Here is a 108,708-nt window from a genome sequence, read left to right on the forward strand (position 1 = left end):
AGATATTTTATGCCTGTTAAAAGAAATTTTGGAAGTATATGGGGACTGTGATTTGTGGAAATCGGAGCCGAATTATACTATGGAACTACAAGACTTAACCGATCGTAAAATCTAAAATTATTAAAATTTCTTGAGGAGGAGAGAGTGGCGTTTGAAAATGCAATCATTACCAAAGAGGATGATGAGAAGTATGGATTGAGCGGAATTTATTACAAATATAATCCATACTATGAGACTTTTATTAATGAGCTTGATTGGACTATTGATCGAAATGCGGATTGCTGGCTAATGCCAGTATATAGTTTTCCTGATCCAGACTATGATCATGCAAGCCTCGCTAAAGGCATTTGGATTTTATATCATAAAGGTGAAATTATTGAGGTCACATTGGATTATATATTCGATGAAGGTAAAAAGCTTCATAGAATTTGGCAACTTTTGAAACTAAATCCAAAAAGCACAAATGCTCTTTCCGAGAAGGATATAGTAGTTTTACTATTCAAAATTTTGAAAGTTTATGGCTATGCCGGAACATGGCAAAAAGAAAACTACACTATGGAACTACAAGACTTAACCAATCGCAATGCAAAATAGAGCTTTAAATTTAACTTCATTTTAGTCCCGCATAAAATCAAATTTCATAGAATTCTAAAATTTCGCAGAATTTTGAAATTCCAAAATCCTATAATTCCAAAATTTTAAAATTCCCGTTTTAAAATTTCTTGTAAATAAAATTTATCAAAATCATCGACGCGAGCGCCTCCATGAGCGAGGCGATGATCATCGCGAAGTATATCTCTTGCGATATTGCGGCGGTGGAGTAAAAAAGCGTCGCCGTGGCGATGACGAGGGTTAGCGGCATAGATAGCGATAGCGCGAAAAGCACCGCGCCTTTGCGCCCCAGAGTGCTTAAAAACGTAGCGCTCGCAAGCAGCCTTATGCCGAACATCAGCGCCGCTAGGCTCGCGGCAAAGCTCATTACTCCAGGCATAAGGAGCGCTTCTAGCTTGATCACAGCTCCGGTGTGTATGAAAAATATCGGCACCAAAAAGCCAAAGCCGAACGACGATAGCTTCTCGATGAGGTCGTCCTTGTGCGAGAAAAAGGTCGGCAGAAAGGTACCTGCGATGAAGGCGCCGATGACGACCTCAAGCCCCAAAAGCATTACTCCGGCGCAGATGAGGCAAAACAGCGCCATCGCAAAGCGCACGTCCTTTTCGTTTTTGTCGTACTTGGGCATGATGACCGTTTTTAGCGCGGGGAACCACCAAAATAAAATTTCAAGCCCTTTAAAAACCGCTAGAGCTGCCACGGAAAAGCCCAAAAGTGCGCCGATGTGAAGCGCCATCTCCACGCCGAAGCCGTTTTTAAGGTAGATGCCGCCTACTGTGAGGGCGGCGATGCTGATGAGCTCGCCGATTACGCCCGCGGGCATCGCGAGATTGAGCCACGCTTGATCCTTGCCGTATTCCTTATACAGCGCCGAAAGCAGCCCGACGCTCATTAGAGGCGCTGCGATGATAAGCATCTGCGGCAGTTCAAATATCCAAACCGCAAGCGCGCTTAGGATATAAAGCAGCGCCAAAAAGATTAGGATTAGGCGTAGAATTTTGCGTGGCATCGTAAGCAGCGCGCGGAAATCCACCTCGCAGCCCGCCAAAAACATAAGGTAGCAAAAGCCGATCTGCGCGGCTAGATCGAAGGTCGCGCTTGGCGGCAAAAGCCCTAAATTTGCAGCTATGATGCCAAGCATGATCTCCATGGGCGAGAGCGGAATTCTAGCTAAGCTAGCCAAAAAGGGCGAAGCAAAGGTCAAAAACGATAGCGCGATTAGGACGTAAATTTCATTCATAGTTTTATCTCGCGTTCGCGCCATTTTAGAATTTTCTCGGGAGCGGCACAGACGTGAAATACGCGGAATTTCCCGCCCTGCGCCACGATGTAGGCAAACTCGAAAAGCCTCTTTTTGCGTCCGCAAATCTCGCCCGGATTTAGCACGAGCGTGCCGTTTTTATCTACCGCCGCGGCGAAAAAGTGGGTGTGGCCGTAAATTTTGATAGTTGAAATTTTATCCGCGCCGCACCCGCACGGATCCCGATTTTTACTTTCGTCGCTTGTATTAGGGTCCGAACTTGCAGTCAAATTTGAGCCCAAGTTCAGCGCGGCTAAATTTACGCATGAGTTCGGTGTGGATAAATTTGCGCTTAAGCTCGGCGCCGTTAAATTTACTGCGCAATCGGTACTCGAGCTTGCTTTAGATTTCATATCTGGGCTCGTATTATCGGCTAAATTTGCATTTACATTTGAGTTTAAATCTGCGTTCGGGCTTGAAGCGAGGTCTGCGTCCAGACTTAAGTCTAAATTTGCGTTTGAGTTCATATCCGCGCCTGCATTCAAGCCCAAGCTCACATTTAGACTTGCAGATTGCCCGCTTTTAAAATTCGCGCTCGCGCTACGTATGTTTTTAAAATTTTCGTCTGCACGGCACGTGCCATTTAAAATTTCATCATCTGCGCCATTAGAATTTGCGTCTAAATTTGCCGCACGATCCGCCGTTTTAGAATTTGAGATTAAAATTTCTCTGCGATCTGCTCTGCAGTTTGAGCCTGAATTTGTGCCGTAACTTACTTCGTCGTTAAAGCTAGAATTTTTGACTGGGTCTGCACCGAAATCCCTGCGAAAATTTACCGCGCGATCCGCGCCTGCACCTAAATCCGCGTCTAAATTTAATCCGTCTGCTTCATTTTGCGCTGCGGGCTCTTCGTCAAAGAGATAAAACGGATGGTGCATTATTTTTAGTCGCAGCCCGGCAAACTCCGTGCAGAAGGGCTCACTCCGTAGGTTAAACTCATTTTTAAACTCGGTAAGCGCTTCGTCGTTGTTTCCTAAAACCGCGAAGTAGGGCTTGCCGCTTTGCCGCAAAAGCCGCAGCGTCTCGATCGCGACGATGCCCTCTGCATGCACGAGCAGATCCGCTCCGCGCGCGAGCAGCCATTCTATGGCGCTTGCAGCGACCTCCGTTTCAGGGTGGGAGTCCGAGATGACGCCTATTATCAATCGATCTCTTCTTTAAGCTTGCACTGCGGGCACTCGGCGAAGTTGCCTTTTTTCAGCTCTTTGCGGAGCATGTATGAGTTGCCGCACTGCGGGCATGTGCGCGCAATCGGCGCGTAGTTACTCACAAAGCCGCATTTTGGGTAGTTCGTGCAGCCGTAGAATTTGCCGCGTCTGGAGAAGCGCTCGACGATCTCGCCCGTGCCGCAGCTCGGGCACTTAACGCCCGTGGAGAGCAGCGGCTTTTTCTCCTTCGCCGCGCCCTCGATTTTTCGCGAGTACTTGCACTTCGGATAGCCCTCACAAGCGATAAACTCGCCGTATCTGCCCTTACGCTTGATCAGATTTTTACCGCACTGCGGGCATTTCTCATCTAGCACTTCGGGTGCCGCCTTCTCCTCGCTTGCCCCCTCGGCACTGGCGTCCGCGTTGCGGGAGTATTTGCACTTCGGATAGTTCGAGCAAGCGATGAACTCACCGAATCTGCCCTGCCTCTTAAGTAACTCGCCACCGCAGTTCGGGCATGCTTCGCCGATCTTTTCGGCTAGCTTTTGGCTTGCGATCGAGGTTTTGCCTTTGGCGATCTCGTCCATAAAAGGGTAGTAAAAATCCGCCAAAATTTGCTGCCAGTCCGCTTTGTTTTCGGCGATGTCGTCGAGCTTTTCTTCCATTTTGGAGGTAAACTCGCTATCGACGATATTTTTAAAATTTTGCTCCAGCATCTCGGTGATCTTAAAGGCGATCTCGCTCGGCACTAGGTGTTTTTGCTCGATATTTACGTAGTTGCGCGCAGTAAGCAGCGAGATGGTAGGCGCATAGGTCGAGGGCCTGCCGATGCCGAGACTTTCGAGCTTTTTGATGAGGCTTGCTTCCGAATAGCGCGCCGGCGGCTCGGTGAAGTGCTGCTGCGAGCTTAGACTTTGCAGGCTCATCGCGTCGCCCGCGCTAAGGCTCGGTAAAATTTTATCCTTATCCAGATCGCCGTAAGCCTTGTAAAATCCGTCAAATTCCACCTTACGCCCGCTGATCTTAAACGCGCCCTCTTCGCCGCGCACGATGATCGTTTGGATCTGCGAGACACTAGGGCTCATCTGCGAGGCTATGAAGCGGTTGTAGATGAGCGCGTAAAGGCGGTATTCGTCGCGAGGCAGGGTTTTTTGCGCGAGCTCGGGGGTAAGCTTTAGATCGGTGGGTCGTATCGCTTCGTGCGCTTCCTGCGCGCCTTTGCTTTTGGTAGCGTATAAATTCGGGTTTTTGGGCAGATACTTTTCGCCGAAGTGCTGCTCTATGAGCTCGCGAGCCGCCGCGATCGCTTCTTTGGCGATATTTAGCGAGTCGGTTCGCATGTAGGTGATCGCGCCGCCGTTTTTGGTATTAACGCCCTCATAAAGGCTCTGCGCAAGGCTCATCGTCTTGCGCGGATTAAAGCCCAGAGCCGTGCTCGCCGCCTGTTGCAGCGTCGAGGTCATAAACGGCGGGTAGGGATTCGTCTTGCGCGATTTGCTCTCGATACTCTCTACGCTAAATTTGTCTTTTTGCAGCGCCGCGATGATTTCGCTAGCTTGCGCCGCGTTTTTGACCGAGAGCTTTTCCATCTTCTCGCCGCGAAATTCCACAAGCTCGGCTTCCAAGTCCTTTTTAAAAACCGCGTCGATGCTGTGAAATTCTACCGGCTTAAAATTTAAAATTTCGCGCTCGCGATCGACGACGATCTTAAGCGCGGCGCTTTGGACGCGACCTGCGCTTAAGCCGCGCTGGATCTTTAAATTTAAAAGCGGACTTAACTTGTAGCCCACGATGCGATCGAGTAGGCGGCGCGCTTGTTGGGCGTTTACGCTTGCGATATTGAGCTTGCGCGGCGAGCTTAGCGCGTTTGAGATCGCGCTTTTGGTGATCTCGTGAAATACGATGCGCGGCAGCTCCTGCGCCTGCTTGCCGATCGAAGCTGCGATATGATAGGCGATCGCCTCGCCCTCGCGGTCCTCGTCCGTCGCGAGATAAATTTGATCCGCCTTTTTGGCGAGCGTCTTTATCTGTTTTACGATCTGATCGTGATCGGCGCTGATTTCGTATTCGGGCTCGAAGCTTTTATCTTTGATTTTGATGCCGAATTTTTTCTGCGGTAGGTCGCGGATGTGTCCTTTAGACGCGATCACGTCGTAATCGTCGCCTAAGAAATTTTTGATCGTTTTGGCTTTTGCAGGGGATTCTACGATGATTAAATTTTTCATTGTTTAATCCTTTAGAATTCTAGGCAGCGTGATGCCTTTTTGGCTTTGGTATTTGCCCTTTTTATCGCAGTAGCTCACCTCGCACGGCTCATCTCCTTGCAAAAACAAAACCTGCGCGATGCCTTCGTTCGCGTAAATTTTTGCAGGCAGCGGCGTGGTGTTGGAAATTTCAATCGTGATGTGCCCTTCAAAGCCGGGCTCAAAGGGCGTTACGTTTACGATGATGCCGCAGCGCGCGTAGGTGCTTTTACCCAGGCAGATCGCAAGCACGTCGCGCGGCATTTTGAAGTATTCGATGGTGCGCGCTAGAGCGAAGGAATTCGGCGGCACGATGCAGACGTCGCCTTCAAAATCCACGACGTTTTTTGCGTCGAAATTTTTAGGATCGACGACCGTTCCGCCGACGTTTGTAAAAATTTTAAACTCTCTTGCGACCCTGATGTCGTATCCGTAGCTGGAAAGCCCGTAGCTAACGACGCCGCGACCGATATTTTCCTCGCAAAAGGGCGCTATCATATCGTGCTGCTGCGACATCTGCCTGATCCATTTATCGCTTTTCAGTCCCATAAAATTTCCTTAAAATAATCAAAATTTTTCGCGCATTATAGCAGCAAAATAAAATATAATAAAAATTTTATGCTAGAATTTTGCTTAAATTATAAAAATTTTATCACTTTTTAAGGAGCAACTATGGGGCTACTCAAGAAATTTGCGTTTATTACGTTTTTTATCGTGTCATCTTTGGCTGCTGCGAAGCCAAATATTTATATTTTAGCTACCGGCGGCACGATCGCGGGAAGCAGCGCAAGTGCCACGGAGGGCAACTATACCGCAGGCTCTAAGGGCATAGAAGATATCTTATCGGCAGTGCCGCAGCTAGGGGATTTAGCTACGATTAAAAGCGAACAAATTTCAAATATCGGCTCGCAGGAGATGAACGATGAAATTTGGCTCAAGCTTGCAAACCGCGTAAGCGAGCTGCTTACTAAAAACGATGTCGATGGCGTCGTCATCGTGCACGGAACCGATACGATGGAGGAGACGGCGTATTTTTTAAGCTTGGTAGTAAAATCTAAAAAACCGATCGTTTTGGTGGGCGCTATGCGAAATGCCGACTCGATGAGTGCTGATGGACCGCTTAATCTATACAACGCCATTGCCGTCGCGGCAGACAAAAACGCTCGCGAAAAGGGCGCTCTTGTAGTGATGAACGACGAAATCCACGCCGCGCGCGAGGTTACGAAAACAAATACTACTAACGTTGCGGCTTTTGCCTCGCCGAATTCCGGCAAAATCGGCACCGTAAATTATGGCGTCGTAAATTTCTATATGGCGCCGCTTCGCAAACACACCGTCGCAAGCGAATTTAATATCAAGGATCTCAAAGCCTTCCCGCGCGTCGATATCATCTATGGACACGCGCAAGATAACGGCGATTTGGTCGATGCAGCGGTGCAAAAGGGCGCTAAGGGCATCGTAGTCGCCGGTATGGGAAACGGAAATTTATACCCTGACACGGAGGCTGCACTAGCAAAAGCTAGCGAAGCGGGCGTGATCGTCGTGCGCTCAAGCCGCACGGGCAGCGGCTCAACTAGCGTTAGCTCGGAGGTGGACGACGCAAAACTTGGCTTTCTAACCGCAGATAATCTAAATCCGCAAAAGGCGCGCGTACTATTGATGCTGGCTCTTAGCAAAACGAGCGATAAAGCGAAAATTCAGAGCTTTTTTGCGACACATTAACGCAGAAACCCCGCGCGGATAGAATCTCGGCGCGGGGTTATAAAACAAAATTTCAGCGCGAAATTTTAAAGAAAAGCAAGGCGCAGGATTTTGATACGAGCCCAAAAGTGGAATTTTAAAGCAAAGCGCGGAATTTTTGCGCTCGGGGCTTGGGCGTAGAATTTCGGTCGTAAAATTAAGCGTTAAATTTTAAAGGATTTAAAATAATTTTGCATCTTTGCGGCAAAATTCCGTGTCTCGTTTGCGAAGTTCGAGCTTAAAATGAACGAGGCAAATCGCAGCCTATAAATCCTTAAAATCAGTCCGCAAATCCGCCGCAAATTCCGTGCTGCGCCTTTTAAAAGCTCCTGCGAAAATCCGCTTAAAGAAACAATTATAAAAATTTAGCTAGAATTTCGCAAATTTTTTCAGGAGAAATTTATGACAAAAGCAGAAATCAAAGAGTTAATGGATTTTTTCGGCGAAAAGCAGGGCATTAACGAGCTAAAAATTAAAGATAAAGATTTTGAAATCGAGATAAAAAAATATGGTCCATGCGGTGGAAGCACGCCTCAGCTCGCCGTACCGGCACCCGCTCCACAGCTTGCTGCGCCTTCGGTAAACGTGCTCGTGGGCGACAAACCCGCCTCAAAAGGTGCGATGGATACGATCGACAGCCCGATGGTGGGTACTTTTTATAAAGCGCCAAGTCCAGGTGCGGCAGAGTTCGTAAGCGTAGGCCAGGTCGTGCATAAGGGCGATACGATCGGCATAATAGAAGCAATGAAGATTATGAACGAGATCGAGGCGGAATTCGACTGCCGCATCAAAAAAGCCCTCGTCGACGACGGACAGCCCGTCGAATATGCTATGGCGCTGTTTGAGGTCGAGAAGCTATGAAGGAGCTTAAAAAAATTCTAATCGCAAATCGCGGTGAGATAGCGCTTAGAGCGCTTCGCACGATCCAAGAGATGGGTAAGCAAGCCATCGTCGTGCACTCCACCGCTGATCAGGACGCGCTTTACGTCAAATACGCTGACGCGTCGGTCTGTATAGGCGGACCGCGCAGCAGCGATAGTTACCTAAATATCCCCGCGATCATCACAGCCTGCGAGCTAACCGAAGCCGACGCGATATTTCCGGGATATGGCTTTTTGAGCGAAAGTCAAAATTTCGTAGAAATTTGTGCTAAGCACGGCATTAAATTTATCGGCCCGAGCGTCGAGGCGATGACCTTGATGAGCGATAAGAGCAAGGCCAAGCAAGTGATGATGCGCGCGGGCATCCCCGTAGTGCCTGGCAGCGACGGCGCGATCGCAAGTGTCGAAGAGGCGCGCAAACTAGCCGCCGAAATCGGTTATCCCGTCATCATTAAAGCCGCAGCCGGTGGTGGTGGGCGCGGAATGCGCGTGGTCGAGCGCGAAGAGGATATCGAAAAGCTCTTTTGGTCGGCAGAGAGCGAAGCGATGAGTGCATTCGGCGACGGCACGATGTATATGGAAAAATATATCACAAATCCGCGCCACATCGAGGTTCAGGTCTTAGGCGACGAGCACGGACACGTCGTGCATATCGGCGAACGCGACTGCTCGATGCAGCGCCGCCACCAAAAGCTGATCGAAGAAAGCCCGGCCGTGATCTTGGACGAGCCGACGCGAAAAAGCCTGCACGAAACGGCGGTTCGCGCCGCTAAGGCGATCGGATACGCAAGCGCGGGAACGTTTGAGTTTTTATACGACGGTAAGGATAAGAAATTTTATTTCATCGAGATGAATACCCGCCTGCAGGTCGAACACACCGTAAGCGAGATGCGAAGCGGGCTCGATCTGATCGAGTGGATGATCCGCATCGCGCAGGGCGAGAAGCTGCTGCCTCAAAGCGAGATAAAATTTAGCGGGCACGCGCTTGAGTGCCGCATCACCGCCGAGGACTCCAAAAGCTTTATGCCAAACCCGGGCAAAATCACAAAATACGTCGCTCCGGGCGGCAGAAATGTGCGTATGGACAGCCATGTCTATGAGGGCTACTCGGTGCCGCCTTACTACGACAGCATGATCGGCAAGCTCATCGTCTACGACAAGGACCGCACGCGTGCGATCGCAAAGATGAAAGTCGCGCTAGACGAGCTCATCATCGGTGGCATAAAATCGACGCGCGATTTTCACCTGATGATGATGAACAACCCCGATTTCTTGAGTAACAACTACGATACGAACTACCTGGCCAAGCATTAAATTTAAAATTCCAAGGGATGAAATTCTCTTGGAATTTTAAAATTTATTTGAAATTCTAAATTTAAGATTCCGCTTGAAATTTTGCATTTAAAAATCTACTTGAAATTTTGTTTTAAAATTTTATCGCGCCACGCTTTAAATTTTGCTATTAAATTTACCGATAAATCTAAGTGACAATGCTACTAGATACGTCGTCGCGCGTGTTTTACGGCGAGATTGACGGCGGGCTTGGTTTAAATTTTACATTCTGCGGCGATTGAAATTTAGAATATGTATCTTGGCTACCGCAAATACTTGTTTTCGTCTGCACCGATCTAGTTAAAATTTAATGCCAAGCATGCGCTCTATCACCTATTTCGGCGAGCGGCTGCCGACGTGCGCGAGTAAGCGGTATAAAATTTACCGTGCGCGCCGCCAATGTTCGTTCGGCGTAAATTTTATCGCGCTCGCCGCTGCGAGCGCGAAGTAGTATCGAGCCGTAAAATTTAAACTATCTCGCTGTGCGCACCAGAGGCGGTGATTTTCTTTACGAGTAGAGCATTTCAGATTCTCAAATCGTCAAATTTCAAACCCCGAATTCCTCGTAAAATTTATTCAGATAATCGGCGTAGTAGAAGTTTTGATTTCTAGCGTCAAATTTGCCCGTCAGCTCCAAAGCCGTTTTATAGTCGCCCTCATCGCCGAATGCGCTAACAGCGATGAAAAATCGTAGGTCGTTTAGATCATCGTTGCCATCAAGGATCGCCGCGGAGTGTTTGCGAGCTAAGCTTAGCGCCGTCTCGCGCTCATCCAGCCTAACGGCGATCTCGATTAGCGGCGCGATCTGATTTATCACGCGAGGATTTGACTCGATCGTCGCCGCGGCCTTGGGTAGCAGGGCTTTCGCCTCCCAGGTCCTACCTAGTGCTATCATGCTAAAAAGTATCGGCGCGTATGTCGTGTGAGGTACTTCGCCGCAGGTTAGCTCGCCCGAGAGTATCGGCGCGGCAAGCTCAAGCGCCGCTGCGTGCTCGCCTGCAAAATTTAAATACGCGATCTCATCGCTTGCTTCGCACGCCTCGCAGTCACTCATATCGTCTTTGGCTAGCTTTTTCCACAGCTCGTAGTTTGCCTTTGCTCCTCTAGCATCGCCCATGACGATGTTTTGATTCATCAAGGCCTTGTAGTATGAGGCCGGCGAGAGCTCCAAGCGCTCGTAGTAAAACAGCATCGCTTCGTTTGTCTCGTCTATGAGCTCTTTTTCTATCATGGAGCTTTTGGCGACGCCCGAGACGATCCATTTAAATTTCCATAGGCAATCCGTAAAGTCGCCGAAATTCGGATATTCGCTTTCTTTTAAATTTTGCGCGATGTGGTTCGTGAGCCATAAAAGCGCTCTCGTTCTTAAAACCGCGCCGAATTTTTCAAAATCGTCGTTTAGCACAAAGTCGCAAATTTGCGCGGCAAATTCGAAATTTTCCGCTTCTACGGCGTCTCTTATTGCGTCAAACAGACACTCCTCCTTATCTATCACGCTTTTAAGCCCATTTAGCTTTTCATAAAGCCCCTCTAGCGAGCCCTGTTCCATCCTTGCTCCTCGTTAAATTTTGCGGTAATTATATCCGTTTAGTCTGAAGTTAAGCGGGCGCGTCGCGATTTTAAAGCCCAAAAGGCAAAATGAAATTTAAACGCTATTTTTAAAACAGCTTTGCTCGCGTGCCGTTTTAGCGCCCTATTTGCCGCCGCGATAAGTAAATTTCAGCTTTGTTATATAAATTTAATATTAAAATGTCGTATTCATAAATTTTTTAAGAAAAGGGGAATTTATGGAGATAAACACGCAGCGCCTTAAAAGCGAGTTCGAGCAGATAAGCCGCTTTGGGGCTTTGGCGGGCGGTGGGCTCACGCGGCTTGCATTTTCGCGCGAGGACAAAGAGGCGCGCGACTTCCTCATATCGCTACTTCAAAAAGAAAATTTCAAGATCAAAATCGACGATACGGGCAATATTTTCGCTAAATTTAGCGGCGTCAACAATCCCGATCTACCGTCCGTCAGTGCGGGTTCGCATATCGATAGCGTACCGCAGGGCGGCTTTTACGACGGCACGCTAGGCGTCATGGCCGCTTTGGAGGCGATCCGCACAGTGCGAGATAGCGGAGAGAGGCTTGCGCGACCGCTCGAGCTCATCGTATTTGTTTGCGAGGAGTCGAGCCGCTTTAAAATGGCTACCGTAGGCAGCAAGATAATTAGCGGCAAGCTATCGCGGCAGCGGCTGGGCGAGCTAAAGGATAAAGACGGAATTTCGCTGTTTGACGCCATGGGGGATTTCGGGCTAAATCCCGCAAATTTAAAAAACTGCGTCCTGCCCAAATCCAGCTTTCATAGCTATATCGAGCTTCATATCGAGCAGGGGCCGGTATTGCAGCGACGCGGCATCCCCGTAGGCGTCGTCACGGGTATCGCCGCGCCCGTGCGATACGAGCTGCGGATCGAGGGTAGAGCCGATCACAGCGGCGCTACGCCGATGGATATGCGCTGCGACGCCTTAGCTTGCGCTAGCGAGATCGTTTTAAGCGCGGAGAGGATCGCCAAGGAGGGCAAAACCACGGTCGCGACGACGGGCTATGCAAACGCGCTACCCGGCGTGCTAAACGTGATCCCTGGCTCCTGCACGCTAGGTCTTGATATACGCGATATAGACGAGGAAGCGCTTAGGGCGGCGGACTATAAAATTTGCGCCGCGATAGATGAAATTTGCGCTCGCAGAGGGTGCAAATTTGAACTAAAAAATCTCATCAAGGATCGCCCCGTAAAGCTAAGCGAGGAGATGATAGCTCTGCTTGAGAGCTGTGCCGGCGAGCTTAAAATTCCAAGCCTGAGGCTTCCTAGCGGCGCGGGACATGACGCGATGAATATGACGGAGCTTGCGGATCGGGTGGGGATGCTTTTCGTGCCGTGCAAGGACGGCATCAGCCACAACGTAAATGAAAGCATAAACTGGCACGACGCGTTTGCCGCCACGAAGGTTCTAGCCGCGGCGATGTTAAGCTTAGCTAAAAAATAAAGGAGAGAATATGGATGCTATCGCACAAAAAGTAGAGGCGCTAAAAAGCGAGATGATCGGGGATCGCAGGTTTTTTCACTCGCATCCCGAGACGGGCTGGTTTACCTTTTTTACGACCGCGGTTATCGCAGATCGTATGCAGCGCTTGGGCTATGAGATAAAGCTCGGTCGTGAAGTGGTGAAAGCTGAAGCCAGACAGGGCGTAGGCAGCAAGGATGCCTGCGAGAAGGCGAAGCAGCGCGCCGAAAAGCTGCTAAACGCAGATCAGATAAAATTTCTTGATGCGATGGAGGATGGGCTAACGGGTCTCGTGGCGCAGATCGACACAGGGCGCGCGGGCAAGACGGTCGCTTTTAGATTTGACATAGACGGCGTGGACGTGACCGAGAGCACGGACGCGGATCACCGCCCTTTTAAGGAGGGCTTTCGCTCCGACATTAGCGGCATCACGCACGCGTGCGGGCACGATGGGCATATTACTATGGGGCTTGCTCTAGCGAAGCTGATCGCGCAGAACTTAGATGATTTTAGCGGTAAATTTAGATTTATCTTCCAAACCGCCGAGGAGGGCACCAGAGGCGCCGTAGGTATGGAGGCTGCGGGTGTCACCAAGGGCGTGGATTATCTGCTGGGCGGTCATATCGGCTTTCAGGCAAACACTATGAGAGGCATCATCTGCGGCACCAAAAAGCTACTCGCGACTACTAAATTTGACGTAAGCTTAAAAGGCAAGTCCGCTCACGCCGCGGGCGCGCCGCAAAATGGAGCCAATGCCCTGCTCGCCGCAGCCGAGATGGCACTTGATATGCACGGCATCACTAGACACGCAGACGGCGTCACGCGTATTAACGTTGGAGTGCTGCGTGCGGGCGAAGGACGCAACGTCATCGCGCCCAACGGCTATCTCGCGTGCGAGACGCGCGGCGAGAGCACGGAGCTAAATGAGTTTATGAAGTCCAAATGCATGGACATAGTGGAGGGCGTTTCTAAAATTTACGGCGTCAGCTACGACGTGCAGATTACGGGCGGTACCGCAGGCGGCGATAGCGATGAGGCTACCACGCAGCTTTACGAGGATGCGGCGAAGGCATCGCCGTTTATCGACGATGATAAAATCGTAAGGGAGCTAAGCTTCGGCGCATGCGAGGACTTCGCGCATTTTATGCGCTCGGTGCAAGATGCGGGCGGCAAAAGCGGATATCTGATGATCGGCACGACGCTTGCGGCGGGACATCACAACGCTAAATTCGACTTCGACGAGGATTCGCTGCTTGCGGGGGTGGACGTGTATCTGCGCTGTGCGTATAAGCTAAACGGCAAAGCTTAAGGAAGGCGGTATGAAAAGAGCACTACTTCTAAGCGCTTCCAGTTACAAAGACAGCGGCTATCTGAACCACTGCAAGGGGTGGATCAAGGAATTTTTAGGAGATCTTTGGAAGGATGAAATTTTATTCATTCCGTTTGCGGGCGTTAGGCGCACGAACGAACAATATGAGCAGAAGGTCGCGGACTGTTTGGAGAGCAACAATATCAGATCGATCCACCGATTCGTCGATATGAAAGCCGCCGTTAAAAATGCCAAATCGATCTGCATCGGCGGCGGCAATACCTTCGTGCTGCTAAATGAGCTTTATAAATTTGATCTCTTAGGCGCGATCAAAGACGCCGTGGATAGCGGTACGCCGTATTTCGGCTGGTCTGCGGGCGCAAACGTCGCGGGCAAGACGATGATGACTACCAACGACATGCCGATCGTCTTTCCGCCCTCGCCGGTAGCTCTGGGGATCTTTCCGTATCAGATCAATCCGCACTTCATAAGCGGTAAAATTTCAAATCACAACGGCGAGAGTAGGGAGGAGCGGCTGGAGGAATTTTTGATCGTCAATCAAAATGACAGCGTCTATGCTATGCCCGAGGGTAGCGCGTTTTTGATAAACGGAAACGAGTGCGAGGTGATGGGGCATGCGGACGTGCTGAAATTCGAGTATAAAAAAGAGATCTCGCGCATCGCCGTGGGAAGTAAATTTAAAATTTAAAAGGAGTTATCGTGCAGACGTTTAGGCTATTTTTGGCGCTTGCGGGTATCGTCGCAGTCGTCGCTTTACTGATCATGAAAAAGGATACTAAAACCGTGCTTATCGGCGTGGGTTTGGTGCTGTGCGTGCTTTGTCTAAAGCCTCTGGACGGGCTAAATGCCTTTACCTCGTATATGACTAAAGCAGGTCTTATTAAGGCGATATGCGCCAGCATGGGTTTTGCCTTCGTGATGAAATTTACCGAATGCGACCGCGCCCTTGTAAATTTGCTAACCAGACCTCTTGGCAATATCGGATTTTTATTGATCCCTATCGTCGTGGCGCTTACATATTTTATCAATATTGCTATCCCCTCCGCTGCGGGCTGCTCGGCTGCGGTCGGCGCTACGCTGATCCCCGTGATGATGGCTGCAGGCGTTAAGCCGGAAATGGCGGGAGCTGCGGTATTTGCGGGCACTTTCGGCGGCGTTTTAAGCCCGGGCTCGGCGCACAACGTATTCGTAGCCGATATGGTAAAGGCGCACAACCCCTCCTACACGGTTCAAGACGTTATCGGGGTGCAGTTTTCCAGCGCGATTACCGCTTTGATCGTAGTTTTGATCGTAATTAGCATAACGGCGATAGTTTGCAAAGACTACACCAAGGGGGTGAATTATCTAGCTCAAAAGGAGAGCGGCGCAAATTCCGTTGCGTCAAATTCCGCCGACGGTTCAAATTTAGATGCGCAGCCTCAAAAAATAAACGTCTTATACGCGCTTATGCCGCTAGTGCCTTTGGTGATCTTGATCATCGGCGGTACATCTAAGCTCAACACGATCTCCTTTCTTAAATGGACCAAGATGGGCGTTGCGGAGGCGATGCTACTGGGCGCTATCGTCACCATCGTCATTACTATGAGCAATCCTCAAAAGATCACGAAGGAATTTTTCAAGGGCATGGGTAGCGCGTATGCCGAGATCATAGGTATCATCATCGCAGCGGGCGTCTTCGTCGCGGGTCTTAGCGCGTGCGGAGCGATCGATTTCGTAATCGAGTGGCTAAAGGGCGAGCAGGGCTACGTAAAATTCGGCGGAACCTTCGTGCCGTTTTTTATGGGCGTCGTGACAGGCTCGGGAGATGCGGCGTCGATGGCGTTCAACACCGCCGTGACCGTGCATGCGGACGCGCTGGGCTTTGAACAAGATAAGCTCGGTATGGCGGTTGCGATAAGCGGCGCGCTAGGCAGGAGCGCATCGCCGATTGCAGGCGCTTGCATCGTTTGCGCGGGACTTGCGATGGTAAGCCCTATTCAGATAGCTAAAAGAACGGCTCTAGGTATGTTTCTATCCGTCTGCATCATCGCATTTTTCATTTTGTAAAAAGGGTTATTTGTGGATATCGTGCAGAGGTTTTTAAACTACACCAAGATCAACACAACCACGAATAGGACCGCGGGTGCGGCGGGCATAATGCCCTCAAACCCTAAGGAATTCGAGCTCGCAGGCCTCATAAAAGGCGAGCTCGAAGCGCTAGGCATAAAAAATATCAGCCTTAGCGAGAAGTCGATTTTAATCGCTAAAATTCCATCAAATTTAGACGCGCCCGCTCCGAGAGTGGCGTTTTTTGCTCACCTTGATACCAGCGCCGAGCAGACGAATGATACTAAAGCTCAGATCGTAAGATACGAAGGCGGCGATATCTGCCTAAATAAAGAGCTAGAGATCTATCTTAAAGAGAGCGAAAATGAGGAGCTGCAAGATTATAAAGGAGATGAGATCATCGTAACGGACGGCACCAGCTTGCTAGGCGCCGACGATAAGGCGGCGATCGCCGCGATCGTAAATGCGCTGGAATTTTTCGTCCAAAATCCGCAGATAAAGCACGGCGAGATAATCGCTTGCTTCGTGCCGGACGAGGAGCAGGGTTTGCTAGGCGCAAAGGCGCTGGACGTAAGCGAGGTAGGCGCGGATTTTGGCTACTGCCTTGATTGCTGCGGCATCGGCGAGTTTATCTACGAGAACTGGAACGCGGGCGATTGCGTCGTTACCTTCAAAGGCCAGTCCGCTCATCCGATGAACGCCAAGGGCAAGCTCGTAAATTCCTTGCTTTTGGCGCATAAGTTTATCTCGCTGCTGCCCGCGGGCGAGGCGCCCGAATACACAGAGGGCAAGGAGGGCTATTTTTGGGTCAAGGAGCTTAGCGGCAACAGCGCAAAGACCGTCCTAAAGATCGACGTGAGGGAATTTGACGAGAAAAGATACGAGCAGCGCATGGAATTTTTGCAAAAAACTGCGGACGGGCTTCGCGCGATCTGGGGCGATCGGATCGAAATTTCGCTAAACGACCGCTACAAAAACGTCTATAACTTTTTGAAAAACGACGACGCGCCGGCAATTCGGTTTGCGAAGCAGGCCTTTAAAAGCTTAAATATCGAGCCTAAGATCAAGCCTATGCGAGGCGGCTACGACGGCGCCGTTATCTCCGCAAAGGGGCTGCCGTGCCCGAACCTCTTCACCGGCGGGCACAATTTCCACTCGATCTATGAATACCTGCCCGTAGGCTCTTTAAAAGCGGCGAGCGAGGTGGTTAAGCGGATCATAACGTTAGCGACAAAAGAGGCGTGAGCTTAGCTCGGGCGCTTTCTACTCCGCGCGCAGATTTGATTTTAATTTAGCTCGTTCATTCCACCGCGAAATTTTACTTTGCTAGGCGGAATTTTATCTAACAGACGAAATTTTGTTTAGTAAAGCGAAATTTGGCTTTACTAAGCGGAATTTCACGTGGCTATGAAATTTTGCTTTGCTCTGCTGAGCGCATGGTTTGGCGAGCTCAAAAAGGTGCGTTGTAAAATTTTGCCGCGTCCGCTTCGCGGCTCATCCATTATTGCGTCTTTAATGCTCTTTACGTATGGTGCGACCGCACATTTTTGCAGCTTATCGCGCTAGGCCGCGGCAATTTTATATTTCGACGATTTAGATGACTCGCAGATACGTCGTATCGGCCAGCAAAATTTTATCCTCACAGCCGGCAGAGCAGATGTTTTTAACGCAAATAAGATCGGCTTTTCGGAATTAGACGGCGTCGCAAGAGCGCTTAAAACGGTACGGAATTTCTTTAAATTAAAATTTCGCCGTAATGCTCGGCTCGCGCTGAATTATCTATAGCCGCACGGGCTAAATTTAAGCACTCCGTTTAAAATTTCATCGCAATACTTTTTTATTTTGAAGGCTTAATATAAGCCTGAAAGATAGGCTTTAAATTTATAAATTCATATGCTCAAAAAGAATTTTAAATCAAGTAAATTCCATGCAATATTTATAGCATTGAGTATGTTAGATGTAAAATCCTGCGTGGGCAAGGTGATAAATTCTGCCATAAAATTTTATGGCAGAATTATGCGGTCAGGCTCGCAGTGTGTTTAGTCTTAGCTGCGAATAAAGTCATTTAAGCTCTAAAGCTTATGCTACTAGATAAGCTTAATTGGTATTTATAAAAATAACTCACGCCGTAAAATACTTGCGACAATTTCGCGAAATGGCGCTTGTAGGAATTAAATCCTGCGGACGTAAAATTATAAAATTTTAAGAATTTCGAGCTATTCAAGTAGCGAAAACGGTGTCTATTTTTTCGCTTCTTTCGGCGTAATCGGCGGGTCAAGCTGCATGATCTTATCGCCTAGGCGCTGAAAATTTGCAAGGCTTTTTAGGTGGAAATACGCTAGCTCCAGATATCCGCGGCGCGCAAAATCCGCAAGCTTTTTATCACTTAACTTCAAAAGCTTCTCGCGATTTACGACCGAAAAGCCGTTTAGCAGGGACGATTCCTTGCCGCTAGAGTTGATGCCAAGCTCCTTGGCTTCTAAAATTCCCGCCTTTTGAAATTCAGCCGCGGCAACGCGCGTGCGCATATCTAAATCGGCGTAATTTTTCATCACCTCTTTTAAATTTTGTAAAAACGGCGTCGGCTTACCGTCTTTAAAAAGCGCCTCACCGTCGCCTTTGATTTGCTGTGCGTCTTTATCGAAGCAGATCGCCGTCTGCTCGCCGATCTGGGCTAGGAAAAACGGATAATTCTGCACCGAAGAAGGCACCGTTCCTTTATAATCCTTATCAATTAGGACGTTTTTGGTGCGCCCTAGCAGCGCCACCATTTTGGGCTCTTTTTCAATGGTAAATACGATAACGAGGTTGTCCGCGCAAAACGGGATCTCTGGCGCGATCACCGGTACGAAAGGCGCGGTGGGAAATGCGTCTGCGTGATATTTCAAATCCGCGTGTTTAACGCTATCTAATACGACTGGGGTCATGTTGGTCCTTTAAAAAATTTATACAATTATATAAAAAATAATATTAAAATTCTAAAGGATTTTAAAATTTCGCCTGTTTTGTTCGCAAAAATTCAAACCTTTGGAATTTTAAATTTGATAGAATTACCGTTAAATTTAAGGAGCACAGATGGATTTAAACGAGCTTTTAGCGCTCGCGACGGACGCCGCAAAAAAGGCAAATGCCGCGATAATGCAAAACTACGATAAATTTGATATCTTTGTCAAGGCGGACAGATCGCCGCTTACGAATGCCGATCTTGCGGCAAATGATGCGATAATGCGTGCCCTGGAGCCCAGCGGCATCGCGATCTGCTCGGAAGAGCGCGTATTGGATAGCAAACGGCGCATGAGCGAGGAGAGATTTTGGCTGGTAGATCCGCTGGACGGCACGAAGGAGTTCATCGCGCGCAACGGCGAGTTTTGTGTTTGCATCGCGCTGATAGAGCATGGACGCCCGATTTTAGCGGTAATCGGCATCCCTATAAGCGGCGATATATATAGTTCAAACGGCGGCAGAGTTTATAAAAACGGCGCGCTGCTTGCTCGCCCAAATAGCGCGCCGCAAACATTTATGCACGGCCACCACGGCAAATCCGTAAAATACGCGCAATTCGCGCAAAGATTTAAAATGCAGCTCGTACGCAAAGGCTCTGCGATAAAATTTTGCATCTTAGCCGAGGGGGGCGCCAGCGCGTATGCGAGATTTAGCGACTGCTCGCTTTGGGACATCGCCGCTGGGGATTTTTTGCTGCATCAAAACGGCGGAGCGGTGGTAGATCTAAAGACGATGAAGGCGCCTCTTTATAATGGAAAAAGCCTGATAAATAACCATTATTTGGCGGTCGGCGCGAGTGCGATGAAAAATTTATCTGAAATGTTAGAATTCGCAAAGAACTTTTAAGTTAAATTTATAGTAAACACTCTATAATATAAGTCCAAAAATTTTTTATCAAAGGATAAAAACATGAAGGGTTTTACTATGATCGAATTAATTTTCGTGATCGTGATTTTAGGTGTTTTGGCGGCAGTTGCCATTCCAAGACTAATAGCTACTAGAGACGATGCTGAAGTAGTGAGGACGGCGCATAATGTAGCCACATCACTCAACGATCTAGTGGGCTACTATACGGCACAAGGTGAGTATAACCAGGATTTTTCACAGATGATGAATGTGCCAAATCCCATAAGGGTTAAAGGTCATATCTGCGCTACATACACATATGACAACAAGGAGCAAGTGACCTTAACCAAAGGCAGAGATGGCTTATGTGATCGGGTATGGAGTATGCCGGGGCTTAAAAATATAGATAATATCTATAGTTCAAACGCTCTTATTATCGTTAAATAACCTATTTTGCGTGGGGTTTTAAATCCCACGCCTTTTTATTCAAAAATCCAAGCAAAATTCCAATCATCCAAATAATTGCGAAAAATATAAAGATAAAACTCCAAAATTGTGCCAGATCCACGCTTTTACTTGCCGGGAATAGATACCAGCCTCCGCTATAAAGCGCCGTTAGTTTGGCTTGCAGCCCCTCTAGCGTTGTATCGGTCGGCACCGCCGGTACATCAAATGCACAGCTATTAAATGGCTTAAAAATTGGCACTGCGCTTATATCAAAATTTAAAAATCTCACCGCTCCGCCGCAGCCGCTCATCCCGCTCATATCTCCGCTCTCTCGCAGTACCGTGTGAATTTTAGCTAAATTTAGTGACGAGACAAATCCCAGCGCCGCGCCGTAAAACCACACCGCATATCCGCAGATCGCGCCGTAAACATCCTTGCCGCAAACCGCTAAAATCACCGCTCCTAGCGCTATGGCGCAAAGTGCGAATCTTACGTGAATACTAAAGCTTTCCGGATAGATAAAAAGGAATTTTTGCAAGAAAAAATATGAAAACGCTAGCCAAAAAAGCGCCCAAATAGCGCAAAAAGCGAGAAATTTTTTAGAGTATCTGTTTTGAAATTTTAGAATCATAAAAATCCTTTCCGCGCATAATTTTATAATAAATTGCAGATATTTTTGCTAAAATCCCAACTTTTATAGAAAAAATTTCAAGCAAAGGGTAAAATTTTGAAGGGTTTTTTACGCAGATTAGAAAGAGCTTTTGATGCGTTCGCAAATATCTTAGGCGTATTAAGTATCGTATTTTTGGCGCTTTTAGTTATAGTGGTTTTTTACAATGTTGTAGCGCGCTATCTTTTTCCAGCCGCAAATTCCGTCGCTATGCAAGAACTTACGTGGTGGCTATATTCGGCGATGTTTTTATTCGGTGTGACCTACGCACTCAAAGAAAATGCCCACGTTCGCGTGGATATTTTTTACGAAAAATTTAGTCCCACTGCAAAAGCGCTCATAAATATCTTAGGCACAATATTTTTCATTTTGCCTTTCGTGGCGCTCGTGGCATTCTTTTCGATCGATTATGTGAGCGAGGCTTATACGAGCCATGAGGCCAGCGCCAATCCCGGTGGCATGCAGCATCTTTGGATCATCAAGTCCGCAATCACACTTAGCTACGCGTTTTTATTTATCTACGCATTTGGATTTTTGATTAAAAATATTAACGCCCTGCTTGATGTTAGGGAAAACAAAGGCTCGGAATTTCTTAGTGGAAATTCTTCGGGCGCGCAGAGTGTGTGAGGGCAAAATGAGCTTAAATTTAAAATTCTATAAATTTCACACTTTTCGCGCTTGGGCGGAATTTTGCCATGGCAAGATAAACGGCAAGATAAAAGGTGGCGAGCTATGATAGGCATAGTGATGTTTGCGGCAGCGCTTTTTATGCTGCTACTGGGATTTCCCGTTGCGTTTACGTTCGGCGCCGTGGCTGTGATTTTCGGCTTTATCTACGGACTTAGTGAGGCGTGGGATTACGCGCAGGGCTTTGAAATTTTAACCGAAGCTTTCGAGGATATGAGCAGGCAGTTTTTTTCACTGATGCCTAATAGAATTTACTCGATTATGGAAAATCAGCTGCTAATTTCGGTGCCGCTTTTTATTTTGATGGGTATGATTTTGCAAAAGACTCGCCTTGCGGAGCGCTTATTAGAGTCGATGGCATTTTTATTCGGCGGCGTACGAGGCGGCGTGGCGATCAGCACTGTTTTGGTGGGCGCGTTACTTGCGGCTACGACGGGCATCGTGGGCGCGACTGTCATCGCTATGGGCGTCATCAGCCTGCCCGTGATGATGAAATACGGCTACGATAAGCCCCTAGCTACCGGCACCATCGCTGCTGCGGGCACGCTTGGGCAGATTATCCCGCCCTCGATCGTGCTGATTATTTTAGGCGATATACTTTCGGTTTCTGTGGGTGATCTTTTCTCTGCAGCAGTTATTCCGGGGCTCGTGTTAGTGGGTTTTTACGTGATTTATATTGCGATTATTTCATATATTTGTAAAGATTATGCGCCGCCTGTTCCGCCGCTAGAGGGGCTTAGCAAATCAAAGCAAATTTTTATCGCGCTTAAAAACGTCGTGCCGGTGCTCGTGCTGATTTTGCTCGTCTTAGGATCTATTTTTGCGGGCATAGCTACGCCTACGGAGAGCTCGTCGGTAGGCTGTTTGGGTGCGATAGCGCTAGCCGTTTTGTACCGCACGTTTTCGTTTAGGCTGATCTATGACGCGCTAAAAAATACCGCTAAAATTTCGGGCATGGTTTTTATGATTTTGATGGGCGCCACGGCATTTTCGATGATTTTTTCTTACACGGGCGGAGATGAGGTCGTAAAAAATTTTATGGAGAATCTGCCCGGTCAAGCATGGGGATTTATCGCGCTTACGATGGTAGTTATCATAGTGCTTGGATTTTTTCTCGATTATGTCGAAATTTCATATATCATTTTGCCGATACTTTTGCCGATAGTAGAGTCTTTGCATATCAATCCCGTGTGGTTTGCGATCTTAATCGCTGTAAATTTACAAACATCGTTTATGACGCCGCCGTTTGGATTTTCGATATTTTTCTTAAAGGGCGTGACGCCGCCGCAAATCCACACCACGGACATTTACAAGGGCGTACTGCCTTTTATTTTATTGCAAATTCTAGTGCTATTAACGCTCGCAATCTTTCCGGGGGTTTTCGGTTTAAAAGCTTTTTTAGGCTAGAAATATTAAAATTCACGCTAAATTTAACCTAGGAGCTAAAAAATGGCTAAAAAGCTTATCGACGTTATGGATACGACCTTTCGCGACGGATTTCAGTCGGTTTTCGGCGCGCGCGTGGCGATGGAGGACTTCCTGCCTGCCGTTAGCGCGGCCAAGGAGGCGGGCATCACGCACTTTGAGTTCGGCGGCGGCGCGCGGTTTCAGAGCCTGTATTTTTACCTAAACGAAGACGCCTTTGAGATGATGGATAAATTTAGAAGCATCGTGGGGCCTGAGGCGAACCTGCAGACCCTTAGCCGCGGCGTAAATACCGTCACGCTCGATACAGGCAGCCGCGAGATTATCGATCTGCACGCCAAGCTTTTTGCCAAGCACGGCACGACGACGATTCGAAATTTCGACGCGCTAAACGACGTGGAAAATTTAAAATTTAGCGGCGAGTGTATACATCGTCACGGCCTTAAACACGAAGTTGTGATTACGATGATGGATCTGCCGCCGGGATGCAGCGGCGCGCACGATGCGGCGTTTTACGAGAGAATTTTGCGTCAAATTTTAGACGCGCAGATTCCGTTTGACAGTATCTGCTTCAAAGACGCCAGCGGCACCAGCAGTCCGCAGAAGGTCTATGAGACGATCAAGCGCGCGCGTAAAATTTTAGGCGACGGCGTGCATATTCGCCTGCACACGCACGAGACGGCGGGCGTTAGCGTCGCATGCTATCAGGCTGCGCTCGTTGCGGGCGTAGACGGCATCGACCTTGCCGCGCATCCAGTAAGCGGCGGCACTAGCCAGCCGGACATTCTTACGCTGCTGCACGCGACGAAGGGGCAAAATTTCGACCTGGGCCTGGATGCAGAGAAAATTTTAAAATACGAAGAGGTTTTGGGCGAGTGCTTGAAGGATTACTTCATGCCGCCCGAGGCTACGCAGGTAAGCCCGCTAATTCCGTTTAGCCCGATGCCTGGAGGCGCGCTTACCGCAAACACTCAGATGATGCGCGATAATAAAATTTTAGACAAATTTCCGGCCGTCATCAAAGCCATGCGCGAGGTCGTCGAAAAGGGCGGCTTCGGCACGAGCGTGACGCCGGTTAGTCAGTTTTATTTCCAGCAGGCGTTTAACAACGTAATGTTCGGCCCGTGGAAAAAGATCGCCGAGGGCTACGGCAAGATGGTATTAGGCTATTTCGGCAAAACGCCCGTTAAGCCGGATGAAGGCGTGATTAAGCTGGCGGCGGAGCAGCTGGGGCTACAGCCTACGACCAAACACGCCGTAGATATCGCCGATGCCGACGAGAGTAAGAGCGTCGCGTATGCGCAGAAGATTCTACGCGAGCAGGGCATCGAGCCTAGCGAGGAGAACATATTTATCGCGCTTGCGTGCAAAGAAAAGGGCATCGCGTTTTTAAAAGGCGAGGGCAAGGTGATGAGCCGCAAAAAAGAGGACGTAGCACCCGCCGAAAGTCATCAAAGCGGTATTTCTAAAAACGGCAAATTTGACGTTAAGATTAACGGCAAAATTTACAACGTAGAATTTGCCGGACAAAACGTGCTCGTAAATGGCGATCGATACGACGTTAGCTTCGATACCTCAGCGCCCGCAAAGCCGCAACCGCAAGGCTCCGCCGGCGAGCAGCCCGCTGCTGACGCGCGAGGCGGTACGGACGATAACGATATAAAAGCGACGCTTCCTAGTAATGTATTTAAAATTTTAATAAAGGAAGGCGACGCTGTTAAGGCGGGACAGAATGTCATCGTTCTTGAAGCGATGAAGATGGAGATAAATATCGAAAGCCCGCGTGATGGCGTAATCGATAAAATTTTAGTCGCTCAAGGCGATACGGTCGATGCCGATCAGGTGCTCGCGATTTTAAGATAAGCTCTAAAATTTAGGCGGGCGCTTCCGCCTAAATTTCATGGCGATCATCCTCAGCGCTTAAGCGAGCTCACCTAAATTTTAAGCTATAATAGCGCAATCTTTTATCAAAATTTAATTTAAAAAGGACGCAAAATGACAACTCCGAACGATCTGGATAAACTAGGTCTTAAAAATATCAAAAAAATCAACCACAACCTAAGCTACGACGAGCTTTTCGAGCTTGAAAAGGCGATGGGCGAGGGACGCGTATCAAGCAACGGCACCTTTATGGTCGATACAGGCATATTTACGGGTCGTAGCCCAAAGGATAAGTACTTCGTAAAACAAGATCCGAGCCAAAAATACATCGCCTGGGGCAAGGTAAATCAGCCTATCTCAAAAGAGCTTTTCGATAAGCTTTTAGCCAAAGCCAAAGCTCAACTAAGCGGCAAGGAAATCTTTATCCAAGACGCCTATTGCGGCGCCAGTAAATCCAGCCGCAAAAATGTGCGTTTCGTAACCGAAGTCGCGTGGCAGGCGCATTTCGTAAAAAATATGTTCATCCGCCCAAGCGAGAGCGAGCTAGCGGAATTTCATCCAGATTTCGTCGTTTACAACGCGTGCAAATGCAAAAACGAGGACTACGCGAGCGACGGGCTACACTCCGACGTTTTCGTTATTTTTAACGTCGAGGAAAATGTCGCCGTTATCGGCGGCACGTGGTACGGCGGCGAGATGAAAAAGGGAATTTTCTCGATGATGAACTACTGGCTGCCGCTTGAGGGCAAGCTAAGCATGCACTGCTCGGCAAACGTGGGCAAAGAGGGCGACACGGCGCTATTTTTCGGTCTAAGCGGCACGGGCAAAACGACGCTATCGACCGATCCAAACCGCAAGCTAATCGGCGATGACGAGCACGGCTGGGACGATGAGGGGATATTTAACTTTGAGGGCGGCTGCTACGCGAAGTGCATAAATTTAGATCCGAGCAGCGAGCCTGAAATTTACGCCGCAATCAAACGCGACGCGCTACTTGAAAACGTGGTCGCGGATGAGGCGGGCATCGTGGATTATAAAGATGGCAGCAAGACCGAAAATACCCGCGTTAGCTACCCTATCTATCATATCGATAACTACGAGCCAAGCTCCGCGGGCGGCCATCCGAAAAACATAATCTTCCTAACAGCCGACGCATTCGGCGTTTTGCCGCCGGTCGCAAAGCTAACCAAAGAGCAGGCGATGTATTATTTCCTAAGCGGCTACACGGCAAAAGTCGCGGGTACCGAGCGCGGTATCACCGAACCCGTGGCTACCTTTAGCGCGTGCTTCGGCGAGCCGTTTATGCCGCTGCATCCGACCGTTTACGCTAAGCTGCTGGGCGAAAAGATCGACAAACATGGTGTCAGCGTCTATCTGGTAAACACAGGCTGGAGCGGCGGCGCGTACGGCGTGGGCAAGCGAATGAGCATAAAAGCTACGCGCGCGTGCATAAACGCGATCCTTGACGGCAGTATCAAAAAGTGCGAATTTGAAAATTTCGAGAAATTTAACCTCGCGATCCCAAAAGAGCTCGCGGGAGTCGAGACGAAGCTGCTAAATCCGATCAATACCTGGACGCACCCAGCGGAATATAAAATCACGCGCGATAAGCTTGCAAAGATGTTTGAGGCGAATTTTAAACGCTACGAGGACGTAAAAGAGGGGGTCGAGTTTGCTAAAGCGGGCCCTGCGGCTTAGGCTCCTGGGCCTTGGGGCGATCTGCGCGCTTTTTGCCGCATGTGAAAACACCCCTTCAAATTTAAAACAGCCGCTCGTTGCGATGAGCGGCTTTTCCTTTTACGACGATCCGCTAAGCTACATCAACAATGTGCGCGCAAAATCGGGGCTAAACTACTTTGCGCAGAATGAAATTTTAAATATCTCCGCGCTTAATCACGCAAAATATGTCGTCGCAAACGAGGCGATGTCGCACGACGAAACCACGGGCCGAGCGGGCTTTACGGGCGAAGATCCGTCAAAGCGCGCTTTTTATGCAGGCTATAATGCCGTCGTGAGGGAAAATTTATCCTATAATTCAAGCGATCTAAAAAGCGCGATCGACGGGTTACTCAGCGCGATTTACCATAGATTTGCATTTTTGGATTTTGCCTCGGATGAGATCGGCATCGGTTATTTTGAGCATGGCAAAAAAAGCAGCTACGTTTTTGAGATGGGGAATTCGCGCCTCAACGCCTTTTGCTCGCAAAATTTAAACGACGAAGGAAGCGGCAAATTTCTACTTGGGATGTGTAAAAACGAAACGCTACGGATGAGGGAGGATAAGTTCAAAAGCGCCACAGCGCTGAACTCGCGCCCTTACGTCTATTACCCGAACGACGAGCCCGCGCTTGCGTTTTTCAGCAATGAAATTCCAGATCCCATGCCCGAGTGCAAAATCACCGCAAACCCAGTAAGCGTGGAATTTAATGCCGAGGAACCGCCCGTAGCGATGAAAAGTTTTAAAATTTACGAAGGCGGCAGGGAGCTTCAAAACGTTAAAATTTTAGACAAAAACTCCGATCCTAACGCCATTTTAAGCGATAGGCAGTTCGTGCTTTTCAGCAGAGATGTTTTTAAATTCGACGCCAAATACGGCGCGGAGTTTAATTACGAGCAGAGCGGCAAGCAAAAGACGCTACGGTGGGAGTTTATCACGCAAGCGCCTAAATTTAGATACTTCGTCGTGCAAGGCGGAGAAAATCTAAGCGTAAAAAACGGCGCGTTTTATGATATATTCGTAGCCCCCAAAGACTGCAACGATTTGATGAAAAGCTACAAAACCAGCTACTCCTTTATGGATAAGCCCGAAATTTCAAGCCCCGCAGCGAATATGCTGCGCGTAAAACTAAACGGCGCAAAGGGCGCGAAGCTTGAAATTTCAACGGGTAACGGCGCGATAATAAATCTATATTTAAGCGACGACTCCAAAAGCTACGGCGGCATGGGTAAAATTTACGCCGCAATCGCGGTGGTTTTGACGGCGATCATTTTGTTTTATCTTTTGGCAAGGCGCAGAGGGCGATAGGCGAGACCTATTTCGCGACCTCTGTTTTTGCTTGCGCGCACAGGGGCGCATAATGCCTGTCTAGCGTGAAATTTAATGCAGAGCCCTGCTTTTAAATTTCTAAATTTCATCCCCGTTTATCTCATCCGCAAGCTTTAAAATTTCAGCCTGCACGGCACCTGGCGCATAGATATCCATCCACTCTATCCCATTCGAAGCGCTAAAAAGTACGGCGATCTGCCCCTCGCTCATCGCGCGCTTGGCAAGCTTGGTCGCTGCGGGGCTGTTGCCCATATTTGGCGTTTCGTCTATGTTTATCTCGGCACAGCTGCGTAAAATAGGCGCCAAATCAAACTCTCCCTCGAACAAAATAATAACCGAGCCGCGCCTAAAGCTGCAGGCGTTCCAAAAGATCTCGGCGCCGTTTACGCATTCGCGCGAGAGATCAAGGTGAAATTTACCCCGCTCGCGCACGAGAAAACTAAAGTCGCTTAAGTTTAGCGGGTGCTCCACGCTGCCGAAGGCTCCCACTATACTATCTTTGCGGCCGTTATAGACGTAGGCGGCGAGCGCATTTTGCAGTAGCGGCGCGATGATCTGATCATGCGCGCTGTATGGTCGTCCTCTCTGGCGCGGCCTGGGATCTTTACGAAAAACGGTTTGAAATACTCCATAAACGCTCCTTAAATTTGTAAAATTTGCTCGCTTTTGCTTTTAAATTTAGTGCTCGCGGCGTTTAAATTTAGCCTGCCGTCGCCGCATTTTCGGCTCGTTTTTCAGACGTCGCCGTTTAAATTTTAATCTTGTATCTGCTATCGCAGCTCCTTGCGCTTATGTATCGTTTTTACGCCTATCAATACAACCTTAAGGCGGTTTAGATTTTACACAAAATACTTGCGCGCAGCATCCTTACTCTCAAAGGGGCTTACGCTCAGCTCGTTGCCGTCTATGAGCAGGGTGTAGCTGCGCGCGGCGTCCGTTTTGGCGTATGTTAGCGCCAGCCTCGCCGCAAGCTCTCTATCCGCCTCGCTCGCGCCCCTGCTTAGCAGGCTTAGCGCGCCCACGACGTCGTCTTTAAATTTTATCTCGCTAAATTTTGGATTTTGCACTGCGGCAAGCTTTTTGTTGTCGCTCTCATCCCGCCCGATTATTAGCTTGGCGCCCTCAGGCAGGCGCAGATGACGCCCGAATTTTAAAATTTCGGCGTCCGCGGGCGTTTCGATCTTTTCAAATTTTATCGCATCCTTGATCCGCTCGCTGAAGCTCTGCACGGTCAGCAGACAGCCTCCCGCAGGCGTTTCGTAATCCTCAAAGCCAAACTCCGCCGCTAGCTGCATCTGTCTAGCCCGTCCGCGCCCGCTGATGTCAAGCAGCGCGCCCCTATCAACCCAGCTCTTGATCTCGGGCGTCGTGAGCGGCAGCAGCTTCGCGCACAACGGACGCAGGATCAGCCCCTCCTCATCGCCGCTAAGCCCGCCGACCTGAGCTAGAGCCTGCGCGCGCTGGCTCATCGGGCGCTGTCCGAGCACCTCGCCCGTGATGATGAAGCTCGCCCCTTCGCTTTGCAGCATCGCAAGCGCGGTCTTAAACATATATCCGTGGCAGTCGATGCAGGGGTTGAAGTGCTTGCCGTAGCCATATTTGGGACCAAAAAGCACCTGCTGCAGATATTCGCTTCTGATATCGACGCTTTTAAAATTCGCCCCCGCGGCTGCGGCTCTGCGGCGCATGATCTCGCTCTTATCGTCCTTGCCGCCAAATCCGATATCCATATTCAGCGCGAGTACCTCGATGCCTTGCGAGACGATGAGTTTGACCGCGAGCATGGAGTCAAGCCCGCCGCTAAAGAGCGCCAATGCCTTCATTTCGTTCCTTTACTTGAGTTGATTGATCTTTTTTTGATACTCTAAGATCCGCTCGATCTTGTCGGGCGCGTCGGAGTTTTTAAGCTTTTGCATCAGATCTTGCAGGGCGTTGCGGCGTAAAATTTTGCACGCATCGTTAAAAAGCGCCGCGCCGCCGATCGGCAAAATTTCATCATCCAGCGCAAGCGCACGCAGATTTTCGCGGGCTTCGCTTTCGGCGTTTTGAATATTTTGGGCGCTTTGAGCGCTTTGGATATTTTGAGCGGCGGCTTTACTCTCGCCTTGCTTTGCTACGTTATTTACTTTTTGCTTCTCGCCGCCGTTTGCGCCCTGCTGCGCGGAACCTTTTAAATTTACGGTGCCTGCGGAGCCTTGCCTGTTAAAATTTTGCTCGTTAGAATTCTCACTACTTTTTAAATTTACGCTCTCACCCAGGATAATTTCTCCCGCGCCGCCCGCGGTAAAATTTTCGGAAGCGCTATCTACATTGCCGTCCTCGCCCGCGATGAAATTTTTAAAATTCCCGCCGCTACGAGAGAAAGCCAAAAACGCCTCGAAAATATCGCCGTGCATGCGAAAATCGCGCCGCTCCAAGCAACCGAGCCCAAGCTCCGCCATCTCGCCATCGAGCAGCATCGATTTTATGATCTGAAGCTCCGCGATCTCCTTGCGGCGCAGTAGCGTCCGCCCGAGCCTCGCCGAAGCCGCAGGCGGCGCAGAGCTTTCATAGCGCGCCGTGTTTTGCGCGCGATCAAAATTTCCGCCGTTTAAGCTCCCACTCGCACCGTCCCTGCCGTCTGCGTTGTGCCCTCCGTAAGCGCCGAAATCGCGAGAGCCGAAGCTCCCGCTCTCGTTAAAATTTCGCCCCTCAAAGCCCGCGCCGAAATTTTTACCGCCGCTAGAGAGATTGAAAGAGCCGGGCGAGACGTTTAAAATTTGCGCCACTAAGCTCTGATAGGACTCGGCTAGCACGGGGCCGAGCGCCGCGGTAAATTCTTTGATCTCATTTAGCGCCGCTTCTTTTTGCACGGGGCGAGCGAGGTCGTATTTTTTAGCGATTCTTCGGATCAGAAACTCCCCGCTCTCCATGCCACTAGCATAAATTTGCTCTAGCTCGCGCACCTTGCCCGCCGCGATCATATCCGCAGGATCGGCACCGCCGCCGATTATAGCGACGCTTGAGTCGATCTTATTCAGACATAAAAGCCGCGCCGATTTTATCGCCGCATTGATGCCCGCGGCGTCGCCGTCGAAGCTAAGCACGACGTTAAGCTCCGCGCGCTTTATAAGCGGCAGATGAGCAGGCGTCAGCGCCGTGCCGAGTACCGCTACGGCGTTATCGATGCCCGCTTGATGCAGCATGATGACGTCCATGTAGCCCTCGGTGATGATGAGGGTTTTTTTAGCGATCGCGCTTTTTTTCGCAAGATCGAATGCGTAGAAAATTTTAGATTTATCAAACAGCGCGCACTGCGGCGAATTGACGTATTTGGCTGGGTTATCGCTTATCGTGCGACCGCCGAAGCCCACGAGCTTACTCGCGTGGTTGTAGATCGGAAAGGTGATGCGCTCGATGAAGCTTGCATAAAGCCCGCGCTCGTTTTGCTTTACCGCGCCCGCATTTAGCGCATCTTGCGGCGGAATTTCTTCGTTTTGCAAAACCCTGATCGTCTGCGCGCTAGCTCCTGCGTAGCCAAGGCCGAATTTACGAATGCTTTGATCGCTTAGACCGCGATCGTGCAGGTATTTTACGGCGGCGGGATTTTGATAAAGGCAGCTTTGGTAGTAGGCGTTTAAAATCCCGAGCACCTTCTTCTCTTCGCTGCGCTCCTGGACTTTGGCGCCGGTGTATTGCAGCGCGAAATTATACATCCCCGCAAGCTTTTCGACCGCTTCTGGAAAGCTTATCTTTTCGTAATCTTGGATAAATTTAATCGCGTTGCCGCCCGCTTTGCACGAAAAGCAGTGAAAAATTCCAAGCTTGGAGCTCACGCTCATGCTTGGGTGCGAATCGTCGTGGAAGGGGCAGACGCCCACGAAATTTGCGCCGCTGCGCTTAAGCGGGACATATTTTTCTACGACGTCTACGATATCTACGGTAGCCAGCAGATTTTCTATGCTTTCGTTTTTAATCATAAGCGAAATTATACCCGCACTTTGCTATAATTGCCCTTTATTTTTGCGACGAGGTTTGATTTGGATAATTTTTTCTTAGACGATCGCGACCCGATTTTCGGGCTTATCATGCTGATAAGCATAATCTTACTGGTGTCGATTCTAAGCTACATTTGGGGAGTTTTTTCTAAAAAAAACGAGAGGCAGAGCCTAGAGAATTTTATCAAAAAATTTGACACCCTAGACGCGCTTAGCACCGAGCACAGACAGCTTTTGGCAAGCCCGCAGATAGACATCCCGACGCTTGGAATTTTAGCTAGCTCTTTCGTCAAAAGCGGCGACTTCGAGCGCGCGATAGAAATTTATCTAATCGCGCTAAGTAAGGCTAGCGGCGGCGTGCAGAGAGAGTTTATCCTTACTAATCTTGGTATCGTATATTTCAAAGCGGGCTTTTTAGGGCGCGCCGAAGAGGTGTTTTTGCAAGCGCTGAAGCTGCGCCCCAGAAACAAAGAGGCCCTTACGCATCTTACGGTGATTTATGAGCGGCTGAAACGCTTTAATGAGGCGCTTGAGGTGCTTGACGCGCTGCGCGAACAGGACACCGAAGTATATGCTCAAAGCCAGTTCGAGCGCGCTCAGATCATCGCAAACGACGCCAATACGCCGTTTAATAAAAAGATCGCTAAAATTTCAAAGCTAAATTTCAAAGGCGCGGGGCGGTTCTGCATGGAGCTTTTTATCAAAAATAAAGAGCCTATGGATGGCTTTGACCGCTTCCCGCCGATCGAGCAGGCGATCGATCTGATCTATGATTTCGGTGCAGCGGTAAATACGCAGGATGCGGAGTATAACGCCCTTTTTTACGCGCTTGGAAGAAGCGATCAAAAGCCGCGGAGCGCGAGTAAAATTTTTGAGATCAACGCGCTTATGGCCATGAAGGATGCGGGCTTTGAGGACGCCGGGCTTAGCTTTAGCTACACCTGCGCGAAGTGCAAAAGCTCGGTAGGGCTTTTCTCGCACCGCTGCCCGGTCTGCTACGAGCTAGGCAGCATGGAGATCAGAGCGCAAATTTCGGAGAAAACCGGTGAAATCGGTCAAACTTTTTAGCGACGGCAGCTGCCTTGGAAACCCTGGAGCTGGCGGCTGGGCTTACATACTGCAATACGGCGACGCGATAAAAAAGGCAAGCGGCGCAGAAGCGATGACGACCAATAATCAAATGGAGCTAACCGCCGCTATAATGGGGCTTAGCGCGCTTAAGCAGCCCTGCCGCGTCGAGCTTTTTACCGATAGCGAATATGTCGTTAAAGCGATAAGCTCCTGGCTCGCAAAGTGGGTCGCTACCGATTTTAAGGGCAAGAAAAACGCAGATCTGTGGCGCAGATACCTTGCGGCGGCGGCGCCTCACGAGATCAAAGCCTCCTGGGTCAAGGGGCATGCGGGACATCCGCAAAACGAGGAGTGCGATGCTATGGCTCGCGCGGCGGCGGAAGCGATAAAGGGCTAAAATTCTGCGGCGAAGCTTGCGGTTGCGCGGATTAAGCATGGATTTGCCCGCGTTTGCTTTGCACGCAGAGCCGCTTCGGCGTAAATTTTATTGCCCGAAGCCGGTTTTAATGCGTTCGCTCACGCAATCGAGCTCTTGTATTTGAGGGCAGGCGTGTTTTTGGCGAAGATTAAATTTACGGCGAGCGAGCTTTAGCGCGGCTTGCGTTAGAATTAGCGGGCTACGTTTAAATTTTATTCGCCTCAGATCGGCGTCAGTGCGTTTCATTCGCTGCGTTGGTGCAAATTCAGTGCTGGCTGTGCTCGCGTTCGCTTCGCTTGCGCAGGTTTTGTTCGCACCGGATACCGTTTGCGTGCGAGCCGACGCGGATTTCGTAAAATTTTATAATAAAGGGCAAAGATGCAAAATTTAGAAAAACTGCAAGAAAAACTGGGCTATAAATTTAAAAACCAGACCCACCTCAAGATCGCTCTTACGCACAAAAGCGCCAAAAACGGGCACAACAACGAGAGACTGGAATTTTTAGGCGATGCGGTGATGGATCTGATCGTGGGCGAGTATCTTTTCAAAAAATTTAGCAGCGACGAGGGCGATCTGAGCAAGCTGCGCGCCGCACTCGTGAACGAAAGCAGCTTTTCTAAATTTGCAAAATTTTTGGGCATCGGCGAGAACCTGAATATGTCGCTGTCCGAGGAGCGCAACGGCGGGCGCGAGAAGCCATCGCTGCTTTCGGACGCCTTTGAGGCGATAATGGGCGCCGTCTATCTTGAGAGCGGGCTGCAAAACACCGCCCGCATCGCGATTGCAATCTTAGAAATCCTCTATCCGCGCATCAGTTTTAACGAGCTTGTGCGAGACTACAAAACCGCGCTGCAAGAGCTCACACAGGCAAAATTCGGCGTCACGCCCGAATATATCCTTTTAGGCTCGAGCGGCCCCGATCACAAGAAAAGCTTCGAAATGGCGGCGCTTGTTGGCGGCAAGTGGCTCTCATCCGCCGTGGGAGCTAGCAAAAAGGAGGCCGAGCAAAAATGCGCGCAAATCGCGATTGATCTTTTACAAAACAGCGCCTCGCACGGCACTAGCGCGCAAAATAGCGAGCAAACAGCATGCGCCAGTGACGCACAAAGCGGCGCGAACTGCGCACAGGATGGCAAAAAAGGCTTACGAGGCGGTAGCGGACGGGCGCAGGATAGCAAAAAGGGCGAGCATAATAATCGAGGTGGCACGCCGAGCGCTAAAAAAAGCAATGAGCGAAACGGGCGTGATACGGATAGACAAGGCGGCGGCGAACAAGGAGGCGCGCTATGAATACTTTCGGCGAGAGATTGCGCCTTAGCACCTTCGGCGAAAGCCACGGCACGGCGATAGGCGGCGTTTTGGACGGATTGCCGGCTGGTCTGGAGATCGAGATTTCAAATATACAAAGCGAGCTTGATCGCCGCAAACCGGGCGGCAAATACGCTACGCCGCGCAAAGAAGCCGACGAGATCGAAATTTTAAGCGGAATTTTTGACGGTCGCAGCACCGGCGCGCCGATCGGATTTATCATCCGCAACGCAAACCAGCACTCGAAGGATTACGAAAATCTCAAGGATATTTTCCGCCCCGCACACGCCGATTTTTCGTATTTTGCCAAATACGGACTGCGCGATTACCGAGGCGGCGGGCGGGCAAGCGCGCGCGAAACCGCCGTGCGCGTGGCTGCCGGAGCGTTTGCGCAAATCCTGCTAAATCACTTTAAAATTTCCGTAAAAAGCGGAATCTGCGGCGTGGGCGAAATTTACGCGGAAAATTTAGACTTCGACTTTGCGCAAAACAGCGAAATTTTCGCGCTCGATCCCGCTGTGGAGAGCGCGCAAAAGGAGCTAATCCTAAGCGTCAAAAATGCGGGCGATAGTATCGGCGGCTACGTGCTAACGCGCGTCACGGGCGTGCCTGCGGGGCTCGGCGAGCCGCTGTACGGTAAGCTGGATGCGGCGCTTGCGGGCGCGATGATGGGCATAAACGGCGTAAAGGCCGTGCAGATCGGTGCAGGAGTGAAGGCAAGTACGCTAAAAGGCAGCGAAAATAATGACTTTATGTGCGCTAGCAATGATGCGATCCGCACCAACGGCGGCAAGATCGGCGCAAATTTTGCGAGCAACAACGCAGGCGGGATCTTAGGCGGCATAAGTAGCGGCACGCCTATCGAGATAACAACGCATTTTAAGCCCACTCCGAGCATTTTCATGGCGCAGCGCAGCGTGGACGTGCGCGGCACAGACGCGGTCTGCGAGCTGCGCGGACGGCACGATCCGTGTATCGCCGTGCGCGGCAGCGTCGTAGCTACCGCAATGGCGCGGCTGGCGATCGCCGATGCGCTGCTGCTAAACGCGAGCGCGACGCTAGGGAATTTGAAGCGAATTTACGGCGAGGATTAAATTTAAAAGAGTCGCCCTTTAAATTTTGCGAAATTTCATTAAATTTAAGGGCCGAGCGATGAAATCCCCGCGAGCTAGGCGGGCAAATTTTAAATTTACGCGGTAGACCTATCGCGACAAGGAGGGCAAATGAGACTTGAGCGTATCGGCGAGGGCTCGGCACTGATCGCGCGCATAGAGGCGATCAACGTCGCGGCGTTCCCCGAAATCGAGCGTATCAGCATAAAAAATTTCTTAAAAATGTCGCGCAAAGGACAGCTTGAAATCGCGGCGATTTTCGAGGATTTTACTGCCCTGGTCGCTGGCGGCGCGGCTGATAAACATCACGCGGCGGCGGGTAAGAGCTTTGAGGTATCAAATTTAACGAGTAAAAATTTCAAAGTACAGGCGAACGCAAGATCAGAAGCGCTAAATTTGAAGCGAGATCGAGACGGCGGGTGCGACGATGCGGCGCATGAGAATTTTAAGGCGGCGAATTCAAAGAGCGAAAATTTTAAAACGGACGATCTGGCTGGTAAAAGTTGCGGTATGCAGGGCGCAGCGAACGAGAATTTATGCGTGCGCGGGCAAAATTTCGGCGCGACGGATCGAAAATACGGCGCTTTAGACTGGAATTTTGATGCGGCGAATTTGGGCGCTTCGATTCAGGACCTTGAAACGGCGGATCAAAAATTCGGCGCCGCGGAGGCGAGCTCGCAAAATACGGATCAGAGTTGTGGCGCAAGGACCTCCGCTCTTTCGAACGTTATAAATTCTATCCACGATGAAGCGGCGCAGCGAGATTTTTGCGGAACGGCGGGGCAAGACTTCGTAAGCTGCGCGGCGCAAAATTTAAACGGCGAGGAGCTCGTTGGGTTTTGCGTCTATAGGACCGAGCAAACCTACAAGCGCGCGGTTTTGCACCACAAACAGCCGCCGCCTCGATTAAATGCGGATAAAATTTTAAAATCCAAAGCCCATAGCGGCGCGGAATTCGCTTGTAATGCGGGATCTTTCGGCGCTGCGAGTAATGAAATTTCAGATTTAAGTGCTGGCGACGGGACTTTGGGCGCGGGCCAAGGGCTAGCGAGCGATAATATAAAACGTGCGGACGGCGATTTAAAGCAGGCAAGTGCGGAAGAAATTCTATATCGCGGTGCCACGACAGATAAAATTTCAAATGTGAGCGCGCACGGCAAAATTCTACCGAGCGCCACGGAGAGCGAAATTTTATCCGATGCCGCAAGGGGAAAGATTTTGTGCTACGATGAGAGCGAGATTTCGCACCGCGATGAAAGTAAAATTTCGCGTTGCAAAAAAAGCGAATACTCAAGCGGCAAGCAGGGCGAGTTTTTTTATGTAGCGTACCTTGCGATCGATACGAAATTCCGCGGGCTAGGGCTTGGCTCAAAGCTGCTCGCGCTCATCACCGAGCAAAATCCGCGCGCGCAAATCGTCCTTGACGTCGAGCCGCCGCACGAGGATGCGTCCAATCTCGCGCAGCGCCTGCGCCGCATAGAATTCTACGGCAGGCACGGCTTTAGACGCTGTGGCAAGTTTTTCAACTACGCGGGGCTGAGCTTCGAGATCCTTGCTAAGCCGCCGCTAAGCGCGCCGCAGCAGGGGTTTGACGTAGCGAGCTTCGTGAAATTTATCGGCGCGGGCAATAAATTTAGATTTAAAATCACCGACGCGCCGCTATACAAAAACTAATGTAAAAGCCCGAATTCAGCCTCATCTGCGACGATACGTTTTATAGAATTTTCTCCGTAGCGATCCTTGCGTTTTTTTGCATTTTTATCTCTTTGGACATCGGTGGATCGGGGGAGCTGTTTTACACGGACAGTCCGCTACGCTCGCAGCGAGCCAAATCTAGCTTGACGATCGTTTTTGTGTTTTTAGCGTTACTTTATCTGCGAAGCGGTAGCAAAGAGGCGGCACGCGTGGAATTTGACGAGCTTAAAATATCCTTTCGCAGAGGGCTAGACAAATACGATCTTATGCTTGGATGCGTCGATCTGATAGAGCTGTCGCTCGGCTTCGTGCGGACGTTTCGCGTGCCGTTTATAAGCTACGAGCGGTTTTTGAAACTGCAAGAAATTTTAAAATTCTTGCTTCTTTTCGCATACGTCGCGGGCGTGTTTTTGACGATCAAATTCGGCTTTGCCGAGGCTGCGATCTATGCAGCGGCGGGCATTTTTGCGATTTTGATCGCTTCAAAGCTCGTAGTCGCGCGAAGGCTAGACGGACGAGTGGGGCTACGACTGCGCGACTGCCTGCTACTGCGCGGGAGGGACGATACGGGCGCGGTGGTATTTTTTTGCATCCGTCCTAGCCGCGCCGAGCGTGAGGCTTTACGCATATATTTCTTGAAAAATTTCAGCTACGACATTAAGGCGTGAAATTTTTCGGTTTTCAGCGTAAAATTTAGACCCGCGGGGTAGAATTACAAAAATTTTTACACGGAGCAAACAATGAAAAATTTCTTTCTAGCCGCAATAGTTTGCGCGCTTTTTAGCGGTTGCGCATACGAAGCGCAGTTTAATCAAAACGCCGATGTGGCGCCGTTTGATGACACTATAAGCGCGACTAACGCCATGCAAAGCGCGCTCATTTATATCCCTAGCGAGCTAATGGGGACGAAAAGCTACGCCGCAAGCTCGAAGCTAGGCAGAGACGATGAGCTTAAAATCGATGTCGGCGAGTTCGTCGCAGGCGAGGCAAAGCGCTTCTTTGGCACCTACCTAAGGCGCGTGAGCGTCACCGACGACGAAAAAGCGCTGCAAGGCAAAGGGCTCGTCATCGCACCCGAGCTTAGCTCATTCGGCTTTGGCTTTTACAGCTCCGACGGCATCGACGTTTCGGCAAAGCCCTATGTGCGCTACAATCTACGTCTAAAAATGTTTAAAAACGGAAAGCCGATCTACAACCAAAATATAGCCGTAAACGAGCGCAACTTCGGCGAGGAGGAATTCTTCGGCGGCGGTCAGGGCTCATACGCGCAGATCGGCGGGATCTTTCAAAAATCTATGGCGAATGATTACGCCGTACACGCTAGAGAGATTTTGGACGTAATCAACGATAACTAATCGTGCTCGCGCCTTTGTGCGTGGTAAGCGGCATCTGGTCGATTATTTTTGCCCGCCGTCTTGTGGTAGAATTTGTCGCGGCGATCTTACGGCATGCGCTTGCGGATCGTTGCGCATAAGCTCTATCTAGCGATATAATTAACATGGCTTTAAAGCTCCCATAGACGCGTTTTCTTGCGGGATTTACTCATTTGCGGCATTAAATCCTTTTGATGCCGAGTTTGCCGGCGCTCTAGGCATCAAATTTAATCCCGCAAGCTGGGTTAAATTCCGTAAAATCACGTTATGAAATTAACTTGGTAGCCCATATTTAAGTGCAGTAAGCCGATAAATTCCGCACTTTGGCATATCGCCTAATTCCGTTTTTTAGGGCTAAGCTCCGCAAATAAACTTTTCATGTTCGTTGCTGCACTTGTATAAAATTCCATATTCGCGGCACCAAGCTGTGATAATGTTCAGCTCAAAGCGGTCGTGGAAGGTATCAATAAGAGTGCGCCGATGCGAGTCGACGAGATTACCACATTAACGGGTGCTGAGTGCAAGGATGGTAGCTTCATCTATAACTACGAGCTAAATGACGGCATGGGAATGAAATTTGACAGTGTCGGAAATGATCAAAAAACCGTGATACAAAATGTCATAGATAGCCAAAATAAGCAAATTTTTTGCAATCAGATGAAGGTAATGCATCCGCTAATAAACAGCGCGATATGGAGCTATAAGATAAAAAGTGGCGAAGAATTTATAAGGGTAGAATTTAAGCCTAGCGACTGCAAGTAGGGCTTGCGCGAGATTTAAAATTTAGCGCGGCGTGAGCCTTTGCCTGCTCGCCCGCGCCGAATTCGCTTAAAATTTATCCGCTTCGCTTTCGATTTCGCCTGTGCAAAAGTAACATGTTAAAATCTCTGCTTGACTTTTACTGCGCCGCCGCGTATAGCATGGCGCGGATCAGCGTGTATTTCGCCATCACAAAGCGCTAAAACGCGCCAAGTCCTTTTTAAGCCGCGATCTAATGCGTCAGGTTCTGCCAGTGGCGTTTTTCATTAAAATTTGACTATTTCACGCGGAATTATATCTATGTAGCAGCGCAAACACCGCGTAAAGCTTTCGCGCGAAATTCTATAATTTGCGCGGAATTTTATTTGAAACAGCATCATAGATTTTGGGTCAAAATTTTATGATTTATTACGCTGCATTTGCAGCGATAAAATCTTGCTAAATTTTATCCGCGACCTGCTCGCATAAAATTCTGCGTCAAACCATAAGCTTGCTCACAAGCTTGTAGATGTGTCAGCCGCCAATGTGCCGCCACACAAAACGCGACTCATCAAATGCCTCGCTTGGGTTTTAAAATTCACCGTTCGCAGCTATTTTTATCAAGCTTTAGCTGTATCGGCGGCAAGCCCTCTATCTCGTAATTTAACACCATCGTTTTGCCAAGCTCCCGCAGGCGCCGCGAAAAATCCGCGCCGCAAAAGCTGGCCTTCGCCTTGGCAAACAGCATCTCTTTTAAAATTTCCGTATCGCCCGCGTCCAGCGCGCTAAGATCTAAATTTGGCGAGCTATTTAGCGCGTAATCGTATATGAAGCTACCCCCTTCGCATGCGGCGCCTTTTAAAGTCGTAACATCGTCGATCCTGCGCGGCGCGCCCTCGTTTATCCGCACTAGCGCATCTCGCACCTGCTTGCTTTCGCAGAAGTTTCGCTCTAGCTCGCCACGTTTTTTCTCCGCATAAAATTCCATCGCCACATTTGCCAAAATTCCGATTCCAAAAAGCACTAGCAAAATTTTAATCGGCTTATTTAGCCGCGCGCTTAAGCTTTGCGCATCCATCATCGCGCCCTTTCGCAGCACAGCAGCGTGTGTCCGACGCCCAGCCCGTCGTGGATACGAGAAATTTTAAGCCCGGCGCGCTGCGCAAATTTAATCATATCGTCCGAGTGATAAATTTTGCTATTGCCGTTTGCCATCGCAGCGAAATACACGCTGATCTGCGTCATGCTATACGCGGCGGTTTCGTAGCGCTGCCTGTCCCAAAACGGCTCCAAAATATAAAGCCGCGCCTGCTCGCTCATCGACTTCGCCGCGCGCGCGAGGATGCTTACGATCTGCTCCTCTGCAAAGCAGTCCAAAAACTGACTGAGCCAGATCGCGTCAAAGCCGCGCGGAAAGCGCGTAGCTGGATCTAGCAGATCGGCCGCAAGCCCGTCTATGCGCTCTGCACCCTTCGCGCCTGCGACGGCGTCTTTCATCATTGAAATTTGCCCCGCGAGATCCATTATCGTGATGCGCACATTTTCGTCGTAGCCCACGCACCGCTTAGCAAAGCGCCCCGTATTGCCGCCTACGTCCAAAATTTTATCCGTCTTTCGCGAGAAAATGATCTTTAGCGCAGGCTCAAACGCCAAATCCGAATAAAAATGATCAAACGCGAGCCAGCTCTTGCGCACATGCGGCGGCAGATGCGAAAGCGCCTCGTAGATCGTAGCCCACTGCCCAAAAACCTTTAGCCCCTCGGGCTTACCCGATTTTAGCGTCTCTTCGAGCCTAAATAGCCCCTCGTAGCACACGTCGTGGATAAAGTCCATATCCACGCCGACGAGCTCGTCGGTGAGTAGAAAATACCCCGCCTTGCTAAGCCTAAATTTCTCGCCGCACAGCAGCACCGTGCCGATGCTAAGCGAGCTTTCCAAAAGCAGCTTTACGGCGTATTCACTAAGCGAGAGTTTCTGCGCGATCTCACTTATGCTTAGCCCGTCCCGCGCCTCATTAAGCGCGCTTAAAATTCCAAATTTTTTCATCAGTCGCGAGACTTGAAAGACCACCGGCGCAAAGGCGATCTTATTCGCCGTCCGCTGCGCCTCGCCCGCGCTTTGACGCTCGGCGCCGTAGCGGTCTAAAAGCTGTTTGGGAAGTTTCATTTTTGATCCTGCTTATGTAAATTTCGCAAAATTTTAGCAAAAAATTCTAACTTTTCTTGCGCCCGCTAAGAATTTGCGCGTATCTTAGAATTTTGCGATGAAATTTTAAAATTCCGTCTTAAAATTTATGGAATTTTAGTTAAAATCCTTCTATCAAAATTTCGCGTAAAAGCTTTGCGAAAATGTCAAATTTAGGAGAATCCTTGAAGCTTCAAATGTCCTTGATGTCGGTTGCCTGCGTCGTAATCATCCTGGCTGGCCTTAAAGCCGCGCAGGCTATCGTCGTGCCATTTTTGCTAGCTATTTTCATCACGGTGCTCGTATCGCCGCTGGTGCTTTATGTCCAAAAGATCCGCGTCGGGCGTGTTTTTAGCTTCCTCATCATCACTTTCGCTTTCGTGGCGATTATAGTGTTTTTCGGTGCGGTCATCTTTGATGCGATCAAGGAATTTTCAGCGCGCCTGCCCGAGCTTCAAGCAAAATTTGAAGAGGTGCTAGGAGGCGTGAGTGCGAAGCTCTCTCGATTCGGCATAGAGCTTAACGCCGCAAACCTAGGCATCGATCCGAGCGAAGCCGCCGCGCAGCTATCTGCACTACTGCGCAAAACAGGCTCGATAGTCTCGACGGGATTTTTCATTTTTATAATGGTTTCATTTATGGTCTTTGAAAGCTCCGTGATCGACGAAAAAATCCGCTATTTTTCGCAAAGTAGCCGTGCTACGCATACTTTTGTGAAGAAATTTGCCTCCAGCCTCAAAAAATATCTGCTAATCAAAACTATCGCTTCAGCTTGCACCGGCGCGCTGATCGGACTTGGATTATGGGCGCTCGGAGTTCCTTATGCCGCACTGTGGGGGATTTTAGCTTTCGTGCTAAATTTCATCCCCACCATTGGCTCGATCGTAGCGGTCTTTCCGACACTTTTCGTGACATTAGCTACGATGGATATAAGCTCTAGCATCTGGACTATCGCAATCTATTTGGTCGTAAACGTAGCGATCGGAAATATCATCGAGCCGCGATTTTTAGGGCAAGGGCTCGGGCTTTCTACAATCAGCGTGCTTGCGGGGCTGCTGCTGTGGGGCTTTGTGCTTGGTATCGGCGGGCTATTTTTGGCTGTGCCGCTTACGATGAGCTTGCAAATCGCGCTTGCCTCAAACGACAAAACACGCTTCATTGCGACTCTATTAAGCAACAAGGTCGAAAGATAAAGCGAAATTCCGCGGAATTTTAAAATTCTATAAATTTTAGCTTGAGCGTGCTCAAGAGTATTTTTATCTCTTTTAGATAAAATCCGCCCAAAGGATCAAATATGACTAGCGAAAAATTTATTTACGAAGTAAACACGGTGACGAAATTTATCCAAATTTACTGCGATGGCAAGCATGCGGATGCGCCTAAAAGAGATGGTGCCGTGCTTCATGACTACAAAGACGATAGGGGGCTCGTGCAAACGCACTTTCATCTCTGTAGCGACTGCGAGCGGATGCTGTGTTACGCCTACGCGCGACTAGGCGCCTGCCCGCATACCGAAAAGCCGCGCTGTCACCACTGCCCGCATCCGTGCTACGAGCGTGAAATGTGGGTAAATATGGCTAAGATGATGAAATATAGCGGCATGAAGCTTGGGCTTACGAAGATAAAAAAGCTTTTTTCGTTTAAAAAAAGCTAACTTGCGTGGGCAATTTAGCTTGAGTTTGCGGGTAAAATTTATATCTGCAAACCCGCTTCATCTCTACACAAAAAAGTATAAAAAAGCAGCGTGAGAACAAGCGCAAAAAAGATATAAAAATCAATCAAAATACTAAATCTTAGCGCCTAAAATTCTGCCTTGCAAACGCAAATCCTCCGCAATCCTTGATAATAAATAATTAAATTTGAGTTTATAGTTTTAAGTTAGAATTGTGCCCAATCAAAGGAGAAAATATGAAGGTCATTACCATCGCGGTCGTTAACGGCAGGGTCGTAAACGAAAAGGAATTAATCGCGTCTATCGCCGATTATGACGATTTTACCGCGGTTGCCGAACAACTCCGCAAAGGGCTAAAATCGAGGTATTTTACATCTAGAGAGCATGCGAGGATCTACAAAAAAATCAGCGTCGAGACGGGCTTTAGGCGCGTGCGATTCGACTACAAGCCATATAAAGATAAAATTTCAAACCTTATCGCCGAGGGCTACACCGTCAAGGCGATCCTAAAAAAGATCGGCGAGGAGGACGAAGCGTTCAAAAACGCCGTTACTGCGCCCGGGCTTACGCACTTCATCTCCGTTACATTCAAAGATGAAAAAACAAGACTTCGCGCAACCGCAAAAAAAAGCGAAGATTTCTTATACGCATATCGCTTCGAGATCAAGAAAATGCACTTCCAAGGCGTTAGCAATAAAGAAATTTTAAAATATATGAAGGCTCATTACGAAAAAGATTTTGCCAAAGTAAGCGAGCGCGATCTGGCGAATTTTATCGAGGCAAACGCGGTGTTAGATACCGACCGCAAACTCTCGCTGTATAAAAAGCCGAGCCTTTACGATCCGCATTTTAGCGAGATTATGAAGCTTTACGCAAGCGGTATGCGAGTCTATGACATCTGGAAGACGCTTAAAGCCAAATACCCCGAGCTAGCCAAGCTTCAGGCGCCGAGCCTTTATCAGTTCATCGCAAACAACGCCCTTGGCAAAGCTAAATATATGCAAAAAGACTGATATGCCTGCGCTTTTTGTAAATTTTACTTTCAAATTTAAAATTTCGCCGCGATAAAGATCGATGAAAGTCGGTGAAATTTCTATGAAAACCTGCGTCATTCTCTGCGGCGGCAAAAGCTCGCGTTTCGGCAGCGACAAAACGCTGTTTCCATTTCGCGGGCATCCCAGCATGACGCACTTTCTTTTTTCGCGCTTAAGCCGCGAGTTTGAGCGGGTTTTCGCCTGCGCCAAAAGCTCTAAATTTAACCCTCCGCTTCCTATGATCTACGACGAATTTGAGGAATTTTCGCCGATGGGCGCGCTGTATTCGGCGCTAAAGCCATTTAGCGGCGAGCGCATTTTCATCATCCCCGCCGACATGCCCTTTGTAGAAATTTCCACTATTCGCGCTCTTAGCGAGCAAGAGGGGCAAATTTGCGTAGCGGGCGACGAGGCGCACAGACATAGCTTGTGCGGCTTTTTTGACGCAGCTCTCGCGCCGCGCGCGCTTGAGCTCTACCGCACGAAAGAGCATAAGATCGGCGCGCTCATCGATCGCGTAAATTTCAAAGTGCTAAATTTCAAAAATAAAGAGCAGTTTTTAAATATAAATTATCAAAACGATTTAAAGGGCGTAGATGAAATTTAAAGCTTTAACATTCGCGCTTTGCGCCATAAGCCTAGCCGCGCAAGATCTCTCCGAGCTATACGCAAAGGCTAGCGAATACGAGGCCAAGGGCGATTACAAAAACGCGATGATCTATTACAAAAAGATCGCCGCGGCAAGTCTAACGGAAAGCGACGAAAAGTCGCGCCGAAATTCAGCAAAAAATTCTATCGTGTCCGCACAAACTCCCGCTTCACGCGACGATATCGCCATTTTAAACTCCGCTGAGTCGCAAAATTCTTTCGCACAAAATTCCGCCGCGCCGAAACCCACTTCGTCAAATTTCGCAGACGCAAACTCGGCTGCGTCAGACTCCGCGTCAAATTTAGAATCATCAAATTTCGCCTCGCTCTCGCAGAATTCCACTGTGTCAAATTCCGCGCCACAAGGCGAGCAAAATGGTCGAAATTTTGGATTTTTAGGGCTTAAATACTACGAGCCGATCTATATGCTCTTTACCCACGATTTTAGCAAAAAACCCGATCGTAAGGCGGATGAGCTGCATTTTGAGTTTAGCTTCGAGCGCCCGATCACATACGACGCGCTGGGGCTTGGAGAGAAAATTTCATTCGCTTACGCGCAAAATTCCTGGTGGCAGATCACGCAGGATAGCGCCCCCTTTCGCGAAAGCAACTATCGCCCCGAGCTCTACGTTAGCGCTCCGGTGCCGTTTGCGGACGAGCTAAAGATCGGCGCCATGCACGAATCAAACGGCAAGGGCGGCGAGGAATCGCGCTCATGGAATAGGCTCTACGCGCAAAGCACGTGGAGCGCGGGCGGATTTTCTATCACCCCCAGAGTGTGGTATGCGTTTTGGCTGGACCGCACGAACGAGGACATCGCGGATTATATGGGCTACGGCGATCTGCGCGCGTCATACACCTTCGGCAAGCAGCGACTTAGCGCTCTGTGGCGAAACAACCTACATTTTGACGGCAATAACCGCGGTGCGATCGAGCTAAACTACAGCTTTCCGATCTTTAACAGCGGATTTTACGGCTATCTGCGCTACTTTAACGGCTATGGCGAGAGCCTCGCGGACTACAAACGCAGCGTCAATAAGATCGGCATCGGACTTTCTTTCGTAGAATTTTAATGCCATCTGCACCGAGTTGTGAGCTAAATTTGAACTCACGATTCGTTGTGCGTCTTAAAATCGCACCAAATTTCAACCGCTTTTAAATTTCTTAGAAATTAATATTGTTTTAGCTAAAATCGCAGATTAAATTTTAAATAAAAGGATCAAGAAATGGCACAAATTCAAGAGGCCGAACTCATCTGGAAAGACGGCAAACTAATCCCCTGGGCGGAGGCTACTACCCACGTTTTGACGCACTCTTTGCACTACGGAAACGCCGTATTTGAGGGCGTACGCGCCTATAAAACCGACAAAGGCTACGCGATTTTTCGCTTGGACGAGCACACTGCCCGTCTTGAAATTTCGGCAAAGCTCTGTCTAATCAAGCTTCCGTTTAGCTTCGAGCAGCTTCGTCAGGCCCAGATCGACGTCGTCGCGAAAAACCGCTTCGATCAGACCGTCTATATCCGCCCACTAGCATACTTCGGCTACGGCTCGATGGGCGTTTCGTCTAAGGACTGCTCGGTAAACGTCATCGTAGCAGCGTGGCAGTGGGGCGCGTATATGGGCGAAGAGGCGCTACGCAAGGGCATCAAGGCTAAAATTTCATCGTGGATAAAGCCGGCGCAATTTTCGATGATGGCAAAAGCCAAGGCGAGCGCGAATTATTTCAACTCGCAGATGGCAAATTTTGAGGCGGTCGATGCGGGATACGATGAGGCGATACTGCTCGATCCGCAGGGCTTCGTCGCGGAGGGGCCGGGCGAGTGTCTATTCATCGTAAAAGAGGGCGTCATCATCACTCCGCCGAACGACACCAGCCTTGAGAGCATCACTCAAAATTCAGTCATAGAAATCGCTCGCAGCCTAGGCTACGAAGTTCGCAGAGAGCGCATCGCTCGCGATCAGCTCTATGCCGCGAACGAAGCGTTTTTTACCGGCACCGCCGCGGAGGTCACGCCGATTAGTAACATCGACGGCAGGATCATCGGCAAAGGCGAGATGGGCGAGATCACGAGCCGCTTGCAAAAGGCGTATTTCGCCGCCGTCACGGGCAAAGACTCAAAATTTGAGCACTGGCTCACTTACGTTAAATAAGGACGCGCATGCCTGCGGATTTGAATGATTATTTTAATAAGAAAAATAGCGACAAAAAAGGCGGGAATTTAAATTTTAAAATTCCTAATTTCGGAGGAATGGGTAAGTTTAGCGGCGTGATTTACGCGATAATTGCGATAATAGCGCTACTAGTGATCTCAAAACCCTTCGTCACGATCCAATCCGGCGAAGTGGGGATCAAGTCAAATTTAGGCAAATACGATCCGACGCCTCTTGGCGCAGGACTTCACTTTTTCGTGCCGTTCATACAGGACGTATTCGTCGTAGATACTCGCACGCGTATCATAAACTACACCAGTAGCGAAGATATGAGCGCGGGTATCGCTACTAAAAGCGGCACCACGGGCGGTATCATCAGTAAAAACTCGCTTTCGGTGCTAGATTCGCGAAATTTGCCCGTCAGCATCGACATCACCGTGCAATACAGGCTCAATGAAGCCACGGCGCCCAATACGATCGCCGAGTGGGGCTTTTTGTGGGAGGATAAGATCATCGATCCGCGTGTAAAGGACGTCGTGCGCAGCGTCATCGGTAACTATGCCGCCGAGGAGCTGCCTACCAAACGCGACGAGATCGCCAAATCGATCGACGACGGCATCCGCAAGAATATCGAAGCACTGCCGAATTCGCCCGTAGATCTGCTAGCCGTGCAGCTTCGCGAGATCATCCTGCCGGCGAAGGTAAAGGAGCAGATCGAGAGCGTGCAGATCGCCAAACAGGAGGCTGAGCGCACCAAATACGAGGTCGAGCGCGCGAATCAAGAGGCGCTTAAAAAGGCTGCTCTTGCCAAAGGTAACGCAGACGCCGTCAAAATCGAGGCTCAAGGTCGCGCCGATGCCGCTAAGATCGAAGCCGACGCGCAAGCTTACGCCAACAAAGAGGTCGCAAAGAGCTTGGATGCAAATCTTTTAAGCCTCAAGCAGATCGAGACGCAAGCTAAATTTAACGAGGCGTTGCGCGAAAACAGCGACGCAAAAATTTTCCTAACGCCGGGCGGCGCGGTGCCTAATATCTGGGTCGATACGAAAGATAAGGCGAAGCAAAGCGCCATCGAGCGGGAAAATTAAAATTTCAGGCGGCTATGCGCCCCAATTTCGCGAACTAAATTTAGCTGTGAGGCGCGAAAAGCCCATCGTAATTTGTGGCTAAGTTTGACGGCAAATTTGTCCGCGGCATGTAAAATTAACCCGTGATTTTAAGGATGAAATTTAGCAATTAACGCAAATGCTCGTTCGCGATTTTGCGAGTTAAATTTAATGGCAAGTTTGCTGTGGTGCGTAGATCCGCGAGGGATTTTACGGACGAAATTTAGCTGCAAGGCGCGAAAAACTCGCTTGCAATTTATGGCTACGCTTAGCGGCGCGAGCGCAAAAACTAGCGATTGAAACTCGCGGAAGCTGCGTTTAGGCTTAGTGACTAGCGTGCGAAAAGCTTTGTTGGCGGCTTTGCGAGCTGATATGGTTAAATTTCATTGCGAGTTTGCTTCGCACAAAGGCTCGCTATATGCGAACTCGCTCGCCTCGGCTTTGTTTTAGTGAGTGCACGGAGGCTTGCAGCGCATAAATTTTCATGAAAGTGCGCTAAATTTCATCGCTAAGCCGCCGCGTAGAAATTTTAAATTCTTTAAATTTTTGCGAGACCGGTCTTGACGGTTTTTGAAATTTTATAATGCAAATTCCGCGTGCGGCAGTTAAATTTAAGGCGCGCGACTTCGCAAACTAAGGATCAAAGATGAAGGTAGATTGGCAAAAATTAGGCGGGCTGCTCCCCGCGATCGTGCAGGATGCGGGCGACGGCGCGGTTTTGATGCTCGCGTATATGAACGAGGAGGCGCTAAGCCTGACGCTACGTACCGGCTACGCGCACTACTTTTCGCGCAGTAAGGGACGCATCTGGAAAAAGGGGGAGGAGAGCGGGCACGTTCAGCTCGTAAAATCCGCCTTTTTGGACTGCGACAACGACGCGCTGCTGCTTAAGATCGAGCAATGCGGCGGATCCGCCTGCCACACGGGCGCGCGAAGCTGTTTTTTCAAAGAGATTTCACTGCAAAAATGTGGCGAAAATGTGGGGAGCTCGAGCACTTGCGGCGCGATAAATTTTGCAGAGCACGGCTCTACAACCTCTCTCGCGCAGAAAAATTCCGAGAATTCACGCGCAGGGCAAAATTCCGCTTCCTGCGACGGCTTTCAGAATTTAACGCCCGAAAATTCTACTACCTCCTGCAGCAATCAGAGCTCTGTAATGCAAAGCCCCTCTGCGACGAATTCCGCGTTCACAAATTCCGCCGCAGAGCGCAGCGAGCAAAATTTAGACGCCGCCGCGCAAAATTCTACGCTCGAAAACTCCGCAGAAAAAGGCCCGTACAGCGTTTTGGACGAAATTTATCACATCTGCTTGGATCGCAAGCTAAACGGCGAGCCCGCGCTCTCCTACGTCGCCTCGCTCTACGCAAAGGGCGAAAACGCCTATCTCAAAAAGATCGCCGAGGAGGCGTGCGAGTTCGCGCTGGCGTGCAAGGACCTCTCGCGCAGCGAGCTTTACGCAGACGTCGCGCGCGAGGGCTTCGGCGAGCACAGAGCGGGCGAGCCGCGATACGACGTGATTTATGAGGGGGCGGATCTTTTATTTCACCTTCTGCTCGCACTTGCGGCGCACAATATCCACCCGGACGCCCTACTTGACGAGCTAGCGCGCAGGCAAGGACAAAGCGGTATCGAGGAAAAGCGTCGCCGTGGAAAATGATGCGTAAAATTTAATCACAAAAGCACCTTTTCCGTTCGTCAGCTTTGCGCGGCGAGCTCAATTTAAAAAGTGTTGCCGAAATTCTGTGCCGAATTTCAACGACGAAAGTATATTTCAACCTCGCTATTGCCGCAAAATTTAATCGCGCTTGCGCGAGCTAAAATCCGCGCGTAAATTTAAGTGCCTTGCGTAAATCGTAAAATTTCACTAAAATTTTAAAATCAAATTTAAAGGATAGGTGATGAAGCAGATCACGATGCAGGAGGCTTTGGACGCGGTTAGCGAGCGCTACTGCAAAGGGCATCACTACGAAAATGTCGCGCTAAGCGATGAGATGGTGCGCCGCATCTGCGAGGTAAAAAGCCTCGTAAATATGGGCTTTATAGCTACGGCCATCACGGACGCGGCGCTGCAGCATCTAGCCACGCTACCGAAGCTTGCGTATCTTTTTTTGCAAGATAGCGATAAGATAAGCGGCGAGGGCTTTAGATACTTTGCGGAGCACGCCAAGCTCGAGCACATCGGTATCAAAAACGTCAGCATCACGGATGAGGGGCTAAAAGCGATCGTACAAATCCCGAAGCTAAAATCGCTGCGCCTGGTCAATTCACGCGTGAGCTTTGCGGGGCTGCTAGCCGTGGCGGATACCAAAATCCAGTTTTATCTAGACGGCGGGCGCTTCAGTAAGGAGCAAATCGCGGAATTCGAACAGGCACAAAGAGACGCCGTAAAGAGCAAAAAGAAGCTTGATCCAGATGACCTGGCGGCGGCGCGCGATACGCTGCTCGCATTTTTCACAGCGATGAGCGAATGGGAGAAATTTGCCACATCGAGAATTGATGATGCGGACGACGGCGAGGTGCAGCGCAGATGCGACGAGCTCTTTGCGCGCTACTGTACGCCCGTTAGGCGCAGCGGCTTCCGCCCCGAGGGCATTTCGTTTTCGATGGCGGAAGGCGGCACCTACGGCAGGTACGAGCTAACGGACGCCGAATGCGAGAGCAAAAATAAAATTTACATCTACGCCAAGGACGAACACGGCTTTGCGCGCCGCTTCCTGCTCGTGCGCAAGGACGGGCGCTGGCTTGTAGACAGATGCCAAGGCATGGACGGCAAAAACCGCGGGCTGTAAATTTGAGCGCAAAATGGGGTTTAAATTTCATCTGCGACGCGACTGCAGAGATAAAATTTAGCCTGCCGCGGGCACTGTGATAAAATTTCATCGGCGCTGCGAAAACAAATATAAAGAGGGCAAATGAGCGGTAAAATTTCTACGTACGGCGCGCGCGGCGATCAAAGAAAGGTGCGAATGAAAAGACAAATTTTCTCCGAGCTGGGCGGCTTCGTGTTATACGAGCCCGCGCTGCTAGCGCGCTATCTGGATGAGCACGGGCTTGCGAACGGGGACGTTCTTGCCTATTTTACGCAGACCGAGCACGGGGGTGCGGTCACAGAAGAGGGCATTGCGGTGCCGATATTAGGCGTTCGCAGCGATTATTACGATTTTGCGGTTACCGTGGGCGAGGCGGATGAGGAAATTTTTAATCAAAACGAAGCGAAAATCATCTCTCGCGGCTGGATTTTTCACTCATCAGGCACGCTAAAGATCGCAGGCATCGGCTATTTTAAAGATATGAGCCGCATCAGCGAGCAAAACAGCCTGAGCTTTCGCCTAGAGCGCGGTCGGTACCGCTTGGAAATTTTAGGCGGATACCAAAGCGCAAATTTTAGCGGCTCGTCCGCATCCCGCGACGATACGCCTATTTTAAGCGATACGCCAGTTTTTCATCTGCGGCTTACGCCCTCTGCCGAGCCTAAATTTAGCGGCGATTTGGAAACGTCATTTTATTTTTAGCCGATTTTTAAAATTTCACGCAAAATTTCTCTTTTTATGCGCAGCGGGCAGGCAAAATTTTATAAATTTAGCCGCATTTAGTCGCTGCGCCGAGTAAAATGCTATAATCGGCGCCAAATTACGGGAGGCGAGATGATTTTTGACGAACTTATAGACGCACTGGCGCAAAACAGCTGGCAGATACGGCGTAGAGATGAAATTTGCCCGCCGCGAAGCGAATTTTTAGGCGGCAGATTTAAAAATTTAAGCGAAGATTTTTACCGCTTCGTTTGCTCTTTTGAAATTTTGAGCGACGCTGCGGACGCCGTTTGGTTCGTGTCCGCTAGGGATTATGCGTCACCGAGCGCAGACGAGGCGGAATTTTGCTACGAAGATTTTGAAAAAGACAGCCTGGAGTGCGCGGATAACGATGCGCAAAGAGCCGCCGTGAGAGCATTTTGGAGCGAGTGCTTGCCGTTTTTATTTTCGGTCAGAGGCGAACGCTGCTTCGCGGGCATCCTCACGCAGGGCGCGGACGCGGGCAAGATCGTATTCGGCGCAGAACCGATCTATGAGGATGCCCTGGTCATTGCGCAAAACTTCGAGGAATTTATCGCTCTTTTCCTCGCCGCGCTCACGGACAAAAGCGCCGCGAAATATCCGCTTTCTTGCTTTGTGTAGCGGCATGCGATGCGAGCAAAGCGGTACTGCGAGCGCGAATAAAACAGCGCGGCAGGGGTGCGAGTAAATTTAGCCTCGCGCAAAATCCGCGCCGCAGATCATATCGGAGAGTAAAATTTCGCTCGATGTTTAGAGCAAAGCGCAAAAAAACGGTGCCGCAAATTATACGAGCCACAGAAGTCTGCCCGCGCGGTTCTGCCCCCCCCTATCTCCTTGAGCGCTTCAAGAATGTCTTCGCTTTGAAATTTAATGCTTACCGATAGAAACGGGCAGTGCTCTACCCACCCCAAAAGCGGCAGGTCGCTTGCGCAAAGTAGGAATTTTTGCGTGTCGTATCGATACTGCTTGCCGCTAAATTCTACCATTTTGCCGCCGCGCAGGCACAAGCGCGCGCTGGGCCCATAGATCGTCGCGATGAAGTCTGGGGCTTTCTTTGATGGTAAAAGCTGAGCGCCTCTATAGGCGTCTGAACGTGTCCGTAGGTGGGATATAACTCATTTGCGATCTTTGTGGCGTCTTTTAAAATTTTATCTACTTCGTTCATGCTCGCTCCTTTAAATTTATACAGATTACACTTACATTTGCACGATTGGGCAAGGAATTTGGACTATCGTGCTACCGCAAAATTTTAAAAAAGGCTATAATTTAGCCAACTTTATTTAAAGGAGAGAAGATGACAGATTTTAGTTTTTGCAACCCCGTGAGGATAGAATTCGGCAAGGATAAAGAAAAGCATATCGGGCAGTATATGAAGGAAGCGGGCGCGAAAAAAGCTCTCGTACTATACGGCAGCGAACGCGTGCGAAAAAGCGGTCTGATGGACGTTGTGGAGAGTAGCTTAAAGGCAAACAGTATAGAATTTGCGCAGCTTGGTGGCATAAAATCAAATCCCGTACTAAGCAAGGTAAACGAAGCGATCGGGCTCGCCAAAGAATTTGGCGCCGATAGCGTGCTCGCTGTGGGCGGCGGAAGCGTGCTGGACTCCGCAAAAGCCGTAGCCGCAGGCGCCTGCTATGAAGGCGACGTGTGGGATTTTTTCACCGGCAAAAATCCTAGCACCGCGCTTAAGATTTTTGACATAATCACCCTTGCCGCGACGGGCTCGGAGATGAACTGCGGCGGCGTGGTGACCAAGGAGCAGACCAAACAAAAATACGCGATCAGCGCGCCGTGTCTATATCCGAAGGTCTCGGTCATAAATCCGCAGCTGCAAGCAACCGTCAGCCGCGAGTATCTCGTATATAGCGCGAGCGACATCATCGCGCACAGCATCGAGGGGTATTTTACCGCTAGCGTCCATCCAGAGATCGTGCGAGCCTATATCGAAGCTAATATCAAAACCGTCATCCGCACGACTGAAATCCTACTCGCAGATCCGAGCGATTACGACGCGCGCGCCGAGTTTGCGTGGGCCGCGACGATGGCGCTAAACGGGCTAACCTACGTGGGTGTGGGCGGCTTCGGCTATCCAAATCATATGATTGAGCATGCGATGAGCGCGGTCGTGGACTGCGCGCACGGAGCCGGTCTTAGCGTGGTAATGCCTGCGTGGATGAAGTGGTATAAGGATAGAAATTTAAGCGCGTTTGAGCGTTTCGCGCGTGAAATTTTCGGCCTTAAAAGCGCAGATGAAGGCACCCTGGCGCTTAAGGTGTGGTTTGATAAGATCGGCACGCCGACTAGCCTGGCATAGCTAGGCATCGAAGGCAAGGTGCTAGACGAGGTCATAGACGTAGCCGCGACAAACGCCAAAGCATGGAATATGGCGGAGCTCTACAGCCGCGAAAATATCGCTAAAATTTTAGATTTTGCAAAATAAGGCGCGAGCGCATAGATAAAATTTAAACAGAAGGGCGAGCGATCGCCCTTTCCTGAAAAGGCAGGCGGCAGTATGGGCGCGCTAGTGATCGCTCTTCCTAAAAAAACAAGCGCGCAGATAGTGAGATGATCGTCTTGCATCTCTTAAGTCCGCGGGGCTCGCTGTAAGAGGGTAGAGGCGACAAAGCGGCGCGCCTAAATTTAAAGCTCAGACAGCTGCGGATCGAGCGTTAAATTTAGCCGTTTTCGATGCGAGAGATTTTGGCGCATTATAAAATTTAGCGCGGCGCCGTTCAAAGCGTACGTCATCAAAATGTCTAGATAAATTAAAATTAAAGGAGCTAAAATGCAGTATTTAACCTTAAACGACGGCAACAAGATGCCGATTTTAGGATTTGGCGTATTTCAGGTAGATCCGAAAGAGACGCAAAGATGCGTTGAGGATGCGATCAGCGTGGGTTACCGTCTCATCGACACCGCGCAGGCGTATTTTAATGAAGAAAGCGTGGGTGCAGCAATTAAGACGGCTCTTGCAGGCGGGTTAAAGCGCGAGGAGCTGTTTATCACTACTAAGCTTTGGATTAACGACACAGGTGAAGAGCGCGCGCTAAAAGCCTTCGATGCGTCGATGAAAAAGCTAGGGCTTGAGTATCTTGATCTTTATCTCATTCATCAGCCATATGGCGATATTTATGGCTCGTGGCGAGCGATGAAACGTTTGCGCGATGAGGGGCGCATTCGCTCTATCGGCGTTAGCAACTTCTACGCCGATCGGATCGTCGATCTATGCGAAAACAGCGGCGTCATCCCTGCGGTAAATCAGCTTGAGTGCCATCCGTTTTATCAGCGTGAAGCGTTAAAGCGCGTACTTGATGGCTACGGCATAGCATTTGAATCGTGGGCTAGCTTTGCCGAGGGCAAAAACGATATATTTAAAAATGCCGTGCTAAGCGGTATCGGCGAAAAATATGGTAAAAGCTCGGCTCAGGTTATTTTGCGCTGGTTAATTCAGCGCGGCATCATCGTCATTCCAAAAAGCGTTAAAATCGAGAGGATGAAGCAAAATTTCGACATTTTTGATTTTGCGCTTGCGCCTGATGATATGGCTGCCATCGCTGCGCTGGATACAGGCAAGACGCTGTTTTTTGATCACACAGATCCTGAGCGCGTAAAGTGGCTCGTAAACTGGATGAAGGATAATACGCCAAAACAATAAAAACAAGCCCATTTTTCGATCACGGCAATCCGCAATCTGTCAAAAGGCGGCGATTAAAAGGCGAGAATTTATAAAAATGCGATATTAACTGGCGTAAATTTAAACGCGAAAGAAATTTAATAAAGGAGAAAAACATGGAAAATCAGATTTGGCTTATCACGGCCGCTACGGGCGGCTTTGGGGAGAGTTTGGCAAAATATGCTCTAAGTAGAGGCGATAAGGTCGTCGCTACGTCAAGAACGATGAAGAAATTAAATGAGAAATTCGGCGGCGAGAGTGAGAATTTTTTGCCGTTTGAGTTAAAATTCGAAGGCGATCTGCAAGCTAAATTTAAAGCTCTGATAGAGGCGACGCAGAAAAAATTCGGCCGCATCGATAACCTCGTGAATAACGCCGGATACGGGCTTTTAGGCATAGTCGAGGAGACTGGTGAGGCCGATTTAAGGACACAGTTTGAGATAAACGTCTTTGCGCCGTTTTTACTAACACAGGCTGCGCTTAAACTAATGCGTCCGCAAGCGATAAAAGATGGCGGTAGCGAAGAGAAGGTTGTCGCTCGTATCTTTAATCTAAGCTCGATCGGCGGCTTTCGTACGAGCGGGGCTAGTACGCCTTATTGTATGAGTAAATTTGCTGTTTCCGCGCTTAGCGAGGGGCTAAATTTGGAGTTAAATCAGTTCGGTATCCGCGCGATAAATGTCATGCCAACGGGCTTTAGGACAGAATTTTTAGGCGAGAGCCTCAAAACCGGTGCGGGCGCGATCAAGGACTACAATGAGTTTAGAAGCGCTACTATCGAGAAATTTAAGGCTTACAACGGCAAACAGCCGGGCAACCCGGCGACCTTTGGGCCCGTGATGTTTGAGATCTCGCGCCAGACTATGCCTGCACAGTATCTTTTTATGGGCTCAAGCGCCTTTAAAAACGCCGAGCAAAAAATGGCGCTCGTGATGGCGGATATGAAGGACACAAGAAGCATCGCAGGAGAGGCGATGGACTTTAAGGACGCGACGGAGTCGGCGTTTGATAAGAGAAATAAATAGTTTTACGTTTCGTTAAGTGGCCTACTTTACGAGCGGCTTTGAATGACTTTTACTTTTTGGCGCTCGTCCGCAAGTTGCAAGACAAGCCTTACCAAAAAAGGAGCAAAGATGAAGTTTTTGGATTATTTCAGTAGCTCACGCCGCTTTAAATTTAAACACGACAAAGGAGCAAACGATGGTAAATTTTAACGAGCTTCCGCACGCGGCAAAGCTAAACGGGGCGCTTAGCGATAAACAGCTAGCGCTCGTTAGCGTGGCTGCTTATGCGGCGGCGGGCGATGCGGACAAACTAAAAGGCGCGCTGCAAAATGCTCTAAAAGCAGGGCTTAGCGTGAGCCAAATTAGAGAGGCGCTCTCGCATCAAAGCGCTTACATCGGCTTTCCGATGGGTTTAAACGGATTGATAGTTTTTAATAACCTCGTAAAAGAGCGCGAGGCGGCGGGTATTAAAGACGAAGCCGGCAAAGACGCGAGCCCGGTTGCTGCGGACAGCGATTTTTACGCGCTTGGCGAGCAGACGCAAAAATACATCTTTGGGAGCGATTATTCTGGTACGGTACTTTTTGACGCGCCTGCAGCCGATCACGGACTAAAGGCCTATCTTTTCGGCTATCTTTTTAGCAGGGATAATTTAGGCTTTTTAGAGCGCGAGATTATCACCGTCTCGACACTAGCGGCGTTAAATGGCGTCAATATGCAGCTAAAATCGCACCTAATCGGAGCTAGAAATTTAGGCGTAACAGGCGAGCAATTCGAGAGAATTTTTAAAATTTTAGGTGAATGCGTAGGCGAAGCAAAGGCGCAAAACGCAAGAGATGTTCTAAAAAGTCTTTAGCAGTTTACAAAATTTTAAGCAGCGGTATTTGGCGAAGTTTTAAGGTTGTTGCAGCAAATTCTTGCTACATATTATTTTGCAATATTTAGATAAAATTTAAAAGAAATTCAAGGAGAAAAAATGAGTAAAATTTTAGTTGTTTCGGGTCATACTGACCTTAAAAATTCATTTGCTAATAAGATCATCTTGGATGAGCTAAAAAGGCTTTTGCCGGAGGCGAAATTTGACATACTAAGCGAGAGCTTTATGCAGACTACCGTATAGACGTCGCAGCTGAGCAAGAAAAACTAATAAATGCTGACATAGTCGTGTTTCAATTTCCGTTTTTTTGGTATAGCGTGCCGTCTTTAATGCAAAAGTGGCTCGAGGATGTCTTCGTACACGGCTTTTCACACGGGCGAACGGGCGATAAACTAAGAGGCAAAAAGCTCGTCATCTCCTTTACAAGCGGCGCGCCGGAGGAGATGTATCAAAAAGCTGGCTTGCAAAACTACGAAATTGATGAATTTTTACCGCCGCTAAAACAGACTGCAAATATGTGCGGTATGCAGTTTTCGGGAGTCGTGTATAGCGGCGGACTATCGTATCAGAGCCGTCACGACGAAGAAAAGCTCGCCGTAATGCACCAAAAGGCTATTTTGCATGCAAAACGCGTTGCCGAGCTAGTAAAAAATTTGTAGGAGCAATAATGTATCTAATTAATATAACTTTAAATCAAAATTTAGTGCCATCTTAGCGTGCAGATGAGCTTTTTGCTGCGCGCAGAGCATGGTTTGCCAAAAATTTTGAAGCGAGGAATTTCTTACTTCTTGGCCCATGTCAAGACCGTGAACACGCAGGCATCATCATCGCGCAAGTCGCTAACCGTACGGCGCTGGATGAAATTTTAAAAGAGGATGCTTACTATCCATGTTTGGCAGAGTATGAGGTGCGCGAATTTAAAGCAAATTTGATCAGCGAAAAGATAGCGAACTACAAAGGAAAATAGTAAATTTTTTGGTTACTTGTGCGTATTAAATTTAAACATGTAGTAGTGCATTCAAAGGAGAAATCATGCAAAACACTCAAATTTTAGTTAAAAAAGATGAGCTGTCCGTCTATGACGAGGTGAGCGATAAAATTTTTGCAGGCGGTCTGCCTAAGGTCACGCTGCTTTTCGGCGCAACGCCTTATGCAAACGCAGGAGCAGCGCTAGTGCATTTTCCGCGTGGAGTACGTACGGCATGGCACACGCATCCCGCGGGGCAGAATTTAATCGTAACGAAGGGCAAAATTTACACCGGCACGGCGGACGGCATCGTGCAAATCGCTCGTGCTGGCGATGTAGTGCTCTGTCCGCCTGACGTCAAACACTGGCACGGAGCCGGACTGCAAGAAGACGGCGAGCATATCGCAGTGACCTTTGAAAAGGACGGCAAAAACGTAACGTGGCTGGAGCATCTAAGCGAAGATGAGTATAAAAGCCTCATCGAAAAAGCGGACGCAAAGGACGCGGAGTAGTATCCCCGAGTAGATTTTCGGCATGCTTGCTAAATTTCGCGTGCCGCTGGTGCATTTAAATTTATCCCTCGATGCTAAGCAGATCGCCGAAAATTTCTTTACAATACTGAATGAAACGTTTAGGAATTTTAACGCCGTGGATATCCATGTCGATGACGCTGTCTTGGACTTCAAAAACGATAAGCTCGCTAGTGATTTTCACAGCCTTACAGCCGTTATAGCATATATCGCCATTGCACTCTGCGTATAAGCCGTTATGCGGCGCGTCTGCGTCCTCGTACCGCCCGAGCTTGATCGGTCTTTGGAAAAGCAGATAGTTCTTATAGTCGTACTTATCGTCCGCAAGGCCTATCATATAATAATTCTCGGCACTGTTTTTGGAAGTGGTCACGATACCCGTTTTAAAATTTAGCCTAAACATAAACTCTGCCTTGGCAAAAAGCGGCAAATTTTACCGCTTCAAATCTACACGAGCTGCGCGCCCTGCCCCTTTACGACCTCTCCGATAACGTAGCCGTCGGTGTTAGCAAGCACAAAGTCCGCGTTTTGCTTCGGCGCTACGACGATCATGCCTACGCCCATATTGAACGTCCTCATCATTTCGGCCGGCTCCACTTTTTGCGCGATGATTTTAAAGATCTCAGGCGTACGGATCGCGGCATGCTCGATCTTCGCACCCAGCCCCTCAGGGAATACGCGCGGCAGATTTTCCACGATGCCGCCGCCCGTGATGTGCGCGAGCGCGTGGATCTTGTCTTTTAAATTTAAAAAGTCGCCGACGTAAATCCTAGTCGGCTCCAAAAGCACGTCGATGAGCGTGCGATTGCCTACCTTGTCGTCAAATTTTAGTCCCAGCTCGGCGACCACTTTTCGCGCGAGCGAGAAACCATTTGAGTGTAGGCCGCTGCTAGGAAGCGCGATGAGCACGTCGCCCTCACGGACGAATTTTGAGCGGTCGATCTCGTCCTCTTCGGCGATACCCACGGCAAAGCCTGCAAGGTCGAAGTCGCCTTTCTCATACATAGAGGGCATCTCCGCCGTTTCGCCGCCGATCAGCGCGCAGCGGGCGAGTTTGCAGCCCTCGGCGATGCTTTTTACGACCTCTTTGGCGTCACGGGTCTCGAGTTTCGCCGTCGCATAGTAGTCGAGGAAAAATAGCGGCTCAGCAAAGTTGCAGATGAGGTCGTTTACACACATCGCGACGAGATCCTGCCCCACGCCCTCAAATTTGCGCGCGTCGATCGCGAGTCGCAGCTTTGTGCCCACGCCGTCGGTGGCGCCTAGGATCGCGGGCTTTTTGTAGCCTGCGGGCAGTCTCACCGCGCCTGAAAACGAGCCGATACCGCCCAAAACGTGCGGAGTTTGCGTAGCTTTGACGAACGGTTTTATCGCGTTTACGAAGTCATTTCCCGCGTCTATATCGACGCCAGCGTCTTTGTAGCTTATCAAATTTTATCCTCCAAGATGGTATAATTTCGCAGATTTTAGCTAAAATCGAATAAAAACGCTATAAAGGCTCACCTTGAAATTTAAACACGCAGTCGTCATCACGGGCAGCATCGGCAGCGGTAAGAGCGCGGTTTGCGAGCTGCTTGCTGGGCGCGGATTTGAGACCATCGACGCCGATCAAATTTCGCACTGCGTCCTTGATCACTGCACCGCGCAGGTGGCTGAAATTTTCGGCGCGCAATATGTCGTGCAAAAAGACGCGCAGGCTAAAAATTTGAGTTCGCATGCAGAATCCAACGCCAATTCGGTTGAGGAAATTTTATCCGCCTCCCGCGCTTCAGTGGATCGCAAAAAGCTGGGCGAGCTTGTGTTCAAAAACCCTGCGGAGCTTGCGAAGCTCGAAGCGCTACTGCATCCAAAGATAGCGGCTGAAATTTTATCGCAGGCGCAGGCTTTGGAGGCGAAAGAAAAGATTTATTTCGTCGATATTCCGCTGTTTTTTGAGGGCAAGAGGTATGAGTTTTTTGATAAAGTAGCGGTCGTTTATGCGCCTAAAGATACGCTAATTTCGCGCGTGATGAAGCGAAACGGGCTGGATCATGCCGCCGCAAAGCACCGCGTGGAGCTGCAGATGGATATAGAGCAAAAGCGCGCCATGGCGGACTTTGTGATAGATAACGGAGGCGATCTTGCCGCGCTTAAGACCGCAGTGGAGAGATTTTTAAAAGAGCTAAAAGATAAAATTTAGCCCTTTGCGAGAGAACTCGTAAAATTTCTACGCGAATTAAGATGAGATTAAAAATAAAGGAAAAGGCGATGAGGATCGGTAGCCGCGCCCAAAGCGGCGCTAAATTTCAAAAATTTAAAAGCGCACCGCTTAAAGAGCGATTGAAATTTACGGCGCGAGCGGTTCTGCTCTCTGCGCTGTTTGCGACGGGCGCTGCGGCGGAGATCGACGATCTAAGAAAGAGCTGCGCCGCGGGGAGCGAGATAGATTGTAAAAAACTAAGCCGCGTGATAAATGAGCTGCAGCGCAACTGCGACGCAGGCGGCGAGGAAAACGCGCTAGATTGCGCAAATTTGGGCTATGCATACGACTCAAATAGGAGCTTCAGGCAAGCCGCGCGCTATTACGACAGGGCGTGCAAGCTCGGCGAGCAGAAGGGCTGCGTCTATTTGGGACTGCTCTACAACGACGGGCAGGGGGTAACGCAGGATCGCAAGAGGGCGAATGAGCTTTTCGGCGACGCCTGCAAGAAAAACAGCAGCGAGGGGTGCGCGAGCCTCGCATACAACTATAAAAAGGGGCTCGGCGTCTATCCAGACACGAAAAAGGCGATCGAGCTTTTGATCAAGGCTTGCAAAATGGGGCAGGTAGAGGCGTGCCATAACCTAGGGCTTAGCTACGTTCTTGGCGACGGCGTGAAAAAAGACGCGGACAGGGCTAGGACATTTTTTACGAGGGCTTGCGAGCAAGGACACGCGGATTCATGCGTAAATTTAGGCGTTACGTATTTCAAGGGCGACGGCGGGCAAAAGGATCACGCGCTTGCTGCGAAGTATTTTAGCGAGGCGTGCGAGAAAAGCGATGAGCCGCTAGCCTGCTCAAATTTAGCGTATCAATATAAAAAGGGCTGGGGCGTAGCGAAAGATAAAAAGAGGGCACGCGAGCTTTATGAAAAGGCTTGCAAGCTCGGAAGATTTGATGCTTGCGAGCATTTAAAGGCTATGAGGTAGGCTCTAACATCCATTGTGAAAGGCGCGTAACAAAATGGGCTCACGAAAGAAGATACGTTAGTAAATTGAGTCTTAGTAAAGCCTAGGAATAAGCGATACGCTTAAATTTAGATATAAGTAAAATTTTAATAAAGCGTTAGTGAGCGTTAGTAATTTTAAAAATTTGCGAGGTAGATGATGAAAATTTCAAAATATAATGCGAGCGGAAATGATTTTGTAATATTTACGGATTCAGTTAAGGCGGATAGATCCAAGCTAGCGCGCGAACTATGCGATAGGCGCGATGGAGTAGGTGCCGACGGGCTCATCGTCGTGCTGCCGAAATTTAACGGTATCGAGGGGATAAACTTTGAGTGGGAATTTTACAATAGCGACGGCAGCAGCGCCGATATGTGCGGCAACGGCTCGCGAGCGGTATGCATGTATGCGTATGAAAATTTCTTGGCCGCGCAGAGTATGAAATTCCTAAGTGGCGCAGGCGTAATTAGCGGCGAAATTTTCGGTATTTTCGGCGGAAATTTGAGTGAGAGCATGCGCGGCGAGCTACGCAATGTAAGCTTTGGCGAGATTTTCAATCTGCGTCCTAATGCTCACGCGTTAGTAGCTAACGTAGAGGTAATGTTAACTCGTCCTAAACGCCTAGGCGAAAGCTTTGAAGAAGCAGGGCTAACGTGGTATTTTTATAACACAGGAGTGCCGCACTTAGTAACTTTTGTTAGCGATCTAAATGAGTTTGATGCCGTGCTGGCCCGCGATCTGCGCGAAAAGTATAACGCTAACGTTAATTATGCGTTAGTTCAAAGTCGCCTCGCAAGCAAAATTTTAAAAGTGCGTACCTTTGAGCGTGGCGTAGAGGCAGAAACGCTTGCATGCGGTACAGGGATGGCGGCATGCTTCATCGCAGGCGTCGAAAATATGGGGCTAGCTTCCGACATCCGCGTGATACCTGCAAGCGGCGAAACGCTAAATTTGCGCTTAGGAGATGGAGGTAAAATTTACTTTCGCGGCGACGTTAGGCATACTTTCGATGGCGAATTTATCGGATACGTGGAGTAGACAGGGCGAAATTTCGAGCCGGTTTGCGCGATAATTCGTAAAATTTGTGAGTGTGATTTATGCAAGATTTCGCTTTTCGCTACGTTTGATAAAATAATATATTTGCAATACAGCATTGGAATTTTAAAATTTTATGATGATGAAATTTTGAAATTTACAGGGCATGGTTTGCGTGAGAATTTTAATTTTGAGGTAAAATTTGTCGCATCGTCACAGAATCTAATTCCAAATTTCGGAATTTTATGAAATAAAATTTTAAAATTTTGGTGCGCGAAATTTTACTACTAAGTTTGAAATTTTTTGATTGGATTCTGCACTTGTATTGCGCTAATTTAGGCTTCTGTGGAATTTAAGCGTTATAGCGTTATAAAATTTACGCTCTAGCCCGCTCATTCGGTTTATAAATTTTGCTGCCACCGCAAAAAATCCGCCGTGTTCGCACGAGTGAAATTCTGTCGTATTTGCGCGAGTAAAATCCGCCACTAATAGCAAAAAGTGCGACATCAAGCAAATCCTCGCCGCGGGTAAAATCTGTCAGACGATAAAGGCTGGATTTATAGATGCGGCAATTCTTGAAGCGCGGTAGAATTCGCTAACGACGATAAAAGCATAGTGTGGTTACGGCGAAATTTAAATTTGCGCCCGCCGAATTCTGCCGAGCCGTCATTTTGTCGTTTAAATTTTTAAATTCCATCCGCGTCGGTTTCGCTGAAACTAGGCATAAAATCTGATGATTAACTCTCTGGCGAGCGCTAAAATCACGACGAAAATTATAAATTTTAATAAAGATTTTTGTCGCATCGCAACAAGCATAGCGATGCCGAATAAAACGAGCGCAATGTCTAAAAATGTATCTTTCATGAGCTTATATATATTTTATTTTAGCCAAAATGCCAAGTATGACAAGAAGTATTATAAAGCGCAAGATTGAACGCATGGAGGATAGATCGCCAAATTCTTTGTCATATTCCTTTTTTACCTCCCACTCGGCTTTCCATGCGAGCATTTTTACTATAAAATCCAGCATTTTCATCTCCTTTTTTAAGGCGAGTCGCATAAAACGAAATTTTGTCGCTCCACGTGAAATTAAAGAATTCTATCTAATTGGCGCTTAAAATTTTTAATTTTGGGCTATTTGTCGGCGTTTTGGACGAGCGTTTTTTCGTATTTTTCGATAAAGCTTCGCCCTGCCTCGCATAGGCGGTAGATGAAAATCTTCGATGCCTTGCCCGCATCAAGCCCCGTATCCTTAATGCTTTCGCGCTGCAGATAGCCCCAGTTTTTATGAATTATGTCAAGAGTCGATTTGATCGAGGTGTAGTTGCGCCCACTCGCAGTTGCGAATTCGTTCACGGGCCTCATAAACTCTGCATCGCTTTGCTTATTGCGACACAAAAGCCCATCTTCGCCTTGCGATTCGACCAGTTTTAGCGTTTCATAAATGAGTTTATCTTTTAATTTGATCATCGGCTTTCCCTTGCATAATTGATATGGGCTTGTCAAAATTATATCATAAAATTTGTATTTTTATGATATAAAATTTCAAATATCTAAAAGCTGAGTGCGAATTCGTGAAAGGGTATGACGTCACAGCGGATGCCCTCAATCTCGAGCCTACCGGAGTTTGCCATAGACACAACTTTTAAACTTGTGATGCCAAGCTTTTTGAGCACGCTTAAGATTTTGCGGAATTTCAAAAAGATAATGTCCGCGTCGCTGAATGGGATGACGAGAACCCCCATCTTTAGGCCTGGCAGGTAAAAATCCAGCTCTTTTGTGTAAAAAATCGGCGTATTTAGCCCCAAAAGCTCGCAAAAAAGGACGTTGGCAAATTTTTTAGAGAAGTCCTTTTTGCTTGTTAAAATTTCGCGCATGTTAAAATGTGAAAAATATAGTTTTTTTGCGCGCGTAGGCTCGCCAGCTTTGCTTAAAAATCTGATGAAATTTTCCCGCTCAAGCTTGGCGATAGTGCCGTATACCGCGTCTTTTGAGATCTTGATACGCGGCTTTAGCGCGGTGTAAATTTTATTTGCACTAAATGCGGTGTGGACAGAGCTTAGGCACTCTTTGAGGATTAAAATTTCCGTGCGGCTAAAGTTCGCCGCAAGCAGCCTCTGCTCGAATTCTAAAATTTCGGCAGGCGCTATGAAGGGGTTTTTTGCGCCGCCGCCTTGGGCTAAAAATGCCGAAATCATCGAGTTTATCTCGTTGTGGCGCTTGTCAAAGGCGATAAATTCCTCAAACGAAAGCGGCAAAAGCTCAAGCCGCTCAAAGCCTGGCAAAACTAACTCTTTATCGCGAGTAGAAATTATAATGCGCTTTAAATTTAGCCCCCCAGCAAAGCTTTGAAGCGATGAAATTTCAAAATCGGTGCTACTGAAATTATCTAAAAAAAGCGATGAAATTTGCTCGTTGGCGACTAAAAATTCTTTGATCTCGCGGAAGAAATTCTCGCTCCTGTTTTTTGTGCTGTAGAACTCCGCATTTTTTATGTTGTTTGAGCCGCCTGTGCTTGCGTTTTTTGCGTTTTTTGTATCTGTATTTTTTACGGCGGCGCGATAAATTTCATCTACGCTGGGCATATCCGCGTCTAGCGTAGCTTCTCTACTTATTTCATATTCATTTGCTTCGCTAGCCCTTGTATTGTCCGCACTATTTCTAGCCACAAAAATTGCATCATTCGCTACCGCCTCTTCAAGGCGTAGATCGGCTAAATTCAGGTACAAAATTTCATCTTTTTTAAGTTCCGAAATTTCATTTTTCAGCACGGCGCTTTTGCCGGAATTTAGCACTCCGTATATTATAGTTTTGGGCGAGTCTATACCTCTTTTGCGCGGGATAAAGCCTGCAAATTCCGGCGGATTTTCGTAAAAAAATTTTAGATCATTCATGGCGAGTATTTTAAAATTTTCCTTATTAAAAGGAAATAAATCCGAAAAATCCTATGGAATTTTTATATCTGTTTAAATTTATCCAAAATTTTTGTATTGAAATTTTTCGACACTCTAAAAATTTTCGAAATTTTATATATTTTTCCTTATAAAAAGGAAATATTTCCATAAAATTTGGCTATTTTCTTGACAAAAAGGGAGCGCTTTTATATAATGTGCGTCTTTTGTTTGAAACAAAGGGTCGCGCGTTGCGACAAGTTCTTTATTAAGGAAAAGTGATGCAAAAAATTAGGTTAAAACTCAAGGCTTATGACCATCGAGTTTTAGATCGCACAGTTTCGGCTATCGTTGAAGCCGTAAAAAGAACAGGTGCGGACGTCAGAGGTCCCGTGCCGATGCCTACGAAGATTAAACGCTACACCGTTTTAAGATCTCCGCACGTAAATAAAGACTCCAGAGAGCAGTTTGAGATGAAAATTCACGCTCGTATGCTAGACATCGTAGCGGCTACGCCAGATACGGTTGATTCGCTAACTAAGCTTGATTTGGCTCCGGAAGTCAACGTCGAAGTTCATGCGATGGGCAAATAAGGGGTAAAACAATGGAATATATTGTAGAAAAAATAGGTATGAGTAGGACGATCGACACGAGCAGCACGCCCGTGACGCTTTTACGACTTATCAATACCAAAATTTGCGAAGTTTGCGATGAGAAAAAAGCTATCGTAGCCTACGCAGACGGCAAGGCGTATAACAAAGCTATCGCCGGCATTCAAAAGAAATATAGTTTGAGTAAGGAATTTAATAAATTTGCGACGTTAAGCTTAGAAAATGCCGAGCTTGGCGATCAAAATTTAGATGTTTTGAGCGAGGCCAAGATCGTCAAAGTAAGCTTCAGATCAAAAGGCAAAGGCTATCAAGGCGTCATTAAGCGCCATGGCTTTGCAGGCGGCCCTGCAGCGCACGGTAGCCGCTTCCACCGAAGGCCTGGTTCTATTGGCAACTGCGAGTGGCCCGGTCGCGTTCAGCCTGGTATGCGGATGGCGGGACACACTGGAAATGAAACGATCACTGCCAAAAACGAAGTCGTAAGCTTTGATGCCGAGAATAAAATTTTGGTGCTTAAGGGCTCGGTTCCTGGATTTAACGGCGCAATGGGCAGAATAAGGATAGTAAAATGAGTAAAGTAAGCGTGCTTAACGAAAAACTGGAAAAAGCAAGCGAAATTGAAATCCCTGCGAAATTTTCGGAAGTCAATTCGCACAATCTATATTTATACGTCAAATCTTACCTTGCTTCGCTTCGCGCAAATACGGCTAACGCTAAAACTCGCGCCGAGGTTAGCGGCGGCGGTAAAAAACCGTGGCGACAAAAGGGTCGCGGTGGCGCACGTGCGGGCTCAACGAGAACCAATGTCTGGGTAGGCGGCGCGGTCGCATTCGGTCCGACTAACGAGCGAAATTACGAGCAGAAGGTCAATAAAAAGCAAAAACGCCTTGCGCTGGAATTTGCTATCAATGAGAAAGCAAACGAGGGTAAAATTTTTATCTTCGACGATTTGGAGCTAAAAAGCGGTAAAACCAAAGATGCGGCAAATTTTATCAAGAAACTGGGCGTTAGAGATGCGTTGATCGTTAAAAACGAGCTGGACGCACAAACTCTTTTGGCCTATAGAAATCTTAAGAATTGCTATGTCATTGATGCAAGCGAGGTCAATGCTTACCTGATAGCAGTTTACGGCTCAGTCGTATTCGAAAAAGCGGCATTTGAATCAATAGTGAAAGAGGACTAAAATGGCAGATATAACAGATATCAAAACGATCCTTTATACGGAAAAGTCTCTCGGTCTTCAAGAAAACGGCGTGGTCGTTATCCAAACTAGCCCGTCGGTTACGAAAAACGGACTAAAGAGCGTTTTAAAAAACTATTTCGGGATCACTCCGCTAAAGATAAATTCTTTAAGACAGGACGGCAAAGTAAAAAGATTTAGAGGTAAAATGGGCGCTAGAAACGATGTAAAAAAATTCTACGTCAAACTACCTGAGGGCGCAAGCCTAGAAAGCATGGAGGCGTAAAATGGCGATTAAAACTTATAAACCGTATACTCCAAGTAGAAGATTTATGACCGGTCTTAGCAGCGAGGATATCACTGCAAAAGCTAGCGTTAGAGGCTTGCTCGTTAAAATTCCTGCCGCAGCCGGAAGAAACAACAATGGTCGCATTACCAGTCGCCATAAACAAGCCGGAGCAGCTAAACTTTATAGAATTATCGATTTTAAGCGAAATAAATTCGGTGTTCCTGGCAAAGTCGAGGCGATCGAATACGATCCGAATCGCAACTGCCGTATCGCATTGATCTCATACGCAGACGGCGAGAAGCGCTACATCATCAAGCCTAATGATCTTAATGTGGGCGACGTAGTAGCAGCTGCCGAGGGCGGATTAGATATTAAACCCGGCAACGCGATGAAGATGAAAAACATCCCTGTGGGAACTATCCTGCACAATATCGAGTTAAAACCCGGCAAAGGCGCCCAAATGGCACGTAGCGCAGGAAGTTATGCTCAGCTTATGGGTAAAGAGGAAAAATACGTCATTTTGCGTCTGCCTAGCGGCGAGATGAGAAGAGTGCTCGCAGAGTGCATGGCTAGTATCGGCGTAGTAGGTAACGAAGAGTGGGCAAACGTCGTCATCGGCAAAGCCGGACGCAATCGCCACAGAGGTATCCGTCCTCAAACCAGAGGTTCTGCAATGAACCCGGTTGATCACCCACACGGCGGTGGCGAGGGTAAGAAAAACTCCGGCCGCCATCCGGTAACTCCGTGGGGCAAACCGACGAAGGGCTATAAAACTCGCCATAAAAAAGCGAGCGATAAGCTTATAATTTCAAGAAGGAAAGGAAAATAAAAATGGCTAGATCGCTAAAAAAAGGTCCTTTCGTAGATGATCACGTAATGAAAAAAGTCGTTGCGGCGAAGAAAGCCGGCGATAACAAACCGATCAAGACTTGGTCGAGACGAAGCACGATCGTGCCTGAGATGATCGGACTTACGTTTAACGTTCATAACGGAAAGAATTTTATCCCGGTTTACGTTACCGAACATCATATCGGTTATAAATTAGGCGAGTTCGCTCCTACGCGCACTTTCAAGGGCCACAAAGGCTCCGTGCAGAAAAAGATCGGCAAGTAAGGATAGCATATGAGTAAATCAACTATTAAATTTGTTCGCCTTTCGCCGACAAAAGCAAGACTTATCGCAAAGCAAATTCAAGGCATGAATGCGGAATTTGCCCTTGCTACTTTAGAATTTACGCCTAATCGCGGCGCGAAATATATCGCTACGGCGATTTCAAGCGCGGTCGCAAACGGCGGCTTTGAGCCTGAAGAGGTCGTAGTTACCAGCTGCCGAGTGGATGCGGGTCCCGTACTTAAGAGATTTCGTCCGCGCGCCAGAGGTACGGCTAGCCGTATCCGCAAGCCTACTTCGCACATCATCGTCGAAGTAGCAAAACCAAGTAAGAAGGAAGCGTAAATGGGACAGAAAGTAAATCCGATCGGTTTAAGATTAGGAATTAATCGAAATTGGGAGTCTAGATGGTTCCCTTCTAAAGCGACGCTTTCCGAGAGTATCGGCGAGGATTACAAGATTCGCAAATTTTTAAAAGCCAAGCTTTACTATGCGGGAATTAGCCAAATTCTTATCGAAAGAACGGCTAAGAAAATTCGCGTAACGATCGTAGCCGCAAGACCGGGTATTATCATCGGCAAAAAAGGCGGCGAGGTCGAAAATTTAAGAAGCGAAGTCGTTAAGCTAGTCAATAAAGACATAGCCATTAATATCAAAGAGGAGCGCAAAGTAGGCTCGAACGCACTTTTGGCTGCGGAAAACGTAGCTATGCAACTAGAGCGTCGCGTTGCATTCCGCCGCGCTATGAAGAAAGTCATCCAAGGCGCTCAAAAAGCGGGCGCAAAGGGAATTAAAATTTGCGTCGCAGGTCGCTTGGGCGGTGCAGAGATGGCTAGAACCGAATGGTATTTGGAGGGACGCGTTCCGCTTCATACTCTAAGGGCTAGGATCGATTACGGCTTTGCCGAAGCGCATACGACCTACGGCAATATCGGCATTAAGGTTTGGATCTTTAAGGGTGAAATTTTACAAAAAGGCATCCAGGCTGAAAAAACCGACGATGCGCCTAAAAAAACACGCAGACCAAGAAGAGGTAAATAGTTATGTTGATGCCAAAAAGAACAAAATACCGCAAGATGATGAAAGGTCGCAATCGCGGCTATGCGACGAGAGGAAATTCCTTGACGTTCGGCGATTTCGGTATCAAAGCGGTAGAGGCGGGTAGGGTAAATTCTCGCCAGATCGAAGCGGCTCGTGTCGCGATGACGCGCTTCGTGAATCGTCAAGCTAAAATTTGGATTAAGGTATTCCCAGACAAACCGCTTACCAAAAAGCCTCTACAAACTCGTATGGGTAAGGGTAAGAGCGGCGTAGAAGAGTGGGTAATGAATATAAAACCGGGCAGGATCATTTTCGAGATGACCGGCGTTAGCGAAGAGGTTGCTAAAGAGGCGCTTATGCTTTCGATTCATAAACTACCTTTTAAAACGAAAATCGTAAGTAGGGAAAGCGAAAATGAAATATACTGATTTGAAAGATAAAGATTTGGCTGAGCTAAATTCTATGTTGAAACAAAGTAAGTTGCTTTTATTTACGGCTAGACAAAAGCTAAAAACTATGCAGTTAAGCAATCCTAACGAGATTCGCGCTATCAAAAAAGATATCGCTAGAATCAACACCGCTATTAAAGCGAAATAAGGATAGGTTATGGCATTTAAAAGAGAAATTCAAGGCGTAGTTGTAAAGAAGGCGGGCGATAAAACAGCTACCGTTTTGGTAGAAAGAAGGGTTATGCACCCTAGATATAGAAAGATCGTAAAAAGATTTAAAAAATATCTGATCCACGATGAGAACAACGTCGTAAAGATCGGCGATACCATATCTGCGATTGAGTGCAGACCGCTAAGCGCTAGAAAATCGTTTCGCTTAAAAGCGGTTTTGAAAACAGGAGTTGAATAATGATACAGAGTTTTACCAGACTTGCGGTAGCTGATAATAGCGGCGCAAAAGAACTTATGTGTATTAAAGTTTTGGGCGGCAGCAAAAGAAGATACGCTACAATCGGTGATATCATCGTTTGCTCTGTAAAAAAAGCGCTCCCTAACGGCAAGATTAAGCGCGGTCAAGTAGTAAAAGCCGTAGTCGTTCGTACGACTAAAGAGTTGCACAGAGGCAACGGCTCACTAATTAGATTCGATGAGAACGCAGCCGTTATTTTGGATTCAAAAAAAGAGCCGATCGGTACTCGTATTTTCGGTCCTATCGGTAGAGAGGTCAGATACGGCGGTTTTATGAAGATCGTTTCGCTGGCTCCGGAGGTTTTATAATGGCAGTAAAATTTAAGATTAAAAAGGGTGATCAAGTAAAGATCATCGCAGGTGACGATAAGGGCAAAACAGGTACCGTTAAGGCCGTCTTTCCTAAAAAAGCTCAAGTTATCGTCGAGGGTTGTAAAATGGCTAAAAAGGCTATCAAACCAACCGAGCAAAATCCGCAAGGCGGCTTTACAAGCAAAGAGATGCCTATGGATATTTCAAACGTTGCGTTGGTAGAGGGTTGATTATGAGCAGACTAAAAGATAAATACGCTAATTCCATCAGAGCTGCTTTGCAGAAAGAATTTGATATAAAAAATCCTATGCTTATCCCGGCGCTTGAAAAGATCGTTATCAGCGTAGGAACGGGCGAATCGAGCAAAGATCAAAAGGTGCTTCAAAATATGGCCGATACTATCTCACTGATCGCAGGCCAAAAAGCGCTTATCGTCAATGCAAAAAAATCGGTTGCCGGTTTTAAAGTGCGCGAAGGTTTCCCGGTAGGCATAATGGTTACATTACGAAAAGAGCAGATGTTTGCCTTCCTGGACAAACTGATCTCTATCGCGCTTCCTAGAGTTAAGGATTTCCGAGGACTACCTAGAACGGGCTTTGACGGACGCGGCAATTATAACTTCGGCTTGCAAGAGCAGCTGATGTTCCCAGAGGTCGAATACGATCAAATTTTAAAAACTCACGGTATGAATATAACCGTCGTAACGACTACAAATAACGATAAAGAGGCATTTAAATTGCTAGAGTTATTCGGCATGCCTTTTGCAAAAGGAAAATGATATGGCAAAAAAATCAATGGTAGCCAAGGCGAAACGCCCCGCTAAATTTAGCACTCGCGCATATACCAGATGTCAAATTTGCGGTCGTCCGCACTCCGTTTATAAGGATTTTGGAATTTGTCGCGTTTGCCTTCGCAAGATGGCAAATGAGGGCTTGATCCCGGGTCTAAAAAAAGCAAGCTGGTAAGGAGAAGAGATGATTAACGATCTTATTTCAGATGGACTAACTCGCATCAGAAATGCTGCGATGCGAAGGCTAGATACGACTAAGCTTTTTCACTCAAACGTCGTTGAGGCTATGCTTAAAATTTTAGCCGAGAAGGGCTATATCGAGAGCTACAACGTAGTAGAGGAAAACAATAAAAAGATCATCAACGTAGTGCTTAAATACGACGAAAAGGGCAGGAGCGTGATAAACGAAGTTAAAAGAATTTCGACTCCGGGTCGCCGTGTATATCAGGGCAAAGACGAAATCAAGCGCTTCAAAAACGGCTACGGAACCGTCGTCGTTAGCACAAGCAAGGGCGTTATGAGTGGTATTGACGCGCACAAAGCCGGCGTCGGTGGCGAAGTGCTTTGCACGATCTGGTAAGAAGTTTCTACTTTTTATGGCATTGTGGTATCCATTCGTAAAAGTAGACATACCCTAGACAAATAAAAAGGAAAATTATGTCAAGAATTGGTAAAAAACCGATCTCTATTCCAAACGGCTTAGAGGTCAAAATCGACGGCTCGTCGTTAAAATTTAAAAAATCAAATAACGAAAAAGAGCTTGATTTAAAAGGTCATGTCGATGTAAAAATCGAAGACGGAAAGATAGAATTCTCACCTAAGGGCGAAGATAGACAGAGTAGGGCGTATTGGGGAACATACCGCGCTTTGGCCAATAATATCGTCCTTGGTCTTACCGAGGGCTTTTCAAAACAGCTTGAAATCAACGGCGTCGGCTATAGAGCCGCGATGAAGGGCAAGGTACTTGAGCTAAATTTGGGCTTTTCGCATCCGATAAATTTTGAATCTCCAAAGGGAATCGAAATTTTCGTAGATAAAAACGTCGTAACTATCAAAGGCGACGACAAGCAGCAAGTAGGTCAAGTAGCAGCCGAGATTAGAGGATTCAGACCGCCTGAGCCGTATAAGGGCAAAGGCATCAAGTATCTTGAAGAGCATATCATCCGCAAAGCCGGAAAAACAGCTAAGAAATAAGGGTTGAGAAATGACACAGAACGTATTAAAAAGAAAGATCTCTTTACGAATCAAGAGAAAAAGAAGAATTCGCGCTAAAATTTCAGGCGTCGCATCTTGCCCTAGAATTTCTATTTTCAAATCCAATAGGACAGTTTACGCTCAGGCTATCGACGACGCCGCGAGCGCGACTTTGTGCGCCAGCAGCGGTAAGGTTTTAAATTTAAAGGCGAACAAAGAGGGCGCGGCTAGCTTAGCTAAAGATTTAGCTTCCAAGCTAAAGGATAAAGGCATCTCTGAAGCGATTTTCGATCGCAATGGCTATTTGTATCACGGCGTAATCGCAAGTTTTGCCGAGTCGCTACGCCAAAACGGCATCAAACTATAACCCAAAGGAATGATTGTGGAAAAGTATAATAGAGAAGAATTCGAAGAGGTAATCGTCAATATCGGTAGGGTTACGAAGGTCGTTAAAGGTGGTAGAAGGTTTAGGTTTACGGCTCTTATCGTAGTAGGCAATAGAAACGGCTTGGTAGGCTTTGGCTTTGGTAAGTCCAAAGAAGTTCCTGACGCGATTAAAAAGGCGGTAGATGATGCGTTTAAAAATATTATCAAGGTAAATTTAAACGGCTCTACTATCACTCACGATATCGAAGTTAAATACAATGCGAGCAAAATTTTACTTAAGCCGGCGAGCGAGGGTACCGGCGTTATCGCAGGCGGTTCAGTCCGCCCGGTTTTAGAGCTTGCGGGTGTTAAAGATATCCTCACCAAATCGCTAGGTTCGAACAACTCCTCAAATGTCGTAAGAGCTACGATGAAAGCTCTTAGCATGTTAAAACACTAACAAGGATAAAAGATGGGATTAGAAAATCTTAAAAAAGCCCCGGGCTCGACTCACGCTACTAAGCGCTTGGGTCGCGGTCAAGGAAGCGGCTTAGGTAAAACTGCGGGTCGCGGTGGCAAGGGTCAGACCGCACGCACTGGCTCTCACGAAAAAAGAGGCTTCGAGGGCGGTCAGCAGCCGATTCAACGAAGGCTTCCAAAGGTAGGTTTTACTTCTAAATTTGAAAAGCCTTACGTGATTAATGTCGATAAAATCGAAGCTATCAAAGATCTTAGCGAGATTACGATTGAAAGCATCAAATCCGTTCATAAAATTTCGAATTCCGTTAAAAAGATCAAGCTGATCGGCGTAGGCGCAAAAGCGCTTGCTAGCAAGATCAAAGACGAGAACGTAAAGTCTAGCGGACAAAAATAATGAATAAATCGCTACGCAACAAAATTCTCATTACTTTGGGCTTTCTTTTTGCCTATAGGTTGCTAGCTTACGTGCCAGTTCCGGGAGTGGACGTTGAGGTTATAAAGCAATTTTTTCAAAACAATAGCAACAACGCTTTTGGAATGTTTAATATGTTTAGCGGTAACGCGGCGGAGCGATTCAGCGTTATCTCGCTAGGCATCATGCCTTATATTACCGCTTCGATCATTATGGAGCTGCTCGCCGCAACCTTTCCAAATTTAGGCAAACTCAAAAAAGAGCGCGACGGTATGCAGAAATATATGCAGATCATCCGATATGCTACAATCGCAATCGCTATGGTTCAATCCATCGGTGTTAGCATCGGCTTGCAGGGCATCCACGGACAGACCGGAGCGCCTGCGATAATGGCCGAAAATACCAACGAGTTTGTTTTCATCTCGTGCATTTCGATGCTGGCAGGCACCATGCTTTTGATGTGGATCGGCGAGCAGATTACGCAGCGCGGCGTCGGTAACGGCACTAGCCTTATTATCTTTGCAGGTATCGTAAGCGCCATCCCTAGAGCGATCGGAAGTACCGTAAATTTAGTAAATACCGGCGAAATGAACGTTTTAAAGCTAATCGCGATCTTGCTAATTATCCTGGCTACTATCGGAGCAATTTTATATGTGGAGCTAGGCGAACGCAGGATCCCCGTTTCATTTTCGCGCAAGGTATTGATGGCGAATCAAAACAAGCGCATTATGAATTACGTGCCGATCAAGCTAAATTTAAGTGGCGTCATTCCGCCTATTTTTGCAAGCGCGATTTTGATGTTTCCGACTACAATTTTACAGGCAAGCACCAATCCGATCATCCAAAAGATCCACGATTTCCTTAGCCCTAGCAATTACTTCTTTAACTTTTTGACCTTTGTGTTGGTTATATTTTTCGCTTATTTTTATGCGTCAATTGCTTTTAATTCCAAGGACATTAGTGAAAATTTAAAGAAGCAGGGCGGATTTATCCCGGGCATTCGTCCGGGTGAGGGAACGGCGAGCTTTTTAAACGAAGTTGCTAGCCGCCTTACGTTTTGGGGCTCGATCTATCTCGGGCTAGTAACCGTCATCCCGTGGCTGCTCGTTAAATTTATGGGTGTGCCGTTTTATTTCGGCGGCACTAGCGTGCTGATCGTCGTCTCCGTCGCTCTTGATACGATGAGGCGCATCGAAGCGCAGATCTATATGAACAAATATCAGACTCTAAGTGCGGTCGGGTTATAAATGGCGATTTTGCTTAAAACAAAAAAAGATTTAGAGGGGCTTCGTGCAGCGAACAAGATCGTTGCGCAGGCCCTTGATTACGCAGCTTCTTTTATAAAACCTGGTCTTAGCCTGCTCGAAGTCGATAAAAAGATCGACGATTTCATCACCTCTAAGGGTGCGTACCCGGCTTTTAAAGGGCTATACGGCTTTCCAAACGCCGCCTGCCTCTCGTTAAATGAAGTCATCATCCATGGAATCCCAGACGAGACGATCCTGCAAGAGGGCGATATCTTAGGCGTCGATCTGGGCTCGAAGCTAAATGGATATTTCGGCGACAGCGCACGCACCCTGCCCGTCGGTAAAATTTCAAAAGCCGACGAAGATCTCATCGCATGCAGCAAGGATACGCTGGAGTTTGCCATCAAAACGATCAGGGTAGGGATGCACTTCAAAGAGCTAAGCTTCGAGATCGAGAAATTTATCCGTGCGCGCGGCTTCGTGCCGCTATACGGCTTCTGCGGTCACGGCATCGGCAAGCACCCGCACGAAGAGCCTGAGATCCCAAATTATTTGGAGGGCAACAATCCAAAATCAGGCCCCAAAATCAAAAACGGTATGGTCTTTTGCATCGAGCCGATGATCTGCCAAAAGGACGGCACGCCGGTCATCGCCGAGGATAAATGGAGCACGAGAAGCAAGGATGGGCTTCGCACTAGCCATTACGAGCATTGCATGGCGGTTTTCGACGATAAGGTAGAAGTCCTAAGCGTTGCGTAGAATTTCCGCGCAAAAGCTGGCTCAGCCTAGTTAAAATTTTTTCGCTTTGCCGGTGCGAAATTCCGCCCGCGATTAGCTTTCGACAATTTTATATCGCTCGTGCCATAGAATTTTACCTCAGCCGCTTCGTGTATAAATTTTATCCAAAGGAAACCTATCGCACTAGAAATTTTAAAATCTATTGCGACGGTTTGCAGTCTAGCCGTAAAATTTTAAGGGTTAGGTTTTAGTTCGTGCTTTCTGTTTTTAAAGCCTCGTCTTGTAGTTTCGCTCATAGATTCGCTTTCAATTAAAATTTAGCCTTAAAATTCCGTCGCCCAATTCTACTACCCCCCGCCCGTATCTTTAAAATTTAGCTGTAAAATTTGAAACGTAAAAGCGCGCAAGTAAGCGAGCTCAAAGCTTTAAGCGGCTAAGATTGCGCCTTGATTTTAAAGCGAAAACATGTCGCGCTACGCAGAGTGCGCGTCGTCGCGTCTCTTCGTACAAGGCAGGAAATATAAAATGAGAGAAAAATTTTATGTAGCGCTAGCAAATATAGGCGGGCTTATGGCGCGGACGAAAGTGGGCGAGCTCGTGGCGCGCTTGCTTATGAAAATCGACCGCGGCTTTTTTACCGCACTGCGCGAACGTCCCATATGGAGAGTGTTTTGGCTTAGCACGGCGCTATGCTTGCTCGCGTGCTGGGCTAAGATACATTATCAGATTAACGGACCCATCTTTGCCTACATCGCCGAGAGTTTTCCGGTAGTATTTATCGTAAATTTGCTCATCTTTCACCTCTGCTACTTGCTTAGCGGGCGATTTTTTAAGCTCGTTTCGGTTGTGCTACTGGTACTAATTACGCTGATTGCGAGCGTGGCTTTATTTTTGATCGTAAATTTCGACTCAAGCTTCAACGTCGTGGCGATTGACGCGCTTGTGCATACCGACGCGGCCGAGACGAGCGAGTTTATTTCGCAGTTTCTTAACTTTGCAACGATTTTATACCTAGCGGTGCTACTTGGCTGCATCTTTGCGGCGCTAAGAGCAGGGCGGAGAAAGGAGGAGCAAACGCATAGCGGTCTAAGATTGCTGTTAGCGGCGATTTATCTCATTTACGGAACGATCTTTTGCGCGGATATTGCTGTCAAAGCTTCCCAGGGCAAGCAGGGCTATATAACCAAGCTATCGCAATACGTCCCGCTGGAGTTTGCCTTTACGATAAAAGATTATCTGAGCGATAAGAATTTCATTACCGATATGCGCGAAGTGCAGCTCGGATATGAAGAGGCCAAGCGCGCGAACGAAAGCGTTTTAAAAGGCGGCGCAAATTCAGATCCGCAAGGCGCCGCCTTGGATTCTGCGTCTGAAAATTCCGCTCCCGCATCAAGCGCTCAGGCGCAAAACTACGGCGCAAATTTTAATTCTACGTTCGCTTCAGGCACTGAGCCGCAAAGCTCGAGCGAGACTTTAAATTCTACGCCGCAAAGCCCCAGCGCGATCTTAAATTCCAAAAATCCTGAGGCCGCTACAAACCCCGCCTTGCAAAAGTCTCGCGTCAAAAATATCATTCTAATAATAGGCGAGAGCTTGCAGCGCGGGCATATGTCGCTCTATGGCTACGACGTTAAAAATACGCCGCTTTTAGAGAAGCTCGAAGCAAGCGGCAATCTGATAAAATTTAGCGATACAATCTCGCCTTACGGCACGACTAATCAGGTGCTGATGCGGCTTTTAAATTTCAGCGATTACGAAAGCGAGCGCAAAAGGGCTTGGTTTCGCAACCTTAGCATCATTGATATGTTTAAGCTAAGTGGCTACCGCACCTTTTGGATCAGCAATCAAGAGGCTTTCGGCGCACATGCGCTAAGCGCTAAAAGTGCCGCCGATCGCGCGGACGCGGAATCCTTCCTCTCAAAGAGCAATCTTTATGAAACCGTCCGCATCAAGCCCGACGGAGTACTGCTTCCGCTCATAAACCGGGCGAAAGCGGGGCAGAGCGAGCGAAACTTCTACGTGATCCATCTTATCGGTAGCCACATGGATTACAGCCTGCGATATCCCGAGGGATTTGGTAAGTTTAGCGCGGCGGACGTAAAGGCAAAACTTACTGCCAAGCAGAAAGATGTCGTCGCATATTACGACAACAGCGTGCTTTACAACGATTTTGTCATAAATGAAATTTTTAAAATTTTTTCGGGTGATGACAGCCTCATCGTCTATCTTAGCGATCACGGCGAAAATTTATACGAAAACGGGCGCCTTGGGCACGGCATGGAGAGCCGCTTTACTTACGAAATCCCGCTGCTTTTCATAGCCTCGCGCGAGTTTTTGAGCGATCATGCTACGCTATGGCAGAGGCTGGCTGCGGCGAAAGATAAGCCTTTTATGAGCGATGATTTAGCGCATCTGCTAGCAGATATCATCGGTGTCGCGCCGCTTGAGTTTGACGAGCACAAAAGCCCGATACGAGCGGATTTTAATGCTTCACGCAAGCGAATTGCTAACGGAGCCGATTATGACGAGAAATTAAAGAATACAAAGGGTTACGAGTTCGAGTAATAGATGAGTTTTGCTTTTGTCCCCGTTACATGCTGCATAAAATAGGAATTAGTATGTTCTGCTTTTAGATCGGTTCATCAATTCAGATTAAAATTTGCGCCACTCCAATGGCTACGCTAATAAAAAGGCGCGCAACGCTTATTAAATTTTAGATCAAATTTATGTACCGCGGTTAGCCCTCCTTTTTTACCTCATCCATATACGAGTAAATCGTGACTTTCTGCGTCTTGAGAGCCTTTGCGACGAGCTCCACTGCGCCCTTTACCTCAAAAATCCCTTTTTGCACGAGAAATTTTACGATGCGCTTTCGATCCTCTTTCTTCATCCCCTCCACATCCAGATCGTGCGTAGCCGATGCGATCAGATCTTGGACGATGTCAAGGATATTTTGCTGCGAATCGTTAGAGCTTTGCGTTTCTAAATTTATGCCGTCCTTTAAGCTCGCTCCATCTAATGCCGCGCTATTGCAGCTTCCGTCGGTAAAATTTGCGCCCTGCAGCTCCTTGCTATCGAGCTTTGCGTTTGGCAGTAGATCTTTTATTGCTTTGTATGCGGCCATGGCGCTTGAGGTATCGATATTTACGCATAGCGCGCCTACTACTTTGCCGTCTGCGCCGCGGATCAGCGAAGTCGAGGAGCGTATGAGCTTGCCGTTTTGCGCGGTGAAGTAGTAGTTTGCGGTGCAGTCGTTTTCAAAATTTTTGCTTAACAACACGTCCTTTACCAGATGATCGAAGCTTTGACCGATCCTCCTGCCCGTTACGTCGCCGAGGACGAAAACGACGGAGCTTTGCGGCGTGCTCATATCGTGGATGACCACCTCGCAATCGCCGATCGTATTTTTAATAAGGTGCGCGGTCGGTATAAAGGTCTGCAAAAGTTGGTTCAGTTCGGGCTCCTGAAATTTCATATAAAAAAATCTATAAATTTAGATTAAATTTTAAAATTTTTGCAAATTTATAGAAATACTTATATATTTTTAATAAATTTAGAATAAAATTATATAAAATTTTATATGCAAAGGAGCTTAAATGAAAGAAATTTACCCAAGCGATTTCGCGCCGAAAAAGGCGCATTATGCGCCGGGCATCCTAGATGACGACGGTACGCTCTACGTCTCGGGGCAGCTAAGCGTGGATCCGCGCACGGGAGCCGCTCCAGAGGGTCTTGCTGCGCAGACAGCGCAGGCTTTAGGCAACGTCGCGGCAGTGCTCGCCGCCGCGGGCGCGGATAAAAGCGACGTGCGGATGTGCCGCGTCTATACGCCTGACGTCGCGAACTGGGACGTGATCGACGAGCAGTATGCGCTGTTTTTCGGCGCGCACAAGCCCGCCCGCGTCGTGGTACCGACCACGGCTCTACACTTCGGCTGTCTCGTAGAGATCGAGGCCGTCGCAAAAATCAAAGAGAAAAAATAGGAGCGAAAATGAGCGATTTCATCTGCACTGGTTGCGGCAAGCACGCGCCCATCGATACTTTGAGCTATAAATGCGACTGCGGCGGGCTGTATAAGCTAAACTCCGACGCGCCTAAATTTAACCCCGCGCTCGTAGATCAAAGCGAGTTTAGCATCTTTAGATACCGAAGATTTATGGGCATCGACACGGCTAAATTTAGAGAAATTTCGATGGGCGAGGGGCTTACGACGAGCGTGAAATTTGGCGAAAATCTCTATCTTAAGCTCGATTACGCGATGCCTACGCTTTCATTCAAAGATCGTGGCGCGGCGGTTTTGGTGCTGCATGCCAAAAATATCGGCGTAAAAAAGGTGCTGCAAGACTCCAGCGGCAACGCGGGCAATGCCGTGGCGGCGTACTGCGCTCGCGCGGGCATCGAGTGTGAAATTTACGTCCCGAAGGGTACGTCGCCTAAAAAGATCGATATGATCAAAAGCCACGGCGCGCATGTCACGGTGTTTGACGGCAGCCGCGATGAAACGGCGGATGCGTGCCGCAAAAAGGCTGCGCAGGAGCAGATATATTACGCCAACCATGTTTATAATCCGATCTTTTACGAGGGCACGAAGAGCTACATTTATGAGATCTACGAGCAGCTGGGTAGGGTGCCGCGCAATATCTTCATCCCCGTGGGCAACGGCACGCTGCTGCTGGGCGCTCAAGCGGCGCTAGGCGAGCTATATGAGGGCGGTCTTATCGAGGCGCTACCGAAAATTTTCATCGTTCAGGGCGAGCGTTGCGCTCCGCTTTTTGACGCCAAAGGTGCGGCGCGCGAGATAGAGCCGCAGCCGACGCTAGCGGAGGGCATCGCGATTGCAAGACCGATGCGCGCGCGTGAAATTCTCGGCTCTAGCTACGCGGGCGAGCGCGAGGTGATCTTGGCGAGCGAGGGCGATATACTGCCTGCCAGAGCGGCGCTTGCGCGCGGCGGATTTTACGTCGAGCACACGACCGCGGCTACCTACGCGGCGTATCTGCGCTACAAAGAAAGCCATGATCTGCAAGGAGATAGCATCATCCCGCTTTGCGGCGCGGGGCTGAAGAGCGATCATTAAATTCAAGCGCTCGGCGTGGAATTCGCTTGGCTAGCTAGCGGCGAGGAATTTAAAATTTTCGCCGCTTTAAATTTAGCGAGTTTGTGAGTTTGTTTTTGGTGAAATTCTAAAAATTTAACGACGCGTAGGCTTTTAAATTTAAACTTGTACCGAGGTGCAGGAACGCCTTTTGTTTGCGGTGTGATACGGCGATAGGTGATACGGCGCGTTTTGTGGACGACTTTGCCGTTAGCCGGATTTGTAAAATTTATCTACGATAATTGGGCGGTCGCCTTTAAAATTTGAAATTACGATTAAAATTTTATAAAAACTAATCTGCAAGGTGCGGCGCTATCTACCCATTTCGTTTATAAAATTTAGCCATTTTTATCGTTCTTGGTGAGTGAGCTGATACACAGAGGCTCAAATTTGCGCGATTATTTTGAATTTTCTTTAGCGATGCGCGTAAATTTAAGCACAAATTCGCTTTTCGCCGCAGTGTAGGCGTCGCGGTCGAACTCATAGCGCTTGCAAAGCTCTAATTTAAGCGCCTCGTACTGCTCGGCGATATCCGCATTCGCCCGCAAAAAATCTCTAAAAAATATCTCATCTGTATCGCCAAAATTTCGCAGATGCACGTGAAAAACGCGCTCGGCAAATCCCGCCTCGGTGTAGCCCTTATTTAGGCTGCAGCGGCTCTCGCTTTCGCTCATTAGCAGATAGCCCGCGTCTATCAGGCGCCGTTTGGCGGCGGCGATATCCGAGCACTCGATCAAAATATCTACGATCGGCTTCGCCCAGATCCCGCTTACTGCGGTGCTGCCGATATGGTGGATCTCGATCTCGTCGGGGTCTCGCAGCAGCCCACGCAAAATTTTACGCTCCTGCCTAAAGTATTCGCTCCAGCGCGGATCGTGCGGCACGAGACGTATCGGAAAGAGCTGCCACAGCTCCTGCAGGCTCATCGAAAGGAGTTTATTGCTCATCTTAACTCCAAAGTATTGGGTGAAATTTGAATGAATGGCGGGTAGATAGGGATTCGAAAAGCGCCTTATAATATCGTATTAACAAGAGCTATAAAAATAATAGTCAGCTAAAAAATCAGCAAAAAGTATTTGATAGGAGATAAATTTAAATACTTTTTACCGCGCTATTCGGCTCATCCAATATGCTATCGTCGATCGATATTAACGTGCCGCCCGTAAGCCCGATGTCGTATTCTGCGTCGCGCTCATAAAATCTACGCGTTACGTCGCCCTCGTCTTGCTGTGCGTCACCGCTGACGCTGATTACTTTTTCGTCATCGCTTTGCTCTTGCATATCCGTATCTTGCGTGTCGCCGTGTTTGCGAAATTCCGAGCGTATATCTTGCACCAAAGCAAAAGCCTTACTACCGATACCTACTACTTTCAGTGCGGTAGTGAGGTAAAGCTGTGACGTGCTAGTAGCTCCTGCGGCGGCAAATCCACCGATGGATACCCCCTGCGTTGCAGCATAGCCAAGTCCCGCAGAGCTACCCGAGCCTATCCAAGAGCTAGGGCTTACGCCGTTGTAAAGCTGGCAGGTCTGATTGGCTCCACTTGCTCCCGCTAAAGCTTGATTAGTCGCGGTGCTCGCGTTTTGAGCGGCGACGGATTGGGTAAAAAGAGATTTTACGGATAGATAGATCGAGCCTATTGCGCCGATAAAACCCATCACGCGTCCGAATTTAGCTAAGCTTTTTTTGCCAGAAAGAGAGCCTATTGTAGCGATAAATCCACCTATGGCGCCCGCGACAGCAAGGGTCGCCATTACTCCTCCTACAGTGACCGCACCGGCGCCTCCTGTTAGTGCGCCTATTGTGGCACCTGCCGCAGGTCCGTATGCGCCGACGGTTACAGCCGCCAGCACAAAGGTTATTGCTATTATGCCGATATTAATTATAGGCCCCCATTTGCCAAATTTGCCTTTGGATTTCCTATCATATACCAATTTATACATTTGGCTCCACTTTTTGACCCATTTTCTAGAGCCCATTACGGGAGAATTACTATCCGCATAAAAAAGAGGATATGCGGTGCAACCAAGACGCATTTTGGATGGTCTCCCTCCATGTTCCCCCTCTTGATGATTGGGATCGGGAAACCACATATAGTAAAAATAGCAAATTCCCTCGTCGAGGTCTATAAACTCGCCGCCCATATTTTTTGTTTCATCGTAAAATTCCTTTACGATTTGATAATTGGTAATACCGCAGAGCGCTATTATTTTTTCAATCGGACGATTCCGATTTAAAGAAAAAAAACGATAAATTTCATATTGATTCCATCGCCCGCTATATTTGCAGGCAATCCTGAAGTTGCTAAATTTTGTTTTCTTGATCCAAAAATAATCTGTTATCTGTCCGTCGCTAGGTCCGGAGTAGGGTGCGGTTGGCTTTTGCCCCGCAAAAAATTGAGATAGACCCAAATTATCGTTTCCGTCGTAAGCGTAGGGCTGAAGTCCGCCCGTATACAAGTGATAGCCACCTACATAATAGCGTCTATCAAACTCGTGGGGAACAAGATCTCTGCAGTAATATACCCGCTCCCATTTTTGCGTATCTATAAATATCTGCTGCGGTGCGCGCCCTTTTCGGACGAGCTGTTTGTGCAGATACTCACAAATTTTATTATACGCGACCGCCGAGTAGATCATTCCATTGGTAGCATCGGCTACTACATCGCCCGAGGGGTTACGATAAAAAGCCGCGGCCTCGCTACGCATTACGGAGTAATCCTATCGATTGCATTAAACATTTTAGTTGTCATCTCTGTAGGCGGATTTAGTCCTCCAACAGAGTAGCCAAATACGCTATCCTTTAGCAAGCTTGCCTCTTGAATTCTTAGCTTGTCGTCGTAGCTCTTGATCTCTCTATCTATCGCCTGACCTCGCTTTTTTTCGCTATTGGTCTGTTCTTTGATTAGAGCTGTGCGCGCCTCGTTAAATGCCGCCTCTCGATCTGCCAAATTTAGCTTTTTTTCCATCAGATCGAGCTCGCGCTCTTTGAGTTTGACATCGGCATCGGCTATTTTTACTTGAGCTTCGAGCTGCTGTTTTCGTAGCGGTAGCTCCTCGCTTTCGCTTAGAAGCCTTAGGGCAATATCTTGTGAGCTCGTCGTTACGCTCTGCGTCATCGACACTAGGGTGCTGCAAAGCATCTCAAATTTCTTATCGTTTGCTAATCCGTATTTTTCAAAATACTCGTCAATTTTCGTCGTAAATTTATTATACGGCGTATCCTCTGCCATAGTGTCGCCGAGCACGCGTTTGTAAAGCTCGCTATACGCTTCCTTGTAATCAGCCATTTTTCAGTCCTTTAATGTAGCCCTCAACCCTTTTTGGAGTTTGGCGATACAGCAGGCTTGCGCGCAGGTTTCTTGCCGCCTGAGCGTAGTCTCCAGCTTCGATGCAGCCTAGAGTATGACGGAAGCCCAAGAGCCCCGCAAGCCCTAGCTGGTATGCCATTTCGATTAGGGTATCTTGCACGTTTTGCGGCTTTCCCGAAAGCCACGGTAAACACTGAAAAACCCGTTTTTTGAGCTTAGAAACCTTCAGATTTAGGATTTTTTCCGCTACTTCGCGGCTCATCGGCTCGATCTTGCCGCCGTTGAGCTTGATTTCGTCGAGGCTAAGAGCGGCTACCAAAAAGCCGTATCCTATCGTAGCCTTTCCAAGGCTATCTTTGTATATGTAATCCCGAAAGCCCTCGTGGGTTTTGATGTTTTCGATGAGGCTCATATCCCCTCCTCGTTTGTGATCTCTATGAATTCTATGTGTTTGCCCGTGCAAATTTTAAAAAACGAGTTATATGTCCGCACGGAGTTGCTGACTCCCGCGGCGTTGTATCCGTCGCCTACCAAAATGCACCCTGCGGTATCTTTCGGGAAGTTGCCGGGGTGAATGAGAATGTAGCGCTCTTTCGGCACCAGCTCGCTGTATAGAAGCGGACACATTCGCTTCTGGCTCGGGCTAGCATACCACTCCATTTGATATCGCCCCGCCGGAATCCGTCTATCTTTGCCTCGCTCGGTAGTATCTGCGCCCGCGGGCTCTAGGGTGAAGCACTCAAAAAGCCTTTTTCCGTCGTCCGTGATCGTTAGTTTCCCAATCGTGCCATCGTGGATGTTTTTAAATCTATTTATCTTGATCCTCATAGTCGCCTCTTTCCTCAAATTTATCAAAATATTCATCGTGCCTGTTCAGCTTACTATTGATTGCCTTATCTATCGTCTCTTTGATCCATTCGGTTCCGCGCCAAGCAAGAAATCCACATATTGCGAGTGATGCTCTCGTATCTTTTATAAAGAAATTCGCCATCTCAAAGCCTATCCAGCCCAAAAACATCGACGTTGCAATCCCCACAATGACGCTCGTAGCCTTTTTCTTGCTGCCGCTGTCGATATAATCAAGGATGCCGCCGATAAAGCCCACTAAAATGACCCAAAAATAAAACCCCACCTTGTCTAATAGTTCCATTGCCACTTCTTTTACATCGTAAATAAAAGCATCAGCAAAATCGAAATAACGATCTCTATGATTGCTCTTTTGCTAAGCCAAAACTTCTTAGCTCTTAGGATCATTTCCATCGCTGCACTCCCTTAGTAGTTCCTCGCAGGTCTTGTAGTAGCGCATTAGCGCTTTTGCTGCTGCGGGCGTAAAATCATAGCTCGGTTTTTTCGGCATCGCCTTGATACATTTTACGGGGATATAAACTTCTTTATACTCCGTCCTAGTTATGATGTTGGGCTTGCTACATCCGATCAAAAACAAAGCAAAAATGCTAACGAGCCATTTCATTTATCAGCTCCTCATAAAATTTCACTTTGTTCTGACACTCGCCGTTGATAGGTTCCTTAATCTTTTCAAATTTAGTCACCACCTTTTGTTCTACCTCTTTGATATTTTTTACTTCCATATTTTTTATCCGCTCGTTTTGCAGATCGATCTTTGCGTTGCAAGCCTGCAAATTCGAGGAGCTGATGATCTCTTGCGTTTTGGCGAAGACGATGTCTTTGTTTAGCTGCTCTATTGTATTTTTGAGACTATGATTCCACCCTGCCAGCGCAAGGCAAGTAAAAATGAGCGCCGCAATGATTCCAAAGTAAATTTTAAAGTTCATAGCGCCATCCATAAAATCAAAAATGCGATATCCTGCATCGCGCCGTAAAATATCTCCTGCCTAGCCCACGCACTTTCGATCTCAAGCTTCTTGAGCCTAAATTTGAAATTCGTGCGATAACCTAGCTCGCAAGCAAGCGGGAAGCCCGCCGCAAGAGCTACGGCTAGAAGCGGCGCGCCATAAATGCCCACAAAGACTAGCGGCGCGAATACCGGTAACCACCAAATCAGCCCGCGCAGAAATAGGCACACCCTGCAAAACGCTAGCCAGTGCGCACGAGGTATAAAACGCCCCGCAAGCCATTCTATGCCGCGACTTTCGCGCTCGCCTTTATCTGCTCCGTGGCTCGTCAAGGCACCCACCCATACGCCCCAGCCCTTGGCTTCGCCTGCGAGATAACCAAGCCCGCAAACGATAGCTATGAAAAAATTGCCGTAAAAGGCAAATATCAGCAGCGCTACCACCAAAGCATTGATTTTGGCGAAATAGCTATACTGCCCGCGTAGCCTATTGAGTATCCAAAACATCATCACTCCTTCGGGCGGCTCTTGACGACGTCTGCGAATTCATCGCTACCTAGATACCAAAAAGGCCTTGAGCCGTCCTCATAGCGAAATTTCGCAAAGTCGTCCGGGTGAGTAGCAAGGTGCGCGATCACGCGAAAGATATTCATCATATTGGAATGATCCCACCCCCCGCACTTTCTGGCGCGCAAGAAAATCACGATAGGACAAGCCAAAATTCCAAGTATAAACGCCAAAATAAAAATCAGAAAATAGCTCATAGCGCCACCTCGATCGTATCGGTAAACACTATGGCATCTAGCTCTTTTTTATCCTTGGCTTTTGAAATTTTCAGCTCATATTGCCACTTTAGGGCGTGAAGCTTCTGGCCTCCGATCTGAATTGCCTTTTTGATACGCTTTAGCTCCTCTTGACCGCCGATTTTTTTCATCGTGTTGTCATACATCCTAAACGCTCTGATTTCTAGGCTATCAAACGTATCTATCATCGCCTCGACGTTGAGGAGGTATCGATATCCGCCGTTGATGACGCCAAAGTCTTTGAGGTTGATCTTGCAACTATCGCCCATTGAATGCGTCCAAGCGGCAAGCTCTGCGGTCTTTGCTTCGCGTAGCTGCTCGATTGGGGGCTCTTTCGGAGTTTCGCGTAGCCCCGAAGTATCTTGCCCTAGCGAGGTAATCTTTACTTCGCGATTATTTTCGTCGTAGTAAATCACGCCGCGCTCATCTTTGACGTATTGCCAAGCGCCCTCTTTAAAGCATACCGCAAAGCCTTTTTTAGAGGCAAGAGGCTGCGTATCTGTAGCATTAGCCGGAATCAGATATGCGCCTTCTTCAAGCGGACTTTTTTGTGCCTCGCTTTGCCCTATATATTCTCCCGATACCCCGTCATAATTGTAGATTTTCATTGCCCTTTCCTTAATACTTGATATAGAAATTTACTGCCACGTTGCGCGGTCTATTTTCATTTGCTACCGGCACTACCTTAGACGCATCAAATCCCCATTCAAAATATCCGCCGTCGCCCAAAACATCGCCGACAGATTCAATACGTGTTGATTTTTGAATTCCGTATAGTGCCCCTAATAAAGTGGGAATGCTGTTTCTATCGCCCATACCTATAGCCCTCGCCGTAATGTTTCTTATAGCGTCGCCTTGAGCTGAGCCCAAAGCCCTGCCTCCATCTACTCCGCGTCCATTATCAGCTCCGCGGATAAACTCTCCTCGTAAATCGGGAATATTAAAGGAGCTTGAGCCATCGCCCGCTCCGTATGCCGTGCCGATAGCCGAAAACAAGTCAGTATAGGCAGACCGAGATATCGCTGCTCCGTTGCATAATAAAAATCCATCAGGTGCGGGAGTCCTTGCACTTGTGATTATTGTGCCTACTGGCAGAATCGTAGAGGACAGCAGTGAAAAACTTACCGCTCTTGTATAATTGTCATTATCCGCGGCACCTACTCTAAAGAGGATTTCATTGTTTTTTGAAAAGATATTGTTTTGCACGGGAGCAGTAAGTTTAAAATGCCCTGCTGTAACGTATTTGCCCGCGAAATCTCCGTTTGCGTCTCTTAATACCAAGGTATTGGCAAGCGAGTTGCTTGTTGGGCTATATTCGCTTTTTTTCATAAAATCGCTAGCGACTACACCACCTAATTTTGCACTATCTGCTGCTTGATCGGTTTTATTTAGCTTTAATTGCAGTAGCTCGCCGATTTTTTCGCTCGAATATGTAGCTGTGGCTTTAGGTGCGGTATCGTCTATTAGGTTGCTTTTTATAAGAGCTTCTATTTTGACTTTTAGCTCTTGTAGGCTTTGCTGCAAAGCCTGCTGCTGCTCGAATTTTTGATTTATCGAGGCGGCTTTTTCCGAAATGTCTTTATGCGCGACATCCACCTTGTCCTTAAGCTCTTGGACGAAGTTTTTATCTTGCAAGACCTGATTTGCTTTTTCCAATATGTCGTTGTAGATAGTATTTAGGCGGCTATTGTCGATCTTGCCGATAGAGGCGATCACTTTTTCTATCTCCGCGCTTAGAGCTTTTAAAATTTCAAGCTTTTCAGCTCCTAGTTTGAGTTCATAAATCGATACCATTTTTACCCCTTTAATATGCTTGCTGCGATGAGGGCGTTAATGATTTTTAGCCGCTCCGCCAAAACCCGCAATAGCTCTAAAATATCGATATCCGATATTGCCTCTGCGTTTAAAAGTGCTGTATTAAATCCCTCCTCAGTCATCAAATATCCTTTCCTTGCCGTCGTTTGCGATATAATCCGAAATGATTTCAAGCGCCAAATCCCTATAAAAAGCGTCTTGATTGATGATAAACGCTACGTAGTTGATTACCGCATACGTTAGGCTCTCATCGATCATAATATGCTCTTTTTCATTGCTGAAATTTGGCTTGTCGGGGTATGTGATATAAAAGCCGTTCGCGACGTTTCTATATACTCGTTCGCTCTCTACGCTACGCAATAATTCGCTAGGCGTGCATTTGTTCGCCGTCCACAGCATAGCCTCTAAAAACATTTCGGACAATATCTCATCGGGCGGCATTTTCTTGCCGCCCACGACCTTATGAGCTAGAAATTCTTTTGCGAATTTCGACGTCATTATTTAACCTTTAAGCCTACGCCGATTGCAAAAGCATCCGCATTTCGCACCTCAAGCGTCGCTTCGGTGTAGTAACGCTTTTGTTTTGCAGTCTTGCTTGTGGTTACGTTCTCGATCATAGTAGGGATCAAAAGCCCATTTTTCATAAAGCTAAAGTCGCCCGCGATTAGCACGTCGTCTAGCTTATTTTGCTCGGACAAGTACCTATGAAGCCTAAAATTTACCTTTCCGAAGTCGGTATCAAGGCTTACTACGCTTGAATTGATGCTTTTTTCGTTGCCGAATTGACGGGTAGCAAAAGCATTGATCGCCTTTTTGAGTTTCGCGCCGATGAAAACGTCTCTAGGCGTCGCGCCCGCGTCCCAAATGTTTTGCAAAATTTTGTTTAAGGCGTCTTCGGTTAAAACCGTAGGCGTGCCGGTCCAGTCGTTTTTGCTATCGAAAGCAAGGACATTACCGCGTCTGCCGTTAACAAATGCCGACTCTCCTTTGGAAATATAATAAAACATTCCCGCCATCTCGCCCGCGACCGTATCGGCTCGTGAGGTAGGAGCTTTAAATATGGATACTTTGGTGTCAGTATCGCGACCTAAGCCGAATAGGGCGTATTCCATATCGCGCTTATGCTCTTTGGCGCGCTTGGTCGTTTCGCGCTCCATCTCTTTTCCGCCGTAGGTGGCTACTTTCTGCATCGTGTAAGATACGCTTATGTTGGTAGTGAAAATTTGCACGCTGTTAGTGGTTTTTTGAATAGTCGATTTTCGATCATCTGCGAAATCACTAATCTCAAGCTGTGCGTTCTTTTTAGGCGCCGCGATATTGTCGGTTAGCCAACTATGTTCAGTGTTCGTAACGTTTGAAGTTCCGATGAGACTTAAGACGGGGGTATCGTCCGCTCCGATTAGGATTATGCTATCGTAGACGGAGGGCTTTAACCCTTCTCTTTTTGTTGCTGGAGCTTGAAAGCCCGTAGATGTGATTGCCATAACGTTCTCCTTTTGAAAGTTAAGGCAATTTTCGCGCAAGTGCGGGTGCGTAATCTACCCATAAAACGCACTCTTTGGTATTTTTATATTAAATTTGAAGGATTTTTGATAAATTTAGATACGATTGCGTGGTCTGTTAGTTAAGATACGAGGGGGCAGCCATTGGTGCGGGGCTATACCTCGCACCTGAATTATCTCTCTGCCTCTCTTAACTCTTTTAATCTATTCGTTATAGCTACATATAGCTTGGCTCTATTTTTGGGCGTGATGGCTTCTGTGTGTTCTATGTCGCGCATTATCTTATTTAGCTTTATAGCATCAGTAGAGCTTGAAATTTTACTTTCCCACTCGCTCTTAGTTTCAGCTTCTTTGATAGCCTCTTTTTGTAAATCGGATAGATCTTTTGCCTTGCTTAAATAAAGCTCACCCTTGTCGTCTTTTTTGACGATATAATATTCTTTGGTATCACTTTTCCAGCTTCCATCGTCCAGCCTAGCCTCAAACATATCGCCCTCTTTAGCGTTAAAAGTGTAAGAGGTTTCATAATATTTACGCCTACTATCCCACATACGAGTATTGCTGTCTATAAACTCCCTTACGGGCTTTCTATCGTTAAAGCTTATTTTGGATAAATACGCGTGTCCGTGCTTTCTTGGATCAAAGCTTTTAATTGTCTCAAGAGTAAATTTTTTCTCTACGGGTTTATTATCTGCCAAGCCTTGTGCTTCTTTAGCTAGCTTATCTGCGGTTTTATCGCCTGCCGCCTCGTTCTCGATCCTTTGCTTAATCCCTGTTTTTTGATTTTCTATTATGGCTAGGCGCTCTTTGTCGTCTTTAGCGTTTATTATCGCCTTTCTAAGATCGGCGGGGGATAGCTCCTTTACTTTTTGGGAGGATTGAGGTATAATAGAGCCATGACTAGCCGATAAAAGCTCGTTTGAGCCAGGGCGAGCGCTTAAAACGTTATCGCCTAGCACCCTTGCCGACTCGGATCGGTGCGTAAGGAGCGGGGTGTCCTTACTATCGGCTATTATTTTTTTATCCATAACTTCTCGCATTTTAGGGCTATAACTTCTTAAATTTGCGTGCTTTATATAGTTTTCTGCCTCTTGCTCATCTAATACTAAATCAGCCATCTTACTTTTACTATTGGATTTATCGTGTTTTAGCGATCTGGCTAAATAATATCCGCCGTCAGCTCTTTTTTCAATCACTTCGGGCATATCGTCAAGTACGTTTTTAATCAAGTCATAAACGGCACGCCTATTTGTAAACATTTCTCTATGATGATTGAATAAATAATTCAAACTGGCGGTTATTGGGTTGTCGTTGAGCTTTAAATTTTCTTTTAGATATTTGCCTAATTCAAATTTTGCTCTATCAGGATAGTCGGTTCTGCCCTCCTTCATCGTAAAGCCCTCGCCCTGTTTGACAAGCTCGCCCTTGGCTACTTTGGCCGCCTTTTTGTCTAGCTCCTCTTTGATCTGCTTTTTAGCCATTTCGACTAGATTTACCTTTTCTTGCGTGGTTAAATTTGGATCCATCAGCGCCTTTTTTAATTCCTCGGGGTTAAATTTAGCCCTTACGGCGTCATCCTCTTGGGTTTTTAAAATTTGCCTGATTTCAGGGACTACCTCTTTTACAAATTTATTCAATCCATCTTTAGTCGCGCTGTCTAAGCCCTCTGTGGGTATTGCCTCGATATTTTTTATTGTGCCCTCTAAATCGCCCGCGTTTTTTAGGGCATTTACGATATGGTTTTTTAAAGCTTGATTATTTCCATACCAAGGGATTTTGGATTTCAATTTATTAACAAGTCGGTTTCTAAGCATTACCTGAAACGCTCCGGTAATCGATTTACCGATGCCTTGTTGTAGTTCGGCAGTCTTTGGGGTCATTTCGGATAGCTTTTTTAAAATTTCGCCTGAATTCTTAAGGATTGGCGCGCTTTCCTTGAGCTGATCTATCACCCCCGCTACTCGTTCGCTTTTAAAGGGGATTTGATCTATTTGCCCTAAAGCGGTCTTAAAATCGGTTATCCCCTCTTTGGTGTTGCGCTCTATGATGTTTTTAAGCAAGCCGCCCTCTACATTTGCACGCTCGGCAGGGTTTAGGACGCTTAGCACTTCATCCAAATTTAGCCCTGTTTGGTTGTCTGCGCTTTTAAGTAGGGCGGAAGTCAGATCGTTTGTGTTTTTCATTCCGCGCGTCAGTCTTTTAAATAGATCGCTTTGCTCTATCTCTTTGTATGCACTATAATCCGCGCGTGCCGTCTGCATTAGCTCTTTAGCTCTTGCGCCCACTTCAGGATTTATTTGCGAAAACTGATCCAGCGTGCCATCTATCGCGTCATCAATTATTCCCCTTGCTTCTCTTAGTTCGAGTAGTCTCTCCCTGCTTAGCGCGTCATTTGCTTTTTTTAGGGTAGAAATTTCCCCGTTTAAAAAAGCTCTTGCATCCTGCAAGCCCTCAAGACCTCCCTTTTGTATGCCTTTCATAGCGTATTTGGTAATCTGCGAGCCTTTAGGTAGCGTGTTTTCTAGCGCCTCGCCCACTCTAGCAGATAGCGCGCGAGTATCAAGCCCTAGCGTGCTGAATTCATTATCAAGCGTTTTGATGACATTTCCGAAATCATTTTTTGTGCGCGCCTCGTAGTTTTTGAAAACCTGCACGACATTCGGAGCGTCTTTAAAGCTTTCATTGATATTTTTTGCAAAACTTGAGTTCAAATTCGTCATAATTTTTTGGGTCTTTGCGAAAGCGTCGGCATCGCCCGCCACGCTTCTTGTGATTAGATCGGCGCCTTTATCGTTGCTTAGGGCGCTTGCGAGCAAGTTTGCCTCTCTTTCATTCAAATTTTCCCCTTGAATTACGCGCCTGATGGTCTGTTCGGCGGGCTTAATTCCCTTTTCGTTTATGTAGTTTATGCTTTTATCTATGGCCTCGTTCCCCGTTTTTGGGATTTGCAAAGACCGCTCTGAATTAGCGAAATTTTTAAATCCCTCCTCGCCCAAAGCGTTTTTAGTGGAAGCTAAATTTTTAAGAGCCTCCGCCTCGCCGCCCATAGATTTAATATATTGCGCCTCGGCTCCCTCGATATTGTCGGTTACGCCCCTACGCATTAAATTTACTAAAATGTTATTATCCGCAATTTTTGCCGCGTTTTTCGCCACCGGGCTTACTATCCTCTCGCCCGCTTGTTTAATCGCAGGCGCTGCGGCTTTTATGAGCTTACCTGTCCCCGCGATCGCTACGCCACCCAAGGCATCCTCTCCCGCGGCTTGAAGCGCCCTTGAGGCGTAATCGCTCGCGTCGTATTCTCTGCCCGTCGCTTCTCCCTTTTGGCGCAGGTCGTTCATTGAGCCTAGCGCACTGCCGCCTGCACTCATAGCCAGCATAGGCACAAGGCTAGCCCCGCCAGTAAACGGCGCGAGCCCTGCACCTACAACGCCTCCCGCTATCTCGGTCTTGCGTGCGGCTAAGTCATCCCAAAGACTAGGAGTGACCTCTTTTTGAATAATTCGTCCGTCCGCGCCTCGGGCTCCAAAATAAATTTTGCCGTCGCTGGTTTGCACCGCGCCTAAATCATATCCTGCATTTTTCGCGATGTAGTCTAAATCTTTTTGTAGCTCCGCAGCGTCTTTTTCATCCCCCGCTATGGTTTGGAAAAGGGACCTGCTAGATGCTTTTGCCACCCTATCTTTCAAAATTTCATCTTTGCTTTTTGCGGGCTCGCCGCTCCCAAAAAACGAGTTATCAAGGATGGTTTTCGCCTCCATTTCTAGCCCATCCAAAGCCCCGCCTAAAAATCGGTTCTTTTTCTCTTTGGCTCGCGCCTCCTCGCTACGCCCAGGTGTAGGAGCGGCAGGGATTGGGCGCCCGTCAAGCCCTAATTTAGGTGCGGAATTCATGACTTCGCCCGTTTGCTCGTCTCTTATCGGCACTCGGGTGTAGCCCTGAGTTTGCTGTATATTTTGCGCTGCGGGCTGCACGGCTGCCGTATTTTGTTGCGGGGTTAAGCTTGCCTGCTGCGCGCCCTGTTGCTTATAATATTCGGTTTTGGCGTAGTTTGTGATCTGCTCGGGCGAATACCCTTGCTGCATCAACGCGCTTATTTTCTCGTCGCCTAAAAAGCTTCTCGCATTCATCTAAAACTCCTCGTTAAAAATGCCTATTTCATCTAGTCTCTGGCGCAGATCATCGCTTGGTGAATACCCCCGCTGTGGTGCGGAATTTGTGGGCACACCCATTTTTTGCATAAATAGCTGGGTCGCCTCCCCGCTGCTTGCTTTCGCGCCTTTCTTTTTTCCTGCCAGCAGCTCCCTTATATCCTCGATTGATTTCATTTTCGCATCAAGCTGTCTTTGGTAGTCGTCGGCTCCCGCGTAACCTTGAGCCCTTAGGTTGTCTATCACGTTTTGAACTTCCATCAGGTCTTGTATGTATGAATTTATCGCGGTTTCTTGCGCGGTTTGCGAGCCCGTAATTCCTGGGTTGAGATTATCTCTAAAGGTCGTATAGTTAAAATTTCCGTTTCCTTTTTGCAGATTTTGTCTCGCTCTAGCCCAGCGATCGGCGGAGGCGTTGAAGGCTGCCGCATCGGTGCTGACGTTTGATCCCAGAGTGTTTACGGCTCTATCGAATATTCCGCTTTGCGTCTCGATACCCTTGCCTGTAAGACTGTTTAAATTTGAAGTGGTATTGATGAAATTCTCGCCGGCATTAAGGGCACTCATCCCTTCTAGAAATTTCTTTTGATTTAGCGCGATTGCGTTTTTCTGCCCCGCTGATGTTTCGGTTTGCTTTACCAGCTGCGGGTTCGTCTTTGCCGCGGCGTAAGCGTTGATATACTCGCGTTGCGCCTGTGGATCGGTCATTCCTTGCGGTATTTTCCCGCCGAGAGTATTGAATATTATATCCGCTTCGGCGTCGATCTGTTTTTGTTTGCGTTGCGCCTCCTGCTGTTTCAAGATAGGCTCTTGCGCCTTGTTTATTCCTCCTTGCGCTTCGGTTTGCAGCCTATACTGCCTGCCTAGATTAATCTTCTCCGCGTCGCTCAAGCCCTGAGGCAACTCCCCGAATTGTCCGCCTTGTTGCCCTGCGTTATACCACGCCATATCTATGCCCGCCTGCTTTTCCTGCTCGGCTTGCGCCTTATCTCGAGCTTGGCTCATATTCCATTGCAGCTGCGCGTTTTGCCTTGCGTTGTCGGCGTATAAATTGCCGATTTGGGCTCTACGCAGCGCGTCGGTGCTGTAAAAATTCCTCAGCCCCAAATCCTGATCGAAAGCGTTTTTCTTTGCGATTTCGGCTTCCGCCGCTTGATTATGCCGCGCGGTTTCTTGATTTTTCTGCCCGTATAGGTATTCTTTCATCAAATTTGCGCGGTTCGTCTCGTCAAGTTGCGCCTGATTTTGATTTTTCGCCACGTTGTCCTTATAAATTTCATAGAGCGATTTGCCGACCGCTCCGACTGCATCTATCATCTGCGTATCGTAGTTGAAATCTACCTTATGGGGGTTAAAAAAAGCCATTTTCTACCTCGCATACGTTGAAGCGTTATAGGCGTTATATAGGTCTTGTTGAGCGCGATCTTGTCTGTCGATCTCGCGTTGCGAAAGCATTTTGTTGAAATTATATGCGTCTTGCTGCATTTGCAGGGCTTTATTCGCCGCTTTTTGCTGCTGCAGACCAGAATACAAACCACCAGCCAATCCTACTGCCTGTAACCAATTAGGAGTGCCTCCGCCCGAGCCTGAAAATAGGCCTAACGCACCATTTCCTACTCCCTTCAGCATATCGAGAAAATTCCATCCACTATTTGTTCCTGCTAAATTTGCAGGCAAGCTTGCAAAATTTGTAGCTAAACCCATCATATCCATCTCGTCCTCCTTAAAATCCCGCCTGTTTTAAAAGCTCCGCGCCGATCTCTACGTCGCTTACGTCCTCGCCTTTTTTCATCCTATCAAACGCCCCGAGCTCTCCGCCCGATTTGTTCGTATCGATGATCTCGTCAGGCTTTTGCGTAGGCGTTGCGATCTTTATCATCGCGTTTGCTACCGCTTTCCAGCCGTCGTAGCTTTCGCCAAGCAGTGGCAAAAAGCCGTTTTGCTCCGCCCATTTTCCCATCTCCTCAGGCTTGATGGTCGGATAATCCTTGGTAAATTGATCTAAATTTTTGTCAAAAACCGCCCTCTTGCGCGCCGCTTCTTGCGCCTGGGCTTGCGCTTCTTGAAGCTGTCTGATCTGCTCTTGCATCTGAGGCATTCCTTGCAAGCCCATACTATCTAGCAGCGCTTGTTGCTCGGGCGGAAGCTGCGCTGCTTTGGCCTGCTCCGCCGCTTTGGCTTTTTCCGCCTCTTGCGCCGCCTTTTGCTCCTCTATGCCTTGCATAGCGCTTGCTATCATATTTTGCAGATTTTCTTGCGTAAGCTGTGGCTGCTCTGTTTTTTGCCCCTCCGTAGGCTCTGCACCTTGCGCTTCCTGTGGCTCCGTTTGCCCCTCGCTCGCTTCTAATTCGCCTACCAATGCGTTGATTGCGTCTTGCTCCGTCATCTCTACTCTCCTGTATAGTTTTCAAAAAATTCAAAAAAGCTTTCTATCAGCTTCACCTTATCCATTGCCCGCAGGCGGCTTTCGTCGCTTGCATTCTCATCTTGCGCCGCGATCAGATACTCCTCATATTTGATACTTAGCAAAACGAGGAATTTCCTTACGGCGTCACTCCCTAAAATCGGCTCAAGCTCTTTATTTGACGTCAAATTTGAAATAGTGGCGTCAAAAACCTTTTTTTGCGTGTTAGAAAGCATTATTTCCTCCTTGCATTGGATTTATATCGGGCGGTATCTGCGGCGGCAAAATCATCTGCTCTAGCCCGCTGCGCTCGCCGATAAACTCGCTTGCGTTTTTGATACCGTATAGCGGCAGAAGCTCCAAAAGAAGCTTTTTGCTCGCCTCTTTCATCGCGGCTGCTCCCGCCTGATCGCCTATCTGCAAACACATTCCAAACTGCGCGCCGATCATTTTCGCCGCATCCATCAAGGATTGCTTTTGCACCTCCTTATTTAGCGCTCCGATGCCGGTGTTTAAATTCACTTTAAAACTCGGCACTTCGCCGCGCCCAAAGCCTGCGAAAAATATCGGGTCGGCATATTTCCACACCAAAAACGCAAGCCGTTCAAATATCGGCTCAAAAAAGGTCTCGTTGAATGTGCGGATATAGCCTTGAAGCCTTACGCTGCCCTCGTTCGCCATTATGCTTGCCATCGTGGCGGTCTCTTTTCGCACGGTCGTCGCGCCGTTTTGTTGTGGAGAGACGCCGCTAACTTCGCTCATTTCGTTTTCGATGACCTGAAGCGCCGCCATCGCTCCGCCTATGTCGCCCGCGGGCAGAACCTGCACGGCGCTCGGCTGATCTGCGTATATCGGCGTGCCTACGCTCTCAAGCTCGCCCCGTTCCACCATCGAAGCCTTGCCCAATATGATTTTCGGCGCGACCTGCTGGCGAATGACGTCGGTGATCGAGTTTCTATTCACGTTGAGCTCGTTTTGTAGCGGCAGCATAGACATCAGCGCAGGCTCGCCGTAGGCGCTGACGTAAATCTCCTCATCCGTGCATCTGATCTGCGGCAGCATATAGCCCACTATGAAAGGCTGTCCGTCTCGCAGCTCTATTAGATCGCGCAAAAGCTCGTTTTCATAAAGGCTAGAAACATACCATTTGCCTCCGCGCAACTCGTAAATTTCATAAATTTCAAATCTCTCATACGGCTTTTTGTCTGCGAAAGCCTCTTTGTTCTCTATCCTGAAAATGCCCCTTTTGCCGTAGCTCAAAATATCCTCGCTGCTAAGATATATCCTATGTACCAGATAGGATATGTCGTTTAGCCCGCGCGCGCCCGGGTCGAAATATAGATCTTGCAGGCTCACTTCGTCTATCATTGCGCGGTCTTTGCTCCAATACACCTTTACCGCGCAGCTTGCCGAAAACGGCGCGCGCAAGAATATCGGCGCAAAGGTTTTGTATAGATTTATGCTCTCCGCGTAATGATCTATCGCGGCCTGCCATTTATCAATCACGTCGTCCGAGGAGTTGATATAGGGCTCAAGCTTTGCGAATTTATCGTTATTGAAGTAGGTTTCGGTTAGCCCGTCGTAAATTCTTTTTGCCTTTGAATTGAGCTTCGGGATATAGTTTTTGCTTTTGTTGCGCTTTTGCAGGCTCTCCATTAGCTCGGGGCGCAAGATCAGCAAATACGCCTCCTCCAAATCCTTAAAACCTTGCTTGTAGTGTTCGTAGCCGTCCATCGCCGCAGTTTTGAGCTCCTGCAGGTATGCCGTCCTATCCATTGATGATCCTTTTCATTTTGTAGTATGTGCTTTTTGAAACCCCCGTGAGTTCGCGCACCCTCTTAAATTTCGCTCCGTCTCTCACAAGCTCCGCGGCGAGCCTGATTTTGTGAATTTTTGTCGGCATCTGCTTCATTCCGCTAGCCAGATCGCAGATCATCACGAATATGCCTAGCCTCAAAGCTCTATCGTCCAGCCTCGCCAAATTCCGCACGAGAGTGGGCGAAATTTTTTCAAAAATATAGTCTGTTTTGAGTGCATTTTCTACCCATAGTTCGCACTTTTCACCACGCGTAGTCGTCATATCTTTGCTCCTTTCTTTGCGGTAGTATCGGGCAGAGATCAAAAAAGCTCATCGCCAGCGCATCGGCGCGGTCAGGGCTTCTGCCATACTCTTTTTTGATGCCTTCTTTGGGCATCAGCAAATACCGCTCCTTTTTGTCAAAGTAGAAAGCTATCGTTTGAAGCTGCCTTTTGAGCTCCTCATCGGGCGCGATCGCAAGAAGCGGGAGCTTTTCGCGCAGATTGAAATACATCTCGGCGCGTTTGTTTGCATATTTGCGCTCGTCGCTTGCCTTGAAACTTCCCTTTGCCTCGCGAACGATGCCGCGCAGCCCTAGATCGCACAGCGTATCAAACACCCCCGCGCCCACTCCGATAGTATCTATGTATATCGCGTGAGGCTTGAGATCAGTTCTCTCATACTCGCCGTAAATTTCGCGCGCCAGCTCGCTCGTGCTAGCTATACGGTAGGGCTTCAGAGGCTCTACGCTATCTCCCTGCCTTTTGCAAAGCACGCTTTCGTCGTCTCCCTCGCGCGCCACGTCCAAAGCCCAGATCACGGGCGCGCCCGCATCGAAATATCTTTGCTTGCGAAACGCAGCCTCGATAGCAGCCAAAGAAAACACGGAGTTTGAGGTAGTATCCAAAAACTCGCCGAAAATCTCCTGCCTCGCTACGTCGCTATCCGCTCCTCCCAGCTCTGCGACCAGCCTATCAATCTCCTCTTTTTGCAAAAGCGGGTTGTCGTAGCTGGAAAACTGAAAATTTCTCCAGCCTTTTTCGTTTCTCATTCCGCGCTGCGCCAGATCAAAAAACTTATTTTTCCCTTTCGGCACACCGCCTATGAATGCGCGAGAGTTCGGATTATCTAGCAGCATAGGAGAGATCGCATTATCCCACAAATAGGGGTCTTTAAGGATGATGCCCGCCTCATTGAGGATGACCGTGTCATATCCGAAACCCTCGATATTTTCGGGGCGCTCCGCGGAGCGAAAATCAAGATAGCCCCCACAGATTTTGAGTTGCTTGTCTTGCGCGTTCCAGTTCCACAGCTCTTTTGGCAACTGCCGCAGCTCGGGGAGGAAATACCGCTCGAAATATCTTTTCAAATTTGCCGCTATCGTGTCTACCCAGAGTATCTTTTGCCCCTCAAGCAGCCACTCGATGCAGGCATTCGCCGTGCCTTTGGTGAAGCCGAAGCGTCTGCCTTTTTCAATGGTACAAAAGCGCGCGTCATTTTGGAAAAACACAGCCTTTTGCTGCGGCGTATAGCGCAAGTCGAGAGCTAGCTCACTCATCGCTCGCCCCTATCTCTCGCCTGGTGATCTGAATTTTCGTCTGCTGCGCGTTTGTGTTTTGAATGATCGTTTCTGGCATACGTCCTAGCACGGTCTCTTTGTTCTTTGCCGTGATGCGGGCGTGCGCCTCTATGTCGCATAGTCTCTCTGCGGACTCCAGTGCAGCATTTGCCAACTTTTGATTTCGCAATGCCGAGTTTTGAAAATATATGAGGTGTTTTGTGGCTTCGTCTACCGCAGAGTGAAAGGCTTTCACTTCTTTTTCACTGCGGTCTGCAAGCTCCGTATTTATCGCGACTTGAGCTTTCACAAGCGGCGCGAGATCCCTTTCTACGCCGTTGCAAATTTTAAAAACCGCGCCTATGCTGACTTCATACTTCAGCGCCAGGGAGTTTTTGCTCGCCCCCGCCTTGTAGTCTGCGATGATTTTTTCTCTTTTTTCGTCCGTGATCCTTGCCATATTTCACCTTTTTTTGTGAAATGTTAGCACGGGTTTGAAAAAAGACTTCGGCTTGTGAAAATTTTTAAAGAATGTTGTTGAGGGGAATTATTTTTTAAATTTCTCGATGAGCGCCAAAAGCTCGTCTAGCGCCCTAGCTTTCTCGTAGTTTTTCATCCAACTATCTATCCAATCAGGAACGGGGCGTTTTTCATCATTGAAGCTTCGCACGGACGCAGGATGAAGCCCCACCATCTCCGCAAAATCAGCAACGGATAAATTGAGATCTTTTAGTTTTGTCACGAATTCTTGTTTTGTCATATCTATTCCTATCCAAATTTCCATAATTATAGCAAAATAAAACAAAATATTTTATTTTCTCATAAAAATAATGCAAAAAGTTTTAAAAACTCTTGACATTTGAAACAAAATGTATTATAATACGCTCAATTTAAAACAAAATGTTTTACAAAGGAGTAAGAGATGAAAAATCTATTTTGGGAACAGGGCGTTAAGGCCGTAAGACTTTTGAACGGTGAAGAGTTTAGTTTGGGTCATAATCCGGCTGGAATAATCGTTTATGATGAAGATGGCGAAATCGTAGGACTGCAGAGTTACGATAACGCAATATTTTATCCTGCCAATATTATTAAAGATGTTTTGGTGGCCGAGGGGCAAGCATGGTTGAGCTTTGATGAGTTTCAGCTTGATTGCTGCTTCGACTTCTACAATGAATTCGGCGGCTGGGATAATACTACATACACAAAAGAAATTTGAGAGCATAGGTCTTGGGAAAAATGGAAAGCACAAGTATCAAGAGGCGTGATATGACCCTCGCCTCTATCGCCCGAGACTATCTCGAAGCTCTCGGGCAGATAAATTTTGAGCAGAGTCGTGCTCAAAAATTCGCGTTTTCTCATACGAAATATCTGCCAAAAGATGCTGCCTGCATCAAGAAGGTAGACATTCAAAGGTGGCTAGCAGGACTTGAGGAAGGTCTAGCCCCGAGCACTATCAAACGCGTCGTGCTGTGCTGGCGCCGCGCCTGCGAGCAAGCAGTGGAAGCCGGAAAGCTTGCGAAAAATCCATTTTTGCGCGCGAAATACCCGAAGATCCCGCGCAGCAAAACAGATCCATTCTCGGTGGAAGAGGTAGATCTGATGCTTTCAAAGGCTAGCGGGCGGCTTGAGAGTTTTCTTGCTTTTGCGTTCTACACGGGCGCGCGATGCTGCGAAATTTTGGCTCTGTGCTGGGATGACATAGATACGGAAGCTATGAGCATATCGATCAGCAAGAGCCTCACGGACGGGCTTGTCAAACCTCGCACCAAAACAGGAGAGGATAGGATCGTGCCGATATTTGCGCCGCTTTTGCCATACATCGCCCAGCTTGAAAAGCATAGAGATAGCGAGTGGGTATTTTCGCGAAAGCAAGATCATCTTTTCGGTTCTACGGCGCTTTTTGGAAACGGCAGGTGGCGTAAATTTCTAGCTGAATGCGGTATCCCATACCGAAGTGCTAGACATACCCGCCATACATTCGCGACCCACATGGTAGAGCGCGCGGTAAAGGGCGAAATCCCTTTGAAGTGGGTATCTCAAATACTAGGTCATGCGAGCCTAGACATGACAATCAAGGTGTATGCGCGATTTCTACAAAACGAGCATATGAAAATCGACCGCTCAATCGCGCTTTATTGATTTTTTGTATCGTTTTTCACAGGCTTTGCGCCTATCCTCTCTCATTCTATGGTCCAAAATCCATTGCAAAGCTTCTTTTGGCGTGTTTAAGATTTTGCCGAGCTCTTTTTCAAATTTTGCAGTTCTACAAGTCCGCAAAGAGTTTATCACGGTTTCGTCCGTGAGCTTTGAGCCGAAAACCTCACGCAGCAGAAACGAAATCTCGGTCAAATAGTAGTCGTCCGGTCTGCTTTCCCAGCCTTTTGCTACATGATCTAGCACTGAAAAATATAGCTCCATCAGCTCTCCACAAATTCCCCGTCTATCTCGCCGCAAGAGATCAGCCTTTTTAGCATCTTAGCCTTGATTTTGTATTCGGGTGTGCGGTAGCCTTTGACGTCCTCGATGATGAGCCCGTCCGCTTCATAGACGAAATCCGCCACATACTCTATCGCCCTGATGGTTTTGCCGCGGTATCGGAATTTATCTTGCAGGGTAAATTTTACCTGCCGCCTAAGGTTTTTGATCTTGCCTGCTCTTTGTAACAGCTCTAGCTCCGCCGCCCGTTTTGCTTCTTTGGCGCTATCGTATATCGCGCCCCCGTAGGCGGTCTTTTTAGCCTTGTATTTGGAAACTCGCCCAATTCTCATCGGCTAACCTCTCGTATTTCTTTATGCTCTCGTGTTTGTGCGCGTGGCACCATTGATGGCAGGCTCTACATACTGCGATGATCTTTTTGTCGTCTTTGTCTGCGCCGTAGCGTCCAAATTTCACGTGATGAGCTTCGACGCTCGGAGCTTGGGCGCAAATTTGACACATAGGGTGTTCGTAGGCTAGAAAGTTTTTGAATTTTTCAAACTTCGCTTTGGATAGTCTCATCAATACCCTATCTCCACGTATTCGCCCTCGCCAGCAGAAACGGCGGCTTCTACCCGCAGGCAAAAGTAAAAATAATCCGAGTTTGAGCTTAGTCCCGCACCTTCGCAAAACTCTATCGCGTCCTGCTCGTTTGCAAATAGAGCCGTTAGCCAGCTAGCCTCTATCCGTCCCGCCTCTTTGAGCGCGTCAAATAAAAACCGCTCTTTGTATTTCAGCCGTCCGTTCGCGTCAAACCAATCGTCGCTATTTTCTATCTCGTCAAGCTCCAGCTTATACACCGCGTAATTCAAAATTTCGTTCATAATAACCCTCTTATAGTTTTTCTTAATCTTTTCTCGGCGATTTCGCAATATTTGCTCTCTATCTCGCAGCCGATGAAGTTTCTGTTTAACTCTTTGCAAGCCGCCGCAGTCGTGCCGCTACCCATAAAAGGGTCGAATATCAAATCCCCCTCGTTTGATGCGGTTAAAATCAGCTTTTCGATTATCTCCAGCGGTTTTTCAGTCGGATGTCCGTATTTACTCTTGCCGCAGTTGTGTGTAAAAAGCCTTGAAATGCCTTTGATTTTGACCCCTTTTTCCCTGATGTAGATTATGTTCTCAAGGTCGCTTTTAAAGGTATTGTTTGTAAATGGCGCAGCGTTGGGTTTATACCACGCGAGCTCGGCAATATTACAGTCCCTCTCATAGCCCCAATTCATTATGCGCGGCTTTTGTTTTGTAGAGCAGAATATGAAAATATTGATTTTCTTGCAGATGCGCGCGATCTGCTCTAGCGTAGCCTCCGCGTCGAAGCCCTGCGAAATTTTACTCAGCGCGCCGTTTTCATATACGGGGCGCTTACCTAGTCCTCCGCCTTTGGTGTGAATTTCATAAGGCGGGTCGGTTACGACCAAATCCACGCAGCTATCGGGCATAGAGCGCATAAACTCCAAGCAGTCGGTATTGTAAATTTTATTAAGCTTCATTTGACCTCACCTTCACTTTTTCCTCTAGCCTTATAAGGTTTTCGGAAGTTATCGGTTTTTTATTATTTTCTATTTTCGGCGCCTCTTTAAATCGCTCCGCCTTGTTGCGTTGGGCTATCTCGATATTTTGCGCCAAAAGCTCGCCTCTATACTCGCCGATAGCGTATTGCTCTTTTAGAAGCGCCGTTAAAAATACTACTTCGTCCGCCGCCGAAATCGCCTTTTTGGTGGTATCGCTGATAAACTCGCCGTATTCGTTCATCGATATGCTCGTGCAGGTGAACGGATACACGCCGCACGCTATGAGTTTTCGCTTGAAGTATTGCTCCAAGAAGCTTTTTAGCGTCGTAATATCCGAAAACGCGCATCCTCGCTTCAATAGCCGCATCGTAGTTTCTCGCTGGTATTCGTTTGCGGCGTTGATGATCGTTTGGATAGCGTTGTCGTATCTCGTCTTGAGGCTGAAAGCAAAATTTGCAAACTCGCCAAGGTCTTTATCCGCGATGTTTTTCAGCGCGCCCTCGGCTAGAAATTTCACCTGCATCGGCGTAGCTCTGCCCTGAAACAAAATCTCGTTTATGAATTTTTCTTTATAGCTCATCTATGATCCTTCATCTCAATTTGTCGGCTGCTCCGCAGTCTTTCGTCCTCTATGGCGATTTGCGTAGCTTTATCGTAGATTACGCTCATATCGCGGCTTAGGAAGTTGTTTTTTAGGATTGGATTATCGCTTGCAAACATCGGCACATCGGCATATTCGTCCTCTTGCCCGTCTGAATTGACCTTGCGCCGCAGAAACTGGCTTTCGTTCTTAGCCCAGTTCCTAACTGCAGCTTTCCAGTCTTTCATCGGAGCACGCCCTACTACCCAGCCTTTGGCCTCGTAGAAGTCAAAAAATGCCTCCGCGTCGATATTTTTGCCCGCTTCCTTGCAATACGCCCTTATCTGCTCGATCGTAGGTTTTTGAAATTTAGGAGAACGAGGCGCTTCGTTCCGTTCGTGTGCGGCGCTTGCGCTAACACATAAGGCTTGTAATTCATAAGGCTTGTAATTTTCTTGGCTTGTATTATTCATTCGCGCGCGACCTATATATGCGTCGGAGGAATTTTTTACGTCCGCAACGGAATTTTTTCCGTTCGCGTCTTTGTTTTTTCCATCGGCGGCTTTATTTTCGCCGTTTGCGCTCTGAAATTCGGCAATCCTTTCAAAAACTATGACGCGAATTTTTCTGTTTATGATAGCCGCGCCGAATTTTTCCTCCTCGGTTTCTATGTAGCCGTATTTTTTGAGCTTGGTTATGCCCGCGGAAATCGTATCTTTTGACTTGTTAAGCTTTTCGGCGAGGTATTGATTGCTCGCGTAACAATAGCCCTCTTTCGCGGATAGAGACGTGATGAGGAGCAATAGCCTCAGCTCGCTTTGGATCCGCTCGTCAAAAAGCCATTGATTGAAGCAGATAGCATATCCGCCGCTTAAATTTTCGCTCATATCCTCTCTCCTTTGAAGTATTCGACTATTTTTCCTGCAAGGGCTATCTGCCCCTTGCCCGTGATTTTGGTGGTGAATTTTTGATGCGTGCCGGCAGGTCCCGCGAATGTCTGCGTCGTGACCTCAAAATAGCCCCTGTCTACGTAGCGCTGCATTGGCACGTTGTGGCGCGCGCCTCCGCTGATGAGATAGCCGCTAGCACGTAGGAAGTCAAATAGTCTATTCTGCCCTATCGACACCCCCTCGCTGTCGCTTAACAGCTTGGCGTAATTTCCGATCAGAATGCTATCGACGCTAGCCTCAACCGATTTGGCGAAACTCACATATCCAGCATTCGCCGCCTTTTCGGCTTCTAGCTGCTTTCTTTTGGCGCGCTCCGTCTTGAGGTTTTGAGCTAGGGCTATGATAGTGTCCGGGTCGCTCAAAACTTCCTCGATCTTTGCAGGCGTTAGATACCCGCCGTGCTTGCGGATAGCAGGCAAAACCTCACCCGTAACCCAACGCCTAAATTCTTTTGCTTGCGGTTTTTCGCTCCATAAAATAGCGTTGTATAGCCCGCTTTCGCTTAGCAATACGGCATCATATCTGACGCCGTCGATACGCGGTAAATCCGAAATTTCGGGCATCCTACTCTTTAATAAATCTTTAAGATTTGTCTTTTCGTCATCATCTAGGCGCTCTAGCATTGCATAGGTGTTTGCATATCCTAAAAGCGAACTGATGTCGTTAGCCACAAAATAAGGCTCTCCATTTATTAGCCCGCCTCTAATCTCAAATTTTGAATTTTTAAAAATTTCTAGGTTCATTTGCGCCTCTTTTAAAATTTGACTTTCATTTAAATCCTCTGTAGAATTCCGCCGCCAAGCTAAGAAATTCATCACAAAGGATTTAAATGACGGACAAAGAGATAGTTTTAGAACTAACCAAACTCGCAATGCAAGCAGAAATGCTCCGATCAAGACCGGAGGATGCTCCTAAAATGGTGGCGGAGGCGTTTAATACTATCGCTGAAAGCATTGAAGACGCTATGAGCAAGCTTAACGATGCAGATATCCATCTAGCTCGAAATAAGAAATAATCATTTCTACCATCTTAGCTTGGTCTTTTCTGTCCGTGCATTTGTCTAGCTCCGCTACTATTTTTTTAAGCGATTTTAAAAAGCGCTTGTTTTCAGCCTTTTTCTCATAGGCGTTTAACGTCGTTTGCATTTTTTATCCTTTCTGCATCTAATTTGCGTATCGATGTCCTCTTCCTCATCTTTATACTCTTCCGTAATGAAACCGATCGCGCTTGCGCCTCCGCCTAGCTTATCAACCTCCTCGCGAAGCTTCTTTATCGCGCGCTTTAGCTTCTTAATCTCGCGTTTCGCTTTCATCTCTAGCCCTCCAAATTGCTACGCAAAGCGCGATTATTCCGCCGACGGCAAAAGCAAGGTCTGCGGTCATTTTTCGTTCGCTACGCTTTCTACGAGCTTCGCGAGCGCTTGAGTTTCTAGCCCGCGCTCAATCAAAACCGCCATAAAATCTATGCAAAACCTCACCACCTCGCTATCGTTTTTAAACCCTTTTTTGTTTTGGATTTTGACGATGGCGGCGATGTTTTGGTTCGAGAGCTTGAAAGCCTTGCTATTGTCATACTTCGGCGCTACCATTCTTAGCCTTTCGTAATATTTTCAGAGAGCCGAATTTTTGGCTATTCTTTCGCATAAAAGAGCTAAAAAGCTTCGGGTCATCCCACATTTGAGTAGGAAAGCCCCAGTGTTTTTGCATCGCGTTTGCGTGTTTGACTTTCGGCGTATTGATTTGTAAAAACCATAACGAAACCGCCCCCTGCGTGACGCCAAGCTTTTTTGCTATTTGTGATTGTGTGATTTTTATCTGTTCCATAAGCGCTATATTATCATCGATAATATAAAAATCTGCTTAATGATATTATCTTTGATAATTTTAAAATTGCTAAAATTCAATAGAAGGATTTTTAATGGATATTCATCAAAAGATTAGAGCTTTCAGACAGGAAGCGGGGCTAACACAGGTGCAGTTTGCCGAGAAGCTAGGTATAACGCAAGGGCTTGTGGCGCACTATGAAACGCAGCCGGGCGAAATCGGCAAAAACGGCAAAGAGAAAAAATCGTCAAAGCCTGAGCTTGAAAAGTTGCCGCTAATAGCGGAAATATTGGGAAAAAACGTAATAGATTTATTCGATGACGAGGAGACGTCAAAGAGGCAGATCGTCAAAAAAGAGCTGAAAAATAATTTTGAAAAATACGCCCATCTAATACCTGCCGAGTATGGTCTTAAAAACGTAGTATTTCTCTCAAAATCGGATATGCTTATCGGCGCGGGCAGCGAGGGCGCGTATGATTTGGATCTGTTTAATAAAGAAACTAAAATCGCCGTGGATCGCTCTTTCATTAAAGGGCTTGACCCCAAGAATTT

At 47.9% G+C, this 108,708-nt stretch carries 131 protein-coding genes and 2 pseudogenes (2 of these 133 running past the window's edge); 75 read left to right on the forward strand and 58 right to left on the reverse strand.

Features of this window, described 5'->3' with window-relative positions:
- A protein-coding gene (locus CGRAC_RS00515) for a hypothetical protein (protein WP_005871528.1) crosses the window boundary here: on the forward strand, positions 1 to 115 show its 3' end. 335 nt of this gene lie to the left of the window's left edge; only the last 115 of its 450 coding nucleotides appear in the window; its start codon lies off the left edge, out of view; its stop codon occupies positions 113 to 115.
- A 29-nt stretch (positions 116 to 144) separates the two neighbouring features.
- The gene (locus CGRAC_RS00520; protein ID WP_005871527.1) at positions 145 to 594 is read left to right on the forward strand and encodes a hypothetical protein; all 450 of its coding nucleotides are present in this window, start codon (positions 145 to 147) and stop codon (positions 592 to 594) included.
- A gap of 118 nt (positions 595 to 712) precedes the next feature.
- On the opposite strand, the gene CGRAC_RS00525 is transcribed toward CGRAC_RS00520, so the two are convergent.
- Genes CGRAC_RS00525 through dcd form a run of 4 tightly spaced genes read right to left on the reverse strand, consistent with a single transcriptional unit; the run spans position 713 to position 5,852 of the window.
- A complete protein-coding gene (locus CGRAC_RS00525) occupies positions 713 to 1,876 on the reverse strand; it encodes a cation:proton antiporter (protein ID WP_069435686.1) in 1,164 nt (387 codons plus the stop codon).
- Positions 1,849 to 3,057: a metallophosphoesterase family protein gene (locus CGRAC_RS00530; protein ID WP_005871525.1), complete on the reverse strand. Its 1,209-nt coding sequence runs from the start codon at positions 3,055 to 3,057 to the stop codon at positions 1,849 to 1,851. Before CGRAC_RS00530 ends, CGRAC_RS00525 begins: the two co-directional genes overlap by 28 nt.
- Positions 3,054 to 5,285: a type I DNA topoisomerase gene (topA, locus tag CGRAC_RS00535; RefSeq protein ID WP_005871524.1), complete on the reverse strand. Its 2,232-nt coding sequence runs from the start codon at positions 5,283 to 5,285 to the stop codon at positions 3,054 to 3,056. The genes CGRAC_RS00530 and topA overlap by 4 nt, the downstream gene beginning before the upstream one ends.
- A gap of 3 nt (positions 5,286 to 5,288) precedes the next feature.
- Positions 5,289 to 5,852 (reverse strand): dCTP deaminase, encoded by a 564-nt coding sequence (gene dcd / locus CGRAC_RS00540; protein WP_005871523.1) that lies wholly within the window; start codon positions 5,850 to 5,852, stop codon positions 5,289 to 5,291.
- Positions 5,853 to 5,975: 123 nt separating this feature from the next.
- Between dcd and CGRAC_RS00545 the strand changes: the two genes are divergently transcribed.
- The 3 genes from CGRAC_RS00545 to CGRAC_RS00555 all read left to right on the forward strand — a co-directional run bounded on the left by CGRAC_RS00545 (position 5,976) and on the right by CGRAC_RS00555 (position 9,238).
- Positions 5,976 to 7,025 (forward strand): type II asparaginase, encoded by a 1,050-nt coding sequence (locus CGRAC_RS00545; protein WP_005871521.1) that lies wholly within the window; start codon positions 5,976 to 5,978, stop codon positions 7,023 to 7,025.
- Positions 7,026 to 7,445: 420 nt separating this feature from the next.
- Positions 7,446 to 7,904 (forward strand): acetyl-CoA carboxylase biotin carboxyl carrier protein, encoded by a 459-nt coding sequence (gene accB / locus CGRAC_RS00550; RefSeq protein WP_005871518.1) that lies wholly within the window; start codon positions 7,446 to 7,448, stop codon positions 7,902 to 7,904.
- Positions 7,901 to 9,238, forward strand: coding sequence for an acetyl-CoA carboxylase biotin carboxylase subunit (locus CGRAC_RS00555; RefSeq protein WP_005871517.1), 1,338 nt, complete (start codon positions 7,901 to 7,903; stop codon positions 9,236 to 9,238). Before accB ends, CGRAC_RS00555 begins: the two co-directional genes overlap by 4 nt.
- A gap of 565 nt (positions 9,239 to 9,803) precedes the next feature.
- On the opposite strand, the gene CGRAC_RS00560 is transcribed toward CGRAC_RS00555, so the two are convergent.
- The gene (locus tag CGRAC_RS00560; RefSeq protein WP_005871515.1) at positions 9,804 to 10,805 is read right to left on the reverse strand and encodes a hypothetical protein; all 1,002 of its coding nucleotides are present in this window, start codon (positions 10,803 to 10,805) and stop codon (positions 9,804 to 9,806) included.
- Between the two features lie 238 nt (positions 10,806 to 11,043).
- Here CGRAC_RS00560 and CGRAC_RS00565 point away from each other — a divergent pair, with 238 nt between their 5' ends.
- From CGRAC_RS00565 to pepT, 5 genes are read left to right on the forward strand one after another with little or no spacing between them, the layout of a single operon-like run.
- Positions 11,044 to 12,282: a Zn-dependent hydrolase gene (locus tag CGRAC_RS00565; protein ID WP_005871513.1), complete on the forward strand. Its 1,239-nt coding sequence runs from the start codon at positions 11,044 to 11,046 to the stop codon at positions 12,280 to 12,282.
- Positions 12,283 to 12,292: 10 nt separating this feature from the next.
- Positions 12,293 to 13,609, forward strand: coding sequence for an amidohydrolase (locus tag CGRAC_RS00570; RefSeq protein ID WP_005871512.1), 1,317 nt, complete (start codon positions 12,293 to 12,295; stop codon positions 13,607 to 13,609).
- A 10-nt stretch (positions 13,610 to 13,619) separates the two neighbouring features.
- On the forward strand, positions 13,620 to 14,318 hold the full coding sequence (gene pepE, locus CGRAC_RS00575; protein WP_005871511.1) for a dipeptidase PepE: 699 nt from the start codon (positions 13,620 to 13,622) through the stop codon (positions 14,316 to 14,318).
- An 11-nt stretch (positions 14,319 to 14,329) separates the two neighbouring features.
- A complete protein-coding gene (dcuC, locus tag CGRAC_RS00580; RefSeq protein ID WP_005871509.1) occupies positions 14,330 to 15,676 on the forward strand; it encodes a C4-dicarboxylate transporter DcuC in 1,347 nt (448 codons plus the stop codon).
- 12 nt (positions 15,677 to 15,688) lie between these two features.
- Positions 15,689 to 16,921, forward strand: coding sequence for a peptidase T (gene pepT, locus CGRAC_RS00585; protein ID WP_005871507.1), 1,233 nt, complete (start codon positions 15,689 to 15,691; stop codon positions 16,919 to 16,921).
- 995 nt (positions 16,922 to 17,916) lie between these two features.
- Here pepT and CGRAC_RS00590 read toward each other — a convergent pair.
- Positions 17,917 to 18,603 carry a SapC family protein gene (locus tag CGRAC_RS00590; protein WP_005871501.1) on the reverse strand — a complete coding sequence of 229 codons (687 nt, stop codon included), beginning with the start codon at positions 18,601 to 18,603 and terminating at the stop codon, positions 17,917 to 17,919.
- A 148-nt stretch (positions 18,604 to 18,751) separates the two neighbouring features.
- Here CGRAC_RS00590 and CGRAC_RS00595 point away from each other — a divergent pair, with 148 nt between their 5' ends.
- Both CGRAC_RS00595 and CGRAC_RS00600 read left to right on the forward strand, forming a co-directional pair.
- Positions 18,752 to 19,525 (forward strand): 3'(2'),5'-bisphosphate nucleotidase CysQ family protein, encoded by a 774-nt coding sequence (locus tag CGRAC_RS00595; protein ID WP_005871500.1) that lies wholly within the window; start codon positions 18,752 to 18,754, stop codon positions 19,523 to 19,525.
- Positions 19,526 to 19,588: 63 nt separating this feature from the next.
- Complete coding sequence (locus CGRAC_RS00600; protein WP_040304027.1) at positions 19,589 to 19,972, forward strand: type II secretion system protein; 384 nt, start codon at positions 19,589 to 19,591, stop codon at positions 19,970 to 19,972.
- A 1-nt stretch (position 19,973) separates the two neighbouring features.
- Here the strand turns inward: CGRAC_RS00600 and CGRAC_RS00605 are convergent, their stop codons facing one another.
- Positions 19,974 to 20,603, reverse strand: a complete 630-nt coding sequence (locus tag CGRAC_RS00605) for a disulfide oxidoreductase (protein ID WP_005871497.1) — start codon at positions 20,601 to 20,603, stop codon at positions 19,974 to 19,976.
- 96 nt (positions 20,604 to 20,699) lie between these two features.
- Between CGRAC_RS00605 and CGRAC_RS00610 the strand changes: the two genes are divergently transcribed.
- The 5 genes from CGRAC_RS00610 (at position 20,700) to CGRAC_RS00630 (ending at position 27,660) form a co-directional block, all read left to right on the forward strand.
- Positions 20,700 to 21,269, forward strand: coding sequence for a TRAP transporter small permease subunit (locus tag CGRAC_RS00610; protein ID WP_005871495.1), 570 nt, complete (start codon positions 20,700 to 20,702; stop codon positions 21,267 to 21,269).
- A 105-nt stretch (positions 21,270 to 21,374) separates the two neighbouring features.
- The gene (locus CGRAC_RS00615) at positions 21,375 to 22,736 is read left to right on the forward strand and encodes a TRAP transporter large permease (protein WP_005871492.1); all 1,362 of its coding nucleotides are present in this window, start codon (positions 21,375 to 21,377) and stop codon (positions 22,734 to 22,736) included.
- A gap of 42 nt (positions 22,737 to 22,778) precedes the next feature.
- The gene (locus tag CGRAC_RS00620) at positions 22,779 to 24,617 is read left to right on the forward strand and encodes a biotin/lipoyl-containing protein (protein ID WP_005871490.1); all 1,839 of its coding nucleotides are present in this window, start codon (positions 22,779 to 22,781) and stop codon (positions 24,615 to 24,617) included.
- A 132-nt stretch (positions 24,618 to 24,749) separates the two neighbouring features.
- Positions 24,750 to 26,333, forward strand: coding sequence for a phosphoenolpyruvate carboxykinase (ATP) (gene pckA / locus CGRAC_RS00625; protein ID WP_005871488.1), 1,584 nt, complete (start codon positions 24,750 to 24,752; stop codon positions 26,331 to 26,333).
- Entirely contained in the window at positions 26,308 to 27,660 is a 1,353-nt protein-coding gene (locus tag CGRAC_RS00630; RefSeq protein ID WP_005871487.1) for a CAP domain-containing protein, read from the forward strand. Before pckA ends, CGRAC_RS00630 begins: the two co-directional genes overlap by 26 nt.
- A 99-nt stretch (positions 27,661 to 27,759) precedes the next feature.
- On the opposite strand, the gene CGRAC_RS00635 is transcribed toward CGRAC_RS00630, so the two are convergent.
- The 4 genes from CGRAC_RS00635 to dnaG form a co-directional block, all read right to left on the reverse strand.
- The gene (locus CGRAC_RS00635) at positions 27,760 to 28,170 is read right to left on the reverse strand and encodes a hypothetical protein (RefSeq protein WP_005871483.1); all 411 of its coding nucleotides are present in this window, start codon (positions 28,168 to 28,170) and stop codon (positions 27,760 to 27,762) included.
- On the reverse strand, positions 28,170 to 28,313 hold the full coding sequence (locus CGRAC_RS12365; RefSeq protein WP_005871482.1) for a hypothetical protein: 144 nt from the start codon (positions 28,311 to 28,313) through the stop codon (positions 28,170 to 28,172). The genes CGRAC_RS00635 and CGRAC_RS12365 overlap by 1 nt, the downstream gene beginning before the upstream one ends.
- Before the next feature lie 207 nt (positions 28,314 to 28,520).
- The gene (locus CGRAC_RS00640; protein WP_005871480.1) at positions 28,521 to 29,504 is read right to left on the reverse strand and encodes an argininosuccinate synthase domain-containing protein; all 984 of its coding nucleotides are present in this window, start codon (positions 29,502 to 29,504) and stop codon (positions 28,521 to 28,523) included.
- Positions 29,505 to 29,513: 9 nt separating this feature from the next.
- Positions 29,514 to 31,640 carry a DNA primase gene (gene dnaG, locus CGRAC_RS00645; protein ID WP_005871478.1) on the reverse strand — a complete coding sequence of 709 codons (2,127 nt, stop codon included), beginning with the start codon at positions 31,638 to 31,640 and terminating at the stop codon, positions 29,514 to 29,516.
- Between the two features lie 60 nt (positions 31,641 to 31,700).
- Here dnaG and CGRAC_RS00650 point away from each other — a divergent pair, with 60 nt between their 5' ends.
- The 8 genes and pseudogenes from CGRAC_RS00650 (at position 31,701) to CGRAC_RS00690 (ending at position 39,397) form a co-directional block, all read left to right on the forward strand.
- Entirely contained in the window at positions 31,701 to 32,726 is a 1,026-nt protein-coding gene (locus CGRAC_RS00650; protein ID WP_040304026.1) for a tetratricopeptide repeat protein, read from the forward strand.
- Complete coding sequence (rnhA, locus tag CGRAC_RS00655) at positions 32,704 to 33,126, forward strand: ribonuclease HI (RefSeq protein ID WP_005871475.1); 423 nt, start codon at positions 32,704 to 32,706, stop codon at positions 33,124 to 33,126. The genes CGRAC_RS00650 and rnhA overlap by 23 nt, the downstream gene beginning before the upstream one ends.
- A gap of 399 nt (positions 33,127 to 33,525) precedes the next feature.
- A pseudogene (rnc, locus tag CGRAC_RS00665) lies at positions 33,526 to 34,188 on the forward strand (ribonuclease III); the annotation flags it as partial.
- Between the two features lie 245 nt (positions 34,189 to 34,433).
- Positions 34,434 to 35,549, forward strand: a complete 1,116-nt coding sequence (aroC, locus tag CGRAC_RS00670; RefSeq protein ID WP_005871471.1) for a chorismate synthase — start codon at positions 34,434 to 34,436, stop codon at positions 35,547 to 35,549.
- Positions 35,550 to 35,678: 129 nt separating this feature from the next.
- Positions 35,679 to 37,241, forward strand: a complete 1,563-nt coding sequence (locus tag CGRAC_RS00675; protein ID WP_005871470.1) for a GNAT family N-acetyltransferase — start codon at positions 35,679 to 35,681, stop codon at positions 37,239 to 37,241.
- Between the two features lie 164 nt (positions 37,242 to 37,405).
- Entirely contained in the window at positions 37,406 to 37,930 is a 525-nt protein-coding gene (locus tag CGRAC_RS00680) for a hypothetical protein (protein WP_005871468.1), read from the forward strand.
- A gap of 72 nt (positions 37,931 to 38,002) precedes the next feature.
- Positions 38,003 to 38,617 (forward strand): hypothetical protein, encoded by a 615-nt coding sequence (locus tag CGRAC_RS00685; RefSeq protein WP_005871467.1) that lies wholly within the window; start codon positions 38,003 to 38,005, stop codon positions 38,615 to 38,617.
- 471 nt (positions 38,618 to 39,088) lie between these two features.
- Complete coding sequence (locus tag CGRAC_RS00690; RefSeq protein ID WP_005871465.1) at positions 39,089 to 39,397, forward strand: hypothetical protein; 309 nt, start codon at positions 39,089 to 39,091, stop codon at positions 39,395 to 39,397.
- 574 nt (positions 39,398 to 39,971) lie between these two features.
- Here CGRAC_RS00690 and CGRAC_RS00695 read toward each other — a convergent pair.
- Positions 39,972 to 40,451, reverse strand: a complete 480-nt coding sequence (locus CGRAC_RS00695; RefSeq protein ID WP_005871463.1) for a hypothetical protein — start codon at positions 40,449 to 40,451, stop codon at positions 39,972 to 39,974.
- Entirely contained in the window at positions 40,451 to 41,539 is a 1,089-nt protein-coding gene (locus CGRAC_RS00700) for a methyltransferase (protein ID WP_005871461.1), read from the reverse strand. The genes CGRAC_RS00695 and CGRAC_RS00700 overlap by 1 nt, the downstream gene beginning before the upstream one ends.
- Positions 41,540 to 41,742: 203 nt before the next feature.
- Between CGRAC_RS00700 and CGRAC_RS00705 the strand changes: the two genes are divergently transcribed.
- The 11 genes from CGRAC_RS00705 to CGRAC_RS00755 all read left to right on the forward strand — a co-directional run bounded on the left by CGRAC_RS00705 (position 41,743) and on the right by CGRAC_RS00755 (position 52,342).
- A complete protein-coding gene (locus tag CGRAC_RS00705; RefSeq protein WP_040304025.1) occupies positions 41,743 to 42,750 on the forward strand; it encodes an AI-2E family transporter in 1,008 nt (335 codons plus the stop codon).
- Between the two features lie 101 nt (positions 42,751 to 42,851).
- Positions 42,852 to 43,211 (forward strand): nitrous oxide-stimulated promoter family protein, encoded by a 360-nt coding sequence (locus tag CGRAC_RS00710; RefSeq protein ID WP_005871457.1) that lies wholly within the window; start codon positions 42,852 to 42,854, stop codon positions 43,209 to 43,211.
- A gap of 254 nt (positions 43,212 to 43,465) precedes the next feature.
- On the forward strand, positions 43,466 to 44,242 hold the full coding sequence (locus tag CGRAC_RS00715) for a hypothetical protein (protein ID WP_005871454.1): 777 nt from the start codon (positions 43,466 to 43,468) through the stop codon (positions 44,240 to 44,242).
- A 61-nt stretch (positions 44,243 to 44,303) separates the two neighbouring features.
- A complete protein-coding gene (locus CGRAC_RS00720) occupies positions 44,304 to 44,870 on the forward strand; it encodes a molybdenum cofactor guanylyltransferase (protein ID WP_005871452.1) in 567 nt (188 codons plus the stop codon).
- Positions 44,860 to 45,984 carry a phospholipase A gene (locus CGRAC_RS00725; RefSeq protein WP_005871449.1) on the forward strand — a complete coding sequence of 375 codons (1,125 nt, stop codon included), beginning with the start codon at positions 44,860 to 44,862 and terminating at the stop codon, positions 45,982 to 45,984. The genes CGRAC_RS00720 and CGRAC_RS00725 overlap by 11 nt, the downstream gene beginning before the upstream one ends.
- A gap of 153 nt (positions 45,985 to 46,137) precedes the next feature.
- Positions 46,138 to 47,064, forward strand: a complete 927-nt coding sequence (locus CGRAC_RS00730) for a branched-chain amino acid transaminase (protein ID WP_005871446.1) — start codon at positions 46,138 to 46,140, stop codon at positions 47,062 to 47,064.
- A gap of 8 nt (positions 47,065 to 47,072) precedes the next feature.
- Positions 47,073 to 48,152, forward strand: a complete 1,080-nt coding sequence (locus tag CGRAC_RS00735; protein WP_005871444.1) for an SPFH domain-containing protein — start codon at positions 47,073 to 47,075, stop codon at positions 48,150 to 48,152.
- A gap of 664 nt (positions 48,153 to 48,816) precedes the next feature.
- Positions 48,817 to 49,827: a phosphoribosyl-AMP cyclohydrolase gene (hisI, locus tag CGRAC_RS12860; RefSeq protein ID WP_005871438.1), complete on the forward strand. Its 1,011-nt coding sequence runs from the start codon at positions 48,817 to 48,819 to the stop codon at positions 49,825 to 49,827.
- Positions 49,828 to 50,068: 241 nt separating this feature from the next.
- Entirely contained in the window at positions 50,069 to 50,959 is an 891-nt protein-coding gene (locus CGRAC_RS00745) for an NTF2 fold immunity protein (RefSeq protein WP_005871434.1), read from the forward strand.
- 123 nt (positions 50,960 to 51,082) lie between these two features.
- Positions 51,083 to 51,682, forward strand: a complete 600-nt coding sequence (locus tag CGRAC_RS00750) for a hypothetical protein (RefSeq protein WP_005871430.1) — start codon at positions 51,083 to 51,085, stop codon at positions 51,680 to 51,682.
- Positions 51,683 to 51,814: 132 nt separating this feature from the next.
- Positions 51,815 to 52,342 (forward strand): hypothetical protein, encoded by a 528-nt coding sequence (locus CGRAC_RS00755; protein ID WP_005871426.1) that lies wholly within the window; start codon positions 51,815 to 51,817, stop codon positions 52,340 to 52,342.
- Positions 52,343 to 52,440: 98 nt separating this feature from the next.
- On the opposite strand, the gene CGRAC_RS00760 is transcribed toward CGRAC_RS00755, so the two are convergent.
- Positions 52,441 to 52,707, reverse strand: coding sequence for a hypothetical protein (locus tag CGRAC_RS00760; RefSeq protein ID WP_040304024.1), 267 nt, complete (start codon positions 52,705 to 52,707; stop codon positions 52,441 to 52,443).
- The gene (locus CGRAC_RS12135) at positions 52,701 to 52,886 is read right to left on the reverse strand and encodes a hypothetical protein (RefSeq protein WP_005871422.1); all 186 of its coding nucleotides are present in this window, start codon (positions 52,884 to 52,886) and stop codon (positions 52,701 to 52,703) included. The genes CGRAC_RS00760 and CGRAC_RS12135 overlap by 7 nt, the downstream gene beginning before the upstream one ends.
- Before the next feature lie 129 nt (positions 52,887 to 53,015).
- Here CGRAC_RS12135 and CGRAC_RS00770 point away from each other — a divergent pair.
- From CGRAC_RS00770 to CGRAC_RS00800, 7 genes and pseudogenes are all read left to right on the forward strand, one after another.
- A pseudogene (locus tag CGRAC_RS00770) lies at positions 53,016 to 54,161 on the forward strand (iron-containing alcohol dehydrogenase).
- 345 nt (positions 54,162 to 54,506) lie between these two features.
- Complete coding sequence (locus tag CGRAC_RS00780; protein ID WP_050346286.1) at positions 54,507 to 55,376, forward strand: aldo/keto reductase; 870 nt, start codon at positions 54,507 to 54,509, stop codon at positions 55,374 to 55,376.
- Between the two features lie 134 nt (positions 55,377 to 55,510).
- Positions 55,511 to 56,419: an SDR family NAD(P)-dependent oxidoreductase gene (locus tag CGRAC_RS00785; protein WP_005869042.1), complete on the forward strand. Its 909-nt coding sequence runs from the start codon at positions 55,511 to 55,513 to the stop codon at positions 56,417 to 56,419.
- Between the two features lie 175 nt (positions 56,420 to 56,594).
- The gene (locus CGRAC_RS00790; RefSeq protein ID WP_005869040.1) at positions 56,595 to 57,254 is read left to right on the forward strand and encodes a carboxymuconolactone decarboxylase family protein; all 660 of its coding nucleotides are present in this window, start codon (positions 56,595 to 56,597) and stop codon (positions 57,252 to 57,254) included.
- Between the two features lie 120 nt (positions 57,255 to 57,374).
- Entirely contained in the window at positions 57,375 to 57,518 is a 144-nt protein-coding gene (locus CGRAC_RS12370) for a hypothetical protein (protein WP_005869038.1), read from the forward strand.
- Between the two features lie 38 nt (positions 57,519 to 57,556).
- On the forward strand, positions 57,557 to 57,934 hold the full coding sequence (locus tag CGRAC_RS00795; RefSeq protein ID WP_407637297.1) for an NAD(P)H-dependent oxidoreductase: 378 nt from the start codon (positions 57,557 to 57,559) through the stop codon (positions 57,932 to 57,934).
- A 373-nt stretch (positions 57,935 to 58,307) separates the two neighbouring features.
- Positions 58,308 to 58,754, forward strand: a complete 447-nt coding sequence (locus CGRAC_RS00800) for a cupin domain-containing protein (protein ID WP_005869032.1) — start codon at positions 58,308 to 58,310, stop codon at positions 58,752 to 58,754.
- A 61-nt stretch (positions 58,755 to 58,815) separates the two neighbouring features.
- Here the strand turns inward: CGRAC_RS00800 and CGRAC_RS00805 are convergent, their stop codons facing one another.
- Both CGRAC_RS00805 and purM read right to left on the reverse strand, forming a co-directional pair.
- Complete coding sequence (locus tag CGRAC_RS00805; RefSeq protein WP_005869030.1) at positions 58,816 to 59,175, reverse strand: Imm10 family immunity protein; 360 nt, start codon at positions 59,173 to 59,175, stop codon at positions 58,816 to 58,818.
- A 44-nt stretch (positions 59,176 to 59,219) separates the two neighbouring features.
- A complete protein-coding gene (gene purM, locus CGRAC_RS00810) occupies positions 59,220 to 60,203 on the reverse strand; it encodes a phosphoribosylformylglycinamidine cyclo-ligase (protein WP_005869028.1) in 984 nt (327 codons plus the stop codon).
- 73 nt (positions 60,204 to 60,276) lie between these two features.
- On the opposite strand from purM, the gene coaE reads away from it, so the two are divergent.
- The 3 genes from coaE (at position 60,277) to dapF (ending at position 62,996) form a co-directional block, all read left to right on the forward strand.
- Entirely contained in the window at positions 60,277 to 60,951 is a 675-nt protein-coding gene (gene coaE / locus CGRAC_RS00815; protein WP_005869026.1) for a dephospho-CoA kinase, read from the forward strand.
- A 68-nt stretch (positions 60,952 to 61,019) separates the two neighbouring features.
- The gene (locus CGRAC_RS00820; protein WP_169748459.1) at positions 61,020 to 61,940 is read left to right on the forward strand and encodes a tetratricopeptide repeat protein; all 921 of its coding nucleotides are present in this window, start codon (positions 61,020 to 61,022) and stop codon (positions 61,938 to 61,940) included.
- A 177-nt stretch (positions 61,941 to 62,117) separates the two neighbouring features.
- Positions 62,118 to 62,996, forward strand: a complete 879-nt coding sequence (dapF, locus tag CGRAC_RS00825) for a diaminopimelate epimerase (protein ID WP_005869022.1) — start codon at positions 62,118 to 62,120, stop codon at positions 62,994 to 62,996.
- Between the two features lie 327 nt (positions 62,997 to 63,323).
- Here the strand turns inward: dapF and CGRAC_RS12140 are convergent, their stop codons facing one another.
- The 4 genes from CGRAC_RS12140 to CGRAC_RS00835 form a co-directional block, all read right to left on the reverse strand.
- Positions 63,324 to 63,500 (reverse strand): hypothetical protein, encoded by a 177-nt coding sequence (locus tag CGRAC_RS12140; protein ID WP_005869018.1) that lies wholly within the window; start codon positions 63,498 to 63,500, stop codon positions 63,324 to 63,326.
- A 361-nt stretch (positions 63,501 to 63,861) separates the two neighbouring features.
- Positions 63,862 to 64,023, reverse strand: coding sequence for a hypothetical protein (locus CGRAC_RS11655; protein WP_005869016.1), 162 nt, complete (start codon positions 64,021 to 64,023; stop codon positions 63,862 to 63,864).
- A gap of 104 nt (positions 64,024 to 64,127) precedes the next feature.
- Entirely contained in the window at positions 64,128 to 64,463 is a 336-nt protein-coding gene (locus CGRAC_RS00830) for a hypothetical protein (RefSeq protein WP_005869015.1), read from the reverse strand.
- An 83-nt stretch (positions 64,464 to 64,546) separates the two neighbouring features.
- Entirely contained in the window at positions 64,547 to 65,887 is a 1,341-nt protein-coding gene (locus CGRAC_RS00835) for an ATP-binding protein (protein WP_005869014.1), read from the reverse strand.
- A gap of 278 nt (positions 65,888 to 66,165) precedes the next feature.
- On the opposite strand from CGRAC_RS00835, the gene rpsJ reads away from it, so the two are divergent.
- The 23 genes from rpsJ to CGRAC_RS00950 all read left to right on the forward strand — a co-directional run bounded on the left by rpsJ (position 66,166) and on the right by CGRAC_RS00950 (position 79,136).
- The gene (gene rpsJ, locus CGRAC_RS00840) at positions 66,166 to 66,477 is read left to right on the forward strand and encodes a 30S ribosomal protein S10 (protein WP_005869011.1); all 312 of its coding nucleotides are present in this window, start codon (positions 66,166 to 66,168) and stop codon (positions 66,475 to 66,477) included.
- Between the two features lie 11 nt (positions 66,478 to 66,488).
- On the forward strand, positions 66,489 to 67,067 hold the full coding sequence (gene rplC, locus CGRAC_RS00845; protein WP_005869007.1) for a 50S ribosomal protein L3: 579 nt from the start codon (positions 66,489 to 66,491) through the stop codon (positions 67,065 to 67,067).
- Positions 67,064 to 67,678: a 50S ribosomal protein L4 gene (rplD, locus tag CGRAC_RS00850; protein WP_005869006.1), complete on the forward strand. Its 615-nt coding sequence runs from the start codon at positions 67,064 to 67,066 to the stop codon at positions 67,676 to 67,678. The genes rplC and rplD overlap by 4 nt, the downstream gene beginning before the upstream one ends.
- Position 67,679: 1 nt before the next feature.
- Positions 67,680 to 67,961 carry a 50S ribosomal protein L23 gene (locus CGRAC_RS00855; protein ID WP_005869004.1) on the forward strand — a complete coding sequence of 94 codons (282 nt, stop codon included), beginning with the start codon at positions 67,680 to 67,682 and terminating at the stop codon, positions 67,959 to 67,961.
- Position 67,962: 1 nt separating this feature from the next.
- Positions 67,963 to 68,793 carry a 50S ribosomal protein L2 gene (gene rplB / locus CGRAC_RS00860; RefSeq protein ID WP_005869003.1) on the forward strand — a complete coding sequence of 277 codons (831 nt, stop codon included), beginning with the start codon at positions 67,963 to 67,965 and terminating at the stop codon, positions 68,791 to 68,793.
- 2 nt (positions 68,794 to 68,795) lie between these two features.
- On the forward strand, positions 68,796 to 69,077 hold the full coding sequence (gene rpsS / locus CGRAC_RS00865; protein ID WP_005869002.1) for a 30S ribosomal protein S19: 282 nt from the start codon (positions 68,796 to 68,798) through the stop codon (positions 69,075 to 69,077).
- Between the two features lie 9 nt (positions 69,078 to 69,086).
- Positions 69,087 to 69,419, forward strand: coding sequence for a 50S ribosomal protein L22 (gene rplV, locus CGRAC_RS00870; RefSeq protein ID WP_005868998.1), 333 nt, complete (start codon positions 69,087 to 69,089; stop codon positions 69,417 to 69,419).
- Complete coding sequence (rpsC, locus tag CGRAC_RS00875; protein WP_005868997.1) at positions 69,420 to 70,115, forward strand: 30S ribosomal protein S3; 696 nt, start codon at positions 69,420 to 69,422, stop codon at positions 70,113 to 70,115. It abuts the gene before it with no gap.
- A gap of 2 nt (positions 70,116 to 70,117) precedes the next feature.
- On the forward strand, positions 70,118 to 70,543 hold the full coding sequence (rplP, locus tag CGRAC_RS00880) for a 50S ribosomal protein L16 (RefSeq protein WP_005868996.1): 426 nt from the start codon (positions 70,118 to 70,120) through the stop codon (positions 70,541 to 70,543).
- On the forward strand, positions 70,530 to 70,712 hold the full coding sequence (gene rpmC, locus CGRAC_RS00885) for a 50S ribosomal protein L29 (protein ID WP_005868995.1): 183 nt from the start codon (positions 70,530 to 70,532) through the stop codon (positions 70,710 to 70,712). The genes rplP and rpmC overlap by 14 nt, the downstream gene beginning before the upstream one ends.
- Positions 70,713 to 70,721: 9 nt before the next feature.
- Complete coding sequence (gene rpsQ / locus CGRAC_RS00890; RefSeq protein ID WP_005868994.1) at positions 70,722 to 70,973, forward strand: 30S ribosomal protein S17; 252 nt, start codon at positions 70,722 to 70,724, stop codon at positions 70,971 to 70,973.
- The gene (gene rplN / locus CGRAC_RS00895; RefSeq protein WP_005868993.1) at positions 70,973 to 71,341 is read left to right on the forward strand and encodes a 50S ribosomal protein L14; all 369 of its coding nucleotides are present in this window, start codon (positions 70,973 to 70,975) and stop codon (positions 71,339 to 71,341) included. The genes rpsQ and rplN overlap by 1 nt, the downstream gene beginning before the upstream one ends.
- Positions 71,341 to 71,574 carry a 50S ribosomal protein L24 gene (rplX, locus tag CGRAC_RS00900; RefSeq protein WP_005868992.1) on the forward strand — a complete coding sequence of 78 codons (234 nt, stop codon included), beginning with the start codon at positions 71,341 to 71,343 and terminating at the stop codon, positions 71,572 to 71,574. Before rplN ends, rplX begins: the two co-directional genes overlap by 1 nt.
- 2 nt (positions 71,575 to 71,576) lie before the next feature.
- Entirely contained in the window at positions 71,577 to 72,122 is a 546-nt protein-coding gene (gene rplE / locus CGRAC_RS00905) for a 50S ribosomal protein L5 (protein ID WP_005868991.1), read from the forward strand.
- A gap of 1 nt (position 72,123) precedes the next feature.
- Positions 72,124 to 72,309, forward strand: coding sequence for a type Z 30S ribosomal protein S14 (locus CGRAC_RS00910; RefSeq protein ID WP_005868990.1), 186 nt, complete (start codon positions 72,124 to 72,126; stop codon positions 72,307 to 72,309).
- Positions 72,310 to 72,318: 9 nt separating this feature from the next.
- Complete coding sequence (gene rpsH / locus CGRAC_RS00915) at positions 72,319 to 72,714, forward strand: 30S ribosomal protein S8 (protein ID WP_005868989.1); 396 nt, start codon at positions 72,319 to 72,321, stop codon at positions 72,712 to 72,714.
- A 77-nt stretch (positions 72,715 to 72,791) separates the two neighbouring features.
- Positions 72,792 to 73,328 (forward strand): 50S ribosomal protein L6, encoded by a 537-nt coding sequence (gene rplF, locus CGRAC_RS00920; protein WP_005868988.1) that lies wholly within the window; start codon positions 72,792 to 72,794, stop codon positions 73,326 to 73,328.
- 10 nt (positions 73,329 to 73,338) lie between these two features.
- A complete protein-coding gene (gene rplR / locus CGRAC_RS00925; RefSeq protein WP_005868987.1) occupies positions 73,339 to 73,695 on the forward strand; it encodes a 50S ribosomal protein L18 in 357 nt (118 codons plus the stop codon).
- A 15-nt stretch (positions 73,696 to 73,710) separates the two neighbouring features.
- Positions 73,711 to 74,154 (forward strand): 30S ribosomal protein S5, encoded by a 444-nt coding sequence (gene rpsE, locus CGRAC_RS00930; RefSeq protein WP_005868986.1) that lies wholly within the window; start codon positions 73,711 to 73,713, stop codon positions 74,152 to 74,154.
- 12 nt (positions 74,155 to 74,166) lie between these two features.
- Positions 74,167 to 74,568, forward strand: coding sequence for a 50S ribosomal protein L15 (gene rplO, locus CGRAC_RS00935; protein ID WP_005868985.1), 402 nt, complete (start codon positions 74,167 to 74,169; stop codon positions 74,566 to 74,568).
- Entirely contained in the window at positions 74,568 to 75,833 is a 1,266-nt protein-coding gene (gene secY, locus CGRAC_RS00940) for a preprotein translocase subunit SecY (protein WP_005868983.1), read from the forward strand. The genes rplO and secY overlap by 1 nt, the downstream gene beginning before the upstream one ends.
- Entirely contained in the window at positions 75,834 to 76,592 is a 759-nt protein-coding gene (map, locus tag CGRAC_RS00945; protein ID WP_005868981.1) for a type I methionyl aminopeptidase, read from the forward strand. It abuts the gene before it with no gap.
- 504 nt (positions 76,593 to 77,096) lie between these two features.
- Complete coding sequence (locus tag CGRAC_RS00950) at positions 77,097 to 79,136, forward strand: phosphoethanolamine transferase (RefSeq protein ID WP_169748460.1); 2,040 nt, start codon at positions 77,097 to 77,099, stop codon at positions 79,134 to 79,136.
- A gap of 172 nt (positions 79,137 to 79,308) precedes the next feature.
- Here CGRAC_RS00950 and CGRAC_RS00955 read toward each other — a convergent pair whose 3' ends face one another.
- A complete protein-coding gene (locus CGRAC_RS00955; RefSeq protein ID WP_005868978.1) occupies positions 79,309 to 80,046 on the reverse strand; it encodes a helix-turn-helix transcriptional regulator in 738 nt (245 codons plus the stop codon).
- A 121-nt stretch (positions 80,047 to 80,167) separates the two neighbouring features.
- On the opposite strand from CGRAC_RS00955, the gene CGRAC_RS00960 reads away from it, so the two are divergent.
- Both CGRAC_RS00960 and CGRAC_RS00965 read left to right on the forward strand, forming a co-directional pair.
- Complete coding sequence (locus tag CGRAC_RS00960; protein ID WP_005868974.1) at positions 80,168 to 80,554, forward strand: RidA family protein; 387 nt, start codon at positions 80,168 to 80,170, stop codon at positions 80,552 to 80,554.
- A gap of 8 nt (positions 80,555 to 80,562) precedes the next feature.
- Complete coding sequence (locus CGRAC_RS00965) at positions 80,563 to 81,648, forward strand: threonine synthase (protein ID WP_005868972.1); 1,086 nt, start codon at positions 80,563 to 80,565, stop codon at positions 81,646 to 81,648.
- A gap of 416 nt (positions 81,649 to 82,064) precedes the next feature.
- Here CGRAC_RS00965 and CGRAC_RS00970 read toward each other — a convergent pair whose 3' ends face one another.
- The 25 genes from CGRAC_RS00970 to CGRAC_RS01085 form a co-directional block, all read right to left on the reverse strand.
- Positions 82,065 to 82,613: a GrpB family protein gene (locus CGRAC_RS00970; protein ID WP_005868966.1), complete on the reverse strand. Its 549-nt coding sequence runs from the start codon at positions 82,611 to 82,613 to the stop codon at positions 82,065 to 82,067.
- Positions 82,614 to 82,758: 145 nt separating this feature from the next.
- On the reverse strand, positions 82,759 to 84,372 hold the full coding sequence (locus CGRAC_RS00975) for a hypothetical protein (protein ID WP_005868926.1): 1,614 nt from the start codon (positions 84,370 to 84,372) through the stop codon (positions 82,759 to 82,761).
- On the reverse strand, positions 84,372 to 84,953 hold the full coding sequence (locus CGRAC_RS00980) for a hypothetical protein (protein WP_005868927.1): 582 nt from the start codon (positions 84,951 to 84,953) through the stop codon (positions 84,372 to 84,374). The genes CGRAC_RS00975 and CGRAC_RS00980 overlap by 1 nt, the downstream gene beginning before the upstream one ends.
- Complete coding sequence (locus CGRAC_RS00985) at positions 84,946 to 85,386, reverse strand: glycoside hydrolase family protein (RefSeq protein WP_005868929.1); 441 nt, start codon at positions 85,384 to 85,386, stop codon at positions 84,946 to 84,948. Before CGRAC_RS00985 ends, CGRAC_RS00980 begins: the two co-directional genes overlap by 8 nt.
- Positions 85,383 to 85,802 (reverse strand): DUF5675 family protein, encoded by a 420-nt coding sequence (locus tag CGRAC_RS00990; RefSeq protein ID WP_005868931.1) that lies wholly within the window; start codon positions 85,800 to 85,802, stop codon positions 85,383 to 85,385. The genes CGRAC_RS00985 and CGRAC_RS00990 overlap by 4 nt, the downstream gene beginning before the upstream one ends.
- A complete protein-coding gene (locus tag CGRAC_RS00995) occupies positions 85,783 to 86,124 on the reverse strand; it encodes a phage holin family protein (protein WP_040303083.1) in 342 nt (113 codons plus the stop codon). The genes CGRAC_RS00990 and CGRAC_RS00995 overlap by 20 nt, the downstream gene beginning before the upstream one ends.
- Before the next feature lie 87 nt (positions 86,125 to 86,211).
- A complete protein-coding gene (locus tag CGRAC_RS01000; RefSeq protein WP_005868935.1) occupies positions 86,212 to 86,445 on the reverse strand; it encodes a hypothetical protein in 234 nt (77 codons plus the stop codon).
- Positions 86,429 to 86,767, reverse strand: coding sequence for a hypothetical protein (locus CGRAC_RS01005; protein ID WP_005868937.1), 339 nt, complete (start codon positions 86,765 to 86,767; stop codon positions 86,429 to 86,431). Before CGRAC_RS01005 ends, CGRAC_RS01000 begins: the two co-directional genes overlap by 17 nt.
- Positions 86,764 to 87,294 carry a hypothetical protein gene (locus CGRAC_RS01010; protein WP_005868939.1) on the reverse strand — a complete coding sequence of 177 codons (531 nt, stop codon included), beginning with the start codon at positions 87,292 to 87,294 and terminating at the stop codon, positions 86,764 to 86,766. Before CGRAC_RS01010 ends, CGRAC_RS01005 begins: the two co-directional genes overlap by 4 nt.
- A 2-nt stretch (positions 87,295 to 87,296) precedes the next feature.
- Positions 87,297 to 87,551, reverse strand: a complete 255-nt coding sequence (locus tag CGRAC_RS01015) for a hypothetical protein (RefSeq protein WP_005868940.1) — start codon at positions 87,549 to 87,551, stop codon at positions 87,297 to 87,299.
- Positions 87,548 to 88,198 (reverse strand): hypothetical protein, encoded by a 651-nt coding sequence (locus tag CGRAC_RS01020; protein WP_005868941.1) that lies wholly within the window; start codon positions 88,196 to 88,198, stop codon positions 87,548 to 87,550. Before CGRAC_RS01020 ends, CGRAC_RS01015 begins: the two co-directional genes overlap by 4 nt.
- Before the next feature lie 10 nt (positions 88,199 to 88,208).
- On the reverse strand, positions 88,209 to 89,384 hold the full coding sequence (locus CGRAC_RS12265; RefSeq protein ID WP_005868942.1) for a phage tail protein: 1,176 nt from the start codon (positions 89,382 to 89,384) through the stop codon (positions 88,209 to 88,211).
- A 2-nt stretch (positions 89,385 to 89,386) separates the two neighbouring features.
- Complete coding sequence (locus CGRAC_RS11665) at positions 89,387 to 89,527, reverse strand: hypothetical protein (RefSeq protein WP_005868943.1); 141 nt, start codon at positions 89,525 to 89,527, stop codon at positions 89,387 to 89,389.
- Positions 89,520 to 89,903 (reverse strand): hypothetical protein, encoded by a 384-nt coding sequence (locus CGRAC_RS01030; RefSeq protein ID WP_005868944.1) that lies wholly within the window; start codon positions 89,901 to 89,903, stop codon positions 89,520 to 89,522. The genes CGRAC_RS11665 and CGRAC_RS01030 overlap by 8 nt, the downstream gene beginning before the upstream one ends.
- Entirely contained in the window at positions 89,903 to 90,889 is a 987-nt protein-coding gene (locus CGRAC_RS01035) for an SU10 major capsid protein (protein WP_005868945.1), read from the reverse strand. The genes CGRAC_RS01030 and CGRAC_RS01035 overlap by 1 nt, the downstream gene beginning before the upstream one ends.
- A 191-nt stretch (positions 90,890 to 91,080) precedes the next feature.
- Entirely contained in the window at positions 91,081 to 95,037 is a 3,957-nt protein-coding gene (locus CGRAC_RS12270; protein WP_069435687.1) for a hypothetical protein, read from the reverse strand.
- Positions 95,038 to 96,423: a hypothetical protein gene (locus CGRAC_RS01045; protein WP_005869957.1), complete on the reverse strand. Its 1,386-nt coding sequence runs from the start codon at positions 96,421 to 96,423 to the stop codon at positions 95,038 to 95,040. It lies immediately after the preceding gene.
- A gap of 3 nt (positions 96,424 to 96,426) precedes the next feature.
- Positions 96,427 to 96,771 carry a hypothetical protein gene (locus CGRAC_RS01050; RefSeq protein WP_005869958.1) on the reverse strand — a complete coding sequence of 115 codons (345 nt, stop codon included), beginning with the start codon at positions 96,769 to 96,771 and terminating at the stop codon, positions 96,427 to 96,429.
- Positions 96,772 to 96,781: 10 nt separating this feature from the next.
- A complete protein-coding gene (locus CGRAC_RS01055; RefSeq protein WP_005869959.1) occupies positions 96,782 to 97,444 on the reverse strand; it encodes a hypothetical protein in 663 nt (220 codons plus the stop codon).
- A 2-nt stretch (positions 97,445 to 97,446) separates the two neighbouring features.
- Positions 97,447 to 97,698 (reverse strand): hypothetical protein, encoded by a 252-nt coding sequence (locus tag CGRAC_RS01060; RefSeq protein WP_005869961.1) that lies wholly within the window; start codon positions 97,696 to 97,698, stop codon positions 97,447 to 97,449.
- A complete protein-coding gene (locus CGRAC_RS01065; protein WP_005869963.1) occupies positions 97,688 to 99,238 on the reverse strand; it encodes a portal protein in 1,551 nt (516 codons plus the stop codon). Before CGRAC_RS01065 ends, CGRAC_RS01060 begins: the two co-directional genes overlap by 11 nt.
- The gene (locus CGRAC_RS01070) at positions 99,231 to 99,542 is read right to left on the reverse strand and encodes a hypothetical protein (RefSeq protein WP_005869965.1); all 312 of its coding nucleotides are present in this window, start codon (positions 99,540 to 99,542) and stop codon (positions 99,231 to 99,233) included. Before CGRAC_RS01070 ends, CGRAC_RS01065 begins: the two co-directional genes overlap by 8 nt.
- Positions 99,523 to 100,818: a hypothetical protein gene (locus CGRAC_RS01075; protein WP_005869967.1), complete on the reverse strand. Its 1,296-nt coding sequence runs from the start codon at positions 100,816 to 100,818 to the stop codon at positions 99,523 to 99,525. The genes CGRAC_RS01070 and CGRAC_RS01075 overlap by 20 nt, the downstream gene beginning before the upstream one ends.
- Positions 100,811 to 101,278: a hypothetical protein gene (locus tag CGRAC_RS01080; RefSeq protein WP_005869970.1), complete on the reverse strand. Its 468-nt coding sequence runs from the start codon at positions 101,276 to 101,278 to the stop codon at positions 100,811 to 100,813. The genes CGRAC_RS01075 and CGRAC_RS01080 overlap by 8 nt, the downstream gene beginning before the upstream one ends.
- 87 nt (positions 101,279 to 101,365) lie before the next feature.
- Positions 101,366 to 101,578 carry a hypothetical protein gene (locus tag CGRAC_RS01085; RefSeq protein WP_005869972.1) on the reverse strand — a complete coding sequence of 71 codons (213 nt, stop codon included), beginning with the start codon at positions 101,576 to 101,578 and terminating at the stop codon, positions 101,366 to 101,368.
- Between the two features lie 162 nt (positions 101,579 to 101,740).
- Here CGRAC_RS01085 and CGRAC_RS01090 point away from each other — a divergent pair, with 162 nt between their 5' ends.
- The gene (locus CGRAC_RS01090) at positions 101,741 to 102,034 is read left to right on the forward strand and encodes a hypothetical protein (RefSeq protein WP_005869974.1); all 294 of its coding nucleotides are present in this window, start codon (positions 101,741 to 101,743) and stop codon (positions 102,032 to 102,034) included.
- A gap of 50 nt (positions 102,035 to 102,084) precedes the next feature.
- Complete coding sequence (locus CGRAC_RS01095; RefSeq protein WP_005869976.1) at positions 102,085 to 102,957, forward strand: tyrosine-type recombinase/integrase; 873 nt, start codon at positions 102,085 to 102,087, stop codon at positions 102,955 to 102,957.
- Here CGRAC_RS01095 and CGRAC_RS01100 read toward each other — a convergent pair.
- From CGRAC_RS01100 to CGRAC_RS01135, 8 genes are read right to left on the reverse strand one after another with little or no spacing between them, the layout of a single operon-like run.
- Entirely contained in the window at positions 102,940 to 103,236 is a 297-nt protein-coding gene (locus CGRAC_RS01100) for a hypothetical protein (RefSeq protein ID WP_005869978.1), read from the reverse strand. The two genes, CGRAC_RS01095 and CGRAC_RS01100, sit on opposite strands and share 18 nt — an antisense overlap.
- Complete coding sequence (locus CGRAC_RS01105) at positions 103,236 to 103,586, reverse strand: DUF1064 domain-containing protein (protein WP_005869980.1); 351 nt, start codon at positions 103,584 to 103,586, stop codon at positions 103,236 to 103,238. Before CGRAC_RS01105 ends, CGRAC_RS01100 begins: the two co-directional genes overlap by 1 nt.
- Entirely contained in the window at positions 103,552 to 103,815 is a 264-nt protein-coding gene (locus CGRAC_RS01110; protein ID WP_040303535.1) for a hypothetical protein, read from the reverse strand. Before CGRAC_RS01110 ends, CGRAC_RS01105 begins: the two co-directional genes overlap by 35 nt.
- Entirely contained in the window at positions 103,815 to 104,117 is a 303-nt protein-coding gene (locus CGRAC_RS01115) for a hypothetical protein (protein ID WP_005869984.1), read from the reverse strand. Before CGRAC_RS01115 ends, CGRAC_RS01110 begins: the two co-directional genes overlap by 1 nt.
- Entirely contained in the window at positions 104,114 to 104,782 is a 669-nt protein-coding gene (locus tag CGRAC_RS01120; RefSeq protein WP_005869986.1) for a DNA-methyltransferase, read from the reverse strand. The genes CGRAC_RS01115 and CGRAC_RS01120 overlap by 4 nt, the downstream gene beginning before the upstream one ends.
- Entirely contained in the window at positions 104,772 to 105,383 is a 612-nt protein-coding gene (locus tag CGRAC_RS01125; RefSeq protein WP_005869988.1) for a hypothetical protein, read from the reverse strand. The genes CGRAC_RS01120 and CGRAC_RS01125 overlap by 11 nt, the downstream gene beginning before the upstream one ends.
- Complete coding sequence (locus tag CGRAC_RS01130) at positions 105,380 to 106,270, reverse strand: helix-turn-helix domain-containing protein (RefSeq protein WP_005869990.1); 891 nt, start codon at positions 106,268 to 106,270, stop codon at positions 105,380 to 105,382. The genes CGRAC_RS01125 and CGRAC_RS01130 overlap by 4 nt, the downstream gene beginning before the upstream one ends.
- A complete protein-coding gene (locus CGRAC_RS01135; RefSeq protein WP_040303539.1) occupies positions 106,267 to 107,076 on the reverse strand; it encodes a phage antirepressor KilAC domain-containing protein in 810 nt (269 codons plus the stop codon). Before CGRAC_RS01135 ends, CGRAC_RS01130 begins: the two co-directional genes overlap by 4 nt.
- A gap of 86 nt (positions 107,077 to 107,162) precedes the next feature.
- Between CGRAC_RS01135 and CGRAC_RS01140 the strand changes: the two genes are divergently transcribed.
- Positions 107,163 to 107,348 carry a hypothetical protein gene (locus tag CGRAC_RS01140; RefSeq protein ID WP_005869994.1) on the forward strand — a complete coding sequence of 62 codons (186 nt, stop codon included), beginning with the start codon at positions 107,163 to 107,165 and terminating at the stop codon, positions 107,346 to 107,348.
- 114 nt (positions 107,349 to 107,462) lie between these two features.
- On the opposite strand, the gene CGRAC_RS01145 is transcribed toward CGRAC_RS01140, so the two are convergent.
- The 3 genes from CGRAC_RS01145 to CGRAC_RS01155 all read right to left on the reverse strand — a co-directional run bounded on the left by CGRAC_RS01145 (position 107,463) and on the right by CGRAC_RS01155 (position 108,156).
- Positions 107,463 to 107,645 carry a LapA family protein gene (locus tag CGRAC_RS01145; RefSeq protein WP_005869999.1) on the reverse strand — a complete coding sequence of 61 codons (183 nt, stop codon included), beginning with the start codon at positions 107,643 to 107,645 and terminating at the stop codon, positions 107,463 to 107,465.
- A gap of 66 nt (positions 107,646 to 107,711) precedes the next feature.
- A complete protein-coding gene (locus CGRAC_RS01150; protein ID WP_005870001.1) occupies positions 107,712 to 107,921 on the reverse strand; it encodes a hypothetical protein in 210 nt (69 codons plus the stop codon).
- Positions 107,902 to 108,156 carry a helix-turn-helix domain-containing protein gene (locus CGRAC_RS01155; protein ID WP_005870002.1) on the reverse strand — a complete coding sequence of 85 codons (255 nt, stop codon included), beginning with the start codon at positions 108,154 to 108,156 and terminating at the stop codon, positions 107,902 to 107,904. Before CGRAC_RS01155 ends, CGRAC_RS01150 begins: the two co-directional genes overlap by 20 nt.
- A gap of 94 nt (positions 108,157 to 108,250) precedes the next feature.
- Between CGRAC_RS01155 and CGRAC_RS01160 the strand changes: the two genes are divergently transcribed.
- Positions 108,251 to 108,708, forward strand: the 5' portion of a protein-coding gene (locus CGRAC_RS01160; protein WP_005870003.1) for an XRE family transcriptional regulator. The gene runs 322 nt beyond the window's last position; only the first 458 of its 780 coding nucleotides appear in the window; it begins with the start codon at positions 108,251 to 108,253; its stop codon lies off the right edge, out of view.

The sequence above is a fragment of the Campylobacter gracilis genome, assembly GCF_001190745.1.
In the GTDB taxonomy this organism is placed as follows: Bacteria; Campylobacterota; Campylobacteria; order Campylobacterales; family Campylobacteraceae; genus Campylobacter_B; species Campylobacter_B gracilis.

Coding starts and splice junctions, on each gene's coding strand:
- CGRAC_RS00525 (WP_069435686.1), bottom strand. CDS start 1,876: ATGGCGCGAACGCGAGATAAAACTATGAATGAAATTTACGTCCTAATC.
- topA (WP_005871524.1), bottom strand. CDS start 5,285: ATGAAAAATTTAATCATCGTAGAATCCCCTGCAAAAGCCAAAACGATC.
- dcd (WP_005871523.1), bottom strand. CDS start 5,852: ATGGGACTGAAAAGCGATAAATGGATCAGGCAGATGTCGCAGCAGCAC.
- CGRAC_RS00545 (WP_005871521.1), top strand. CDS start 5,976: ATGGGGCTACTCAAGAAATTTGCGTTTATTACGTTTTTTATCGTGTCA.
- accB (WP_005871518.1), top strand. CDS start 7,446: ATGACAAAAGCAGAAATCAAAGAGTTAATGGATTTTTTCGGCGAAAAG.
- CGRAC_RS00555 (WP_005871517.1), top strand. CDS start 7,901: ATGAAGGAGCTTAAAAAAATTCTAATCGCAAATCGCGGTGAGATAGCG.
- CGRAC_RS00560 (WP_005871515.1), bottom strand. CDS start 10,805: ATGGAACAGGGCTCGCTAGAGGGGCTTTATGAAAAGCTAAATGGGCTT.
- CGRAC_RS00565 (WP_005871513.1), top strand. CDS start 11,044: ATGGAGATAAACACGCAGCGCCTTAAAAGCGAGTTCGAGCAGATAAGC.
- CGRAC_RS00570 (WP_005871512.1), top strand. CDS start 12,293: ATGGATGCTATCGCACAAAAAGTAGAGGCGCTAAAAAGCGAGATGATC.
- pepE (WP_005871511.1), top strand. CDS start 13,620: ATGAAAAGAGCACTACTTCTAAGCGCTTCCAGTTACAAAGACAGCGGC.
- CGRAC_RS00590 (WP_005871501.1), bottom strand. CDS start 18,603: ATGACCCCAGTCGTATTAGATAGCGTTAAACACGCGGATTTGAAATAT.
- CGRAC_RS00595 (WP_005871500.1), top strand. CDS start 18,752: ATGGATTTAAACGAGCTTTTAGCGCTCGCGACGGACGCCGCAAAAAAG.
- CGRAC_RS00600 (WP_040304027.1), top strand. CDS start 19,589: ATGAAGGGTTTTACTATGATCGAATTAATTTTCGTGATCGTGATTTTA.
- CGRAC_RS00605 (WP_005871497.1), bottom strand. CDS start 20,603: ATGATTCTAAAATTTCAAAACAGATACTCTAAAAAATTTCTCGCTTTT.
- CGRAC_RS00615 (WP_005871492.1), top strand. CDS start 21,375: ATGATAGGCATAGTGATGTTTGCGGCAGCGCTTTTTATGCTGCTACTG.
- CGRAC_RS00620 (WP_005871490.1), top strand. CDS start 22,779: ATGGCTAAAAAGCTTATCGACGTTATGGATACGACCTTTCGCGACGGA.
- pckA (WP_005871488.1), top strand. CDS start 24,750: ATGACAACTCCGAACGATCTGGATAAACTAGGTCTTAAAAATATCAAA.
- CGRAC_RS12365 (WP_005871482.1), bottom strand. CDS start 28,313: ATGGAGTATTTCAAACCGTTTTTCGTAAAGATCCCAGGCCGCGCCAGA.
- CGRAC_RS00640 (WP_005871480.1), bottom strand. CDS start 29,504: ATGAAGGCATTGGCGCTCTTTAGCGGCGGGCTTGACTCCATGCTCGCG.
- dnaG (WP_005871478.1), bottom strand. CDS start 31,640: ATGATTAAAAACGAAAGCATAGAAAATCTGCTGGCTACCGTAGATATC.
- aroC (WP_005871471.1), top strand. CDS start 34,434: ATGAATACTTTCGGCGAGAGATTGCGCCTTAGCACCTTCGGCGAAAGC.
- CGRAC_RS00675 (WP_005871470.1), top strand. CDS start 35,679: ATGAGACTTGAGCGTATCGGCGAGGGCTCGGCACTGATCGCGCGCATA.
- CGRAC_RS00685 (WP_005871467.1), top strand. CDS start 38,003: ATGAAAAATTTCTTTCTAGCCGCAATAGTTTGCGCGCTTTTTAGCGGT.
- CGRAC_RS00695 (WP_005871463.1), bottom strand. CDS start 40,451: ATGGATGCGCAAAGCTTAAGCGCGCGGCTAAATAAGCCGATTAAAATT.
- CGRAC_RS00700 (WP_005871461.1), bottom strand. CDS start 41,539: ATGAAACTTCCCAAACAGCTTTTAGACCGCTACGGCGCCGAGCGTCAA.
- CGRAC_RS00710 (WP_005871457.1), top strand. CDS start 42,852: ATGACTAGCGAAAAATTTATTTACGAAGTAAACACGGTGACGAAATTT.
- CGRAC_RS00715 (WP_005871454.1), top strand. CDS start 43,466: ATGAAGGTCATTACCATCGCGGTCGTTAACGGCAGGGTCGTAAACGAA.
- CGRAC_RS00720 (WP_005871452.1), top strand. CDS start 44,304: ATGAAAGTCGGTGAAATTTCTATGAAAACCTGCGTCATTCTCTGCGGC.
- CGRAC_RS00725 (WP_005871449.1), top strand. CDS start 44,860: ATGAAATTTAAAGCTTTAACATTCGCGCTTTGCGCCATAAGCCTAGCC.
- CGRAC_RS00730 (WP_005871446.1), top strand. CDS start 46,138: ATGGCACAAATTCAAGAGGCCGAACTCATCTGGAAAGACGGCAAACTA.
- CGRAC_RS00735 (WP_005871444.1), top strand. CDS start 47,073: ATGCCTGCGGATTTGAATGATTATTTTAATAAGAAAAATAGCGACAAA.
- hisI (WP_005871438.1), top strand. CDS start 48,817: ATGAAGGTAGATTGGCAAAAATTAGGCGGGCTGCTCCCCGCGATCGTG.
- CGRAC_RS00745 (WP_005871434.1), top strand. CDS start 50,069: ATGAAGCAGATCACGATGCAGGAGGCTTTGGACGCGGTTAGCGAGCGC.
- CGRAC_RS00750 (WP_005871430.1), top strand. CDS start 51,083: ATGAGCGGTAAAATTTCTACGTACGGCGCGCGCGGCGATCAAAGAAAG.
- CGRAC_RS00755 (WP_005871426.1), top strand. CDS start 51,815: ATGATTTTTGACGAACTTATAGACGCACTGGCGCAAAACAGCTGGCAG.
- CGRAC_RS00760 (WP_040304024.1), bottom strand. CDS start 52,707: ATGGTAGAATTTAGCGGCAAGCAGTATCGATACGACACGCAAAAATTC.
- CGRAC_RS12135 (WP_005871422.1), bottom strand. CDS start 52,886: ATGAACGAAGTAGATAAAATTTTAAAAGACGCCACAAAGATCGCAAAT.
- CGRAC_RS00780 (WP_050346286.1), top strand. CDS start 54,507: ATGCAGTATTTAACCTTAAACGACGGCAACAAGATGCCGATTTTAGGA.
- CGRAC_RS00785 (WP_005869042.1), top strand. CDS start 55,511: ATGGAAAATCAGATTTGGCTTATCACGGCCGCTACGGGCGGCTTTGGG.
- CGRAC_RS00790 (WP_005869040.1), top strand. CDS start 56,595: ATGGTAAATTTTAACGAGCTTCCGCACGCGGCAAAGCTAAACGGGGCG.
- CGRAC_RS12370 (WP_005869038.1), top strand. CDS start 57,375: ATGAGTAAAATTTTAGTTGTTTCGGGTCATACTGACCTTAAAAATTCA.
- CGRAC_RS00800 (WP_005869032.1), top strand. CDS start 58,308: ATGCAAAACACTCAAATTTTAGTTAAAAAAGATGAGCTGTCCGTCTAT.
- CGRAC_RS00805 (WP_005869030.1), bottom strand. CDS start 59,175: ATGTTTAGGCTAAATTTTAAAACGGGTATCGTGACCACTTCCAAAAAC.
- CGRAC_RS00820 (WP_169748459.1), top strand. CDS start 61,020: ATGAGGATCGGTAGCCGCGCCCAAAGCGGCGCTAAATTTCAAAAATTT.
- dapF (WP_005869022.1), top strand. CDS start 62,118: ATGAAAATTTCAAAATATAATGCGAGCGGAAATGATTTTGTAATATTT.
- CGRAC_RS12140 (WP_005869018.1), bottom strand. CDS start 63,500: ATGTCGCACTTTTTGCTATTAGTGGCGGATTTTACTCGCGCAAATACG.
- CGRAC_RS11655 (WP_005869016.1), bottom strand. CDS start 64,023: ATGCTGGATTTTATAGTAAAAATGCTCGCATGGAAAGCCGAGTGGGAG.
- CGRAC_RS00830 (WP_005869015.1), bottom strand. CDS start 64,463: ATGATCAAATTAAAAGATAAACTCATTTATGAAACGCTAAAACTGGTC.
- CGRAC_RS00835 (WP_005869014.1), bottom strand. CDS start 65,887: ATGAATGATCTAAAATTTTTTTACGAAAATCCGCCGGAATTTGCAGGC.
- rpsJ (WP_005869011.1), top strand. CDS start 66,166: ATGCAAAAAATTAGGTTAAAACTCAAGGCTTATGACCATCGAGTTTTA.
- rplC (WP_005869007.1), top strand. CDS start 66,489: ATGGAATATATTGTAGAAAAAATAGGTATGAGTAGGACGATCGACACG.
- rplD (WP_005869006.1), top strand. CDS start 67,064: ATGAGTAAAGTAAGCGTGCTTAACGAAAAACTGGAAAAAGCAAGCGAA.
- CGRAC_RS00855 (WP_005869004.1), top strand. CDS start 67,680: ATGGCAGATATAACAGATATCAAAACGATCCTTTATACGGAAAAGTCT.
- rplB (WP_005869003.1), top strand. CDS start 67,963: ATGGCGATTAAAACTTATAAACCGTATACTCCAAGTAGAAGATTTATG.
- rpsS (WP_005869002.1), top strand. CDS start 68,796: ATGGCTAGATCGCTAAAAAAAGGTCCTTTCGTAGATGATCACGTAATG.
- rplV (WP_005868998.1), top strand. CDS start 69,087: ATGAGTAAATCAACTATTAAATTTGTTCGCCTTTCGCCGACAAAAGCA.
- rpsC (WP_005868997.1), top strand. CDS start 69,420: ATGGGACAGAAAGTAAATCCGATCGGTTTAAGATTAGGAATTAATCGA.
- rplP (WP_005868996.1), top strand. CDS start 70,118: ATGTTGATGCCAAAAAGAACAAAATACCGCAAGATGATGAAAGGTCGC.
- rpmC (WP_005868995.1), top strand. CDS start 70,530: ATGAAATATACTGATTTGAAAGATAAAGATTTGGCTGAGCTAAATTCT.
- rpsQ (WP_005868994.1), top strand. CDS start 70,722: ATGGCATTTAAAAGAGAAATTCAAGGCGTAGTTGTAAAGAAGGCGGGC.
- rplN (WP_005868993.1), top strand. CDS start 70,973: ATGATACAGAGTTTTACCAGACTTGCGGTAGCTGATAATAGCGGCGCA.
- rplX (WP_005868992.1), top strand. CDS start 71,341: ATGGCAGTAAAATTTAAGATTAAAAAGGGTGATCAAGTAAAGATCATC.
- rplE (WP_005868991.1), top strand. CDS start 71,577: ATGAGCAGACTAAAAGATAAATACGCTAATTCCATCAGAGCTGCTTTG.
- CGRAC_RS00910 (WP_005868990.1), top strand. CDS start 72,124: ATGGCAAAAAAATCAATGGTAGCCAAGGCGAAACGCCCCGCTAAATTT.
- rpsH (WP_005868989.1), top strand. CDS start 72,319: ATGATTAACGATCTTATTTCAGATGGACTAACTCGCATCAGAAATGCT.
- rplF (WP_005868988.1), top strand. CDS start 72,792: ATGTCAAGAATTGGTAAAAAACCGATCTCTATTCCAAACGGCTTAGAG.
- rplR (WP_005868987.1), top strand. CDS start 73,339: ATGACACAGAACGTATTAAAAAGAAAGATCTCTTTACGAATCAAGAGA.
- rplO (WP_005868985.1), top strand. CDS start 74,167: ATGGGATTAGAAAATCTTAAAAAAGCCCCGGGCTCGACTCACGCTACT.
- secY (WP_005868983.1), top strand. CDS start 74,568: ATGAATAAATCGCTACGCAACAAAATTCTCATTACTTTGGGCTTTCTT.
- map (WP_005868981.1), top strand. CDS start 75,834: ATGGCGATTTTGCTTAAAACAAAAAAAGATTTAGAGGGGCTTCGTGCA.
- CGRAC_RS00950 (WP_169748460.1), top strand. CDS start 77,097: ATGAGAGAAAAATTTTATGTAGCGCTAGCAAATATAGGCGGGCTTATG.
- CGRAC_RS00955 (WP_005868978.1), bottom strand. CDS start 80,046: ATGAAATTTCAGGAGCCCGAACTGAACCAACTTTTGCAGACCTTTATA.
- CGRAC_RS00960 (WP_005868974.1), top strand. CDS start 80,168: ATGAAAGAAATTTACCCAAGCGATTTCGCGCCGAAAAAGGCGCATTAT.
- CGRAC_RS00965 (WP_005868972.1), top strand. CDS start 80,563: ATGAGCGATTTCATCTGCACTGGTTGCGGCAAGCACGCGCCCATCGAT.
- CGRAC_RS00970 (WP_005868966.1), bottom strand. CDS start 82,613: ATGAGCAATAAACTCCTTTCGATGAGCCTGCAGGAGCTGTGGCAGCTC.
- CGRAC_RS00975 (WP_005868926.1), bottom strand. CDS start 84,372: ATGCGTAGCGAGGCCGCGGCTTTTTATCGTAACCCCTCGGGCGATGTA.
- CGRAC_RS00980 (WP_005868927.1), bottom strand. CDS start 84,953: ATGGCTGATTACAAGGAAGCGTATAGCGAGCTTTACAAACGCGTGCTC.
- CGRAC_RS00985 (WP_005868929.1), bottom strand. CDS start 85,386: ATGAGCCTCATCGAAAACATCAAAACCCACGAGGGCTTTCGGGATTAC.
- CGRAC_RS00990 (WP_005868931.1), bottom strand. CDS start 85,802: ATGAGGATCAAGATAAATAGATTTAAAAACATCCACGATGGCACGATT.
- CGRAC_RS00995 (WP_040303083.1), bottom strand. CDS start 86,124: ATGGAACTATTAGACAAGGTGGGGTTTTATTTTTGGGTCATTTTAGTG.
- CGRAC_RS01000 (WP_005868935.1), bottom strand. CDS start 86,445: ATGAAATGGCTCGTTAGCATTTTTGCTTTGTTTTTGATCGGATGTAGC.
- CGRAC_RS01005 (WP_005868937.1), bottom strand. CDS start 86,767: ATGAACTTTAAAATTTACTTTGGAATCATTGCGGCGCTCATTTTTACT.
- CGRAC_RS01010 (WP_005868939.1), bottom strand. CDS start 87,294: ATGTTTTGGATACTCAATAGGCTACGCGGGCAGTATAGCTATTTCGCC.
- CGRAC_RS01015 (WP_005868940.1), bottom strand. CDS start 87,551: ATGAGCTATTTTCTGATTTTTATTTTGGCGTTTATACTTGGAATTTTG.
- CGRAC_RS01020 (WP_005868941.1), bottom strand. CDS start 88,198: ATGAAAATCTACAATTATGACGGGGTATCGGGAGAATATATAGGGCAA.
- CGRAC_RS12265 (WP_005868942.1), bottom strand. CDS start 89,384: ATGGTATCGATTTATGAACTCAAACTAGGAGCTGAAAAGCTTGAAATT.
- CGRAC_RS11665 (WP_005868943.1), bottom strand. CDS start 89,527: ATGACTGAGGAGGGATTTAATACAGCACTTTTAAACGCAGAGGCAATA.
- CGRAC_RS01030 (WP_005868944.1), bottom strand. CDS start 89,903: ATGACGTCGAAATTCGCAAAAGAATTTCTAGCTCATAAGGTCGTGGGC.
- CGRAC_RS01035 (WP_005868945.1), bottom strand. CDS start 90,889: ATGGCAATCACATCTACGGGCTTTCAAGCTCCAGCAACAAAAAGAGAA.
- CGRAC_RS12270 (WP_069435687.1), bottom strand. CDS start 95,037: ATGAATGCGAGAAGCTTTTTAGGCGACGAGAAAATAAGCGCGTTGATG.
- CGRAC_RS01045 (WP_005869957.1), bottom strand. CDS start 96,423: ATGGCTTTTTTTAACCCCCATAAGGTAGATTTCAACTACGATACGCAG.
- CGRAC_RS01050 (WP_005869958.1), bottom strand. CDS start 96,771: ATGGATATGATGGGTTTAGCTACAAATTTTGCAAGCTTGCCTGCAAAT.
- CGRAC_RS01055 (WP_005869959.1), bottom strand. CDS start 97,444: ATGACGGAGCAAGACGCAATCAACGCATTGGTAGGCGAATTAGAAGCG.
- CGRAC_RS01060 (WP_005869961.1), bottom strand. CDS start 97,698: ATGCTTTCTAACACGCAAAAAAAGGTTTTTGACGCCACTATTTCAAAT.
- CGRAC_RS01065 (WP_005869963.1), bottom strand. CDS start 99,238: ATGGATAGGACGGCATACCTGCAGGAGCTCAAAACTGCGGCGATGGAC.
- CGRAC_RS01070 (WP_005869965.1), bottom strand. CDS start 99,542: ATGACGACTACGCGTGGTGAAAAGTGCGAACTATGGGTAGAAAATGCA.
- CGRAC_RS01075 (WP_005869967.1), bottom strand. CDS start 100,818: ATGAGTGAGCTAGCTCTCGACTTGCGCTATACGCCGCAGCAAAAGGCT.
- CGRAC_RS01080 (WP_005869970.1), bottom strand. CDS start 101,278: ATGGCAAGGATCACGGACGAAAAAAGAGAAAAAATCATCGCAGACTAC.
- CGRAC_RS01085 (WP_005869972.1), bottom strand. CDS start 101,578: ATGACAAAACAAGAATTCGTGACAAAACTAAAAGATCTCAATTTATCC.
- CGRAC_RS01090 (WP_005869974.1), top strand. CDS start 101,741: ATGAAAAATCTATTTTGGGAACAGGGCGTTAAGGCCGTAAGACTTTTG.
- CGRAC_RS01095 (WP_005869976.1), top strand. CDS start 102,085: ATGACCCTCGCCTCTATCGCCCGAGACTATCTCGAAGCTCTCGGGCAG.
- CGRAC_RS01100 (WP_005869978.1), bottom strand. CDS start 103,236: ATGGAGCTATATTTTTCAGTGCTAGATCATGTAGCAAAAGGCTGGGAA.
- CGRAC_RS01105 (WP_005869980.1), bottom strand. CDS start 103,586: ATGAGAATTGGGCGAGTTTCCAAATACAAGGCTAAAAAGACCGCCTAC.
- CGRAC_RS01110 (WP_040303535.1), bottom strand. CDS start 103,815: ATGAGACTATCCAAAGCGAAGTTTGAAAAATTCAAAAACTTTCTAGCC.
- CGRAC_RS01115 (WP_005869984.1), bottom strand. CDS start 104,117: ATGAACGAAATTTTGAATTACGCGGTGTATAAGCTGGAGCTTGACGAG.
- CGRAC_RS01120 (WP_005869986.1), bottom strand. CDS start 104,782: ATGAAGCTTAATAAAATTTACAATACCGACTGCTTGGAGTTTATGCGC.
- CGRAC_RS01125 (WP_005869988.1), bottom strand. CDS start 105,383: ATGAGCTATAAAGAAAAATTCATAAACGAGATTTTGTTTCAGGGCAGA.
- CGRAC_RS01130 (WP_005869990.1), bottom strand. CDS start 106,270: ATGAGCGAAAATTTAAGCGGCGGATATGCTATCTGCTTCAATCAATGG.
- CGRAC_RS01135 (WP_040303539.1), bottom strand. CDS start 107,076: ATGAACCTAGAAATTTTTAAAAATTCAAAATTTGAGATTAGAGGCGGG.
- CGRAC_RS01140 (WP_005869994.1), top strand. CDS start 107,163: ATGACGGACAAAGAGATAGTTTTAGAACTAACCAAACTCGCAATGCAA.
- CGRAC_RS01145 (WP_005869999.1), bottom strand. CDS start 107,645: ATGAAAGCGAAACGCGAGATTAAGAAGCTAAAGCGCGCGATAAAGAAG.
- CGRAC_RS01150 (WP_005870001.1), bottom strand. CDS start 107,921: ATGGTAGCGCCGAAGTATGACAATAGCAAGGCTTTCAAGCTCTCGAAC.
- CGRAC_RS01155 (WP_005870002.1), bottom strand. CDS start 108,156: ATGGAACAGATAAAAATCACACAATCACAAATAGCAAAAAAGCTTGGC.